This window comes from Streptomyces sp. NPDC101181 (assembly GCF_044767975.1).
Taxonomy (GTDB): domain Bacteria; phylum Actinomycetota; class Actinomycetes; order Streptomycetales; family Streptomycetaceae; genus Streptomyces.
In genome coordinates, this window is sequence record NZ_JBIWOX010000008.1 from 56,430 (window position 1) to 171,772 (window position 115,343).

Consider the following 115,343-nt stretch of genomic DNA (forward strand, 5'->3'; position numbering starts at 1 on the left):
GTCACGAGAAACGCCCTCGGCCGTTCGTCTCTGGAAAGTCCGGGTACCAGGCGATCACGACCGAACCGACGGATGAGCAGGGAGAGCGCCATGGCGAAGACGAAGGCATCTGGCACGACGGGTCCGAAGGCCGCCTCGGCGGCAGGCCGGTCCGCCCAGGGCGGTAAGTCCAAGAGCAGCAGGAAGGCGGCTGCCAGCGCACTGTCCCAGACCTCGGGCAAGGCCGGTTCGGCCGGGAAGAAGACGACCCGGTCCGGGGCGGCGTCGGCCGCGGGCAGGACGATGGGGTCGAAGAAGCGGACCGCGTCCGAGAAGAAGGCCGCGGCGAGTGCTCTGTCCCAGACGACGAGCACGTCCTCGGGTCGGCCGAAGAAGAAGATACTCACTGCTGCCGCCAAGGTGCTGGCCGACAAGAAGTCGACCAAGGCGGAGCGCTCGGAGGCGGCGAGCACCCTCGCGCAGGCGGCGGCCTACGCGTTGAAGTAGCTCCGGTCGCACGACCGTACGGCTAGGGCAGAGGGCCGCTCCGCGTCCGGAGCGGCCCTCGCGTCGTACCGGTGTGCTCGGTTCAGGAGAGTCAGGAGGCGGAGCGCGCCAGTGCGGCGGCGAAGCCGTTGCGCCACAGCTGGTTGACCCGGGCCCGCTCGTTGGCGTCGGGCTGGGCGTTGGTGCAGGAGGGGCCGGGGCCGCCGCCGGACATCAGCTGGCTGCACGGGCCGGAGTAGGTGTCCGGGAGGCCGAGCACGTGTCCGGTCTCGTGCGTGGTGACCCGGGTCGAGTTGTACTGCTGGTTCTGCCGGTAGTCCAGGAAGATGAAGCCCCGGCCGTGTCCGTTGGTCGAGGCGTACGAGCCGCGCGGGTCGTTGCCCTCGCGGTAGGTGAAGTCGGCGTTGGAGCCTTCCTGGAGCCGCACGTTGGTGACCGAGCTGTTCCAGATCCGCGTGCTGTTGGCTATCTGGGTGCGGAAGCTGGGGGCGGAGGCGGCGCTGTAGGTGACGGTGACCGCCTGCGTGCCCGCCGGGCCCGCCGCACGCTTCGCGGCGGCGGACTTCATGACCGCGTCGAAGAACGCCTTGTTCGCGGCGGCGCTCTCGGCCGAGCCGTTGTACGCGGCGACGGTGGCGGCGGTGGAGGTGGTGGAGGCGCTGGGAGCAGGAGCGGCGGAGACCGCCGGGGCGCCGCCGAGGGTGGCGACGAGGCCGAGGCCGGCGGCGGCGGTGGCGACAGCGGTTCTGAGGTGTCTCATGGGGATTTCTCCTACGGTCCGTTGAACCCGCGCCGTGGGGGTTGTCCGCTGAACGGACGGGGCGCGGGGCGGTACGGGGAGAGTGTGGGGGAGCCGTGGGCCGCCGGGAATGATGCCAACCGGGGATAGCGCGGCCCTATCCCCGCCCGCCGGTGCGTCTCCCCGCCGCCCCCGCCCGGTCCGCCCCCCTCGCCCGACGGCCGCCGCGTCGACGTCGTTCGAGGCGGCGCCCCGGCCCACGGCCCCCCGGCCCACGGGGGAGCGGCGTCAGGAGGAGCGGCGTCAAGGGGAGCGGATCAGTCCTTCAACAGCGCGTCGCGCACCGGAATCCAGTCCAGGGCGGAGCGGATGCCGTCCTCCAGGGACAACTTCGGTGTCCACCCGAGCAGTTCGGCCGCCCGGTCGCTCGTGGTGTAGCCACCGGCCACGTCACCGGGCCGCGGATCGGCGTCGACGGTGGCCAGCGGGGTGCTGACGACGTTGTTGAACGCGGCGCACAACTCCCGGACCGTGGTGCCCGAGCCGGTGCCCAGGTTGATCGCTGTCGAGCGCTTCGCCCCGGTGAGGACGGAGTCGAAGCGCTCGATCGCCGCGATGTGGGCGGCGGCCAGATCCCAGACGTGCACGTAGTCCCGGATGCCGCTGCCGTCACGCGTCGGGTAGTGCGTCCCCGTGACCGGGAACGGACGGCCTTCCTGGTGCGCCCGGATCAGCACCCCCAGGGCGTGGCTCGGCCGCGCGAGCTGGAGACCGGTACGCAGCTTCGGGTCGGCCCCGACCGGGTTGAAGTACCGCAGCGACAGCACGCGCGGTCCGGCCACGGCGATGTCGGCGAACATCTCCTCGCAGACGGCCTTGGTCCGCGCGTAGGGGCTCTGCGGCGCCAGCGGCGTGTCCTCGGTGACGGGCGAACCGTCCTGCGCCCGGTAGACGGCGGCCGAGCTGCTGAAGATGACGCGGTCGCAGCCGTTGCGGTGCAGGTGGCCGACGAAGGCCAGGCTCTTGGCCACGTTCGCCTCGTAGTAGCCGATCGGGTCGGCGACGGAGTCCGGCACGACGATCAGCGCCGCGCAGTGCACCACGGCGGAGATGTCCGGGTGTTCCGCGAAGATCCGGTCGACCACCGAGCCGTCCGCGATGTCACCCTCGTAGGTGATGCGGCCCTCGGTGAACTCGCGTCGGCCCCGGACGAAGTTGTCGAGGACCAGGGGGGTGAGCCCCGCGTCCAGACAGGCCGAAGCGACGGTGCTGCCGATGTAGCCGGCTCCTCCGGCGACAAGGACTTTGACCACGATGTCTCTCTCCCGTTTCTCGTTCCGGCGGACGCCGGGATCGTCCCGGGCCGGAGGGGATCGGCCGGGGCCGGACGGGCCCCTGGCCCCGCCGACGGGGGCGGCCGGATCCCGCCCCTCCTCCCGGGAGCCGGTCGTAGGGTCACGGCGTGACCACTGTCGATGACACCCCTTACGCACTGCGCACCGCGCGCCCCGAGGACACCGACGCCGTCGAGGCGCTGGACGGCTCCTTCACCACGGCGACCGTCTTCCACGTGGAGATCGCCGAGGACGGTTTCACCCTGCGGGAGACCCCCGTGGATCCGCCCCTGACCAAGGTGTTCCCCGAGGACGAGTCCGACGGGGACGACGAGGACGCGGAGGAGGGAGACAGCCCCACCTTCCTCGCTCTCGGCGCCGACGGATCCCTGGCGGGCTTCGTCTCCGTCTCGTACGCACCGTGGAACCGTCGCCTCACCATCGAGGACATCGAGGTCGGCCCCGGGCACCGGGGGCGCGGCGTCGGCCGGGCGCTGATGACCCGGGCGGAGGAGTTCGCCCGGGAGCGGGGCGCCGGTCACGTCTGGCTGGAGGTCACCAACGTCAACGCCCCCGCCATCCACGCCTACCGGCGGATGGGTTTCTCCCTCTGCGGCCTGGACACCTCGCTCTACGCGTCCACCTCCTCGGCCGGGGAGTACGCCCTCTACATGAGCAAGCCCTGCTCCTGAGCCGACAGCAGCCGGTGAACGACGGGGGCGGTCCCGCCCTTGGGTGCGGTGGTGACGGTCAGCAGCCAGGAGGCTCCGCCCCTCTCCCGGGCGTACCACTCCACCCGGGCGTCCAGCAGCCGGTCACCCGCCCCCGTACGCTCCGCGTACCAGGCGCGGAAGGGCTCCGAGCGCCAGACGGGAAGGGGCACCGACCGCTCCCCGCCCGTACGGGGGGAGCCGGGGCCGACCGCTCGCAGGGCCGCGCCCGCCGCCCCCGGGAGCGACCGCTCCACCGGTACGGCGAGGGCCTCGGCGAAGTGCAGTAGATACGCCATCCGCTCGGCCTCCGGCGGGGCGCCCAGCACGGCCCGGCCCGAGTCGTACCACGCCCCCCACTTGATGTTGGAGACCAGGCCGGGCAGCCGCTCCATGTCGCGGGGGATCCAGAACAGGATCACGTCACTGCGGCGCATCGCCTCCTCCTCCCAGGCGATGTGGTCCGGGTAGGCCGGGTAGGAGCCGCCCGGCGCGGGCTCGGGGAGGAAGACGGTCAGCGGTCCCGCGCCCCGCCAGCCGGAACGCAGGGCGGCGACGGCCTCCGGACGCCAGGACGGATCGGCCGGATCGACGGGTGTGGGCCCGCAGAGGTAGACGGCCGCCGCCCAGTTCGCGGGGGCCTCCTCGCCGACATGGACGACGTGTACGGCGTCGGTCGCGGTGGCGGGGGAGTCGGGGGAGGCGAGGCCGGGGGACGTGGAGGAGTCAGGGGACACGGAGGGCTCCGGGGTCGGTCGGGGGCAGGGAGGCGATGAAGTCCAGCAGAAGGCTGTGGAAGGCGTCGGGCCGCTCCAGGAAGCCCAGGTGACCGGCGTCCGCCACTTCCGCGTACCGGGCGCCGGGCACCGCCCCGGCCACCTCGCGCCCCAGCGGGGCGGGCGCCAGGACGTCGTCGGCGAAGCCGACCACCAGCAGCGGGGTGGTGACCCGGGCGAGCTCGGCCAGCCGGTTGCGCACGGGGCGGGCCGGGGGCCGGGCGGCCCGGTCTCCCGTGAGCGCGGCCAGTTCGAAGACGTCGAGCCATTCCTCGACCGCCTGCTCGTCGGCCAGCGTCCGCGGCGAGAGGTTCTGCACCAGCCGGACCGACGCCTCGTACTCCGGCGGGAGCCGGACCCCCGCTCGGGCGCAGGCGGTCTCGGCCCGGGTCAGTGCCTCGCCGACCGGGTCGGGGCGGCCCCGGGTGGCGACGAGCACCGCCCCGGCCACCAGACCCGGATCGGTCAGAAGCAGCTCCTGGACCGCCAGCGCGCCCAGGGAGTGTCCGACGACCGGGCACGGCGTCAGCTTCAGCGAGATGAGCAGTTCCCTTACGGCGGCGGCGAGTTCGGCTCCATGGGCCGCCTCGTGGTCGAAGGTGACGACACGGCGGCCCGCGGCCGTCAGGGCCGGGACCGTGTGGTGCTCCCAGACCCTGCCCGTACCGCCCGCGCCCGCCACGAGGACGACGGGCTCCCCGGCGCCGTGCAGGGCGTACGGGGTCCCGCCGGGCGTCGTCCCCGCTTCCCGTGCGGTCCGCCGGGCCGCCGCACCGCTCGCGCCGGTCACCGGGCGATCCTCGACAGGGCCAGCTCGACCCACGCCGGACGCCCGGTGTCCAGGCCGCGCAACGCCACATGGATCCACAGGAACGAGGCCCTGGCCAGCACGTGCGCGCGCAGTCCGGCGCGGACCTCGCCGCCCGCCGCCCGGTAGGCGTCCAGCAGACCGTCGAGGACCGGTTCGCCGCCCGCGTAGAGCATGTCGGCGAAGTCGGCCGCCGGGTCCCCGGCGCCCGCGTTCGCCCAGTCGAGCAGTCCCGACAGGACCGGCGGTCCGTGCCGCGGCCGGGTCACGAGCGTGTGGCCGGGGTGGATGTCCCCGTGCACCAGCACCAGGCGCTCCGGCCACATCCGGTCGTCGTCCAGCCACCGCCGCCAGCGGGTCAGCCGCGCGTCTTCCAGGCCGAGTTCGGTACGCGCGCGGTCGAGCTTCACCGCGATCCGGGAGCGGACGGTCTCCGGCGTGGCCGACGGGCGGTCCGGCGTGTTCCACGGGCCGTCGGGGGGCAGGGAGTGCACCGCCACCAGCGTGCGCGCCAGCGGCTCCAGGTAGCGGTCCGGCCGGGCCAGCGGGTCCATCGACCAGGCGTAGGTCAGCGTGACGGGGTCCTCCTGCCCCGCCGCGTCCCCGGCGAGGCTGGGGTAGGCGACCAGCCCGGGGGTGTGCAGATGCCACCGCGGCACAGGCACCGGGACCCGGTCGCGCACGGCGGCCAGCACCGCGCCCTCGACGGCCAGTTGCTCCGCGGCCTCGGGGCGTCGGGACTGCCGCAGGATCCACGCGGTGCCGTCGGCGGCGCGGACGTGGGTGACCCGGAAGTCCCAGCCGGATTCGTCGTCCCGCGCCGAGGCGGGGTCGAGTTCGATGCCCAGCTCCTTCGCCACGTGGGCGATCAGCTCGGCGGAACCGGCCCGGCCGACCGGTCCGCCGGCGGGGTCCGCCGCCACCGTGCCCTCGGCCAAGCCCACCGGGGCCGTGCGGGTGCCCAGGTGGCGGTCCCGGGTCGCCTCGCGGTCCACTTTGCCGGTGTGGGTCTGTTCCAGCGCGCCCACCGGCACGATCAGGCTCGGCACCAGGTGCGGGGGAGCGGTCCGCGCCAGGCGTGCGCGGACACCCGCCACCACCTCGTCCGGGTCCCGGTCCGGCAGCGGGACGAGGAAGGCGGTCAGCGTGCTGTGCCCGGCCCGCTCCGCGCGCGCCGCGGCCACCGCCGCCACCCCCTCGCAGCGCCCGATCAGCTCCTCCACGTCGAGCAGGTCCACCCGGTGGCCCCGGATCTTGACCTGGTGGTCCGAGCGCCCCCGGAACCTCAGCGCGCCGTCCGCGTCCGCCTCCACCATGTCCCCGGTGCGGTACCACCGGCGGCCGTCCTCCTCCACGAAGCGGGCCGCGGTCGCCTCCGGCGCGCCGTGGTAGCCGAGCGCCAGATTCGGACCCGACACGCACAACTCGCCGTCCGGGCCGATCCGCTGGGTGACGTGCGGCAGCGGACGGCCGATGGGCGGATCGCCGCCGGTCTCCGGCAGCGCCGGAGCGCCCGGCCCCGCGAGGAGGGCCGCGTGGGTGACGAGCGCGGTCTCGGTGGAGCCGTAGGTGTTCAGCAGGCGTACGTGCCCGGCGTCCAGCAGCCGCCAGCGCTCCAGCATGTCCGCGCGGACCGCCTCCCCGCCGATCACCACCGTCCGCAGCGACTCGGGAAGCCGGGCGCCCTGGTGGAGCAGATCGCCGGTCAGGGTGTTCCAGAATCCGGTCGGCACGACCGCGACCGTGATCTCCTGCTCCTCCACCACCCGCCCGAAGCCCTCCCGGGCCGCGTCGTCCAGGACGAGGGTGGCGCCCCCGGTCAGCGTCGGCAGGATCTCCTCCAGGCTGGTGTCGCCGCCCGCGCCGTGGAAGTGCAGCACGCACGCGTCCCGGTCGACGCCGTACAGGGTGCGCAGCGCCGGCACGACCGCCGCCGGGGCCCGGTGCGGGACCACGACGCCCTTGGGGTCGCCGGTCGAGCCGGAGGTGAGCAGGACGTACGCCGGGTCCTCGGGTCCGGGCGCGAAGGGCAGCCCCTCCCGGGCGGCCGGGGGCGGGTCCGAGGGCGCCCACCGGGGGCGGATCACGCTCTCCACCGGAGGCTGCCAGCCGGACTCGGCGGTCGCGACCGCCTCCCGGCAGCCGAGCCGGGTCAGCACCGACTCCAGCCGGGCCTCGGGGTGGCCCGCCTCCAGCGGCACGTACGCCCGGCCCGCCGCCAGCACCCCGAGGATCGCCGCCACATCGCGGGCCGAGTGGTGCGTGACGATGCCGACGGGCGGCAGCGGGTCCGCGGTTCGCGGGGCGAGGGACCGGGCCACGGACGACGCCCAGCCCGCCAGGGTGCCGTATCCGACCACCAGCCCGTTGTCGACGACGGCCGGGCGGCCCGGATCGTCGCGCGCCGTCCGGAAGAACGGTTCAAGAAAAGAGACTTCGGCGGACCGCATTGTGAATTCCCTTGCTGTGCTGGAATAGTGGGGGACATGCGTATGGTGGTGGAATGTGATGTGCTTATACCTGTGCGGGACGGCTGTTTATTGAAGGGGGATCTCTATCGCCCGGATATCCCCGCTCCCGTCCCGGTGCTCGTCCGGCGCACCCCTTACGGGGCGTCGGGGCGTCCGGGCGGAGCCTCCGTCGACGGGCTGCGACTGGTGCGCGAGGGGTACGCCGTGCTGGTGCAGGACGTCCGGGGGCGGTTCGGTTCGGGCGGCGTCTTCGAGCCGTACGTCAACGAGGCGGCCGACGGCGCCGACACTCTCGCCTGGGCGGTACGCCAGCCGTGGTGCGACGGAACGGCGGGGATGTTCGGCCGCTCCTACGAGGCCATGGCCGCGCTGCTCGCCGCCGCCGAGCGGCCGCCCGGCCTGCGGGCCGTCGTGCCGCACGTGGCCGGATCCCGTTTCGACGAGGGGTGGACCCGCCAGGGCGGCGCTCTCCAACTGGGCTTCCTCCTCTACTGGGTCCTCTACGACCTGCTGCTCGACGGGGCCGGCCTGGCCCCCGCCGAACGCGCCGGGGTCGAGGAGGCGGTCGACCGGATCGACGACCTCTACCGGGACCCGGAAGCCGCGGACGGCCTCCTCGACCGGCTCGCCCCGTACTACCGGCGGTGGCGCGAGACCCCCGCGGACGCGCCGTACTGGCGGCGCATCGCGCCCCGTGCGTCGTATCCCGCGATCCGGGCCCCCGCCCTCCACCTCACCGGCTGGTACGACATCTTTCTCGCCGGAGCCCTGGAGAATTACCGGGGAATGCGTGAACAGGGCGTCGGGTCGCGGCTCGTGGTCGGCCCCTGGTCCCATTGCGTCACCGGCGGGATATTCCCGCAGCGGCGCTACGGAATATCCGCCGACGAACAGCATCTCGACGTCACCGGACTCCACCTGGACCATTTCGACCGCCATCTGCGCGGGCGGGAGCCTGGTGGCGAACAGGCCCCCGTACGGCTCTTCCTCACCGGGGCCGACACCTGGCGCTCCTTCCCCGACTGGCCCGTCCCCGGAACCGGGGAGTACGCCCTCCACCTGGCCGGGCACACGCTCGTGCCCGGCCCCGGCCAGGCGGAGCCGGGACACCGGTCCCTGCGCCACGACCCGGCGAACCCCGTGCCCACCACCGGCGGGGCCACCGCGCTGCCCGGCCAGTTCACCGGCGGCGACTGCGGGCCGCTCGACCAGCGCGAGGTCGAGCTCCGGGCCGACGTGCTCTGCTTCACCGGCCCCCCGCTCACCGCACCGCTGACGGTCGTCGGCGACACCGCTCTCACGGTTCTCGTCACCCCCGACGCGGCGGGCGCCGACATCACCGGCAAGCTCGTCGACGTCCACCCGGACGGCCGGGCCGAACTGCTCTGCGACGGCGTCCAGCGGCTGGCGGCCGGGGCGGCACCCGAGGACGGCGGACCGGTCGAGGTCACCGTCCGCACGGGCGCCGTCGGCCACGTCTTCCGCCCCGGCCACCGGGTGCGCCTGGAGATCGCGGCCAGCAACGCGCCACGCTTCGACGTGCACCCCCCGACGCCCGCGCGCCACACGGTCCACTTCGGCGGCGACCACCCCTCACGCCTGCTGCTGCCGCGCCTCGCCCAGGGCTGAGGTCTCCCGCGGGCCGGCGGCGGCCGGGTGGAAGACCGACAGGTCCGCCACCCGCTCGATCCGCCGGCCCGCCTCCCAGTGCGCCCGCCGCAGCCGCCGCTGCTGCGGGCCGGTCAGCCGGGTGCTGTGCTGCGGGATGGAGCGCACCATCCGGGCCCGCTTCGCCGAGGCCGGATAGCGCTCGCGCACCCGGTAGGGGTCGTTGAGCAGGTGGTGCGCGGTGCCGACGTGGAAGGCCGCCTTCAGCAGCGCGTAGTACGCCGCCGCACCCGGGCCCTTGTCCCGGGCACAGTGCGCCAGGGTCCGCGCCGCCTCGAACAGCCGCCACACCACCGGGATCGCCGGGGTCGTGAACACCCCGGTCTCCTGTGCGACGCCCTCCCCGACGCCGTAGCGGAAGTAACTGCGCATGTTGGCGAAGCCGTGCTGGGCGTCGTGGAAGATCCTGGCCGTGGGCAGGTACACCACCGGGATGCCGGCGAGCTGGAGCCGGAAGTCGAACTCCCGGTCCTCGCACCAGTGGATCAGCTCGTCGAAGTGGTAGCCACCGATGTGTTCCACGATCGCGCGGTTGTAGATCAGCGGCGGGGAGAGGGCGCTGACGTAGTCGCCCTCGTCGAACTCCCGCACCCGGGCGGTGAGACGGCTCAGCAGCCCCGCCGACTCCCCGTACACCACCTGCCCCTTGACCACCGGCTCGGTGAGCACGGAGCGGACCATGGACCGCACCACGCCCGGGGCGAAGGTGCAGTCGGAGTCCATCAGCAGCAGGTACTGCCGGTCGGTGGCGGCCGCTCCCGCGTTGTAGGCCGCGCCGAGGTTGCCGACGTCCTCGATCTCGGTCACCGTCAGCGCCCGCGGGTGGTCCGCGATCAGTTTGAGGACGGCGTCGCTGGGCCCGTTGAGGGCGAGGACGATCTCCACGTCCTCGTCTATGGAGGCGATGCAGTCCGCGATCCGCAGGTCGTCGCGGAGCGCGATCACCACCGCGGTGCGGGCGATGCCCCGGTCGACCGCGGTCTCGTCCATGGGGTCGGTGGCCATCCCGTTCTTCCTTGTCGTCGTCGTGGGGGGAGCCCCGGGGGCGGTCATCCGGCGGCGTCCTTGAAGCGCAGGGGCAGGGTGCGCAGGCTGCGCTCCGCGATGGCCTCGGCGGTGGCCAGGTCGTCGGCGTGGGCGATCACCCCGGCCAGCACGTCGGCCCCGCCCCGGTAGGGCGGCACGACCGTGCCGGGGGCCAGCTCCATGCCCCAGAACACGTCGTGCACCCCCGGCCGCCGGGTCACGTCCCAGGGGTCGCCCACCCACTCGACGACCCCGCCGTCGGCGGGCTGGAACCGCTGGACGACCGCCCGGTCCCGGGTCGGCTCCAGCTCGGCCGGGTCCAGCGGGCGGCCCAGTGCCAGGCGCACCAGGTTGGGCAGCGGGTCCACCCCGGTCGCCAGCCGCATCACCTCGGTGGCGATCCGGGCGCCGGTGATCCGGCAGGTGATCTCCAGGAGCACCACCCGCCCGTCGTGGGTGCGCAGGATGTCGGTGTTGATCACCGCGGGGTCCAGCCGCAGAGCCCGCGCCCCGCGCCGGACCGTCTCGGTGACCTCGTCGATCTGCCCGGCGGTGAGCCGGCTCGGGAGGGTGTCGCCGCCCTCGAAGAAGTAGGGGGCGAACTCCTCCTTGCGCCCGTACTCCCGGTCGGCGAAGCCGAACCGGTGCAGCGTGCCGTCGGCCATGAAGCCCGCGAGGGTGTGTTCCGTGCCGTGCAGGAACTCCTCCACGACGATCCGGCCGCCGCCGGTCCGCAGCGCCTCGGCTGCCCGGGGACGTATCTCCTGGGCCGACTCCACCTTCATCACCCCCAGCGAACCGGTCCGGTCGGAGGGCTTGAACACGCACGGGAGCCCGATGTCCGCCGCCGCCCGTTCCGCCTCCTGGACGCTCGTGGCCGTCGCGAAGCGGGGCAGGTCCAGCCCCGCCTCGCGCAGGATCTCCAGCCGCCGGTCCTTGAGCGTGCAGTTCAGCGCGGTCTCCACCGGCAGCCCCGGGCAGCCGAACCGGTGCGCCACCGCGCTGATCACCGGAGGGTTGTCGGCGCCCAGCGAGAAGACCCCGTCCAGCCGGTCGATCCCGGCCGCCGACAGCGCCGCGAGGACCGCGGCGCTGTCGTAGGGGTCGCAGCACACCACGATGTCCGCGGCCTTGCGCGCCCGGACGCCGGGGGCGTCGGTGGCGACCACCAGCTCCAGGGCCGGAGAGCGGAGGTCCTCCAGCGAGCGCTCCATCCCCGAGCCGAGCCCGCAGACCAGGATCCGGTCAGTCACGGCCGCCTCCCGGGTCGGGGGACGCCGACGCGGACAGGCTCAGCACCTGGAAGACCTCCGCGTGACCGGAGCCGGAGGCCAGCGCGCCCCGGTAGCGGGCCAGCCCCCGGATACCCTCGTCCCAGGCCGCGTGGCGCAACTGCGAGGCGTACGCCCGCATCGCCTCGACCTTGGTCTCGATCTGCCCCTCGATGTCCTCGGCGTACTGGAACCGCGACATCGGCGCCCACACCTCGTACCCGAGGACCAGCCGGGGGGTGGGCATCGGCTCCCCGCCCGCCTCGTGGAAGAACTCCGACCGCGCCATCCACAGCGCCTCCGTGGCCAGTTGGTGCACCATCCGGTGCTCCACGTCGTCATCGTCGTCGTGCGGCAGATAGACCACCTGCGGCCGGACCTCGCGCAGGACCCGCACCAGCTCCAGGTGGACCCGGCGGGAGAGCGCGAAGTCCCGGGACGGCTCGTCGAGCCGGATGCAGCGGTGCACGCCCATCGTCTTGGCGGCGGTCTCCGTCTCGGCGGCGAAGTCCGCGTCCGTGACCCCGTCGTCCAGGGCGCTGCGCTCCCGCCCGATGACCACGACCACCGTCACCCGGGCGCCGCCCTGGGCGTACTTGGCGATGGAGCCGCCGCACCCGATGACGTCGTCGTCGGGGTGCGGGGCGACCACCAGCACGTCCTGGACGCCGGTCATGCCCCGGCCTCCGGGATCTCCCCGGCCCACGCGGCCCACCGGCCGGTCAGCGCGACGCCCTCCGCGAACGGGGTGCGGGCCCGGAAGCCGAGCAGGCGGTGGGCCTTGTCGTAACGGGCCCGCGCCTGGGAGCGGTACAGCTCCAGCTCCCAGTCCGGGACCGGCTCGGCGGCCCCGCCGTCGTCGGCGGTGCGCTCCGCCGGGCCGCGCAGCGTGCGGATCGCGTCGAAGAAGGCGCCCCAGCGCAGCTCCTCCTCGTGGCCGACGAGGAACCTCTCACCGGCCGCGGCGGGGGCGTCAAGGGCCAGCAGCACCGCGTCCACGAGGTCGTCGACGTGTACGGCGTTGCACACGCCACCGCCCTCGCCGGCGGGGAGCGCCGCGAAGTCGCTGCCGGGCCGCCGGAGTTGAGCGAGGGTCCACTGTCCGCCCCAGGGGCCGTAGACCACGCCCGGCTGGAGGACGACGGTCTCCAGGTCCGGTCCGTGGGCGTCCAGCACCAGCTGTTCGGCGGCGAGCTTCTGCTGCTCGTACTCACGGTCGGCGGGGTCGGTGGCGCGGGAGGGTGAGTCCTCCGTCAGATCGCCGGAGACAGCGGGGTCGTACACGTCGATCGTGCTCAGGTGCACCACCCGGCGGACCCCCGCGGCGCGCGCGGCGGCCAGGACGTGGGCGGTGCCCTCGACCGAGGCCGCCCAGCGCTCCGCCTCGTCGCCGGTGCTGCCGAAGGCGGCGTGCACGACGGTGTCGCACCCCTCGAAGGCGGCGCGCAGCGCGGCGGCGTCGCCGAGGTCGGCCCGCCGGAAGGCGAGTTGCTCCTGCGGCAGCACCGACAGCCGCGCGACCCGGCCGAAGCCGCGCACGACCGGCCGGACCTTCGCCTGGCTGTCCAGGATCAGCCGCTCCACCAGCCGGCCCCCGATGAAGCCGCCCGCGCCGGTCACCGCGACCGTGCTCCCGTCGAGCGTGGGGCCGCCCCCGGTGCCCCGGGTGGTCCAGGGCTGCGGCGTCCGCTCGCGCCGGGGGCCCTCGTAGCACTCCTGGATCAGCTCCACGACCCGCACGCCGTCCTCGGCGCCGGAGTGCACGGGGGCCGAACCGCGCGTGGCGGCGGCGAAGTTGGCGAGCTGTTCGGTGAAGAGCGCCTCCCACTCGCCCTGCGCGGGGGCGACGGCCTCGACGTCGCCCCGGTGCAGCTCCTCGCCGTCCGCCGTGGTCAGCAGGCACTCCCCGGCGGGGAAGTCGGTGCCGATGGTGGCGGTCGCGCGGGTGCCCGTCACGGTGCAGGTGATGCCGAGGTCGCGCAGCCGGCTGAAGTCGCAGTGCACGTCGACCGTGCCGAAGCGCAGGTGGACGCGGGAGTCCGTCTCGACCCCGCCCAGGGCGTTGTCCTCGTGCCGGACCACCTCCACCCGGTGGCCGAGCCACCACAGCAGGGTGTCGAAGACGTGCGAGCCGGTGTCGGTGAGCACCCCGCCCCCGGCGAGCGTGCGGTCGAACATCGACCAGGAGACCGGCTCCCAGGCGTAGGGGTGCCCCTCGGACCAGTCCACGCGCACGATCTCGCCGAGGTCGCCCGCATCGATGAGGCGCTTGACCCAGGCGTAGGCCGGGAACAGGCGGCGCGGGTGGGCCATGGCGAGAACCGGGGATCCGGGGTCGGCGGCGCGGGCCGCCAGCTGCCGCGCGTCCTCCACCGACGTGGTCATCGGCTTCTCCAGCAGGACGTGCTTGCCCGCGTCGAGCAGGCCCTGGACGGTCCGGGCGTGCAGCGTGTGCGGGACGACGACCACAGCGGCGTCGAAGGCGTCGGCGGCCTCGGCCGTGTCGGTGGCGATCACCACGTCGTCCGCGTCGGCGCCGCCCAGTTCGCGGTAGAGGGCGAGGGCGGCCCTGGCCTGCTCGGGGCTGGGGTCGATGAGCGCGGTGAGACGCACGTCCCCCTTCAGCGGGGGAAGCGCGGGGATGTGGCAGCCGCGGGCGGCGGCGCCGCAGCCGACGACGGCGAGGCGTACGGGGGTGGTCACGGTGTCTCCAGGGTGTCGGGGTTCAGGGATGCGGTGCGGGACGTGGTGGTGAGGCCGGGGCGGGAACGGGGCGGTCAGGGCCGCGGGGCGGCCGTGTGGTGGACCCAGACGTTCGGCTCGGTGTACGTGCCGTGGCCGTCCTCGCCGACCCGCAGCGGCACCAGCCCGCCGGGCAGCGGGTGGTCACCCGGCCCGGGGAGCGGGAGGTTCAGCTCCGCCTCCCAGCGTCCGACCGGCTGCCGGATCACCAGGGACCGCCGCGCTATCGCGAGTTGGCGGGCGCCCAGTTCGAGATGGGTGCGCAGCCAGGGGTCGAAGCACCGGCCGTCGGGGCCGCGCCAGGCGGCGTACGTCTCGATCGGGATCAGCGGGTAGCGCGGCTTGCGCGTGGGCCGGACCGGGATGATCACGCCGCGCGGGCCCTGGACGAGGGCCCGGTCGCGGACCTCGGTCAGCAGCCGTTCGGCGTGCCCGGCCGCCCGGTGCGCGGGGTCGACGGAGACCGAGAGCATGCACAGCGCTTCGGGACGCGCCGGGGGGCCGTGGTCGACGGCCTCCACCAGCACCTCGTCGCTGCCGCCGGGCAGTGACGAGGCCGTACCGTCCCACCGGACCGGCAGCCCGTTGGCCGCGGCCACCAGCCGCCCCTCCCCGTCCACCAGGCAGAGCTGGAGGGCGGGGTAGCGCTCGTACATCCCGTGCCAGCGCCAGTTGCCCGGGGACTCCCAGCTCATGAACGCGGGCATGTTGGCGCTGATCAGGGCGTCCAGCTGCGGCAGCAGCCACGGGTCCCGGGCGAGGTCGGTGAGGGCGGGGTCCACCGGGCGCTCAGCCCAGCAGCCGGGTCTCGGTGGTGGCCCGCATCTCGCGGGAGCGCCGCAGATCGGTCGTGACGCAGACCCGCTTGAGCCAGCGGTCGGTGCCGTCGTAGCGCGCGCGGAAGGGCAGCCTGCCGTGCACGGCGCGGTGGTTGTCGAGGAAGAGCACGTCGCCCTCGTCCGCGACCACCTCGCGCATCGCCGCGTCCACCACCTTGAACAGCGCGTCGTAGGCGCGCTGGGCGTCGGTGTCGTCCTCGGGCACGGAGGTGAAGTACGGGTCGAGCCGCATGTACGGGTCCAGGCGTGAGCCGTAGAGCAGGGGCGCGAGGGGCCGCTCGTCGATCATCCGCTGGATGGTGGCGAACCGGGCCGCCTCCTCCTCGGTGGTGATCGTGTTGTTCTTCGGCAGGTGGGACTCGTCCGGGGCGATGTAGAACCGCGGCTCGAAGAGGATGCCGATGTCCTCGGCCGACAGCGAGGACAGATCCAGCTCGCCGACGGTGGTGGGGACGTGGTCGGGGTTGCGCAGCGCCCCGAGGATCAGATAGTCGCTGCGGTAGGGGTGGAAGGCGTCCTCGGTGTGCCAGGTCAGCAGCTCCGCGCTGCCCATGCCGAGCTGGTCGTTCTCGTGCTGGCGGATCGGGAAGATGTCGTGGACGAGGTGGCCGTTCTGCTGGGTGGCCCAGCCGAACGGCTCGCCGAGCAGGGCCCCGTAGAGCATGAGCAGCAGCTCCTCGGGGAACTCCGGGCCGGGCCTGCTCCGGCCGCGCCAGTGCTCGGGCGTCGGGCCGACGCGGTCCTGGTCGAAGACGTGCCCGCGGATCACCGCGTGGCCGCGGCGGTCGCCGAGCTTGAACTCGCGCAGGAACCGCTGGGTGCCCGGCGGCAGGGACGCGGCCAGCCGCGGCAGATCCCGCAGCAGTCCGGGATCGTCGAAGGCCGGATAGGCGGAGGCCAGCTCGATACTGAGCTCCGCCGTCGCGGCGCCCTCTTCGGGGGTCAGGGTGTAGCTGGGCGTGGAGGGGTCGGTGAGGTTCGACATGCCAACTCTCGCTGAGTGGTCGGGAAGGTTTGCTGCCGCACGGACGGCCGGAGCCGGGCCGTGGGCCCTCGGGGTGGTGCGTCGCGGCTCCGTGGCGCCGAGGGGGTGAGGAGCCGGTGGTGCGTCGTGTCCCGCGACGGGGCGGCGGTGCGAGGCGTGCCGCGTCACGGACGGATGGGCGGAGACCGGCCGGGGCCGGGTGGTCAGGTGCGGGCGGTCTCCCGCTCGTCGAGCGCCGCCGCGACGAGCCGGGGCGTCGGAGAAGCGAACAGCGCGCTCGCCCGCAGCCCTTGTGCCGCCGGGAAGGAGTCCCGCAGCCGGGCGAGCAGCCGCATGGCCAGGAGGGACTGCCCGCCGTGGGCGAAGAAGTCGTCGTCGGGTCCGAGTCCGGGAGCCCCCAGGACCTCGCGGAAGGTCTCCAGGACGGTGGCCAGGGGCCCGTCCCGCGGCGTCGGCGAGCTCCCGTCGGGAGGCGGCTCCGCCCGGCTCGCGGGCGTCGCCCCCTCCGCGCCCGCCGCCCAGGCGGCGAGCAGCCTCTTGTCGATCTTGCCGTGCGGGTTCTTCGGCAGGACGGCCACCCGGTAGTGCACCCGGGGCACCGCCCACTGTGGCAGGGAGCGTTCCAACGGCGTGACGAGCGCCTCCCGTTCGGCCGCCGCCGGTCGGACCGCCGCCCCGGGCAGCGGAGCGCGGGCCGGGTCGGCCGGGACGGTGAACGCCCACAGCGCCGTCCCGGTCTCCGGGTCGGGGAAGACCACGGCCTGGTCCACCTCCGGGTTCTCGCACAGGGCACGCTCCACCCGGGCCGGCTCCAGCCGGTGGCCCCGGATCTTGACCTGGTCGTCGACCCGCCCGAGGAAGACCAGGTGGCCGTCGGCGTCGATCCGCCCCAGGTCGCCGGTGACGTACACCCGTGCGCCGGGCACGGGCGCCCAGGGGTCGGGGACGAAGCGGCGGGAGGTGGCGGCCTCGTCGCCGAGGAAGCCCCGGGCCAGCAGCGGGCCGCCGATGTGGATCTCGCCCGCCTCGCCGTCCGGCACCGGCCGTCCGTCCTCGCGGACGGTGATCTCCACGTCCCGCAGCGGCGTGCCCAGCGGGACCTCCTCGGCCCCGTCGGGCAGACGCCCGGTGTAGAAGGTCGAGCTGACGGTGCACTCGGTGAGCCCGTAGACGTGGGCCAGCGCCGCAGGCTGACGGGCCTGCCACGCGCGGTAGGGAGCCGGGTCCATCCGCTCGCCGCCGACCACGACCGTGCGCAGCTCCGGCGGGGTGGTCAGCCCGGCGGCGGTCAGCCACCGCGCGTACTCCAGCCAGTACTGGGTGGACAGCTCCACCACGGTGGTCCGGGTCCGGGCCATCGTGGTGTGCAGCTCCTCCGCGTCCAGCGCCCGGGTGTCGGCCCGGCACACCACCGCCGCGCCCGCGGCGAGGGTGGGGAAGACCTCCTCGATGACCACGTCGAAGCCGAGCGAGGCCACCTGGAGCCAGCGGTCCCCGGACGACAGCTCCAGCCGTTCGGCGACCCCGGCGGCGAACCGGGCCAGCGCGTCGCGCTCCACGACCGTCCCCTTGGGCTCCCCGGTGGAGCCGGAGGTGAACAGGACGTAGGCCGGGTCGTCGGGCCGGTGCCGTACCGCCGCGGGGCGCGGTGCGTCCGGGCCGGCGGGCACGTACGCCCCGTCCGGGGCGTGCTCGCCGTCGCCCAGCCACACGGCCGCCTCGGTGCGCGCCACCAGCGCGGCGCGCGCGAGGGCGGGGAGCCGGTCGTCGAGGACGGTGAATCCGGCCCCCGCCTTGAGCGCGGCGACCATGCCGAGTACCGTACGGGCCGGGTCCGGAAAGGCGAGGCCCACCAGCAGGCCGGGGCCCGCCCCCCGCCCGGCCAGGGAAGCGGCCCAGGTGTCGGTCAGCCGGTCCACCGCCTCGTAGGTGAACACCCGCCGGGGGGTCACCACGGCGGGGGCGTCGGGGTGGGCGCGGACGGAGCGGTCGAACAGGGCGAGCACGTCGGGGGCCCCGGGTGTGCCGGGTGCGGTCGCGGGGGTCACCGGGCGGCCCCGGTGGTGCGGCGCTCGCGCAGGAAGGCCGAGAGGCCCGCGAGTCCGGCGCGGAAGCTTTCCTCGGGTCCGCCGAAGCCGAGCCGTGCGCCGTGCGGCGCGCCGAACGCGGTGCCCGGCACCAGCAGCGTGCGGTGCCGGTCGAGGAGCTCCAGACAGAAACGTTCCACCGCGGCCGGCGGGGCATCGGCGTCCGCCAGCTCCCGGAAGACGGGCAGCGCGCACACCCCGCCCTCCACCGGGGTCCAGTGCACCAGGTCGCGGTGGTGGGCCGCCCACGCGGTCAGCCGGGTGAGGTTGCGCCGCGCTCCCGCCGCCCGTTCGCCGATCAGCGAGTCCGCGTGGCGCATGGCCCGCTCGGCGATCAGCTCCACCAGCGGGGAGAGGAAGAGCGTGGTCCGGTCGCGCAGGGGGAAGGCCGCCCGGATCAGCTCCGGCGGCGCCACCGCCCAGCCCACCCGCAGTCCGGGCAGGCCGAAGGTCTTGGAGAACGTCCCGTAGGAGACGGTGTTCCCGCCCGCCGCGCCCGGGTCCGGCAGGACCTCCCAGCGGTGGGTGATCTCGGCGGTCGCCGCGTCCCACACCAGGGTCGCCCCTGCCGCCTCGACGTGCTCGGTCAGCTGCTTGAGGCCCTGGCGCGAGAGGGTCACTCCGGTGGGGTTGTGCGGGAAGTTGACGATCACCGCGCGGGTCCCCGGTGTGACCAGGGCCTCCAGCACGCCGGGGTCGATCTCGCCGTCGCGCACGGCGGAGGCCGGGAGCGTCGCGGTCTCGCACCCCGCCGCCCGGGGGTGGTGGGCGAGCGAGTGGTAGATGCCCTCCTGGACGACCACCCGGTCGCCGGGGCGCAGCAGGGCGTGCAGGGTGAGCGCGATCGCCTCGCTGGACCCGTGGGTGACCAGGATCCGGTCGGCGTCGCCCGCCGCGTACCGGTCCGCGATCGCCTGCCGGACGCCCGCCCCGCCCTGCGAGACGCTGTCGTCCATCTCGATCGCGTCCAGGTCCTCGGACCGGATGCCGCACCGTTCCCGTATCTCGGCGAACGTGTACGGATGGACGCCGCTGGAGCTGATGTCATGGATGCCGGGGGCCAGATGACGGCGGTACCACTCCTCCAGCACCGGAGGATCCTCGTGCCGCGGGCGCAGACTTCTCATGGCGTGTACAACCGTCCCTTTCTATCCCTGACGGGAGTCCCGCCACCACCGCTGCCCGGAGAGCGGGAGCGTGTCGACGGGGTCGTAGTAGTGGTAAGAGCCGGTGCGGGCCTCGGGGTCCGCCGCCTCCAGCGGGGTGAGGTAGCTCTTGCTCCAGTGCGAGACGCCGAGCTCCCGGTCGTAGGCGTCGACCTGGTCCACCCAGCGCTTCCCGGCCAGCGGCACGTCGCAGACGATGCGGGGAGTGGCGAACCCGGGTAGATAGCCCATGATCTGACGCTGGATCAACTGCGCGCGGTGCAGCGGTACCCGCCAGTGCTCGGCGTTGGGGATCATGTCGCACATGTAGAAGTAGTACGGAGTGATCCCGGCGTGGTCGGCGAGCGCGAAACACATGTCGAGCAGTTCGTGCGCGCTGTCGTTGACCCCGCGCATCAGCACGCCCTGGTTCCGCACGTCGTGCAGCCCCGCGTCGAGCAGCGCCCAGGCCGCGTCCGCCACGGCGGGCGTCACCTGCTGGGCCGCGTTGGCGTGGGTGTGCAGCGCGACGCGCACCCCGCGGGCCCTGGCCTTCCGCCCGACCCGCGCGACCCCCTCCAGGACCGGCCCGGAGCGCCAGTGCTGGGGCAGCCCGATCAGGCCCTTGCTGGCCAGTCGCACGTCCCGGATCGAGTCGATGTCCAGGAGCCGGACGAGGAAGCGCTCCAGCCGGGGCCAGGGCATGTTCGCCAGGTCCCCGCCGGAGACCACCACGTCCCGGATGCCGGGGGAGGCCCGCAGGTGGTCGAGGATGAGATCGGCCCGGTCGGCCGGTTTGAGCATGAGCTTCGTCTTCGCCACCTGGGGCGTGGAGTTGCCCACCAGGTCCATGCGCGTGCAGTGGCCGCAGTACTGGGGGCACGTCGACAGCAGTTCGGCGAGCACCTTCGTCGGGTAGCGGTGGGTCAGCCCCTCCACCACCCACATGTCCTGCTCGTGCAGGGAGTCGCGGCTGGCCATCGGATGCGAGGGCCACTCGGGGTGCCGGTCGGAGAGGACCGGCAGCATGTAGCGCCGCACCGGGTCGTCGTAGAACGCCTTGGTCAGTTCGCCCGCACGGGCGCCCGCCGACTCCGGGGCCATCGTGTTGACCATCTGCGGCGGCAGCAGGACCGACATGGTGGCGCGCTCCTGCCGGTCGCGCTCCAGGTCCTCGTAGAAACTCTCGTCCAGCAGGGTGCCCATGACGGCGCGCAGCCCCTTGGCGTCCTTCACACAGTGCGCGCGCTGCCACTGCGGGTCCGCCCACTCGGCCGCGGTGATGCCGCGCCATCCCGGGAAGCGCTGCCAGTCCGGCTCCACGAGCGGACGGTTGCGGTACTCGTAGGCGCCTTCCAGCGCCGCGGTCTCCGTCTGGCTTGGTGCTGTGTCCACCAACCCGCCACCTGTCTTCGTCGGTTTCGGCTGTGTCACCGGTCGCCACCGATCCTGCAAAAAGGCCGGAGTTGTACACGAGGGGGGATTGGCGGGGATTGTTGTACGGGGCGCGCGAGGCGAAGGACCCGTACAACTCCGTCCGGCCGAGGGCCCGTGGCGAAGGGCGCCCGAGTGCCGTCGGCGGGGAGGGACGCGCCGAAGCGCCGAAATCGGACTATCGCCTCACGCAGTGGCTGAAAGGGCAGACGGTCCCTTGATCGGCGTAACAGCTCCATGTACCAATGTCCAGGAGATCCGGCGCGGGGCGTTTCCCCGTCGGCCCGGCACTCTTCGCCCTGCCGCACGGCCGGGCCGTACAACCGCCGACCACGGTTGTGAGGTTCGGTGAAGCACGTGCGCTTCGTTCGGGAAATCAACCATGAGCAGGGGGACAAATGGCCAGGCCTGAGCGATTACTGGACCCGACGGCCGGACCGCTGGAGGCGTTCGCGCACGACCTGCGCGGGCTGCGCCGGAAGGCCGGGAACCCCTCCTACCGCGCCATGGCGCAGAGCGCCCACTACTCGGTGGCCACGCTCGCGGAGGCGGCCCGCGGACTGCACAAACCCTCACTGAAGGTGACCCTGGCCTATGTGGCCGCGTGCGGCGGCGACGTGCCCGCGTGGGTACGCCGCTGGCACGAGGTCAGCCAGGAACTGGAATCCGGACAGTCCGGACCCCGGCCCCGCCGCCCCGCGGAGCCGGCGGCCGAGGAGCCCACACGCTCCGGCCGGTCCGCCGCCGCGCCCTACCCGCCGCAGGCGCCCGGCTCCGACCCGCGCGGCGCCGGACGCCTCGCGCGTCAGCAGGCCGGCCCGTCCGCCTCGCGTGCCGCCCGCCCGGCGCGGCGCGGCGAGGAGGCGCTGACCACGGGCGAGCGTGCGGAGCTGCGCCGCCTGCGCGACGAACTGCGGCGGCTGCGCGGTGAGGTTGCGGAGCTGCGGCGGGCCAACGAGGTGCTCAAGGCGGCCTCCGCCATCTTCGCGGCGGATCTCCGCACAACGGCGCAGGTCGTGTACAACTCGGCGGGCCGCCAGGATCGGTCGACGACGTGACCGGCCGTGCCGCGCGCCCTCGGGCCCGCGGCACGGCCGGACGATCCCGACCGACCCTTGGGGACTGACCATGCGTGTGCTCGGAGTCAACGGCTGGCCCGGGGCCAGCCACGACGGTGCTGCCTGCCTCGTCGTGGACGGAGACGTCATCGCCCTGGCCGAGGAGGAGCGCTTCACGCGCGACAAGCACGCCTACGGACAGGCGCCCCTCCACGCGGCGGCCCACTGCCTCGCCGAGGGCGGCCTCACCCTGGACGACATCGACGTCGTCGCCCACGGATGGGACCTTCCCACCCTCTTCCGCGACCGCGGGCTCGACTGGTTCGCCGACGACACCGAGGCGCTGGAACACCTGCTGCCCAAGGCCCTGTTCCCGCGCTCCCGCGACCCCCGGCTGACCTTCGTCAACCACCACATCGCCCATGCGGCCAGCGCCTATCTCCTCTCCGGTCGCGACCGGGGCGCCATTCTCGTCCTGGACGGCCAGGGCGAGAACGAGAGCACCACGCTCGCCGTCGGCGTCGACGGCGGGATCAAGACCCTGCGCTCGCACACACCGGGCTGGTCGCTGGGCTACTTCTACGCGGCCGTCTGCGACTACTCCGGGCTCGGCGCCGACGCCGCGGGCAAGATGATGGGCCTCGCCTCGTACGGCACGCCCCAGGACCTCACCATGGGCGGCGCCCTCGCCTTCACCGACGAGGACTTCACGGTCGGCGCGGTGCCGGCCGGACTGCGGTCCACCGGAGGCACCGACGAGGAGAACGCCACCATCCGGCACTGGATGGAACACCTGGAGAAGACCCTCAGGCAGCCCCCGAACCGGTCCGTGCGCCGCTTCGACCCGCGCACCGGCCGCTACGCGCGGGTCACCGACCACGACCCCTTCGACTACCGGGACCTCGCCGCCACCGCCCAGGCCGCCCTGGAACGCGCGGTCATGGGGCTGGTGCGCGGGCTGCTGCGGGAGACCGGCGAGACCACGCTGATGGTCGCGGGCGGCGTCGGCTTCAACGCCACCCTCAACGGCAAGCTCCTGCGGATGCCCGAGGTCGAGGACCTCTTCGTCCAGCCCCTCGCGGGCGACCAGGGCGTCTCGCTCGGCGCGGCGGTCTGGGTCGCGGCCGAGGGCGGCGACCGGATCCGGCCGATGGACGGCTCCGTCGCCTGGGGGCCGCAGTGGGCCCCCGACCGGATACGCCACATCCTCGACGCCGCGGGCACCGCCTACACGGAACCGGGGGACATCGCCGCCGCCACCGCCGAGGTGCTGGCGCAAGGGGGCGTCGCCGGCTGGTTCCAGGGCCGGGCCGAGGGCGGACCCCGCGCGCTGGGACACCGCAGCATGGTGGCCGTGCCCGCCCCGGAGTCCACCCGCGACCGGGTCAACATCCGCATCAAGGACCGCGAGGCCTGGCGCCCCTTCGCCCCCAGCATGCAGGAGGAGGCGGCCGCGTCCCTGATCGGGACCTCCACCCCGCTCCCGTACATGATCGTCACCACCCCGGTCACCGACGTGGGCGCCGAGGCCATGCCCGCCGTGGTCCACCGCGACCGCACCACCCGGCCCCAGACCGTCTCGGCCGCCGTCGATCCGCTCTACCACCGCCTCATCGGCGCGGTCGGCGAGCACACCGGCACCCCGGTCGTCCTCAACACCTCCTTCAACGGCCGCGACGAACCGGTGGTGTGCAGCCCGCAGGACGCGCTCGCCACCTTCCACCGCGTCCCGCTCGACGCCCTGGCGCTCGGGCCGTTCCTGCTGCGCCGCCCCACCGGGGAGGCGGGCGCGTGACTGCCCCGCACCAAGAGGAGACGCCCCTGCGCACCTCCCGGGACTCCGCACCCGGCGTCGGCACAGCGGACGCCCGCCCCGGTACGCCCGCGCCCACGCCCGACGGCATCCGTGCCCAGGTCGTGGCATGGATCGCGGAAGCGGCGCTCACCCCCCAGGTGGACCCGGCCGCCCCGCTGCGCGACCTGGGCGTGGACTCGCTCGACCTGATCCGCACCGCCCGCCGCGTCGAGGCCGTCTTCGGCGTACGGGTGCAACCGCGCGAGCTGCGCGGCCCGGAGGCGACCGCGGAGCGGCTGGCCGAGCTGGTCTCCCAGCGGGTCGCCCGGCGCGGCGCACCCGAGGCCGTCCCGCCCGGGGCCGAGCACGGACCGGTCGTGCTCACCCCGCCCCAGGAGCAGGCGTGGGAGGAGCAGACGGGCGACCGGGGCCACTGGAGCCAGGCGCTGCTGTTCACCACCCGGCCCGGCGTCGACCCGGACGCCTTCGACGAGGCCGTACGCCGCCTGGTCGCCGGGCACGCCTCCCTGCGCCTGGCTGTCGAGGCGCCACCGGCCAGGCGGCCCCGGCAGCGGGCGGCCGCCGTGGCGCTCGACGGCCCGCCCGCCGACGTCCTCGCCGGGACACTGGAGACCGTCGACCTCTCCGCGTTCGACGACGCCGGACTGGCGGCCGAGGTCACCCGGCGCTGCGCCGCCGAACAGGGCGCCCTCGACCCCGGGGCCGGGCGGGTGGCCCGCTTCGTCCGGTTCGACGCGGGCCCGGGGCGGCCGGGCCGCCTGCTGATGGCCGTCCACCAGCTGGCGGTCGACATGGTGTCCTGGTCCGTCCTGCTCGAAGACCTCCAGGAGTTGTACGAGGCGCTCGCCGCGGGCCGCCGGGACGTGTGGTGCGCCGAGGGCACCCCCTACCCGGAGTGGGCCGCCGCCCTCGTGGACCACGCCCGGACCCCCGAGGCGGAGGCCGAGGCGGAGTGGTGGACGGAGGTCGTGCGCACCCCGGCGGGCATCCCGCTCGACCACGAGACCGCCGACCCCCGGGCCGCGAACACCGCCGCCACCGCGGCGACCCACCGCGAGGAGCTGCCGCGGGAGCTGACCGGCCGGCTCCACGCGGCCGCGCGGGCCCACCGCGCCCACCCCGGCGACCTCGTCCTGCACGCCCTGGGAGAGGCGCTGTCCGGCTGGCTCGACGAGGCGGCCGTCCGCGTCGACGTCCTGCGGCACGGGCGCGAGGAGAGCGTGGGCGACAGCCATCTGACCCGTACCACCGGCTGGTTCACCACCACCGTCCCGGTCCGGCTCGACCTCGCCACCGGCACCCCGGCCGGGCGGCTCGCCCGGACCGTCGGCCACCTCGCGGCGATGCCCCGCGGGGGAGTGGGCCACGGCGCGCTCGCCCGCCACGGCCGCCCCCGGATCGCGGCGCCGCTGCGCTCCGCCCCGCCCAGCGACGTCTCCTTCGACTTCGAGGGCGACGACGCGGACGCGCTGCCGCTCGGCGGGCTCCTGACGGACGTGGCGCCCGAGCCGCCCGGGGACATCACCGCCCCGCACTGGGTGCGCCCCCACCTCATGGAGGTCATCGCCACCACCGACGACGACGTGCTCCGCGTCGAGTGGTGGTACTCCACGGCTCTGCACGACGAGACGACCGTACGCAGACTCGCCGCCCGCCACCGCACGGCCCTGGCCGCCCTCGTCGCGGCGTGCGAGGCCGACGTGCCGACCACACCGCCTGGCTGACGTCCTGTCAGCACGAAGCTGTACGGGCAGGGCTGACGGTTCGTCACCGATTGCGCCCGGCCTCTCACCACGGACGGACAAGAGAAGACGCCTGCCATGACCCTGCCCAGCGTGCTCGATCCCTTCTTCGCCCTGGCCCGCTCCCAGCCCGACCGGCCCGCCGTCGTCGACAACGGAGTCACCGTCCCCTACGGCCGGCTGGCCGGCTGGGCGGAGGCGGTGGCCGACCTCGTCGCCACCCGTGCCCGGCGGCCGCTCCCACCGGTGGGCATCACGGTCCACCACAGCGTCCGCGATATCGCCGCGATCCTCGGCGTCCTCGCGGCCGGGCGGGCCTTCGTCCCCGTGGGCGCGGGCCCCGAAGGCCACCCCGACGAGGCGCTGCGCGCCCTCGGCTGCGACGAACTGGTCACCACCGCGGGCAGCGGGCCGCTGCCCGCCGCATCCCGCGTCCTGCGCCCCAACTGGTCCCGCCCGCGCTCCCCTTCACGGCAGAGCGGAGAGCCGGTGCGGGCCGAGGACCCCGCCTACGCGCTGTTCACCTCGGGCTCCACCGGAGCCCCCAAGGCCGCCGCGGTCCCGCACGGCGCCCTGCACGCCGTCCTCCCGCACCTGATCGAGCGGTACGGCGTGGGCCCGGACACCGTCGCCCTGAACTTCCACCGGGCGGACGGCGACACCAGCCTGGAGGAGATCCTGCCCACCCTGCTCGCGGGCGGCCTCCTCGTCCTCGACGAGGAGGCCGAGAGCGACCTCGACCGGGTCCTCACCGACCACGAGGTCACCCTCGTCAACCTGCCCGTCGACTACTGGCACCTCTACACGGGCCACCTGCTGGAGACGGGCCGCAAGCTCCCCGGCCACATCGGGACCGTGGTCATCGGCGGCGAGGGCGTCCGCCCGGACATGCTGGAGCGCTGGGAGCGGCTCGGCGCCGGTCACGTCCGGCTGCTCAACACCTACGGCTCCACCGAGACCGCCCTCGTCACCCACACCGCCCTCCTCGCCGGGCCGGACGCCGGAGGACCGTTCCCCGAGGGCGTGCCGATCGGCCGCCCGCTGCCGTCCGTGCGCCAGGCTGTCGTCCCCCGTCCGGACGCGCCCGACGGCCCCGGTGAACTGTGGGTGGCCGGCCCGCAGCTCGCCACCGGCTACCTCGACGACCCCGAGCGCACCGCCGCCTGCTTCACCGAGGCCGATCCCGGCGACGGCCCGGACCGCTGGTACCGCACCGGCGACCTCGTCCACCAGGCCGCCGACGGCAGCCTGGTCTTCCACGGACGCCTCGACCACCAGGTCAAGATCCGCGGCCACCGGGTGGACCTGCTGGACGTCGAGGAGGCCATGGGCAGGCTCCCGGGCGTGACGGCGGTGGCCGCCGCCCCGCACGTCAAGGGCGAACACACGGTGCTGGTCGCCTTCGTGGTGCTGGGCGGCGAGCCCCCTGCCGCCGGGGAGGGTGTCGGCGCCGCCGTGCCCGCCGCCGTGGCCGATCCGCCCGCCGACGCGTTGCGCGAACGGCTGCGGGCCGTCCTGCCCGACCACTGCGTACCCGACCGGATCATCGCTGTCCCGGCCCTCGCCCACACACGCACCGGCAAGGTCCACCGCACCGCGACCCGGGACCGGTACCTGTGACGAACCGGCTCTTCGACCCCTCGGTCGCCCCGCCCGCCGTACCCGAGGTGAACGTCCGGGGACCCTGGTCCTTCCTCTGGTGGCTGGTGCGCGCCCGCCCCTGGCCGCTGGTGCTCAGCACGCTGCTCGGCACGGTCTGGATGGTGCCGCTCGCCCTCACCCCGCTCGTCGTCGGGCGGGCCATCGACGCGGCCGGACCAGGTGGTGGCGCGGGCGACGTGGTGCTGTGGGCCCTGGTGGCGCTCGGTCTCGGCGTCGTCCAGGCGCTCGCGGGCGCGGGACTGATCCAGGCCGCCGTCGGCTCCGAGGCGCACGCCGTGTCGTACAGCCACCGGGTGCTGATGCGCCAGGTCGTCCGGCTCGGCGCCACGCTGCGCACCAGGGCCCGCTCCGGGGACGTGGTGGCCTCGGCCGCCGCCGACGTCGAGAGCATCGGCCAGGCGTTCGAGGTGGTGGGCCGCACGGTCGGGGCGATGATCGCCGCCGCCCTGGTGACCGTCGCGCTCACGGTCACCTCACCGCTGCTCGGCCTCGCCGTCCTCATCGGCGTGCCCGCCGCCGTGCTCGGCATCGGCCCGCTGCTCCGCCCGCTCCAGGCGCGCGACGAGGCCCAGCGCGAGCAGATGGGCATCGCCACCTCCCAGGCGGGCGACATCGTCGCGGGCCTGCGGATCCTGCGCGGCATCGGCGGCGAGGCCCGCTTCGCCGAGCGCTTCCGCCGCACCAGCCAACAGGTGCGCAGGGCGGGCGAGTCGGCCGGACGGATGGAGGCGTGGCTCCAGGCGGCGGGCGTCCTGCTGCCGGGCCTCGTCACCGTCGGCATCGTCTGGTTCGGAGCCCGTCTCGCCCTGAACGGCACCATCACCGCCGGTGAACTCATCGCGTTCTACGGTGCCTCGGCCTTCCTCACGCTGCCGGTCAGCACCGCGACCGAGGCCGCCGAGACGGTCAGCCTGGCCCGGGTCGCGGCGGGCCGGATCTGCACCCTGCTGCGCCTGGAGCCCGACACCGCCGAACCCCCGCACCCGGAGCCCCTGCCGCCCGGCCCGCTCTCCCTCACCGACCCGGGGACCGGGATCACCGCTCGGGCCGGACGGCTCACCGTGGCCGTGGTGCCCACCGACCGCGCCGGGGACCTCGCCGACCGGCTGACCCGGCCCGTCGGACCGGACGGCACCCCGCCCGTGCTGCTCGGCGGCGTACCGCTCGACCGGGTGGACCTCGCCGAACTGCGCACCAGGACGCTGCGTTCCGGACCCGGCGACCCGTTGTTCACCGGCAGCGTACGAGAGGAGCTGACCGCCGCGACCCCCGCCCGCTCCCAGGAGGCGCTGGACCGGGCGCTGTGGGCCGCGGACGCCACCGACGTGGTCGAGGAGCTGCCCGGCGGGCTCGACGCCCTGGTCGACGAGGGCGGCCGGACCCTGTCCGGAGGCCAGCGCCAACGCCTGGTCTTGGCACGCGCGTTGCTCGCGTCCCCCGACGTCCTGGTCCTGGAGGACCCGACCGCCTCCGTGGACGCCCACACCGAGGCGCGCGTCGCGGAACGGGTGGCCGCGCTCCGCGCGGGACGCACCACCCTCGTGCTCACCGACAGCCCGCTGTGGCGCGGGGTCGCCGACCACGAGATCCGCCTCGACACGGACACCACCCCCGCAGGCCCCGACCGCCCCGCAGGAGGGCCCTCGTGACGACCACCACCACCCGGGCCGACGCCGGACCCGGCCCCGCCGGGACGGTCGCGGCCCCCGGGCGGCTGCCGCTGGCCGGCCGCGCCGATGTACGGGTCTGGGTCGGCGCCTTCCTGCGCCGCGAGGCCCCCCGGCTCGCCCTCACCTTCGGCCTGTTCGCCGCCGCGCTGCTCGCCGGACTGGTCGGGCCCCGGCTGCTGGGCCGGCTGATCGAGTCCGTCAAGGACGGCACCGGCACCGGCCGGGTCGACATGTTCGCCCTAACCTTCTTCGGGGTCCTGACCGCTCACGCGCTGCTCGCCCGTGCGGCCCGCACCCAGGCCACGCTGCTCGGCGAACGCGTCCTGGCCCACACCCGCGAGCACTTCGTCCGCCGGGTCCTCGGGCTGCCGCTGGCCCAGGTGGAGAGCGTCGGCACCGGCGACCTCCTCAGCCGCGCCACGACCGACGCCGACCGGCTCAACGAGAGCATCCGGCAGGCCGTCCCCCGGATCGCGCTCGCCGCGGTCACCATGGTGTTCACCCTCGCCGCGATCGTGCTGACCTCGCCGCTGCTCGCGCTCGCACTGTTGCCGGGGCTGCCCCTCGCGGTGCTCTCGACGTGGTGGTACCGGCGGCGCGCGACCCGGGCGTACGAACGACTCCTCGCCCAGGAGGCCGACGTCCTGGCGGTGGTGCACGAGACCGCGCGGGGCGCCGCCGCCGTGGAGTCCCTCGGGCTCGGGGCGCGTCAGCGCGCGCGGCACGGCCGGGCGGTCGACGCCGTGGTCCGCACGCGGCAGCGCACCACATGGCTCCAGACCATCTGGTTCCCCAGCCTGGACCTCGCCACGATGGTCCCGATGGCACTGACCCTGCTGATCGGCGGCCTCGCCTACCAGCGGGGTCAGGTGGGCCTGGCCGAGGTGACCGCGGTCGTCCTCTACGTACAGGCCCTCGGCGAACCCCTCGACGACCTGCTGACCTGGACCGACGAACTACAGATCGGCAACGCGGCGCTGCGCCGCATCCTGGGCGTGGACCTGCTGCCGTCCGAAAAGACCCGCCCGCCCGTGCCCACCGAGGGCCACGCGATCCGCCTCGAAGGCGTCGGCTTCGGATACGGGCCGGACCGGGAGGTCCTGACCGGGATCGACCTCGACATCGCACCCGGCGAACGCCTCGTCGTGGTGGGCGCGTCGGGCGCGGGCAAGTCCACGCTCGGCAAGCTGCTGGCCGGTGTGCACCACCCGGACCGGGGAAGCGTGCGCATCGGCGGCGCCGAGGTCTCCGGATTCCCGGTCGGGCAACTGCGCCGGGAGATCGTGCTGGTGACGCAGGAGCAGCACGTCTTCAGCGGGACGCTGCGGGACAACCTCACCCTGACCGGTGGGGGAGCGGAACCGGAAGCGGAGGACAAGGCGCTGTGGGAGGCGCTGGAGGCGGTCCTGCTCGCGGACTGGGCACGGACACTGCCCGACGGCCTGGACAGCGAGATCGGGCCGGGCGCCGCCCCGGTCTCCCCGTCCGCCGCCCAGCAGCTCGCACTCGCCCGGCTGCTGCTCGCCGACCCGCACACCCTGGTCCTCGACGAGGCCACCGCCCTGCTGGACTCCACCGCCTCGCGCCGGGTGGAGCGCTCGCTCGCGGCCCTGATCGAGGGCCGGACGGTGATCTCGATCGTGCACCACCTGGACTCGGTCCGGGACGCCGACCGCATCGCGGTCATGGACCACGGCCGGATCGTCGAACTCGGCAGCCACGACACCCTGCTCGCGGCGCGGGGAGCCTACGCCTCGCTGCTGCACTCCTGGGAGTCCGCCCGCGGCGACGACCCCCCGGCCACGAGCCTCACGGACTGAGGGAGCCGGAGCGCGCATACGGCTCGGCGCCCCGGCGAGACCGAGGCGCGTACCGACGCCTTGAGCGGGTTCCCCCGGGGAAGACGGGGTCAGCCGGACACGGGTTAGGCGCCGTTGTTTCGCGTCGGGTGATGGAGGACGCTGTTCACGGGGAGGTGGTCGCCCGTGAACAGCGCGGAGCAGTGGGTCTTCATCGAGGTGTTCCAGGTCAGGCGTCCCATTGATGTGGGCGAGGTCCGTTCTGGCGCGGACCTGGTGAGCCGGATCACGTACTCCTTCTACTGGGTTCTGCGTCCCAGCGGGGTTCCGGCCCGGGACTCCGTCCGGAGCGTCCCGGCCGAGGAGGTCCGGTGGCGGGCGGCGGGGGAGCGGTTCGAGCGCGCGGCGAAAGCCGCGGAGGATGCCTACTGGTCAGCCACCCGCCGCTGGAGGGTCCGCTTCCTGCCCGGTGCCCGCCGACGCCGGGAGCAGTCGGTGGAGCGTCTCCGTGCCGCTCTGGCGCAGGCCGAGGAGGACTACGCACCGGTGCGTGAGGAGATCAACCGCCGCCTGACCGCGGAGGCGGAGGAGCGGGAGGAGCAGGACCGCCGCCGGGAGGCCGAACAGGCCGAGCGGCGGGCACGCCAAGCGCTCTGGCGTGACCGGTGCCACGAGCTGGCGAGCCGGCGAGTGTGGTGCTGGGTGGTTGAGGGCGGCGGAACGTCGGTCCTGATCCACCGCTGCGACCTTCCCGCCGCGGCCCAGGCGCGCGGGACCGTCCATCGGCCGGCAAAGCCGCTGACGTTCCACCAGCTGGAGAAGAAGCTTCTGAAGCTCGGTGATGAGGGGTGTACCACGGTGCGCTGGGACCAGGCCTGCCGGGACAGTGTGGTTGCGGAGTGCTCGGTCCCCGGAGGCGCTGAGTCCTTCGAGGAGTGGTGGGCTGTCGTCACCTCCGACTTCTGGCTCCGCCCCGACACGATGCCGCGGCGCCCCCCTTCCGGCCCGGTCCGCGGACGGGGAGGTCACGGCTACACCGCGACCGACTACGGAAGCGGCGGCTTCAACTGCGGCGGCGGCTTCTGAGTCATCCCGTGTGCCCGGCGGGCAAGCTACGGCTCGGGCACGGTCGTGGAGCGCGGCCCGGCCATCGCCGCCGTGGCCACCACGGGCGGCGATCCCGCCAGTCGCAGGGACGCGAGCAGGTCGGCGAGACCGCCCGGGGCGCGGCCACGCAGCCGGTCGGCGCTGCGCACCGGGTGGTCGTCGCTGCGCGCGATGCGGTGCCCCGCCGCGGAGAGCCTGTCCACGAGGTCGCGGTCCTCGCTCGTCGTGAGGGGGGCGAAGCCGCCCACCCGGCGGTAGGCGGTGGCGGAAAAGCCCATGTTGGCGCCGTGGATGTGGGGGTGTTGCCAGGGCGGACCGCCGGGTGCCGTCGGACGGGTGCGGAAGTAGGCGGCGTCGTGCCGCTCGCGGGCCCGCCCGGAGCTCGTCGGCGCCGGCGGGGCGAGCCGGATGGTGCCCAGGACGAGGTCGTGGCCGCGGCGGGCCCACGCGGTCTGCCGCGTCAGCCAGTGCGCGGGAACGGTCGAATCGGCGTCGGTCATGGCAAGCCAGATGTCCGGCTCCGAGGGGCCCAGCAGCGACAGCGCCCGCAGGACTCCGGCGGCGCGGGCCGCCCCCACGTTGCGCCGGGCGACTCCCAGAACGTGAGCGCCCTCGCGTGCGGCGAGGGCGGCGGTGGCATCGGTGCAGTCGTCCGCGACCAGCACGGTGTGCACGGGCAGCGGGGCCACCTGGTCCGCGGCCGCGCCGATGCTCCGGATGCACGCCACGACGCGCTCGGCCTCGTTGTGCGCCGGGACCACGACGGCCACGGCGGAGACGTTCATGCCAGGCCCTCGGCGCGCGCGGGCGACAGGGCGGCCCCGGGGCCGGTGGCGCGCTCGTGGACGGTGAGGGTGAAGTCGGGGTCGTCGTACCGGGCCAACGGGCGCAGTTCCGCCGCCGCTTCGACCTCTTCGGCGATCTCCCGGCCGGTACGGGTGTGCTCGTCGACCGGGTGGTTCCAGTGGACGGTGACCAGGTGCCCGCCGTCGCCCAGGCTGTCGATGCTGTGCCGCAGCACCCGGGCGCGGTCCGCGGAGCCGAAGTAGTACAGGAGCTCCGACAGGACCACCAGGTCGAAGGAGCCCGCGGGCCACTGTCCGGGGACACTCATGTGCCGGACCGTCACCTGGGGCATCCTGGCCAGGCGGCGGCTTGCCGCCTCGACCGCACGGGGGGCCCGGTCGGCGCAGAGCAGGGCGTCGCAGCGCGGGGCGAGCAGTGCGCTGAGGACGCCGACGGAACAGCCCGGCTCGAACGCCGCGCGGTAGCGGGCCCGGGGAAGCGCCGCGACGGTCAGTTCGTACTTGCGCCGGTCGTACCACCGCTCGGCCAGCCGCCAGGGGTCGTCGGCTCGGGCGTACTGGCCCTCGAAGTAGCTGTCAGGAGTGTTCAACGCATCACCGTTTCGAACGCGCGGATGTGATGGGCCAGTTCCCACGGCGGCAGAACCGGGCCCTGCCCCGGGCCACGCGGTTCCAGCTGGCTGGTGAAGCAGGCCAGCGCCGCCTTCTTGCGGTCCAGAGCGCCCTCGGAGAGCGACAGCACGCCCGCCCGATGCCAGGGCACCCGGGGGTCGCCGGGGCGGGCCCAGTGCCACATCCACACCGGATACCTCCACACGGCGACCCTGCCCTCGCGACCGGCCCGCCGCGCGGCCCGGCCGGCCGCCTCGTGGTCGCTGTGCAGATCGCCCTCCCACGGCGCCAGACAGAGCGCCGCGCCGGTCCGCGCCACGACCTCGGCGATGATCACGCGGGCTTCGTCCTCGTGCTGGTCCAGGCCGGTGTCGGGCAGCGCCGCGTACACCGGTTCCGGCAGCGGTCCGAGAGCGCGCAGCGCCGCGGCGAGCTCCGCACGCCGTCGCCCGGCGAGACGGGCCATCGCCCCGGTGTCCCCGGTGCCGTGCGAGGCCTCACCGGCGGTCAGGCACACGGTGTGCACCGTGACACCCGACGCCAGGAGAGCGGCGATGGTCCCGCCGCAGCCCAGCACCTCGTCGTCCGGGTGCGCGGCCACCACCACGACGGGCCCATCGGGGACCCGCAGCAGCGGCAGCTTCGCCTCCAAGCCGGCCGCCAGCCAGTCGGCCTCGTCGGTCCCGGCCGCGTCGATCAGCGCCGCGGCCTCCTCCCGGGAGGGCGTCCCCTTCGCGGCCCCGCTCATCGCGCTCCCTCGGCGGCGTCGCGCGCCGCCAGCCGGCCGAGCTCCGCGAGGTCCGACTCGGCGTGGTGCTGACGTACGTACACCGTCAGGTCCGCCACCGCCCGCGCGTGCCGTTCGTCGTGGCACAGCGGCCCCGCTCCCGAGGCGCGGCCCACGTGCTCCATCACCTCGGTGCACACCTTCTCGACCAGGGACCGCACCCGTAGTCCGCGCAGCGCGGCCTCGCCGCGTTCGTCCAGAGGATCGGCGTCGATGGCGTCCCCGGCTCCCAGCACCATGGTCCGCGCGGTGTGCAGGAGTACGTCGACCGCGCCCAGGTGAGCGGCCGCGTGCTCGTCGATCCGGCCGGTCGCCGCGCGGTCGTAGAGAACGGTGGCGACGGCCTGAGCGCCGCCGAGCCAGCACGCCGCCACCCCGATCCCGCCGTGCGGGAAGCCGGCGCGCCGCAGATAACCGTCCGGGCCGCCGACGGCGCGCGCGGGTACGTCGTCGAACGTGACGTCCAGGGTGTCGCTGCCCCGCATGCCCACCGCGGGCCATGTCCCGGCGACCGGCTGGAACCCCGGGTGGCCGAGGGCCACCGCGAAGAGCCGGTAGCCGTCCTCGGCGTCCGCCGTCACCAGGGCGTGGGTGCAGCTGCGGGCTCCCGAGCAGTAGGGCTTGAGGCCGGTGAGCCGCCAGCCCTGCCCGTCCGGCCGGGCTGTGACCCCGGGGCCGGGCGGGCGCGCGGCCCACACGCCCCAACGCTCGTCCGGAGCGGGCAGCGCGTGTTCCAGCTCGTGCAGGATCGCCGCCGCGTCGAGGTGGCCCTCGGCGAGCCGAGCCAGCGACAGGTCCCTGCGGCCCAGTTCGGCCAGGGCGGCGAAACGGCGGGCGGTCGCACGGCCGGGCAGCGCGACCCGCGCCGCCTCTTCCGCGACGAAGGCCCGGAAGCTTTCACCGGCGCGGTACTCCGGGCTGAGCGGGTCGGGCAGGAGATCTTCCTGCCCGGGACGGTCGTTCATCGCTCGCTTCTCCTGAGCCTCGTGTGTGTGGGGGGGGGCGACGTGGACGGCGTGGGGCACCCCGGGGCGGGTCCCGCGATCGAGTTCGTCCGCCCGGCCGCCGGTGATCCCGCCGTGGCGGTGAGCCGGTTCGCCCCGGCCGGACTCCACCGGCCCGCCCGGCACGGGGCCGCGCCGGGCGGGTACGGGTGGTCTACGAGCTGGTGCGCGGTCCGGGCTCCTCCTGATTGGCCCGGGTCACCACCCGGTCGTTGCGCGCGCTGCCCCAGGCCCGGAGGAGCTTCGCGATCGGACCGCGCGGCTCCCCCGCCTCGGCGCCCTGGCGCAGCGGGCCGTGGTTCGAAGCGGTCGGCAGCACCCGCGCGACAGCCCCGCTGAGCCGGGTCGTCAGGCCGGGCGCCACACCGTGCGCGAGCTGGGCCGCCTTGGCGGGCAGGGTGAGCACCAGCCGGGCGCGCCGCTGGATGACCGCGTCCACGATCCTGCGGGCGGCCCGCTCAGCGTCCATCGACAGCAGCGGAGCGCCCGCCGCGGCGCTGAACCAGCCGAACTCGGCATCCACGTCTCCGCCGAACTCGGCCTGCCGGTGCGATCCGGTCCGCATCAGACCCGGGTGGACTGCGGTGACACTGACCCCGGAGGCAGCCGCCTCGGCGTGCAGCCCCTCGGCGAGCGCCCCGACCGCCGCCTTCGCGCACGAGTACGGCAGCAGGTGCGGAACGCCCGTCAGACCACCGACCGACCCGATGAGACCGAGGCGGCCCCGGGTCTCCCGCAGGTACGGCAGCGCCTCCAAAGACGTGTGCAGAGCGCCGAAGAACATGGTGTCCATGGCGTCGCCGAACTCCGACGCGCCCACCGCCTCGACGGGCGCGACCTGGATGACTCCCGCGTTGGCGATGACGAGGTCGAGGCCGTCGCGCTCATGGACCTCGCGCACCAGGGCACGCACGGCGGTGCGGTCGCGCACGTCGCACACGGCGGTACGCACGGTGACCCCGGTGTCCTCCCTCAGCCGCGCCGCCGCCCGCGCCAGTTCATCGGCGTCGCGGGCGGCGATGGTCACGACGCACCCGCGCTCCACCAGCCGGCGGGCCATGAAGAGCCCAAGACCCCGGGAGCCGCCGGTGACCAGGGCTCCTGGGCCCTTGGTCCGATGCGGGAGGCGGGTGCGGTCGGTCATCTCATCGCCCTTCCGGGGTGCGCTCGACAGGTGGTGGCCGACGCCGGAGCGCGGGCCTGCCCCGAGTTCCCAGCCTTCGACACCTGTAACGCTCCGCCGCACCCCTTTTCGCGGGAAGCCCCGGGCGTTCTCGCGGGAGGCCCCGAGCGGGCGGAGGCTTCCCGCCCGTGTTGTGGCCAGGCGGTGGCGGGGCGAGACTGAGGAGGGGGCGTGATCGGAGGAACCATGATCATCCTCGGCCTCATCCTTCTCATCATCGGCCTGATCGCCGGTATCGGCGTCCTGTGGACCATCGGCATCATCCTGGTGGCCATCGGCGCTGTGCTGTGGGTCCTCGGAGCCGTGGGACACGCGGTGGGAGGACGACGGCACTACTGGTGACGGGAGGTCCGCAAGACGTCGTGGACCCCTCTTCCGCCAGAGCGCGGTGTGGGGTCACCAGCCGCGTCAGGTCGGATGTGACCCGCGCAACGACGGGCGGTGCGGGCTGAGTTGCCGCTTCCGCCGTCCGAGGACGGGCGCCTGGAAGGGTGCCGATGTCCTGCAAGATTGACAGCTCCCTGCGGGGAAACTAGTTTCCTGAGAGGAAAGTGGTCGGCGAGCTGCCGACCTTCTCCTCTCGACGCAGGGAGATGCCGATGTCCACCCAGCCGGACCCGACGCCGGAAGAGGCAGCACGCGCTCTTCGGGACGTCGAACGACGACGTATACAGGCCGCCGAGGGCAGCGGGGGCGCGAAATGGGTGTACGTGGTCCTCGGCGTCGCGGTCTTCCTGCTGCTCGCTGCCCCTGACTGGGTCGATGACGCCGCACAGGCCTGGGTGTCCATCGCCTTCGCGGCGCTCGCCATCACCTACGCCCTTCTGCTCCGCACCCGTCGCGGTTCGGCGCTCCTGGGTCATCGCACAGGCGCGCGCGAGGAGGAACTGGACAGGTCCTACATGCGGAGGAGGCGTCTGACGCTGCTGTCCGTCATGGCGCTCGGTCTGGTCGTCTCGGTGCTGGGAACGCGGTTCTCGCTCGACACGCCGTACTGGCGTTCCGGCGTCGGGGTCCTGCTCGGCGGTGCGCTGATCCTTCTGGGACCCACATGGGATCAAGCGGTGAGGGCCCGCGCGGTGCGCGGCGCTCACCCGGCGGGGGCGGATCCGGGTGCCTCGCGCTGACTTCGATCCCGTACTTCTCGACTCCACGCGCCTGACCATCGTGTCACTGCTGGCCGGTACGCGGTGGGCGGAGTGGTCGTGGGTCAAGGAGTCGGCAGAGGTCTCGGCCTCCGCCCTCTCGAAGCAGATCACCACCTTGGAGAGCCACGGTTACGTCGACGTCAAGAAGGGCTACGTGGGCAAGCGCCCGCGCACCTGGGTGGCTCTGAGCGCGGACGGGCGCTCCGCACTGGAGAAGCACGCGGCGGCCCTGCAACAGATCGTGGACGCGTCCCGCCTCGCCACGGAGCGCGAGAGGCACGCGGAGCAACCGCGGCACTGATCACGGCCGAGGGCGACCCAGTCGTGGCCGGTGCGGAGCGGGTGCCCCGTCATCCGCCCTGACCCGCTTGTCAGACGGTCGGCTGCCGGAGACTCCCTTCGGCGTCCGAGTCCGAGTGCCGCCGGGTGATCAGGTATCCGAACGCGGTCGCGAGGATGTACATGAGCACCGAGTAGACGGCACTGGGGATCGCGACCTCGGTGCTGTCCAGAACACTGAGCGCGATGGTGAGCGCCACCGTCGTGTTGTGGATGCCGACCTCCATGGAACTCGCTATCGCCTGACGCCTGTCCAGCCGGAGCAGCCGGGCACCGGCGTAGCCGAGGGTGAGACTCGCCAGGCAGAAGATGCCGGTCACGAGTCCGACCTGCCGCATGTAGTCGGCCAGGTTCTCCCGCTCACCGAGCAGGGCACCGACCGAAACGATCACCAGCACGATGACGGAGAAGACCCGGACCGGGCGGTCGGCGCGGGTCGCGAACCGGGGCGAGCGGCGTCGGACCGCCATACCGACGGCGACCGGAACGAGCACGAGGGCGATCACCTGCACCACTTTGCCGAGTTGCAGACCGAGGTCTCCTTCGGCGTCGAAATGGTCGATGGCCAGGTTGGTGATGATCGGGATGGTGAGGGCGGCCAGTACCGAGTTGATCGCGGTCAGCGTGATGTTGAGGGCCACGTCCCCCCGGAAGAGGTGGCTGAACAGGTTGGCCGTGGTCCCGCCGGGGGACGCCGCCAACAGCATCACGCCGACGGCGAGCAGGGGGTCGAGGCCGAAGACCGTCACCAGTCCGAAGGCCACGAGCGGGAGCACCAGGACCTGGAGCACCAGCGCGACGACCACCGCCTTCGGCGACCGGGAGACCCTCCTGAAGTCGTCGACGGTGAGGGACAGCCCGAGGCCGAACATGATGATCGCCAGGGCGATGGGCAGGCCGGTGGTGATGAGTGCTGAGTCGTTCATCGCTGTCCTGTGGGTGAGGAGGGGAGGGCGCGGCAGGGACCGGCCCCGGGGCATGTCGTCAAACTGCCGTGCGGCAGGCGGCAGTTTGACGGCAGACCCCGGGCCCGGATGACCTCCCGTAGGTGACGGGTCGCCGGTTCTCCGGGGGTGCTCATCATGCTGGTGACCTCCCGTCATCTCCAGCCGTGTACCGGCTTCAGATGGCGACGGCGGTGATCACGTGTCCTGGGAGGGCACCCCGCGCCGGCGGTCCGGAGCAGTTCGCGAGCCCACCCCGGGCACGCGCCGGAGGCCGGCCACCGCCGGTGGCCGGCCTCCGGCGCGCGCGAAGGCGGGGCGGAGGCCGCTTCCGGCCCCTGCCCCGCCCTGGTCCCGCGGTATACGGACCCGTGCTATCCGGCGGGAACGGTGTCCTCGAACGTCGTTCCCGCGCTCCGGTACGCCCCGACCATCGCGTTCACCTGGGCCGGAGTGAGTACCTGGTCCTTCACATGCAGGACGTAGTCCACCTGCTGGTCGTAGGAGCGGGGCGTGGTGCTCGGCTGTCCTTCCAGGTCGATCAGCCACTGGTTGAAGTTGATCGACATCGGCCGCTCGGGCAGGTAAGCGGCCCCGTGCGTTCCGAAGTGCTGCCCGTCGACGTAGTACGTGATCTGGTTGTCGTCGATCGTGACGACCAGGTCGTGCCAGCCCGCGTACGACCGCCGGACCTCACTGTGCGCGTTGACCGCCTCCCACGGGTCGGGCCGGTAGGTCTCCCACGAGGTCGTGTACAGGATGTTCGCCGGTTCGCCCCAGCCGCCGTTCGGCAGGTACTCGAAGTCGTACTCCGCGTAGTCGTCCGCCATCGGCGCCTTGAGGTCGTTGATGGTGAAGAACGTCTGCACGACCCGGTCTCCGTCCGGACCCGAGCGCGGAGCGTCGCTGAACTTGACCCGGGAGGCGTACGTCCCGTTCTTGAACTTCATCCGCTGCGTCAGGATCTCGGTGTGCCGGGTCGACGCCCCGGTTCCGGCCGTGGAGGTCTCCAGGTTCATCACCGAGTTGCCGCTCTGCGCGGCGAAGGTGACGTTCTCCGGGGCCCAGGTCGCTCCCGGCACCCCGGGGCCGCCGGAGTTGGAGCGCACGCTCCAGCCGTTGGCGGTGATCCTCGGGTCGCTGTGCGAGCTGTAGCTGAAGTCGTCGAACAGCCGGGGACCGTCCCCCGGCGGGTTGGTGGGCGGTTCGGTGGGCGGATCGGTCGGGCCGTTGCCCGCCGGTGCCTGGCCCCAGACGGTCGCACCGTTCAGGTGGGCCGTGACCTTGGACCAGTCGCCGTACGCGGCCCGGTCGGGTCCGAAAGAGTAGTCGTCGGACTGGAGGAGCGAGGCCCAGGAGGACTGGTGGAAGCGCAGTTGCAGATCCCCGGTGTCCGCCCCCGGCGCGAGCGAGCCCGCCCCGGCGGTGAAGCCGATCTCCAGGTAGCGGTCGGCGGTGGCCGTCGGGGCCGCGAGCGTCCCGAACGTGCCGGTCACGTTCCCGCACCCCCGCACCGCCCAGGAGCAGGCGAACCGGTAGGCGGCGGAGGCCGCGTCGGCCTTGAAGTAGTAGCGCACCTTCACGCTGCTCAGGGGCACGGACGCCGAGCCGGTGTTGCGGACCTTCAGCCACGGCTCGCTCTGGTCCGCGTTGGCCCCGGGCGCGCTGGTCCGGTACTGCACGACGAGCCCGTCCTGCGCGGCGGAGGCCGCACTGGGCAGCGCGGCCAGACTGGTGCACGCCAGGGCCACGGCGGCGGCGGAGGCCACGCCGGTGCGCAGCCTGGAGCCGCGCGGTGTGCTGGTTGCTGTGTTCACGAGGGGGTTCCTCTCCAGAACGGTGGGGGACGGTGCGGGGGAGTCACGGGTGGGGTCGCGCTGCTCCTCAGGGGGCGGACGCCGCCGCGAGCGGCCCGGCGTCCAGCGGTCGGTGGGGGACGCCGAGGGCGTCCAGCCGGGCGGTGTGGTGCCGCAGCCGCTCGGTGAAGCCGGGCCAGTCGCCGGTCCCGCCGGACCAGGCCCGGTCGGCCAGCGCGCACAGCCGGGGGAAGGCCAGGTACTCGATCTCCTCGGGGCCCCGCGCGTACTCGGTCCACACCTGGGCCTGCGTCCCGAGCACCCGGGCCCGCTCCGCCTCCGGCCAGGTGCCGGGGGCCGGTTCGTAGTCGTGGACCGTGCGCAGGGTGACCGGGGGGCCGGGCTGGGCGATCGGCTCCGAGGGGTCGGCGGACCGGGCGTAGTCCAGATAGGTGGACCGGTGGTGCACCGCGATCACCTGGTGGCCGCGCCGGGCGGCTGCCCGTGCGTGGGCGGCGTCGCGCCAGGCCATCACCGTGAACTCCAGCGGCAGTTCGGTGCCGGTCTCGGTCCAGCCGACCGGGATACGGCCGTGCTCCACCAGGAACGACCCGACCCGGCCCATGAACCAGCCGTGCAGTGCCGCCGGGCTCTCAAGCCCTTCGGCGGCCGCGCGCTCCCGGGCGGCCGGGCTCCGCTCCCACTCCGTGGTCGGGCACTCCTCCCCGCCGATGTGGACGTAAACGGACGGGAAGACGTCCATGACCTCCTCCAGGACCGCACGGCAGAACGCGAAGACCTCGTCGTGGACGCCGAGGATCGTGTCGCACACCCCCCAGCGCGTCCACACCTCCAGCCTCCGGCCGGGGTCGTTGCCCAGCTCCGGGTAGGCGGCGAGAGCCGCCCGCACATGGCCGGGCAGCTCGATCTCCGGCACCACGGTGATGCCGCGCTCCGCCGCGTACCGCACCAGGCGCCGCAACTCCGCCTTGGTGTAGGCCCCTTCGTGCGGCTCGGCGTCGAACCGCGCCCCCTCCGGTCCGGTCGGGCCCAGCTGCGAGCGGGCGCGCCGGGAGCCGACCGAGACCAGCCGGGGGTAGGCGTCCACCGGCATCCGCCAGCCCTGGTCGTCGGTCAGATGCAGGTGCAGCACGTTCAGCTTGTGCAGCGCCATAAGGTCCACGTACCGCAGCAGAGAACCGACCGGCTGGAAACGGCGGGCCACGTCCAGCAGCGCCCCTCGCCACGGCAGCGCCGGCACGTCGGTGATCTCCACGCACGGCAGCTCCCAGGAACCGGCCCCGGCCGCCCCTCCCGACAGGGCCTCGGGCGGCAGCAGCTGACGGACCGTCTGAACGCCCCGGAACAGACCGGTCGGATGGGCGGCGCGCAGCAGCAGGGCCTGCGGGCCGACGGTCAGCCCGTACCCCTCCTCGCCGAGACCGCCGAGTTGCTCGTCCAGCGCGAGGACGATCCGCCCGTCCGGCGCCGGGGCCAGCGGCAGCCCGGCGGCCGGGCCGACCAGGGTGCGCAGCAGCTCCGCCGCCGGTTCGGCGCCCGGCAGCGCCCGGACGGCGGTGTCCCGGTCGAGGGTGAGCCGCCCGCCCGGCCAGGAGATCCTGGTGGGCCGGGGCAGGAGGGAGCGTTCGGGGCGCGGTACGGGCACGGGGGCCTCCGGGGAAGCGGATCGGGGGCGAACGGCGGGCGGGTCCACGGTCGGGCGGACGTCTCCTAGCCCTTGACGGCACCGGCGGCGAAACCGGAGGAGACATGGCGCTGGAGCAGCAGGAAGATCACCAGAGCGGGCAGGGCGAACAGTGTCGAGGCCGCCATCGTCGCGCCCCAGTCGGTGCCGAAGGTGTTCTGGAAGGACGACAGCCACACCGGCAGCGTCCGGTTGTCCTGCTGTTTGATGATCAGGAAGTTGGCGTAGGCGAACTCGTTCCAGGCGGTGATGAAGCCGAACAGTGAGGTCGCCATGAGACCCGGCGCCAGCAGCGGCATCGCCACCCGCCAGAACGCCCCGGTCCGGGTGCAGCCGTCCACCTGGGCGGCCTCCTCCAGCTCCGGCGGGATCGTCCCGATGAAGCCGCGCAGCACCACCACCGTGAACGGCAGTGTGATCATGAAGTAGATCAGGGTCAGCGTCGGCAGACGGTCGAGCATGCCGGTGTCCCGGGAGATGATGTAGACCGGGATGATCAGGGACTCCCAGGGCGCCATCTGCGCGATGAAGATCATCAGCATGAACTGCCGCCGCCCCTTCCAGCGCATCCGCGCCACGGCGAACGCCGCGCCCAGCGCCACCAGCAGGGCCAGGAGCACCGCGCCCAGCGTGACGAGGACGCTGTTGCGCCAGAACAGGGCGAACCCATCGGCCGACACGGCTCGTTGGAAGTGGTCCAGGGTCCAGGTGCGGGGGAGGAGACGGGGGTCGGGCGACTGGATGTCCCTGGACGGCTTGAAGGCGGTGGCGATCATCCAGTACACCGGGAACAGGCAGCTCACCACGGTCGCCGTCGCGGCCGCGTACAGCGGGATACGGCGCAGCCGGGGGCGTGCGGTACGGATGCTCATCGGGTCTCGTCCTCCTGGCGGAGCATCTGGCGGAAGTACAGGACGAGCACCCCGGACATCAGCACCACGGTGACCATCGACGCGGCGGAACCGAGGTCGTAGCGCTGGCCGGAGAGGGCCGTCTGCACCGCGTAGACCGGCAGGATCGTGGTGGCGTCACCGGGGCCGCCGCGGGTCATCACCCAGATCTGGACGAACGCCTTGAAGGTCCAGATCACCTCCAGCGAGCACACCAGCAGGAAGATCGGCCGCAGCATCGGGAAGGTGACCGAGCGGAAGATCCGCCCCGCGCCCGCCCCGTCCAGCCGCGCCGACTCGTACAGCTCCGGAGGGACGGTGGTGAGCGCCGAGTACAGCGTGATCGCGGCGAACGGCACCGACTGCCAGACGATCAGCGTGACCAGGATGGCGAAGGCCGCGCCGCCGTGCGCGAACCACGGGTACCGCTCGAAGGACTCCAGACCGAGCGAGGTCAGCGCCCAGTTGACGACGCCGAACTCCGAGTGGAACAGCCACTGGAACACCGTGGTCGCCGCCACCACCGGCATCGCCCACGCCAGCACCAGCGAGCACAGCACGACCGTCCGACCGGTCCGGCCGAGCCGCTCCACCATCAGCGCGACCAGCGTGGCGATCACCATGATGAGGACGACGTTGAGCGCCATGAAGAGGAAGGTCCGGCGCACCACCTCCCAGAACCGGGGGTCCGTCAGCAGCGTCCGGTAGTTGCGCAGTCCGACGAACTCCGCTTCTCCGGAGATCAGCTGACGTAACCGGAAGTCCTGGAGGGAGATCAGGACGGCCCGCGCCAACGGGTAGACCAGCAGGTAGAGCATCCCTCCGACGGCCGGGGCGACCAGGAGGTACGGCCAGGGGGCGCGGGCCCCGCCCACCGGCCGCCCCGGGGCGGGGCGCGGGGCGGCCGCTCGCTCACGGGGGGTGCGGGGCGGGGTCCGCTGTTCGACGACCGGCACGGCACGCCTCCTTCCTTGCCAGGGGACCGACGGACGGGGTCAGGAACCGGCGTTCATCGCCCGGGTGATGTCGCGTGAGGCCTTCGCCGCCTCCTGCGCCGGATCGCTCCCGGTCAGCACGGCCGTCATGTAGTCCTTGACCGGGTTCTCCGCCTCGACCGCCGCCCAGCCGGGCGTGTTGGGCGTGGCGTGTCCGTTCGCCGCGCCCACCGCCATCGCCGCCGCCCCCGGGTCCCCGGCCACGGCGGAGGCCAGTGAGGTGCGGTTGGGTACGTAGCTCATGGCGACGGCCAGCTTCCTCTGCCAGGTGTCGCCGGTCAGCTCCTTGATGAAGGTGACCGCCTCCTCGGGGCGGGCCGCCGCGGCCGGAACGACGAGGTCGGAGCCGCCGGTGAACACCGCCCCCGGGGTGTCGGCGGTCTTGCCCGGGATCGGGAAGAAGCCGAGCTTGTCCCGGAGATCCGGATTCTTCTCGACGACCACCTTGGCCCCGCCCGGGGTCGAGATCATCTGCGCCACCTGACCCTGCGCCATCACCTCGGCCTGCGGCGGGTCGTCCTCGTCGGAGTCCTTGGGGCCTTTGCCGAGCGCCTGGAGCTCCTGGTAGAACGCCATCCCGCGCGTCGCCTCGGGCGTGTCCAGCGCGCCGGACCACCGCCCGCCGGACTCCTCGGCGAGATCGCCGCCCTCGTCCCAGACGAACCCGGCGAGCGCGTACCACATCTGTCCGGGAAGGTAGATCCCCTGCGTGCCGCCCCGGTTGAGCTTCTTCGTGGCGTCGATCCACTGTGCGCGCGTCCTGATCGCCTTCGGGTCGACGCCCGCCTCCTCGAAGAGGTCGGTGCGGTGGATCACCACCCGGTTCGCCGCGTAGTACGGGATGCCGTACTGCTTGCCCGCGTACGAGCCGGGCTCCGCGAGGCCGTTCAGCCAGTCCTCGCCGTTCAGCTCGTCCTTGCGGTCGCTGAGGTCGAGCAACCCGCCGCTCTCCGCGAACTGCGCCACCTGGGTGTTGCCCGCCTCGATCACGTCCGGGGCGTCGTTGCTGGCGAGGGCGGCGGTGATCTTCTGGCCGATGCCGTCCCACTCCTGGATCTGGATCTTCACGTCGATCGTCGGGTGGCGTTTCTCGAAGTCCGCGGTGAACTCCTTCTGGAAGGCCGCGGAGACGCTGTCACGCATCAGCCAGACGTCCACGGTCGTGCGCCCGTCCCCGTTCGCGGAGTCGGACGAGGATCCGGCGCAGGAGCTGAGCGCGGCGGTCAGGAGGAACACGGACCCACCGGCGAGCAGGCGGTACTTCACGGTTCACCTCACGAGCGATAGGGATCGGACGTACCTGACGGGACCCGGCCACCTGACCAGTTGGGCGCACTGGACAGCTCGTCCGTCGATGGTGGATGAAGGTGGCACGGACCCAAGGGGTCGTCAACCCCCGCTGCTATACGCAAAGTTGACGGTCAAGCCGTGAAGCGGGCCATTCGCTCCGGTAGGGGTGGGCGCTACACTTCACCTGACCAGCAAGCCAGTTGTCGCGGCAGCCTCATCAACTGGTAAGAAGCGGTCGGTCGTCGGGAGGAAAGATCATGGGAGCGGACGGGCCGGGGACGGTGCTCAAACGGGAGCGGACCCGGGAGGCGGTGCTGGAGCTGATCGAGTCGCGCAGCCCCGGCGACGCCATCCCCTCGGAGCGCGCCCTGTGCTCCCTGCTCGGCGTCTCACGGCCCACCGTGCGCGCGGCGGTCGACGAACTGGTCGCCGCCGGGCTGCTGGTGCGCGAGCACGGCCGGGGCATGTTCGTCGCGCCCGCCAAGATCACCCAGGAGCTGATCGCCGCGGACCGCTCGCTGACCGTGCCGCGCGCGGCCGGAGCCTGGTCCAGCCGGCTGCTGGAGTTCGCCACCCTCCAGGCCGGGGCCCGGGTCGGCCGCAAGCTGCGGATGTCACCCGCCGCGGAGATCGTCTACGTGGCGCGGCTGCGGCTGGTCGACGGGGTCCCGATGGCGATCGAGCACCTGCACATCCGGGCGGAGCTGGTCCCCGGTCTCAGCGCGCGGGAGCTGGAGAGCGGCGATCTGTACGAGCATCTGCGCGACACCCACGGCGTACACGTCCAGGAGGCGGTCCAGGCGATCGAGCCCACCGTCGTCACCCGCGCCGAGGCAGCCCTTCTCGACGTGCCCGAACTGTCCCCGGCGCTCCTCTTCGAGCGGCTGACCTCGGACACCACGGGCCGCCCGGTGGAGTACGTCCACTCCCTCTACCGGGGCGACCGCTACCGCATCGTCTCCCGCCTCGCGCTCGGTCCGGCGGCCTCGGTGGCCCCGGCCCGGGAGGGCCACCACCCCGGCATCCCGCCCGGCGACTTCGCGCACGGCGACGCCTTCGCCTCCTCCACCCGGGGGGACGTCCAGGCGGGCGGCTGAGCCCATGGGATGCCCGGCCGGGGGCGGGGGCGGGGGCGGGGGCGGGGGCGGTGGCTGACGGCCGGCTGGCAAGCCGGCGGTCAGCCGCGTCGAGACCGAGGAGCCCGGCCTGGCACGCGCCCTCGGTCGTCCCGCGCCTCCGGCCGGTCCGGAGGTGCGCCGCAGCCGCGCCGGGGAGGCGCGAGCCCACACCGAAGCGTTGCCACGCCGGAGACGTGGGGGCCCGGCCCGACCTCGTGGTCCATCCGGGTACATACCGACGGAGACACGGCCTGGCGGCACGCGCTCCGCGCATATGCCTGGCTCTCTGGACCTACGTCAGAAAATGCGACAAAAGAGCTGTCCGGAGTCCTCTGCCCTGGTCCGGCCGACCCCGTTGCCTCACCGGGGTCGCCGCCACCCGACCGGTCGTCCCGCTCGCTTCTTCGTCTCCTCGTCCGTACTCCCGGGCTCGTTCGTACTCCCGGCCTCGCCCGTACTCCGGTCTCGTCCGGAGTACGGCCCAGGACTCCGCCTCCCCCCACCAGCGACCCGCCGTCCTCACCGGTACCAACACGCCGGATCCGGACCACGCCGCACCCACCGCCTCCGAAGGAGTCGTTCATGACATTCAGCATGGAGTTCGTGCTCGGGGGACTGACGATGCTGCTGGCGCTGCTCGTCGGCAGCGCCGCCTGCATCGAGGCACTTCTCAATACCCCTGCGGAAGCGCAGGCCGGATCCGGGGACAACCTGTCGGTGTGACGACCGGCGGCCTGCCGCGTCTCCTCGGGGCGGCGGCCCCGGCCGGGGCGCGCCACTCGGTTGGCCGTCGCCCGATGGCCGCCTCCGGCCTGCCCTTATAGGAAGGTTCCGGGTGCATATGCCCGCCTCGCACACCCGTGGGAGGCAGAAACGATCCGGAAGGCCGTCATGACGCCTCAGGAAGCCACGCCCGCCTCGACGCCCTCGCTCGGAGATGAGGACGACCCCACGGTGATACCGCCGAACAGCCCGGCAGCCGGACCCGTCGAGACTCTCGACGCCCGCGTCGAGGCCCAGGCAGCAGCGGTGGCCCAGGCTCGGGCCGGGACGGCCGGCCAGGATGCGGCCGTGGACGCGGCGCGACCCGCTGACGGCGCGGACGACGCCTCCGAGCACGATCCGTGCGACAGGCCGGACTGCACCATCTGCGCCGACCCCGTCGACGGGCTCGTGCACACCGCCGCCACCACCAGGTCCCTCGACGAAGTCCTCGCGCTGATCAGGCTGCTGGAGCAGACGCCCGAAGGTGACGAGGCGGCGGGCGAGACCGTGCGCACCGCCGCCGTCGAGCGCCCTGTGGACGACGTCGCCGAACTGGTGGCCCGCCTCTCCGAACCTCCGCAGCCCGCCGACCGCGCCGACCAGGCCATCCACGCCGCGGCCGCGAGCCGGCCGATCAGCGACATCAGCGAACTCATGTCGTTGCTGCACCGCCCTCCGCACGACCAGCACGCCGGAGAGGAGGCGGTCCACGCCGCCGCCACCGGACTCACGGTCGAGGAACTAGTGGAACTCATCGCCCGGCTGCGGGCCGACCGGGCCGCGACCGCTCCGCCGGAGCCGGAGAGCCGGACCGGTCCGGCCGACGCGGAGACCGCCCGTTCCGAGCACGAGGGTCCTGCTCAAGAGCCCACCGCCCCTCGGACAGAGGCGGGCCGCGGCGCCGCCAACCGCCCGGCGTCCGCCCTCGGTTCCGATCCCGTACGCCCGCCCCGCGCGGCCGGTACCCGCAGGCCTCCCTCGGATCGCGAGACCCCGGAGCGGCGACGGAGCGTGCCGAACTCGCCCTGGCTCCGCCTGGTGAGCGCCGCCGTGCTGGTGCTCTGCGGCGTCGCGCACTTCCCGCTCCACCCCGGTGACCTCTCGACCACGGGCCTCGCTCTGGCCGCGGGCGCGGCGGGCCTCGGCCTGCTGCTGGCACTGGGCATGATGGTCCGCAACGCCGTGCCCGCCCTGGCCGGGGGCGTTCTCTTCGGCGGTCTGCTGGCGGCGGCCCACGTGATCATCCCCAAGACCTCCTCCACCACGCTGGCCACCGCACTCCACGCCGGAGGGATCTTCGCCACCCTCTCCGCCGCCCTGGCCGGTCTGGTCTGTCTGCTGGTCCTGACCATCGCCCTCGCGTCCGCCCGCGACCGGGCCCCGGACCCCGAGGCCGCCCCCTCGACACGCACAGCTCAGCGCGACAGGGTGTGACGCCTCATCCCCAACCGGCACCGGGGCACCGCTCAGCCGCAGCGGTGCCCCGGTGCGCCCTGTCCGCCCGGCGCGGGCCTCCCCGCGCGGCGGCTCGTGCGGGGCGGGCCCGGCGGCCCCATCCACCCCGGTCTCGCCCTAGCCGAGGCCCGACGCCGCGCCGATCCGGACGCGGTCATCCCCCGCTCCACCAGCAGAGGGAAGCGCAGGAGGCATGGGGGCGACGCTTCTGCGATGGATACGGGCACGCCGAGACGGCACGCCCGAAGCACACGAAACCATGTGATCCCCCATGGGTAGTGGTGCCCGGAGAGCTCCCTGCTCCCGGAGCAGGCGCAGGAACGAGGCGCACTGGTAGCGGCCCGGACCTCGCCAGACAGCAAGCCAAGCTAGCCAGCACTGCGGCATCCGGCGTTGCCACTCAGCGCCAACCCCTTACCTTTCCGCGCCACGGCCTGCGGTCCGCCCGAGACCGCAGCCCGTGCCTTGGGGGAGGTTCGCCGTAGGCCGCGCGGAACGCTCTGCTGAAGACCTCGGCCTGCGGGCCCCACTGCGTAGCGCTGGCATGGACCAGGGGGTGACGCAGGAGGGCGGCGGCCAGGTCGGTGCGGACACCTTCCAGGCGCGCTCGCGCCCCGCGCAGCCGTTCATGTCGAGCGAAGCAGGCGGCGTGCCGGACTTCTGCGAATCAGCCATCCCCGAACGCGGACGATCTCCCGGCCGTCGGCGTCGTACGGCTCAGCTACTTCGCTCCTGCTCGGCTTGGAACGCACAGGCCGGAAATCTGCTGTCCGTTTCCGTGCCGATGCTGGATTCTGGAATTTTGCGCCGAACGGCAGGGTGGTGGCGCGAAAGGGGGCGGCGGATGTTCGGTGAGCAGGATTTTCCGTTGATCGAGCGGGCTGGTGGCTGGGAGGAGACCCCTGTCCTGTCCGAAGTGACGAGCCAGGTGCGTTTTACGGGTGATCGATCGGTGGCACAGTATCGTGCGTTCCCGTTGGGTGAAGTGCCGTTGTCCGCGCTCCGGTTCTCCTCCATGCTCGCGCGGCGTACACCCGCGCTGGTGCGGCAGTCGGACCCCGACATGTATGGCCTGTGCGTGGCGGTAAGAGCAAAAGCGGTATTCGAGCACGCGCATCGGAACGAACAACTATCCGCTGGGCAAATGCTGTTGTACGACAGTGCTCTTCCGTTCGACGCCGAAATAGACGGAGGGCGTTCCGAAGCCTGTGCGGTGGTGGCGCAGTTCCCCAAGAAAATGCTTCCATTCAGAGAGCGTCATCTGAGTCAGGTTGTGGGTGAGGTGCTCGGAAAGCACAGCGCGGTGGAGCGCCTGCTGTACCGGTTCCTCGTCGACCTGGGTCTGGAGGGTGGGCATTGCACGCCGCACGATCGGGTCCGGCTGCAGTCCACGGTTACTGATCTGCTGAGTACGGCTCTGGCCGGTCGGCTCGACCGGGACGAGGATGTGCCGCACAGTACGCACTGGCGTGTCCTGTTCCTCCGGGCCACGGCCTTCATCCGGGACCACCTGGGGCGCGCGGAGCTGGACCCTGCTCTGGTGGCTGCCGCCGTTCAGGTATCGGTACGGACCCTGAACCGGATCTTCGCGAAACACGACACGGCCGTAGCCACCTTTATCCGCGAGCAGCGTCTGGAACGTATCCGAACCGATCTGGCAACTCCCCACTTGCACTACCTGACCGTGCACGCCATCGCCGCGCGGTGGGGCTATCCGGAGGCACCGGCGTTCAGCCGGGCATTCCGTACGACGTTCGGCGAGCCCCCCAGCGAGTACCGACGGCGTATGCATTCTTGTCCGCAGCGGTAGACGATTCTCCGGAGGGCGGCGGGTCACCCTCTCCTGCCTGGCTGTGTCCGCCGCCGACGACGGTGGCCTGTGCCGCGGCCGCCGGGGAACGGCCCAGACCGAACGCACACCATCGCCATCGCCTCCCGCTCACCGCCGCCTGGGCTCAGGAGTGGGGGTGGTGGCCGCCATCACCAATTGAGCGCACGCGGCATTTCGCGGCCTAAGCGCTCGCTTGAGAGGAAACGCTGTTGTACCCGAACACCGCGGTCCTCTCTCCCTAGAGGGCTCTGCCGGTGTAGATCAGGCTCAGCGTGTTCGCGTCTTCCCTGCGTTTCCTGCTGCCCGCCACTTCCAACGCACCCGATCGCAACAGCGAGGGCGGATCGCCAGGGGAGCTGACTACATGCGCCGGTGCCCGCGCGGTGATCACCGCCCTCCTGCGTCCGGCGAAGCGCCTCCCCGCCCGTGCCCCTTCCATCCCGGGCGGGCGAGGATGGGCACTGGTCAAGCGCGTCGCAGCGACCTGCTCGGTCGCCATCCTTCCCGGCGCCGGGAAGGATGGCACGGTCACCATCGCTGTCTGAAAGGAACAGTTCGGCGCCGCCGACCGCACAGGTCCCAGGAGGCGTGGGCCGATGCCCAGGCCGAGAGGCGGTGTTGCCATCAGGTTTACGCCTCCATGAATACCGGTTCGTGAGCTGCTTGTTCGGCTTGGGCCAGCGCACGAGCCGCGCTGTGTGTCTGCCTGAGACCGACCTCCGGCCGGTCGCCCGTCGAAGCGGTCCACGTCACACATGTCACGCCTTGTTCAGCCGTTCGGGTGCGGGGAATATCACCGAGTGACACTGACACGGGGAGCACGCATCACCGGCGCTGTTCTGTGCGCGATTCCGGCCCTGCTCATCATCGCCTGGATCGTCCGCGACATCCGGGCGGCCGGTGGGCCGGAGCTGGTCTGGAACTTCTGGGCGGGCACTGGGAGGCCTGGCGACGTGGTGCCGCTGACCACCTCGGGCACCAGCGCCGTCCTGTTCGTCGCCTACGCCGCTGCCGCGGTGGCCGCACTGCGTTCCGCCGCCGCTTCGTCGGTCCTGATCGTGACGGGAGCCGTCACTGTGGTCTTGCGGCTGCCCGGCGTTTGGACCATCGCCGAGGCCCCGGACCCCGAGCAGCTGCGCGACCGGGCGCTGATGACCACGTACGCCGTGCTGGTGACCGGACTTGCCCTGATCGTCCTCGGGGCGGTGGGCCGACGCGGGGCGCCGGAGGGGGCGGAGCGTCCCAGGGGCCCGGGGCGCGGCGCGGGAGTGGCCGTCCTCCTGCTCCTTGGATTCCAGGGGGCGCTGTTCACGGCCTGGGAGATCCGACAGACGTTCGTCTACCCGTCCGAGCTGTATCCCGCGTGGTTCGTCGGCGGCGAGCCCATCAACATCCCGCTGACCGAGGGGCCTCCCGGGTGGGTGACCGGGACGACCATCATGGTCTTCCTGGTGGCGGCCGTGGGCGCGGTCGCCGGGGCGGCCTTCGCCCGGCCGCTCGGCCTGGTGGCGGGCGGGTTCGCACTCTGCTCCGGGGTGCTGGGCGTGGCGCGCGTCATCCACTTCGAGATGTACGAACGGTTCCCGGACCTGGACACCGAGACGCAGCTGAACATCCTGAGCTTCGTCAGCTCGCTCCTCGTCGGGCCCGTCGTGATCGTCCTGCTCGCCCGTAAGGGCGTCGACCGGACCCCCGGCGGCCTCCCGGGCCCGTGGGGTGGCATCGGCCCGTGGGATGGCACCGGCCCCGGGGGCGTACCGCAGCCCTGGGGTCCCCCGGGTCCCAGTCCGCTACCCGCCCCGGCTCCCGGCTTCGGGCCACCGGCGGGCGGCTACTCCGGGCCACCACCGGGCGGCGACTCCGGGCCTCCGGCTCCCGGCTTCGGGCCACCACCCGCGTCCCCGCCGCCCCGCTGGTGACACGAGGCGGGCGAGGAGGGGCCGGGCGGCTCAGACCCGGTCAGCGCCGGCGATCGCTTGAGGAAGTCCACCTGGAGCAGGAAAAGGGTCTCCGTGGCCTGTTCCAGCGGCGCCATGGACGTCACCCCGCTTGGCGGCAGGGCCTCGTGCCGCCCAACTGCTGGAGCCGTATGCCAGGCAGCGGCACCGCGCCGCTCGCCTGATCCTCCTGGGCGCGGTCGGCGTAGGTCACAGTGAGCGTGAGCGCCGGGGCGATCTCGCCGCTCGTACGCAACCGGCAACCGAGATCCTGGACCAGGCCGAGAACTGCGCGGTGCTGATGGTCGGGGGCGAGTTCGTCACGGTCGATGCGGTGTGCGGCGCCGATAGTTCGGGGAGTGGCCCGGGACTACAGGGCGCTCGTCGTCCACCGCGGTGGCCCAGCCCGTCGGAGTGGTGTCCGCGACCACGGCCGTAAGAGAGCGGGCCACGCAGGGTTCGGCCGGAGGACGTCTCGGACCCGCGGCTACACCCTCGGCCACGACCGCCAGTCCCAAGGGTGCGCCGGGGTCTACGCCGACATCGCCCCAACGACAGCCGCTGGGCCAGCGACCTGACGGCGGAGCTGGGTTCGAACGACGTGCGCCGCATCGTGATCGGTGCCGCGCTGTGGATCCGGGCCCTACGAACGGACAGCCTCGTCCGCTGCGAGGGCGGCACCCGCAGTCGGCTCCGTCGACTGCTCGGCCGCTGTAGATCCGCCGTGCCGTTCAATTACTCGCCGCTTCCGGCCGGTCGAACCGACTGAACCATCGTTCCAACGACTGTCGCGTATCGTCCGTCGAACGAAGTGGCCACCGTGGACGGGAAAGAGGTTGGACGGCGCGCTGCCGCCACGCTGGATCGGAATGATGTGCGCAGCCTCAAGGAGAAGGTCCGGGATCGGCTCGTGCCCGCAGAGCTGACAGGCTGAGCCCGCAGCTTCGCGGGCTTCCTCGGTCGTGTGGTGCGCCCGGCTGAGGATCGCCCTGTGTTGCTCCAAGTCTGCGCCATGAGTGTCCAAGAGCTGGTGGCAGTTCGCGCACAGCATCACCACGTTGGGTGGCGGCTCTTCGACGTGCGGCGATGGTGCCTTCAATCGCCGAGCCAGGACCCGGAAGACGATGGAAGCGCAGACCGCGATGCTCACGGCACCGAGGGCGATGATCAGGGGAAGCGCCCACCACAGGTCCGACGGCGGCGCAGGGTCGGTCCGGGGATGGCCGACGGGGCCCGCGTCCTGGAGCCGGCCACCGACGACAAGGCCGACGGTCGACACCATCGCGGCGAACACGGCAGCGAAACAGGCGCGCAGCGCGGCCATACCGCGCGTCGTGTGCCGAGCGACGGTGCCGGGGTGCCTTCCCATCAGCACCGCCGTCTCTTCCCTGGTGTATCCAAGTGCGTGCGTCGCCCATACTGCGGTCTGCTGGGGCGCCGGAAGCACGCTGACGGCCCGGTGAACCGCATCTCGGTTGTCCACCAACGTGCTGAAGTCGGCGACGTAGGGCGCCGGGGAGTCGACTGGATCGGCTGCCCGTTTCCGATCCAGGCAGATGTGCTCATTCCGGCGCGTAGCAAGATGCTGTACCTCGGTCCGAATCAACGCATACACGTAGGGGACTGGCCGACGCACTTCGCCGGGGTTCTGCAGGGCTTTGGCGAAAGCGCTGCTGACGATGTCATCAGCTTCCACCACCGACGTCGGAACGTTGGCAGCCCGGAGCCGCCGGCGGGCTGTCCGCGTCATCGCCGTACGGTGTTGCTCGAATACCGTGGCCAGCGTAGAGGCGCTCACTTCCCCGTGATCAGACACGTGACTTCGCCTTTCCCTTCTTCGGCTCGCCGGGGGGTGGTTGGAGTCGCGCGGAGTGCCGAGCGCGGATGATCGCAGCTCGCCCGCGCGCCCGATTCCGGTACGCGACGCTGTCCAACAGCTTCTGCAGGCTCGGGACGAGCAGGAGAACCAACAATGCCACCACTCCGAAAGTCTCCACGGTCTGACCTCCTGATCCTCATCCGGCCGTTGAACGCCCTGTGCGTGCGACGGCCGATCACTATGTAGAGCCGCGAGCCGCCCGTTCTGATGACATCCGGGCCGAACTTTCTCGGGAGGTTTTTCTGAGGGCCTGGCCCCGTGGGGCAGTTCGCCGTGATCAGACATGAAAGGCAGTCATGAAAGATCGCGGAAAGACTGACCAAAGACGGCAGGGGCATCGACGAGATCGCCCACGAACTGCGTACGCCCCTCACGGTGCTGCGGGCCGAGGCGCAGTTGGCGCAGCTGTCCGGCGAGCCAGTGGGGCCGCAGGTGGTGATGAGCGAGGTCGACCGCCTCGATGCGGCAATCACGACGATTCTGCGCGCCGCGCGCGCACGGACGGACGGACGGGACCCGGTGCGATCCGCACTCCGCTGCGAGGCGGGCGTTCGGCAGCCGCCCGGTCGAGATCGCCCTTCCCGCCAAGACCGAGGTGGCCATGGCGCCCGACACCGTCGTTTCACTGCTGTCACCGCTGCTGGAGAACGGCCTGCGGCATGCGAAGTCCCGGGTGTGGATCACCGCGCGCCACCAGGGCGACGCCATCGTGGTCGATGTCCTCGACGACGGCCCCGGGTTCGATCCCGCCGAGGTCGACCAGGTCTTCGAGGCGGGCGTGACCGGCAGCGGTGGGTACGGCCTCGGACTGCCTGTGGTGAGACGGATCGCCGCTTCGTCCGGTGCGGAGATCCGTGCGATCGCGGACGGCCGCGGTCACGTTGAGGTGACACTGCCGATCGCGCGTACGGCCACGTAGTCAGGTGGCTTGCAGGTTCCCTGGGTCGACCTCCTGCCATGACAACGACAACCGAAGTACGCCCGCGCAGCAGACATCTCATGCTCAACAAGGTTCCCGAGGTCACCATCTGGTTCTGGGTGATCAAGATCCTTTGTACAACCGTCGGGGAGAGTTTCGCCGACTGGATCAACATGAAGCTGGGCGTCGGCCTGGTGAACACAGCCTGGATCTTCACCGCGGTGTTCGTGGTGGCCCTGGCCGTCCAGCTGCGGCTGAAGCGGTACGTCCCCTTCCCGTACTGGCTGACCGTAGTTGTTGTCAGCATCACGGGCACTCTGTATACCGACATCCTCACCGACCAGCTCAACGTGCCGCTGTGGATCAGCTCCGCCGCGTTCTCGGCCCTGCTCGCCGTGGTCTTCGGCGTGTGGTGGCTGCGCGAGCGCACCCTGTCGATCCACTCGGTCACGACGCTTCCGAGGGAGTCGTTCTACTGGCTCGCCGTGCTCGTCACCTTCGCACTCGGCACCGCGACCGGCGACTGGACCCTTGAGCTGACCGGCTGGAGCCCAGGCGCCTCGGTACTGCTGCCCCTCGGCCTCATCGCGGCGATCACGCTGCTGTGGAAGTTCGCCGCCAACCCGGTGCTGTCCTTCTGGCTCGCCTACATCCTGACCCGTCCGCTGGGCGCCAATATCGGCGACTGGCTGGCGTCCCCGAAGGTCGCTCAGCCGGGCGAGCCGACGGGTCTCGCGCTGGGTACGTTCACCACGAGCCTGATCTTCCTCGGTCTCATCCTGGCGACGGTGGTCTACCTGACGGTGACGCGCTCGGACGTGACCGAGACCTACGAGCCGGGTCACACCGAGCACGCCGCCGGTGACCCGCGCAAGGAGCGTGTCGCGCTGGCCGGCCTCGGACTGCTCGCCGTCGCGACCACGTGCCTGCTGGTCTGGGCCCACGGTCAGCCGCACACCGGCCCGGCTCCGGAGGAGGACAACACCTCTGCCGTCCAGATGGCCCCGGGCGAAGCGGTGAAGAAGTTCCCACCTGCCAAGGTCTCCGCGTTGCGGACCCTCGCCTCGGCCTCGCTCAAGGACGTGCGCTCGGGGAACGCGAAGGGCGCGCACGCGGCCGCCCAATCGCTGCGCGACCTGTGGGACGCCGACCAGGCGTCCTTGCAACCGCTGGACCAGACCGGCTGGACCTCCATCGACGCGCAGATGGACAAGGTGCTGGGGACCTTCGGTATCGACCACTCGAACCCGCCGATGCCGCCCGCCCAGCAGGAGGAGGAACTCAACGCCCTCCTGAAGGACATCGGCTGACCGACCGCACAACTCCCCGCCCGGGTCGGTCCTTCCCGCAGACGGCCTCAGGGCCAGGCCGAGGCCCTCGCCCCCGCCGACCGGCTGTGCATCGGCGGGGGCCGACATCCTTGACGCTGCTGCTGCCGTAGCACCGTCGGGGACGTGGGCGCTTGGGAGGTGTACCCACGGGCCAAGCGGACTGTCGCGTTCGGTACGGGGAATCGGGAGAGTGTGGACGTGGGTCGTGAACTGCGTTGCTTTCCAAGCCCCATGGGCAGGATCTGCCGGGAGAGCGGATCGGGGCCCTCCCAGGTGTCGCCCCTGAGGCAGCGGCAAGTCCTCCCTCTCGCGCGCAGGCCTGCTGCCCGCCCTGCGCGAAGAGCCCGATCCGCACCGCAGGCCGGTGCTGCCGCGCGTCATCACCCCCACCAGGCTCGGACATCGCTTGATGGAACACGGCCCACTCCGTGCCCGATCCGATCCCGGGGGATCCAGATGCGGTGGCCGGCCAGGTCCGCAGGGCTGACCCGGGACGCGTCAGCCAGCGGGTGGCCGGGTCCGACAAGGAGCTCCAGGGGTGCGTCCAGGAGTCGTTCGGTGCTGATCCCGGCCGGGACCTGATCTGCCGGCAGGGCGCGAAAGGACGCGTCGACGGTCCCTTCGAGCACGACCTGGGCGGCCTGGGCTGCGTTCTCCGTGTTCAGTGTGACCGCGTCGAGATCCACCTCGGGGTGGGAGCGGTAGAACCGATATACGGCCTGGGCCGGGGAGATGCGCCGGTTGAGGACATCGACGCGCAAGGGACGGCTTCCGAGGCGCACGGCCTGCTCAGCGTGCGCCATGGCCTCCAAGACCCTCTTGGCGTGCGGCAGGAAGACCTCCTCGTCCAGGCTCAGCCGGGAGCCTCGGGAGGTGCGCACCAGCAGCGAGACCGCGAGGTGGCGGCCGTGTGGGCCGTGGGCGGTTGCCTCGGCCCGCGGGGCGCTCGGCCGTGGTCAAGCCGGTGTGTCGTCGGCCGAGCGGCATCCCGGCGGCTCGGGGCAGGGTGGTGCGGCGGTCCCGACGGCTGAGGAGGTGGTACCGGAGTTCTTTCGAGCGGCGACCGGTCGGGGCAGCGGAGTGCTCGTCGGCGGGCGGTGACGGCTCGCGGTGGTGGTCCGGCTCGTGCGGCGGCCGGGCGGTCCGCTCGGTTCGCTGTCCGGCTGGAGACGTCCGTCCGCCGCCGACGTCCCGCCAGGAGTTCTACCTCCGGCATCGGGTCTGGATGAATTTCGCATCACATGGGTGATTCGTTCACCCCCCGCTTTGATGCCGGGGAACTTGGTGAATGGTTCCACCTGTGGATCACGGCGCGGATGCCCGCCATTGTGGAGCTGGGCAAGAGGGGTGGCCGAAAGGGTTCGGCTGCGGCCCTCCGAGCTTTCTTCGCTCTGATTCTTGGGGGAAACCGTGAAATCTATCCGGGTGTTACTGGTCGCAGTTCTCTGCGCGCTGATGACCGGCACCGTCGCCGGTACCGCTGCCGCCGAAGCTGCTGACGTCGGCACTCCGGCGTCTTCCTCCATCGTGCCCAGTGACGACAGCGGTTGGGGTGGCATTCCGCGATGAGCTGCGCGTCCGACGGCACGAGCCGGTTCCCGGGGAGTCACGGAGAGAGCGGTCCGGCCGGTTCGGGTCTGCGGGAATCGTGTGGACAGGGAATCCCTGACTGCTTGATCGGCAGGCTGCCGGACGTCGTCCGCGGGGTCAGTGTCCGGGAAAGGGAAGTGCTCGGACACGTCGCGCGCGGAGCCACCTACCGGGAGGTCGCGCGGCGTATGGATCTCAGTCTGCATACCGTCGACACGTATATACGACGCATACGCGCGAAGACCGGAGCCCGGAACCGCATGCATCTGTTGCTGCTGGCTCTGTCGGTCGAGGGCTCTCTCGTGAGCGCCGTCGAGGGCCTCGGAGGGCCGTCCTCGCCGAAGGTCCCGGCCGGAACCGTGCCTGACCGGGACCGGGACCGGGATCGGCGATTCGATCGTGGCCGTCCGGTCGCATGACACGGGAATCCGTGACTGGCGGGACCGATTGCCGTCCGCCAGTATTTCAGGACGGCCTCGGCGTTGCCACTCGGGTGTCTCCTCTCCCTTTTCCGCAGTGGGTCCGGGCAACGTGGCGCCCTGACGCACCTCGTTATTCCTTATGGCATCGCCGGGACGTGCGGCGAGATCGGAGAACCGTGCCTGGACGGCGAGCTCTGAGCGAGCCGCTCCGATCCTTCGTCGAGGAGCTGGCCCTGTGTGTGGCGGCCAACGGAGACCGGGGGCCCGCCTTGCTCTGGCCCGAGGATCCGATGACTCTGCCTGCTCTGCAGGGGCTCTTCCGCCCGGTCCGCGCGGCGCCGGACGCCGGGGCGACCGTGCCGGGCGGACCGGGCACCGAGGAACTGGCGGCCGAACTGGGCCGCAGGCTGCATCTGAAGGTGCGCACCTCTTTCTGCCTCTTGTCGCCGGAATCCCCCGTCGTGGAGAGCGCGCCGAACGCCGCCGAGACCACGCTCACCGTGCTGGAAGGAGCCTGCCGCTGCGTCCTGTCACGGGCCGAGGAGGACCCGGCGCCGGGCCCCTCGCACCCTCTCGGTATGCGACTGCGGTCCGGCGGCACACTCTTCGTCCCCCGGCTGCACACCTACCGGCTGTCGGAGATCCACGTCCCGACCACCCTGCTCAGACTCGACCTGGAGGCTCCGGGCTGACGAAGCACGCGCCCGGGGCGTACGCCGGATCACGCCAGGGGAGGCACGACCGACTCCCCGCCGTCGTGCAGCAGTCCCATCGCGGACACCGCGACGCCGGCCTGGAAACGGCTCTCGGCGCCAAGGGTCTGCATCATGTCGGCGATGTGTTTGCGGGTGGTGCGCAAGGACATCCCCATCCGCCGGGCGATCGTCTCGTCCTTCAGTCCCGATGCCAGCAGTCGCAGAATGGTGCGGTCGAGATCCTTGGCGACCGCCTCCAGGCCGTCGGTGGCCGCGTCGGAGAACGGCTGGGCCTGCGACCACAGTTGCTCGAACAGCTCGTACAGAAAATGCACGACCGATGGCTCCCGGACCACCACCGCGCCCAGCCGGTCGTCGCGTCTGGTCATGAACGCGAGCTCCCGGTCGAAGATGATCATCCGGCCGACGAGCTGATGGGCCGTCCGGTACTCGCCGCCCAGCGCACTCGCCGTGGCGACGTAGGCCTGGCTGGGGCTGTTGAACCGGGCGGTGTGGTGGTAGACCGTCCGCATCCGTACGCCTCGGGCGAGCATCTGGCTGTCCCGGAGCAGGGCGTCCTCGAGCACCTCGGGCGGGCGGGTGCCGCCGGGCTGGACGGTGACCATGTCCTCGCGGCACTGCTCGGCCGCCCGGTCCAGCGCGGCCCGCACATGGACGAGCCCCGGAATGATCTCCAGGTCCGTCGAAGCGCCGTGTCTTCCCTCGTTGTAATCGACGGCCAGTCCGGCGAACTGGTCCTGGAATCGGCGTAGTCGCGTCTGCTGCTCCGCGATGGCCCGCTCCACCGGTGCGGTGGCGACGGCTGCGACGAGGTGGGGGTCGACGGCCCAGATGCGGTCGTCGCCCCTCTCGCCCCTGTGCACCAGACCGATGCGTACGAGCCGGTCCACCGCGCCGCTCACCTCCGTCGCCCCGACCCCCGTCTCCTCGGCTATCGCGACCGGGTCTAACCGGCCGTGGAGAGCGAGCCAGCGGTAGACGGCCACTTCCTCGGCGCGGAGTGTGTCTCCCACGGTGAAAACGTTGTCATCGGTCTGCTGTTCCACCATCAGTCCTTTGCTCTTGACACCCGTACGGGCCCGCGCCCCACCCTCATCGGACTCGGAGATCCCCCGGCTTCCGTGGACGGTTCGCGTACCGGCCGGCCCACGTGCGCTCCGGATCGCATGGGTGAGGACGGGTAACCGCGGGGGCGGGTTCATCGCTCGAAATCTAGTGGCTGGAAGACGCCAGGTCGACCAGAACTCGCGGGGCGGGGAGCGGCGCCGGCCGGGCGGGGCGGGTGCCGTCCGTCCGGAGGGCCGAACCGCGTCCGTATTGGTGCGCCTTGCGGATCTTTGGGCTTTTCATCCACCCCCCGCCTTGGTGCCGGAGAACTTGGTGAACGGCTCCCTCTGTGGCTTCCGGGCCGGGTGCCCGCCAGTCTGGAACAGCGGAAAGGAAACGGCGACAAGACGTCGGCCGAGGCCTTTCACGTATTCCGCACGCTGATTCCTGGGAGAAATCATGAAGTCTTTCCGTGTGTTCCTGGCCGCCGTTCTCTGCGCGCTGATGATCGGTGCCGCCGGCACCGCCGCCGCTGCCGAGAGCGGCAGCGCCGACGTCCTCGCGGCCTCGCCCACCGGGCCCGGCGACGACAGCGGTTGGGGCCGTTTGCCCGGATGACCTGCGGAGGGCCACCGGGAGGCCGTCCCGTGGCCGGTTCCGCAGGCTGTGGTCCAGCAGATGTCGGAAGGCGGGAATCAGACAGAGAAGGGCACCCGATTCGGTGAGCAACAGGCTACGGGAAAATGTCCGGAGCATCGGTGACCGGAAAAGAGAAGCGCGCGGACGCATGGCCCCCGGGGATGTCCGGGGCGAGATCGACCGGCGCGCGACCGTCAGTTCGCATTCCGCCGGAAAGAACACGGCGACCGGACTTCTCCTGGGCGAACGGGCCAGGGGCGGCCCGCACCGCCGCCCGCTGCCGACTCCGTCGGAGGGGCCCCGTGACACGGCCTCCTTCGCCGAGCTGCTGAAGAACCACCGGAGCCGCTACGGGCTGACCCAGCAACAGCTGGCGGATTTCGCCACGTTGAGCGTCCGCGCCATCCGCGACCTGGAGAGCGGGCGGGTCCGGCGGCCGCGGCGGGAGAGTGTGGGGCTGCTGGCCGACGCGTTGCGGCTGAGCGATCCCGAGCGGCAGCAACTGCACGCCGCCGGGGGCAGCCCGTCACACCTGCGGGACGCGCTGCTCGCAAAGCCCGCCTCCGCTCCGCCCGCGCTGCCCGAACCACCCGCTCCGCCCGGCACGCTGGTGGGCCGGGAAGCGGAGCTCCAGGTGTTGCTCGATCAGGTGACCGTCTACGGACACCGTCTGGTCAGCGTCGTCGGCATCAGCGGCATCGGCAAGACGCATCTGGTGCTGGAGGCGGCCCGGGTGCTGCGGGCCAGGGGATGGCGGGTCGGGTGGCACACGTCGGCCGGAGGAACCCCGTGCTGCGGGGTGTTCCCCGCGGCCGTCCCCGACCCCGGTGGACCCTCGCCGGGCACCGCCGACGCGACCGCCGCCCTCGTCGCCGCGACCGGCGACCGGCATGACCTGCTGATCATCGACGGGGTCGATGCCGCGCGTCCCGGTGGAGTGGACGTGGGTGAGCTGCTCCGGTGTTGTCCGCGGCTGCACGTCGTGGTGACCGGCCTGACGCCGCGGGACCTGCCGGGTGAGCGCGTCCTGCCGCTCACCGCCATGGCCGTGCCGGAGGAGGCGGCGGACTACGACCACGTCCGGCTGGGCGAGGTCGAGTCCGTGGCGTTGTTCTTGTCCCACATGCGCCGCTCACAGCCGGGGTTCCGGCTCCGGGAGGACAACGCGCGCGCGGTGGTGCGGCTGTGCCGATGGCTCGACGGCGTGCCCAGGGCCCTCGAACACGCGGCAGGCTGGGGCCTGGTGTATCCCCCCGAGCTCCTGCTGGCCCGCGCCGGCCGCGACTTCTCCCTCCTCTCCTCCCCGGCGGGCTGCGGCTGCCTGGACCTGCTGCCCTCCGTGGCGCGCAGCGTCGACATCGTGGCCGAGAGCTGCCGCCTGGTGCTCGCCGAGGTCGCCGACCGTCCGCACTGGACGGTCGGCGACCTCGATCGCCTCGTACCGGATCCGGCCGCGGCCCTGCACACCCTGCTGGTCCACGGCCTGGTCCGGCCGGCGGGCGCCCACCTGCCGGAGCGGTTCACCGCGCTGCATCTGGTCCGGATCCTGCACGCACGGGACAGGAATCCGGCGGGCGTGGGCCAGGTCGCCCCAGACTGCCGCTGAATCTGCCTACCGGTACCGACAGCGGCCCATACGTTTACCCGTGTCTCGTAACGGCCGAAGAAAGGGCCTGACCATGGTGACCTGTCCTGAATGTGAGAGCTCGGTGGTTCCCGCCGGAACACCGGTGATCGGCGAGATAGTGGAATGCGGTGAGTGCGCCAGTGAACTGGAAATCCTGACGCTCGACCCGATACGGGCGGCGATCGCTCCGGAGATCGAAGAGGACTGGGGCGAGTGAGCCGCGCCGAGCCGTTCGTGATTCTCGCGTCCCGCGTTCGGGCCAGCGAGAAGCGGATTTTCGAAGCCCTCTCGCGCAGAGGGATCGCCCACCGGCACATCGACAGCCGTACGTGGTGGCACCCCCTCGGTGGCCACGACGGACACCCGATCGTGCTGAACCGGGAGATCGGGCTCGCCAGGGCGACGTACGCCGCCGAAGCGTTCGAGGCGGCGGGTGCGATCGTGGTGAACTCCGCGCGCGCGACCGCCCTGTGCGGGGACAAGTGGCGCACGTCCGTGGCGCTCGTCGAAGCGGATCTGCCGACTCCGCGGACGGCCCTCGGGCTGACCCCGGAAGCGGCGCTGACGGCTCTGGAGAGCATCGGCTATCCGGCCGTGGTGAAGCCCCTGCAGGGTTCATGGGGCCGCCTGGTGTCCGCCCTGCCGGACCGGCGGACCGCCGAGACCGTCCTGGAGTACGTCGCCGCGCTGCCCTCACCGCAGGCCCGGATCGTCTACCTGCAGGAATGGATAGCCAAACCGGGCCGCGACATCCGGGTGATCGTGGTGGGCGGCGAGGCGCTGGCCGCGACCTACCGGCGCAGCGAGCACTGGCGTACCAATGTGGCGCGGGGGGCGGTGAGCGAGCTGTGCCCCATGACTCCGCACATCGAGAAGCTCGCCGTCATGGCCGCGCAAGCCGTGGAGGCCGAGATCGCCGGCGTCGACCTGATCGAGGACGGGACGGGAGAGCTGCTGGTCCTGGAGGTCAACCACGGCGTCGAGTTCTCCGGCCTCCAACAGGCCCTAGGCGACGGGGTCTCCGTCGCCGACCGTATCGTCGACCACCTCCTGGAGAAGTCACGCTCATGCTCCGCGTAGCCATCGTCGGGGCGTCCGGCTACATCGGCGGCGAACTGCTCCGGCTCCTGCACGGCCATCCACGGGTCACGGTCGTGGCCGCGACCTCCGACCGCCTCGCCGGACGCCGGGTGGACGGCCCCCATCCCAACCTCCGCGGCCACACGGACCTGTGCTTCGTCGGCCACGACTCCCTGGAGAAGACCGATGCGGACGTGCTCTTCCTGGCCGCTCCGCACCGCGAGACCATGGGAAGGATGGCCCAGTTCCTCCAACTGGCCAGGACCGTGATCGACCTGTCCGGCGATTTCCGGCTGAGCGATCCCGAGGTCTACGCGTCCTACTACGGAGTCGCCCATGCCGCCCCGCAGCTGATATCCGGATTCACCACCGGTCTGCCCGAATGGCATCGCGCCCCGCTGGCCACCAGTGACCGCATCGCGGTTCCCGGGTGCATGGCCACCGCGGGCATTCTCGCGGTCAAGCCGCTGGCCCTCGCGGGCCTGATCACGGGCCCGGTCGCGGTGGACGCCCGAACGGGGTCCAGCGGGTCGGGTGTCTCCGGCGGACCCGCCGGCGCCCATGCCGAACGCAGTGGCGCCCTGCGGGTGTTCGCTCCCTCCGGGCACCGGCACGAGGCCGAGATCGCGCAGGCCACGGCCCGGCCGGTGCGGATGACCGCCACCGGCGTCGAGGCGGTCCGCGGGGTGCAGGTGCTGTGCCACGTGACGCTGGCGTCCGGAGTCGCGGAGAGAGACGTCCGGTCGGCCTACCGCGCGGCGTACGGGAACGAGCCGTTCGTCCGCGTCATCGCCCAGCGGCAGGGTCTGTACCGGCTCCCGGAACCGAAGATCCTGACCGGGTCGAACTACTGCGACGTCGGATTCGCGGTGTCCGCGGCCGACGGCACCGCGGTCCTGATCGGCGCCCTGGACAACCTGGTCAAGGGCGGCGCGGGCGGCGCCGTGCAATGCATGAACGTCCGCTTCGGCTGGCCCGAGCGGACCGGACTGGAATTCTTCGGGCTGCATCCGAACTGACGTGAGGCTGATGAAGCGAATGCGGGACATACTTGTTGTCAAAGCCGGAGGGAACGCAGCCGTGCGGTCGCAGGCGATCTGCGCGGACGTCGCCGCCGCCCACCGCGGCGGCAGGCCGGTGATCTTCGCCCACGGCGGTTCGGCCGACATCGACGGGCTCGCCGAGCGCCTCGGAGTCCCCACCCGTCGGCTCGTCGCCCCGGACGGGGTCTCGGCCCGGTACACCGACAAGCCGACGCTGGAAGTGGTGCAGCTGGCGCTGGCCGGCGCCGTCAAACCCCGTCTGCTGGCCGCCCTGCGCGCCTGCGGGGTCGATGCGGTCGGGCTGACCGGGCTGGACGCCGGACTCCTCGTGGCCGCCCGCAAGCCGGCGCACCGGGCCGTCATCGACGGACGCCGCGTCGTGATCAGGGACGACCTCAGCGGACGGATCACCGCGGTCAACGACGGCCTGCTGTCCACGCTGCTCGCATCGGGGCTGCTGCCCGTGGTCTCGCCACCCGCCGTGACCGAGGACGGCCTGGTGGTCAACATCGACGCGGACCGCGTCGCCGCGGCCCTCGCGGGCGCCGTCGGGGCCGACACGCTGCTGCTGCTCACCGGGGCGAGCGGGGTGCTGGCCGACCGGCACGACGAAGGGTCGGTGCTCCCCGTCTGCCGGGTTCCCCGGCGGGGGACGCCACCGGTGGTCACCGGCGGTATGGGCGTCAAGCTGGTCGCGGCCCGGGAGGCACTGCTGTCCGGCGTGCGGCGCGTCCTGATCGCGGACGGCCGCCGGCCCCATCCGGTCCGGGACGCCCTGGCGGGCGCGTGCACCGAAGTGCTGCTGGAGGAGGAGTGACGAACTTCTCGGACACCGCCGCGGTCGAACTGCTCCACGGCATGCTGAAGATCCCCTCGCCGTCCTTCGCGGAGGCGGAGCTGGCCGCCCACGTGGTGGACGCCATGCGGGGAGCCGGTCTCACCGCGTGGATCGACGGGGCGGGCAACGCGGTCGGGGAGATCCGGCGTGGACCCGGGCCGACCGTGATGCTCCTCGGCCACCTGGACACCGTGCCGGGGGACATCCCGGTGCGTCTGGACGGTGACCGCCTGTACGGCAGGGGCGCGGTCGACGCCAAGGGACCGCTCGCCGCCATGATCTGCGCCGCCGCGGGCAGTTCGGGATTCCGCGGTCGGATCGTGGTCGTGGGCGCTGTGGAGGAGGAGACCACGATGTCGCGGGGTGCGGTGGAGATCCGCCGCACGCACGAGCCGCCGGACGCCTTGATCATCGGCGAGCCCAGTGGCTGCGACACGGTCGTCCTCGGCTACAAGGGAAAGCTCGACCTCCGCTACCAGGTGCGGTGCGAGGCGACCCACCCCAGCAATGTCGTGCCCAAGGCCTCCGAACGCGTGGCCCGTGCCTGGGCGGAGCTGCTGGACCTGCTCGGCCCGGACGCGAGCCACGCCCGGTTCGACAGCCCCGGGCCGACCCTGACCTCGATCAGTGGCGGACTCACGTCCGCCACTGCGGAGTTCAGCGTCCGGATCCCCCCGGGCTTCGACGCCGAGGGCCTGGTGGCCGCGCTGGCCGGGCGGCTGGACCCGGACACGCTGCACGTCGTCAACACGGTGCGCGCCTGCCGGGTCGGCCGCAACGACCCGGTGGTGCGGGCGCTGACGGTCGCGATCCGCGCCCAGGGCGGCAACCCGAGGGCGAAGGTGAAGACCGGTACCTCCGACATGAACACCCTGGCCGAGCGGTGGAGCGTACCGATGGCCACCTACGGGCCGGGGGACAGCAGCCTGGACCACTCCGACCGGGAACACATCAGCCTGTCCGCGTACCTGTTCGGCATCGGGGTGCTGACCCGCGCCCTGACCGGACTGGACGAACACCTCACCGGAGGGAACCGATGAGCGACGACCACGCGTCCGCGGTACGGGAACTCATCGTGCGGATGTGCGCCAACCCCGAAGGCGGACACCTCGGCGGATCGATGTCCCTGGTCGAGATCCTGGTGACGCTCTACCACCACGTGCTGCGGATCGATCCGCGACGGCCGCAGGAGCCGGACCGGGACATCCTGCTGCTGAGCAAGGGCCACGGCGCGATCGGACTGTACGCGGCCCTGGCGGAGCGGGGCTTCTTCCCCGAAGAGCTGCTGGCGAGCTACGGCACCGCGGACAGCATGTTCACCGCGCATCCCAATCCGGCCGTCCCCGGCGTCGAGATGCCGACCGGGTCTCTCGGTCACGGACTGCCGCTGGGGGTCGGCTTCGCGCTGGCCGCCCGGCTGGACGGGAGCGACCGGCGCTGCTTCGTCGTACTCGGCGACGGCGAACTCCAGGAGGGCTCGGTGTGGGAGGCCGCGATGGCGGCCGGCGCCCAGGGGCTGGACCGGCTGGTGGCGATCGTGGACCGCAACGGTCTGCAGATCAGCGGAGACACCGAGGAGACCCTGGGGCTGGAGCCGCTCGGGGACCGCTGGCGCAGTTTCGGGTGGACGGTCCTGGAGGCCGACGGGCACGAGCCGGACCAGCTGCGGGCGGCCCTGTCGGGCATCCCCGGCACTCCGGGAAAGCCGACCGTGCTGCTGGCCCGCACGGTCAAGGGCAGAGGACTGCCCTACATCGAGGGCCAGGCCCGCAGCCACTACGTCCGGCTCACCGAGCGCGGGTACCGGCGTGCCCGCGCCGCGGTGACGCGCGGCCGACGAACGGAGACGACATGCCCGTCATGACAGCCGGACCCACGGCGGTGGACGAGACCCGCGCGGCCCGGGAGGTGTACCGGGACGTCCTGGTCGAGTTGCACGGCGAGGACGAACGCTACGTCTGCCTGGACAGCGACACCGGCCTGTTCTCCGGCACGTCGTGGGGCGAGGGGGCGCGGCGCTACCTCAACCTGGGTATCGCGGAACAGAACATGATGGGCGTGGCGGCGGGACTGGCCAGGTCCGGCAGGATCCCCTTCGTCAACACCATGGCGACCTTCGCGGCCACCCGCGCGCTGGAAGCGGTGAAGCTGGACATCGCCTGGAACGACCTTCCGGTGCGGATCGTCGCCACCCACGGCGGGCTCTCCGCCGGTCACCTCGGCTCCACCCACCACGCGCTGGAAGACCTCGGCATCATGCGGATGCTGCCGAACATGACCGTGCTGGTGCCCGCGGACGGCCCCGCCACCGAAAGCCTGGTCCGAGCCGCCGCCGAGCTGCCGGGACCGGTGTACCTGCGTCTCGGACGCGGTGCGACGCCCCGGCTGGCGCCGGACGCGGAGCCGCCGCGGATCGGAGTCGCGCAGCTGCTGCGCCGGGGATCCGACGTGACCCTGATCGCCACCGGACCGCATCCGGTGCTCACCGCTGTCGAGACCGCCGGGGAACTGGCCCGCGACGGGATCGAGGCGGCCGTCCTCAACATGCACACCGTCAAACCGCTCGACCGGGGGGCGATCGTCGCGGCCGCCACCGGCACGCGCGGGATCGTCACCGTCGAGGAGCACTGGGCCGCCGGGGGCCTCGGGTCCGCCGTGGCCGAGGTGGTGGCCGGCCTCGGGGTCGCCTGCCCCGTCCGGCGGGTGGCGGTCGCCGACCGGTTCGCCGCCGGTACCGGGGGACACCGGCATCTGCTGGAGCGCAACGGGATCTCCGGCGCGGCGGTGACCGAGCACGTGCGGCGGCTGCTGGCCTGACCTCCCGGCGCCGGAGCGATCCCGGCGGTGCGAACGCCCCCGTACGCCACCGAGCCCCGTGACCCTGAGGAAGGGTCACGGGGCTCGGTGGCGTACGGGGCCGGAGATCAGCGGTCGTCGAACGCTCCCGCCCACTCGGTCGCGGCGATCTGCGAAGCGCGTTCCCAGTGCGGGGTGTAGTCCGTCGTCGCGGCGATGGCGGCCAGCGCCTCGCGGTTCAGCCAGACCTTCTCGAACGCGTCGGCGTACCGGTCGAGCAGCGGTCCCGACTCCGGATGCAGATGGGCTTTCTGGATCGTGAAGGAGTCGTCGAGGACCCGCAGGGTCGCCGGGAAGTCGCCGGGACGGTAGGGACGCTCCACGACGCCGGGCAGCGCCCACGGATAGGCGCCGAACCCTCGCCGGCCGGTGAACACCTGCTGCGCGGGCAGTGGCTGGAGCTGGTACGGCACGGCCGGCACCCCTTCGGCCCGCAGGGCCCGCTGGACGACGGAGCGCAGCGGGCCGGCCAGCGCGTCGGCCAGCCCGAAGGCGGCGGGGTCCACCCGGATGCGCAGGATGTGCCAGGCGTGGGTGCGGTCCCCGGGGACCTCGGGCACCCGGAAGCCCGGATACGCGGCCAGCCGCCCCAGCAGCCGGCCGACGTTCTCCTCGCGGACGGCCATCTCCTCGGGGAGCCGTGTCAGCCGGCTACGGGTGAAGGCCGCCTGTATCGCGTTCGGCTTGCAGTTCCAGCCCAGCAGATGGGCCACGTAGCTGCGCTCCCCGCGGGCCGGGATGAGTTCACCGAACTGCCGCAGCATGGTCGCCCTCGTCGCCACGTCGGCGTCGTCCGTGGTGATCAGGCCGCCCTCACCGCAGGTGGCGAGATTCTTGCTGACGTTGAGGCTGAAGGTGTTCACCGCACCGACCGAGCCCACGGACCGTCCCCGGTACCGGGCGCCGTGCGCCTGCGCGGCGTCCTCCACCACGGTGATCCCGTGTCGGGCCGCGATCTCGGTGATCCGGTCCAGATCGGCGGGCAGACCGTGCAGGTGGACCACGACGATCGCCCTGGTCCTGCTGGTGATCGCCGCCTCCAGCGCCGCCGGGTCCAGGTTGAAGGTGACCGGGTCGATGTCCACGAACACCGGTACGGCCATGAGGTGGAGCGGAGCGGTCGCGCTGCCGATGAAGCTCAGGGCAGGCACGATGACCTCGTCACCGGGCTCCACGCCCGCGGCCCCCAGCGCGACCGACAGCGCCGCGGTTCCGTTGCTCACCGCCACACAGTGCTCCGTACCGACGAACCGGGCCCACTCCCGCTCCAGGCCGGCGATCTCCTGCTCTCCGGAGGAGGCGGAGGTGAACCGGCCCGAGCGCAGTACCCGGTGGACCGCCTGTTCGTCCTGGTCGGTCACCATCGGCCAGGGCTTGATGCCGAGTTGCCTGGAAACGGCCCGGGTACCACCGAACATCGCCAGGTCGGCCGTCGGCCGGACCGGTTGCTGGATCGTCACCGCTGAACCTCTTCTCCCTGTTGTCACGTCCGAACGTCGCGCTTGTCATCGTCCGCGTGTGGCGTCGCGACCGGCGGCAGTCACATGGGCAATTGCGGTGTGCCCCCCGCCCGGCTCTCCTGCGAACTGCCGCTCCGACTGCCGCAGGCGGCGAGCGCGGCTGGCTAACTTCGTTCCTGATTCCAGACCGGCACCGGAATGAGGGATTACGTGAACAGCCGTGAAGATGAAGCGAGTTCGCCTGTGGGTGGAACAGCTCCGGTCACCCGGGCCCAGCGTGTCCTGTGCCAGCTCGTCACCGACGTACTCGGGGTGGGCGATGTCGGGATCGACGACGGGTTCGTGACGCTCGGCGGAGACAGCATCATCGCCATGCAACTCGTCGCGCGGGCGAGGAAGGCCGGTCTGCGGATCACCGTCGGCGACGTGCTGACGCGACGGGACATGGCGGCGCTGGCGCAGACGGCCACCCCGCTGGACCAGGGACCCGCGCCCGTGGCGGACCAGGGCGTGGGACCGGTCGTCACCACCCCGATCATGCACTGGCTGCGGGAACGCGGCGGTGTGGTCGACACCTACAACCAGTTCGCGGTCCTGCGTACGCCGTCACAGCTGACACGACCCGCTCTGGTGTCGATGGTGCAGGCCCTGCTCGACCATCACGACACCCTTCGCCTGCGGTGGTCCGTACCGGGCGAGGGAGCGGACTGGGAGCTGGAGGCCCTGCGGGCGGGCGCCGTGGACGCGGCCCCGGCCGTCCGGCGGATCGATGTCGTGGGACGCCCGGAACCGGACTGGTCCGAGCTGGTGCGGCAGGAGGCGGACGCGGCCCGCGAGAGGCTGCGCCCCACGGAGGGCAACGTCCTTCAGGCCGTGTGGTTCGACGCCGGACCGGACCGCCGGGGGGTTCTCGCCCTGGTCGTGCACCATCTGGCCGTCGACTCGCTCTCCTGGCGCATTCTGGCCGCCGATCTCGCGAGTGCCTGGACGGCGGTCGAGCAGGGTGCCGCGATCGCCCTGGATCCGGTTCCGACCTCCTTCCGCCGCTGGTCCCGCATCCTCGCCGAACAGGCGCGGTCGCGGACCGCCGTCGCCGAACTCCCCGGCTGGCTGGACCGGTCGCGTCCCGGCGCAGGCCGGTTCGGCGACCGGGAGCGGGTGCCGGGGCGGGACGTGGAGAGCCGGGACCGGAGTTTCACCGTCTCCCTGCCGGCCGAATGCACCGAGGCGCTGCTGACCACGGTGCCGTCGGTGTTCAACGCCGGCATCAACGACGTCCTCCTCGCCGGCCTCGTCGAGGCGCTGGGCGACTGGCACCGCGGACGCGGGACGGCCGGCGACGGGACCGCCCTGCTGCACCTGGAGGGACACGGCAGGGAGGACGCCCTCGCGGAGGTGGACCTCTCCCGCACCGTCGGCTGGTTCACCAGCCTGTTCCCGGTCAGGCTCGACCTCGGCGGACCGGAGCGGACGGACGCGCCGACCACCGGTGCGGCGGTGGGGAACGCGGTGAAGCGCGTCAAGGAGCAGGTACGCGGCGTTCCCGACAAGGGAGTGCGGTACGGCCTCCTGCGCTATCTGAATCCCGAGACGGGCGTGCTGCTGGAGCGGGCGGCCCAGCCCGAGTTCGTCTTCAACTACCTGGGCCGTTTCGACGCGTCGGACGACGCCGACTGGTCGGTCGTGGCGGAGTACGGGACCGGTCTGGACGACACGGGATCAGGGATGCCCATGGCCCACAGCATCGAGGTCAACGCGGCCACCGTGGACCGGAATAACGGCCCGGAGCTGCGCGCCACCTGGACCTGGGCCGACAGCGTCGTGTCCGAGGCGGACACCCGCGAGCTCGCGGAGGGGTGGTTCCGGATGCTCCGGGCCCTGGCCGCTCACGCCCGCGAACCCGGGGCGGGCGGACTCACCCCGTCCGACCTGACCCTGAGCTCGATCAGCCAGCAGGAAATAGAGGAGATCGAATCCGATCTCCGGGCCCTCTGAGGAAGTTGACACTGAAGATGAACCACTCGGCGGTCGAGGACATCCTCCCCCTGTCACCCTTGCAGGAGGGTCTTCTCTTTCACGCGCTGTTCGACCGGAAAAAGCACAGCCCCTACCTCGCGCAATTCGCCGTGGACCTCGACGGGACGCTGGACTCCGCGCTCCTGAGGACCGCCGCGGAGACGGTGATACGCCGTCACGCCACCTTGCGGTCCGGATTCCGCTACCGCAGGAACGGCGAACCGATCCGGGTGGTCCGCCGTGATGTCCCACTGGACTGGCGGGAGACCGGGACCGGTCAGGACGACACCCCGGAACGGATCGCCGAACTGACCGAGCAGGACTGGGCCCGGGGCATCGACGTCGGTGGATCCTCGCTGATCAGGTTCACGCTCGTCCGGCGCGGCGACCGCCGCCACCGGCTGCTCGTGACGGCCCACCACCTCCTCCTGGACGGCTGGTCCTTCGCCCTGCTGTTCCAGGAGCTGTTCGCGGTGTACTCCCGGGGCGACGCCACCGGCCTGCCACCCGTACGTCCCTACCGGGACTACCTGGCCTGGGTGGCGCGACAGGACCGGGCCGGTGCGGAGCGGCACTGGGCGGCGGCCCTGGAGGGGGTCACCGAGCCCACGTTCGTCGCGTCCGCCGACCTCCGGAGCGGTCCGCCGCCCGCGGAGGCCGCGGTGCTGCTCCCGAGGGAGACGACGGCACGACTGAGTGCGTACGCCCGTAAGAACCGCGTCCTGCTCAACACGGTGTGCCAGGGGATCTGGGCCGTCCTGGTCGGCTCTCTCACCGGCCGCGACGACGTGGTCTTCGGTTCCACGGTGAGCGGCCGTCCGGCGGAGCTGACCGGTGCGGACTCGATGATCGGCATGCTCATCAACACCGTTCCGGTACGGGTGCGGCTGGACCCGACGGCCTCGGTGAGCGCGCTGTTCGAGCAGATCCAGGCGGGACGTGCCGCCTCGCTCGACCACGACCACCTCGGGCTGACCGAGATCCAGCGCCTGACGGGAATCCCCACCGCGCTCTTCGACACCAACGTGGTCTTCGACAACTTCCCGATGCACGACTACCGGGTCGACTCACCCGACGGTGAACTGGAGGTGGGCGTCACCTTCCGGGACAGCGCGCACTATCCGCTGACCCTCGCCGTCGAGCCGGGCGAGCGGCTCGCGCTGCGCCTGCACTACCGCCCGGACCTGTTCACCGCGGACCGGGCGGCCGAGCTCGCGGACCGGCTGGTGCTGCTCCTGGAGCAGGTGGCGGAGGACCCGGACCGCCCGCTCTCGGCACTGACCACGCTGTCGCCCGCCCACCACGAGCGGATCGTGCACACCTGGAACGACACCGCGGTCGAACTGCCCGAGGTGACGCTCGCGGAGCTGTGGGCGCAGCAGGTCCGGCGCACTCCGGAGGCGACGGCCCTCGTGGCGCCGGACGAACAGCTGAGCTACGCCGAGCTGGACCGGCGCGTGGAGCTGCTGGCGGCGCAGCTCGCCCATCGGGGCGCGGGCCCCGACCGGGTCGTGGCCGTGGCACTGCCCCGCTCGGTCGAGCTCGTGGTCGCGATCCTCGCCGTCGTCAGAGCGGGCGCGGCCTACCTCCCGGTGGACCTGGACCACCCCGCCGGGCGGATCGCCGCGATGATCGCGGACGCCGGCCCGGTCCTCGTCCTGACCGACTCCGAGAACGCCGGATCCCTTCCGGGCCCCACGCGCAAGCTGTCGGTCGACGAGCCGCTCGCCCCGGTCTCCGCCCGGCCGGTGCCCCCGCTCCCGGGGAACTCCGCCTATGTCATCTTCACCTCCGGATCGACCGGACGGCCCAAGGGAGTCGTGGTCCCGCACGCCGCCATCGTCAATCGCCTGCTGTGGATGCAGGCGGAGTACCGGCTCACCGGTGCCGACCGCGTCCTGCAGAAGACCCCGGCCGGATTCGACGTATCGGTGTGGGAGTTCTTCTGGCCGCTGATCTCCGGGGCGGCCCTGGTGCTGGCGAAGCCCGGCGGGCACCGCGACCCCGCCTATCTCGCCGGTCTGATCCGGCGTGAGTCGGTGACCGTCGCGCATTTCGTGCCCTCGATGCTCCAGGCGTTCCTCCGGGAGCCCGGCGCGGCCGGCTGCACGGGGCTGCGCCGGATCATCTCCAGCGGTGAGGCCCTGTCCGCCGAGACACGGCGTGAACTCTTCGCCACCCTCGGCTCCTGCGAACTGCACAACCTCTACGGGCCCACCGAGGCCGCTGTCGACGTGACCTCCTGGCAGTGCCGCCGCGGCGACGAGGGAAGCACGGTGCCGATCGGCCGGCCGCAGGCCAACGTGTCGGTGTACGTGCTGGACGGCGGGCTGCGGCCGGTGCCGCCCGGAGTGGTGGGCGAGCTGTACCTGAGCGGGGTCCAGCTCGCCCGGGGATACACCGGGCGTCCCGCCCTGACCGCCGAGAGGTTCGTCGCCTGCCCGTTCGCGTCGGGGGAGCGCATGTACCGGACGGGCGACCTGGCCCGGTGGAGCGAGGACGGGGAACTGGAGTACGTCGGGCGCGCCGACGCGCAGGTGAAGATCCGCGGCTTCCGCGTGGAACCCGGCGAGATCGAGGCGGTGCTGGCCGGCCACCCCTCGGTGGCACAGGCCGCGGTCGTCCTCCGGGAGGACCGGCCGGGCGACCGGCGCCTGGTGGCGTACGCCGTGCCCCGCGCACCGGGCCTCACGGACGGGGAACTGCGCCGGTTCGCCTCGGACAGCCTGCCCGAGTACATGGTCCCCGCCGCGGTGGTCCTGGTCGGCTCCATGCCGACGACGACGAACGGAAAGCTCGACCGGTCCGCGCTGCCACTGCCGGAGCGGTCCGCGCACCCGGTGCGAGAACCGCGCAGTCCGCGCGAGGAGTTGCTGTGCGAACTCTTCGCGGAAGTGCTCGGGGTGTCCCGGGTGGGGATCGACGACCACTTCTTCGACCTGGGAGGGCATTCCCTGCTGGCGCTGCGGCTGCTCTCCCGCATCCGGTCGGTCCTGGGCGAGGGATTCGAGATCCGGGACCTGTTCGCCGAACCCACGGTGGCGGGACTGGCCCGGCTGACCGGCACCGCCCGCCCCGCCGTGACGGCCCGGACGGGCGCGGAGCCCGTACCGCTGTCGTACGCCCAGCGGCGTCTGTGGTTCCTGAACCGGATGGAGGGCGACGAGGGAACGTACAACGTGCCCGTCGCGGTCCGTCTCACCGGCGCCCTGGACAGGGACGCCCTGGCGGAGGCGCTCACCGACGTGGCACAGCGCCATGAGAGCCTGCGCACGGTCTTCCCCGAGGAGGGCGGTGAGCCGTACACGGTCACCCTGGACTCCGTACCGGGGATCGAGGTCGTCGAGGCGGCGCCGCCGGACCTCGCCGACGCCATGGCCGAGCGCACGCGGCACCGGTTCGACCTCACCGCGCACGCGCCCGTCCGGGTCACGCTGTTCGCGTCGGCCCCGCGGGAACACGTGCTGCTGCTGGTCGTCCACCACATCGCGGCCGACGGCTGGTCCCTGCGTCCGCTCCTGAGCGACCTCGCCCTGGCCTACGGCGCCCGAAGCGCCGGGAGCGCTCCGCACTGGCCGCAACAGGCCGTGCGCTACGCCGACTACACCCTGTGGCAGCGAGATCTCCTCGGCGAAACCGAGGACGCCGACAGCCTGATGACCCGGCAGATGACCTACTGGAAGAAGCAGCTGGCCGATCTGCCCGCGGAGCTGACCTTGCCGGCCGACCGGCCGCGCCCCGCGGTGGCGACGCAGTCCGGCGGAACCGTGGCGGTCCACTGGGAGCCGGAACTGCACAGCAGGCTGCTCGATCTGGCCCGGTCCGCCGGCTGCACGCTGTTCATGGTGCTCCAGGCGGGGTTCGCGGCCCTGCTGACCCGAATGGGCGCGGGCACCGACATTCCCTTCGGCACCCCGGTGGCCGGCCGGTCGGACAGCGCGCTCGACGATCTGGTCGGGTTCTTCGTCAACACACTGGTGCTGCGCACCGACACCGCCGGTGATCCCGGCTTCACCGAACTGCTGCGACGGGTCCGGGACACCGACCTGGAGGCGTTCGCCCACCAGGACGTCCCCTTCGAGCGGATCGTCGAAGTTCTGCGCCCCGAGCGGTCGCTCTCCCAGAACCCCCTGTTCCAGGTCATGATCCAGGTCCAGCCCGCCGACACCGCCGCCCCGGACTTCGCCGGGCTGGAAACCGAGCCCGCCCCGGTGAGCTGGGACGTCGCCAAGTTCGACCTCAGTCTTGAACTGGTGGACGGGCGCGACGAGCGGGGCGAGCCGGACGGACTGACCGGTTATCTGGAGTACGCCGGAGACCTGTTCGACCGGAGCACCGCCGAACAACTCGTGACGCGGCTGCGACGCCTGCTGGAACAGGTGCTCCTCGACCCGCAACGGCCTGTCAGCGCCGTCGACGTGCTCTCGGACGGGGAGCGGCGGCGCTTCCTCGACGCGCGTCCCGCGCCCGCGCCGCGCCCGGTGTTCCTGCCGGACGCGTTCCGGGATCAGGCCGCCCGCACCCCGGAGGCGACGGCGCTGGTCTGCGAGGACACCGCGCTGACCTACGCCCGGCTCGACGCCCGTGCCACCCGGCTCGCCCGCCACCTCGTACGCCGGGGTGCGGGCCCGGACCGGGTCGTGGCGGTGGCCCTGCCCAGGTCCGCGGACCTGGTGGTCGCGCTGCTGGCGGTGCTGAAGGCGGGTGCCGCGTTCCTCTTCGTCGACACGGCGTACCCGGCACGGCGGATCGCCCACCTTCTGGAGGACTCCGCTGCCGCCCTCGTGGTCACCGACGGGGAGCGGGCCGGGGCGCTGCCCGTGCCTGAGCCGGTGCTCGTCGACAGCCCCGCCCTCGACGACGAGTCGCCGCAGGACTTCCGGGTCGCGCTCACCGCGGACCATCCGGCCTACGTCGTCTACACCTCGGGATCGACCGGTGTGCCCAAGGGGGTGATGGTGACGCACGGCGGGCTCGCCAACCTGCTGGCCTTCTACCGCGAGGAGGTCATCGCCACCGCGGAGCGGACCTCCGGTCCGGGGCGGTGCCGGATGGCGCTGACCGCGTCGCTCTCCTTCGACACCTCGGTCGTCGGTCTGCTGTGGCAGGCCGTCGGCCACGAACTCCACCTGATCGGCGACGACACCCGCCGTGACCCCGCCGCCATGGCCCGGTACATCGAGCGGTGCGGCATCGACGCTCTCGACGTGATGCCCAGCTACGCCGAGGAGCTGATCCAGCAGGGCATGCTCGACCCGGCCCGTACGCCGCCGGCCGTGCTGATGACCGGTGCGGAGACGGTGGGCGAGAAGCTGTGGACACGGATCCGGGAGACCGCGGGGATCACCGTCTACAACATCTACGGACAGACCGAGACCACCGTGGACTCCCTCTTCTGGTCGTCGCAGGAGAGCGACCGCCCCCTGGTCGGCCGTCCGATCCCCGGAGTGGACGTCTTCGTCCTGGACCAGCACCTGCGTCCGGTCCCCCCGAAGGTGATCGGTGAACTGTATGTCGCGGGAGCCCAGGTGGCCCGGGGCTACGTGAACCGTCCGGCGCTGACCGCGGAGCGGTTCGTGGCGAACCCGTTCAGGGCGGGGGAGCGCATGTACCGCACGGGCGACCTTGTCCGGTGGACCGACGACGGCGCGCTGGATTTCCTCGGCCGGGCCGACGCCCAGGTCAAGATCCGCGGCTTCCGTGTCGAACTCGGCGAGGTCGAGGCGGTACTGGCCCGCCACGAGGACGTCGCCCACGCGGTGGCGGTCCTGCGCGAGGACCGGCCGGGGGACAGCCGCCTCGTCGGATACGTGCTCGCCCGGACCACCGAACCCGACGTGCGGGGCGTGCGCGAGTTCGCGCGGCAGAACCTGCCGGACTACATGGTCCCCGCCGCGATCATGGTGATCGACGAGCTGCCGCTGACACCGAACGGGAAACTCGACAGGGCCGCGCTGCCCGAACCGGCCTACCCGACCGACGGCCGTCGCGCACCGCGCACCCGCCGCGAGGAGCTTCTGTGCGAGCTGTTCGCGGACGTGCTCGGCCGGGACGCGGTCGGCGTCGACGACAACTTCTTCGACCTGGGCGGCCACTCCCTGCTGGCCGTACGGCTGAGCAGCAGGGCACGCTCCGTCCTGGGCGTGGAACTGCCCGCCCGCCTGCTGTTCGCCACGCCGACCGTGGCCGGGCTGGCGGACGGCCTCGGCGACGCCCTTCCGGAGCGACCGGCGCTCCGCGCGGGGACGCGCCCGGACGTCCTGCCGCTGTCCTACGCCCAGCAGCGGCTCTGGTTCCTCGACCAGTGGGAGGAGACGGGCGCCAGTTACAACCTCCCGGTCGCCCTCCGCCTGACCGGCCCGCTGGACCGGGACGCCCTCGAACAGGCGTGGACCGATGTCAGCGACCGGCACGAGAGCCTTCGGACGGTCTTCGCCGACCGGGACGGCCGCCCGGTGCAGTCGGTGTCGGCGCCCGGAGAGATCCGGCCGGAGCTGGTCCACCACGAGGTGCCCGAAGCCGAGGTCGGGGCCGCGATCCGCGCGGCCGCCGACCAGCCCTTCGACCTGGCCGCGCGGCCCCCCGCGACCGCCCACCTCTTCCGGACGGGCCGGGCGGACCACGTCCTGCTGCTGGTGTTCCACCACATCATCTGCGACGGCTGGTCGCTCGGACCGCTCCTGCGCGACCTCTCCGACGCCTACGCCGCCCGCGTCCGGGGCGAGGACCCGCAGTGGGAGCGACTGCCGGTGCACTACGCCGACTACGCGCTGTGGCAGCGCGACCTGCTGGGCTCGGAGGACAGCGAGAGCAGTCTGCTCTCCCGTCAGCTGGCCCACTGGCGGGCCCAGTTGACGGACCTGCCGGTGGAGCTGACCCTGCCGGCGGACCGGCCCCGGCCCGCGACCAGCGACTACGCCGGGGAATCGGTGGACATCATGTGGGGTCCGGAACTCCACCGCGGCCTGCTGGCGCTCGCCAAGGAGCACGGGTGCACGCTGTTCATGGTGCTCCAGGCCGGACTGGCCGCCCTGCTCAGCAGGCTGGGCGCGGGCACGGACATCCCGATCGGCACCCCGGTCGCCGGCCGGACGGACGACGCGGTCGACGAGGTCGTCGGATTCTTCGTCAACACGGTCGTCCTGCGAACCGACGTCACGGCGGACCCGACGTTCGTGGAACTGCTCCGCCGGGTCCGGGCCACCGACCTCGCGGCCTACGAGCACCAGGACGTTCCCTTCGAGCGGCTGGTCGAGGAGGTGAACCCGCCGCGCTCGCTCGGCCGCCACCCGCTCTTCCAGGTGATGGTCCAGCTCCAGCACGCCGCCGCCGGACCGCGGTTCACCGGTCTGCGGGCGGTCGAACACCCCGTCCCCTCGGCCGTCGCGAAGTTCGACCTGGTCCTCGACGTGGAGGAGCGGGTCGACCGGGAGGGAGCACCGGCCGGACTGGCCGGAGCTCTGACGTACGCGAGGGCGCTCTTTGACACCTCGACGGGTGAGCGGATCGCCGAGGGCCTGCGACGCGTGCTGACGCAGGCCGCCCGGGACCCGCAACGGACGGTCGCCGAGCTCGACGTGCCTCCCGTACGGGAGCGGCGGTCCGGCGACACCGGGGCGGGTTCGGTCCCGGTGCCGGACGCGGCTCCCGGTGCCACCGCCGCGCGTACGGCGAAGGAGGAGACGCTCACCGAGTTGTTCGCCCAGGTGCTCGGCCGGGACGCGGTCGGCCCCGACGACAACTTCTTCGCCCTGGGCGGCCACTCGCTGCTGGCGATCCAGCTGATCTCCCGGGTGCGTTCGGCACTGGGGCTGGAGCTGCCGGTCCGCGAGCTCTTCCGGGCCCCGACCGCCGCCGGGGTCGCCGCCTACCTGGAGAGGGCGCGGCCCGCCAGGCCCGCTCTGCGACCCGTCGACTCGCACTGACCGCGGGGCGTTCACCGACACACCTGGAAGGCGGACCTGATGCTCACCACGTTCGGACTGGACCTGATGGAGGAAGCGGTGTACCGGGAGCTGGGCGCGTCGCCCCCGCCGACCGCCGAGGAGCTCGCCGGGCGGCTGACGGTCGCCCCCGACCTGGTCCGCGGCTGCCTCGACCGGCTGCTGGAACGGGGCCTGGTCCGTCACTCGTGCGACATACCCGGCGGATTCGCGGTGGTCGACCCGCTGCTGAGCCTCCAGGAGTCGCTGGCCGGCCAGCACGAGGAGCTGATGCGCCGGCAGCGGCGCGTCGCCGAGACCCATGCCGAGATCGTCCGGCTGCTCGTGTCCGAGACCCCCGGCCGGCCGGGCAGGACCGAGGAGGTCGAGCGGCTCACGGGGACGGACGAGGTGCGGCGCCGGGTCGACCGGCTGGCGGGGGAGGCCGTCCGCGAGGTGCTGGCGTTCGTGCCCGGCGGCGCGCGGTCGACGACGGAACTCGCCGTGGCACGCCGCAACGGCGCGGCGCTGCTGAGCCGTTCGGTGTCGGTCCGGGCCGTCGGCTCGGACACCGGCTCCTACGACGCCGCGACCCTGGCGCACGTGCGCCGGCTGACCGGCGACGGGGGCCGGTTCCGCGGCTGCGCGGCGCCGCTGCCGGAGATGATCGTCTTCGACGGCTCGGTCGCGCTGGTGCCCCTCGATCCGCGGAACACGGCGGCGGGCGCACTCCAGGTCGCCGGGCCCGGCCTCGTCGCCCCGCTGGTCTTTCTCTTCGAACAGACCTGGTCCTCGGCCACTCCGCTGGGCGACGGGCCGAACGGCAAGGAACTGGCACTGCTCAGGCTGGTCGCCGAGGGATACACCGATGCGGCCGCCGCGGGCCGACTGCATGTCTCGCACCGGACCGTGCGCCGCATGATGGCGGTCCTGATGGAGCGCCTCGACGCCCGCAGCCGTTTCGAGGCCGGTGTCGAGGCCGCCCGGCGCGGCTGGCTCTGACCACCGGCGGGACCGCACCGCACGCGTCCCCCGGCCCTCGCCCCGAGGGCACCACATCACTCCGGCCCGGCGGGTTCCCGCTGCCCGGCCGCACCGCCCTGATCCGCCCCTTCGGAAAGGACACATCCCGTGAACAACCCCTTCGACGACGCAGACGGCTCCTATCTCGTCCTGGTCAACGCGGAGCGGCAGCACTCCCTGTGGCCCGCCGCCATCGACGTGCCCGCCGGCTGGTCCGCCGTCTTCGGAGCGGACACGCGAACCGCGTGCCTGGCCCATGTCGAGGAGAACTGGACGGACATGCGGCCGGCCGGTCTGGTGGCCTCGATGGACGGTGCACCGGAGCCTGCCGCACCCGCGACCGCTGACGGCGGGCCGGCGTTCGCCGGGACGTCGCGGTGAGCGGCCCGCAGGACACCACGCTGGTGCCGTTGCACCGGACACCGGACGCCCGGCGCACCCTGGTCGGCCTGAGCTTCTTCGGCGGCGGCACGACCGCGTACCAGCCGTGGACCGCGCACATGCCCCCGCAGACGGACCTGGTCGTGGTCTGCTACCCCGGCAGGGAGGGGAGGTTCGCCGAGGACTTCGCCCGTGACTGGGACGAACTGGCCACCGACGTCGCACGGTCACTGCGCGAGGCCGATCTCGGCCCGTACCTGCTCTTCGGGCACAGCATGAGCGGCTGGATGGCCTTCGACGTGGCCGCCCGGCTCGACGGCGACGAGGCACGAAGGCCCCGGGCCCTGGTCCTGTCCTCCTGCAACCCCCCGGACCGGGGCCTCACCGAGAGCGAACTCCTCCCCACCCCCCGGGACCCGGACGAACGGCTCCTTGAGTGGCTGGAGACCCACGGCCTGCTGCCCCGGCACGTGCGGGAGCACGCGGGCCTGACGGAGGTGGCGCTGGAGCTGATGCGCGCCGACGTCGACGTGCGCAACACCTACGTCTACGACGGCGCCGAGGTGAGCGTGCCGCTCCAGCTGTTCCTCGGCGCCGACGATCCGCTGATCAGCACCGACGCGGCCGCGCGGTGGAGCGCCCTGACCTCCGCCGCGTACCGGTACGACGTGCTCGGCGGCGGCCATTTCTACACCCCCGAGATCTGGCGGTCCCTCCCGGGCCGGATCGCCTCGACCGCTTTCGCCCCCACCGCGCCCGCTTCCTGAGGAGTTCTCGTGGCCCCCGTGTCCTACGCCCAGCGAAGGCTGTGGTTCCTGAACCGCGTGAACGGCGGTTCGGGGGTCTACAACTGCCCGCTCGTCGTCCGGATGAGAGGCGACCTGGACCGCGCCGCCCTGGCTGCGGCCCTCGTCGACCTGGCAGACCGGCACGACGTACTGCGCACGGTGTACCCCGCTGTCGAGGGTGAACCCGTGCAGCAACCGGCCGCCCGCTCGCCCGAGCTGGAGGTGGTCGCGTGCGACGAGGACGGGCTCACCGCCCGGCTGTCCGCCGCCGTCGACCGCGGGTTCGACCTCACGGCCGATCTCCCGGTCCGGGCGACGCTGTTCGCACCGGCGCCGCGAGAACACGTACTGGCGCTGGTGCTGCACCACATCGCCTGCGACGAGGGATCCTGGCAGCCCCTGCTCACCGACCTGGCCACGGCCTACCGCGCCAGGGCCGCGGGCGGCTCCCCCCAGTGGACGCCGGCGCCGGTGAGCTACCGGGACTACGCCGTGTGGCAGCGTGAGCTGCTGGGGGAGGAGGACGACCCGGCGAGCCTGCTCTCGGCGCAGCTGTCCTTCTGGAGGGAGCAGCTGGCCGGGCTGCCGGCCGAGCTGGACCTGCCGTTCGACCGGTCCCGTCCGGCGGTCGCCGACCACCGCGGGGACTGCGTACCGCTGAAGCTCGACGGCGACCTGCACCGTCACCTGCTCGCGGTCGCGGCCGAGTACGGGTGCACCACCTTCATGGTGCTCCAGGCCGGGCTCGTGGTGCTGCTGTCCCGGTTGGGGGCCGGTACGGACATTCCCCTCGGCACCGCGGTGGCGGGGCGGCTGGACGACGCGCTGGAGGGCGTTGTCGGATTCTTCGTGAACACGCTGGTGCTGCGCGGCGACGTGTCCGGTGATCCGACGTTCGGGGAACTGCTGCACCGGGTGCGGGACGCCGATGTCGCCGCTCTGGACCACCAGGACGTGCCGTTCGAGCGGCTGGTCGAGGATCTGAACCCGGAACGGTCACTGGCACGGCATCCGCTCTTCCAGGTCATGCTCACCCTGTCCGCGGGAGAGGCGGGGACGCTCTCGCTGCCGGGCCTGACCTGCACCGAGGAGCAGGTGGACTGGGAGGTCGCCAAGTTCGACCTGTCCTTCGACTTCCGGGAGCACCGCACGCCGGACGGGGAAGCGGCCGGCATCGAGGGTTCCCTCGAATACGCGACCGCCCTGTTCGACCGGGCCACGGTCGACCACATCGCCGACGCCCTGCCCCGGTTGATGCGGCAACTCGTGTCCGCCCCGCACCGCCCCGTCGGCGACGCCGACCCGCTCTCCGCCGAGCACCGCCACCAGGCCCTCGTCGTGTGGAACGACACCGCCCAGGCCGTGCCGCCCGCCACCGTGCCCGAGCTGTTCGAGGCGCAGGCCGCCCGGACACCGGGAGCGACCGCGGTGGTGTGCGGGCCCACCAGGCTCACGTTCGCCGAACTCGACGCCCGCGCCACAGCGCTCGCCCACCGTCTGCGCGAGCGGGGGGCCGCGGCGGAGCGGCTGGTCGCCCTGGCGCTGCCCCGGTCGGCCGACTCCGTCGTCGCGATGCTGGCGGTCCTGAAGACGGGTGCGGCCTACCTGCACGTCGACCTCGAGTATCCGCCCGACCGCATCGATCACATGCTGCGCGACGCCGCACCGGTCGCCGTCCTCACGGACACCGCGACCGCAGCGGCGCGCGGGTTCGGTGAGCTGCCCGCGGTGTTCACCGACCGGCTCGGAACCCCGTCCGGCCCCGTGACCGGCCCGAAGGGCCGGATACTGCCGGACAGCGCCGCGTACGTCATCTACACCTCCGGATCCACCGGCAGGCCCAAGGGGGTGGTGACCCCGCACTCGGCCCTCAGCAATCTGTACGCCTTCCACCGTGCGGGCCTGATCGCGCGCACCGAGGCCGCGGCGGGCCGGCGGCTGAGGTCGGCCGTCACCGCCTCGCTGTCGTTCGACACCTCGTGGGAGGCGCTGTTCTGGATGCTGGCGGGGCATGAACTCCACGTCGTCCGCGACGACATCCGGCGCGACGCCGTCGCACTGACCGCCTACGTCAAGGCCGCCGGGATCGACGTCCTGGATGTCACCCCCACCTACGCGGAGCACCTGCTCGACGAGGGACTGCTGGCCGGAACGCGGGTGCCGCTGGTCCTGCTGCTCGGCGGAGAGGCCGCCGGCCAGTCGCTGTGGACACGCGTCCGGGAGGCGTCCGGCACGCTCTGCTACAACCTCTACGGCCCCACCGAGTGCACCCTGGACGCGCTGTGGTGGGACGCGGCGGACAGCTCCCACCCGCTGATCGGCAGGCCGGTCGGGAACACCAGGGTCTTCGTGCTCGACGAGCGGCTGCGGCCCGTCGCGCCGGGTGTGCCGGGCGAGTTGTACGTCACCGGACCCGGTGTGGCCCGCGGTTATCTGAACCGTCCGGCCGCTACCGCTGAACGGTTCGTGGCGTGCCCCTTCGTGGTGGAGGGGGAGGCGGGCGCCCGTATGTACCGCACCGGTGACCTGGTCCGCCGGGACCGCCGGGGCAGGCTCGACTACCTGGGCCGCGTGGACGACCAGGTCAAGGTGAGGGGCTTCCGGATCGAGCTCGGCGAGGTGGAGGCCGCACTGGCCGGTTGCCCCGGGGTGGCGCAGGCCGCCGTGGCCGTGCGCGAGGACGCGGCGGGCGGGCGGCGGCTCGTGGGCTACGTCCAGGCGGCAGCGGACCACGGGCTCGAGCCGCGCGAGCTGCGGAACCGGCTGGCGTCGACCCTTCCCGACCACATGATCCCCTCGGTCTTCCAGCCGGTGGACCGGCTGCCGATGACGCCCAACGGGAAGCTCGACCGGGGTGCGCTGCCGGCCCCGGACTTCGCGCACCGTCCGGCCTCGCGTGGTCCGCGCGGACCCTACGAGGAGGTGCTCTGCGACCTGTTCGCGCAGGTGCTCGGGCTCAGCCGGGTCGGAGCCGAGGAGAGCTTCTTCGAACTGGGCGGACACTCCCTGCTGGCGGTCCGGCTGCTCTCGCGGGTACGAGCGGTCCTCGGCGGCCGTCTCGGCCTCGTGGACCTGTTCCAGGCGCCCACCGTCGCCGACCTGGCGGAACGACTGGGCGCGGGCGCCCGGCACGACCCGCTGGCGCCCCTGCTGCCCCTGCGGACAGGAGGCGACCGGCCCGCCCTGTTCTGCCTGCATCCGGCCGCCGGTATCAGCTGGGGCTATGCGGGCCTGCTCGGCCAGATCGACCCCGGCTACCCGGTGTACGGCCTCCAGGCCCGGGGCCTCACCGACCCGGAGGCCTGCGGCGGAACCTGGCGCGGGACGGTCGAGGACCACATGGCCCGGATCCGGTCCGTCCAGCCCCACGGGCCCTACCGGCTGATCGGATGGTCCTTCGGCGCCGTGCTCGCCCACCTCGTGGCCACCGGCCTCCAGGCCGACGGGGACGAGGTCGACCTGCTCGTACTGCTGGACGGCTACCCGCCCGCGTCGGTGCCCGGGTACACGCCGCTCGAAGACGGCACTCCGGAGGCGTTCGCCGACCTCCTCGACTCCCTGGGACACGAACTGCCCCCGCAGGGCGGGGAACCACTGGGCTTCGACGCCTACGAGCGGACGATCCGCCGCCCCGGCAGTACGCTCGAATGGCTGACGCGTGAGGAAGCCGGCGCGCTGTCGCGGGTGTTCGTGGACAACGACCGGATCTACGGCGAACTCCGGCCCCGGACGTACCGGGGGGACATGGTGTTCGTGTCCGCCGCGCAGGGCAGGGCGGCGGACGCCCCCGCGCCGGAAGCCTGGCGTGAGCACGTCACCGGCGCGATCGAGGTGCACGACGTCGACTGCGCCCACGGTGAGATCGCCCGGGCGGAGCCGATGGCGCGCATCGGCGCCGTCGTCGCCCACGAGCTCGCCCGGCTGGACGCCCGTCGGTCCACGGCGGTGGAGCGGTGAGCGACGGAACCGGTCGGGGAGCCGTGCGAGGGCGCGACTTCCGGTTGTTCTGGTTCGGGGAGACCGTGAGCCTGCTCGGCAACGGGATCGCCGTCGTGGCGCTGCCGTTCGTCGCCGTCCTCACCCTGCACGCGAGCACCTTCGTCGTCGGACTGCTGACGTCCGTCGCCTATCTGCCGTGGCTGCTGCTCGGTCTGCCCGCGGGCGCCTGGGTGGACCGCCTTCCCCGCCGACCGGTGATGCTCGTCTCCGACGCCGTCTCCTTCGTGGCCTTCGTCAGCGTGCCGGTCGCGGCCTGGGCGGACGTCCTCACCATTCCGCATCTGCTCGCGGCCGCCTTCCTCTGCGGCTGCGCCAGCGTCTTCTTCACCACCGCGCAACGCGCCTATCTGCCGACGCTGCTCTCCGACGCGGAGCTGCTTTCCGGCAACGCGCGGCTCCAGGGCAGCGAATCGACGGCCGAGGTCATCGGCCCCGGCCTGGCCGGAATGCTGGTCCAGGCTTTCGGAGCCGTCGCCGGACTGCTGGCCAACGCACTGAGTTTCCTGGTGTCCTGGGTCAGCCTGCGGGCGATCCGGATCACCGAGCCGCCACCGCCGCCACCCCCAAAGATCCGGCGGCGCCGATTGCGCATCGAAGTCCGCGACGGTCTGAGATTCCTTTTCCGGGACCGCATTCTGCGCACACTGGCGATATTCAGTGCGGTCTCCAACATCGCACTGACCGGTATGAGCTCGATCGAAGTGGCGTTCCTGGTGCGGACGGTCGGGGCCGGCGAGGCCGCCGTCGGCGTGGTGCTGACGCTGTGCGGACTCGGCGGTGTCCTCGGCGTGCTGGTGTCCCACCAGGCGTCCCGGCGGTGGGGCAGTGCACGGGCCGCGCTGGTCTGCCTCGGCGGTGCCGCGCCCTTCACCCTGCTCTTCCCGCTCACCGGTCCGGGGGCCGGCCTGGTGTTCTTCGTCGTCGGCGGGGTCGGTGCCGGCGCGGGTGTGGTCGCGGCGAACATCATCACCGACACCTTCCGCCAGCGGTACTGCCCACCCGACCTGATCGGGCGCGTCAGCGCCAGCGCGGCCGTGATCAGCTTCGGCGCCATCGCCGTCGGAGGACTGCTCGGCGGCGCACTCGGCGAATGGTCCGGCGTCCGGGAGACGATGTGGATGATGACCGGCCTGTACATCGGGGCGACGGCTGCTCTGCTGTGCAGCCCGATACGGAAACTGCGTGATTTTCCGCAATCGCATCCCATCCTTCTCGCAGTCGAATCGGAAAAGTCTGTGACCTAAAGCGTCCTGGCCACTCCCGGCCTCCTTCTGACGCTTTTCCGAGGCGATAAAGAAGTAAGATTTCCCTGGAAAGGGAAAGCGAAGAAGAAGTCATCGAAGCTCATCCAAGCGAGGAACACATGCAAGAGATAAGCTCCTTGAAAAACCTTCCGGCCACGGTGATGCTCAGGGACGACCTCGATATCGTTCGGCTGAAGGAGGATCTCGCCGCGCTCAGCGGTTCCGAATTCTGGGCCCTCCAGCGGTCCTTCGAGGACGGCGCCGTAGGGGAGGAGTCCGATGTGGACTGGAAGGTCCTCTCCCTGCGAGCTCCGGGCGGAGACCTCCAGCGGACCGACCCCGGAGGCCCGGGACGGGACCAGTTCGCCGACACGCCCCTCATGGCCAAGGCGCCCTACCTCAGCCGGATCCTGTCCGAACTCGGCACCGAACTGCGCAGCGTCCGCCTGATGGCCCTGGCCCCCGGGGTGTCCGTCGAGGAGCACTCCGACACCCCGCTCGGGCTCCCCTACGGCTACGTACGACTGCACATCCCGCTGGTCACCAACCCCGAGGCGGTCATGGTGCTGGACGGGGTGGAGCAGCGGTGGCAGCCGGGCACGCTCTGGTACGCCGACTTCGAACGGCCGCACGCCCTGCGGAACGCCGGGGACCGCACGCGCATCCACCTGGTCGCGGACTGCGCCACCAACGACAGGCTGCTGGCGCTGTTCCCGGACAGCTTCCGAGCGGACCTGCCCACCAGCGACATCGCCTACTACCGCCCCGTCCTGCCGCTCACGGCGGGTGAACTCGCCGAGTTCGGCTGCCGCTTCGCGGTGCCGTTCTCCTTCATGGAGTGGGGGGAGCCCGTCGTCGAGGACCACGGGAGCGACCTCGCCGCCGAAGTGAGCGCCGAGGGCGGCGGCCTGGTCCTGCGCGTCGAGGGCCGCGCACCCGTGGAACTGCTGCACCTGGGCGCCGGCGAGTTCCGGCTGCTCGGCTGGAGCGAGGAACGCCTCCTGCGCCTCGATCTCTTCGACGACGACCCGCGCGTGGAGCTCTCCACCCGCCGCGGACGCCGGCGCCAGGTCGTCCGCCGCCCGGCGCGCCGGCCCGCCGCCGTCTGACGGTCCGGACCGTCGGTCACCACCACCCACCCATCACGCCCACCACTTGGGGACAGCCATGCAGACACTGACCGGGACGCCCGCCCTCGTCGAGAACGGATACGCCCGCTGGGACCTCGCCGAGGAGTTCGGCATAGCCGAGACCGACGCCTCCTTCCAGAGCCTCCGCGCCGAGTTCGCCGACCTGCCACCGGACCCCTACGCGACGGAGGAGGGGCGCAACCGCCGCTACGCCCGGGGAATCTTCCTCCCCTGGTCGCAGGAGTTCAGCTGGATCCCGGACACGCACCTCGGTGAGAACGGCTGGATGAACGGCTACTGGCAGGCGGACCACAACCCCGACTACGTCGGCGTGCTCCGCAAGCTGCCCGCCATGAGCGAGACGGCCCGCGACAACCCGATCATCCACGACATACTCTCCTTCGACTTCGCCCAGACGCGGTGGTCGCCGAGCGACGCGGCGTTCCCGCTGCACGTCGGGGTGCACCTGATCAAGCTGGCCGTCGACGACTCCGGGCGCGAGGCCATCTCCTCGCCCAACGAGCTCCATCAGGACGGTGAGCCGTTCGTCTTCGCGCACCTGGTCTACCGCACCAACGTCGTCGGCGGCTCGAACGTGATCGCGCCGCCGAAGTACCGCGGCAAGCTGCCCGAGGACGTCCCCCGGGGCGAGGCGCTGGCCGAGTTCGAACTGACCAGGCCGCTGGAGTCCTACGGCGTCACCGACGAGAAGGTCAGTCACTACGTGTCCCCCATCAGGCGGGGGGACGGTCCCGAGACCGGCGAGCGTGCGGTGGTCCTGGTCGACTTCACCCCGATGCGGCAGTACATCTGAAACGGCCGGGAGCCCGGCGCCCCCTCCGCCCGGCCGCCGCGCCCGGCCCCCGCCACGGAGCGTCCGCGAGACCGCCCGGCCCCCGGAACCCGCCGGGCTCGGGGGCGCGAGCGGAGCCCGGTGTCCTCCTCCGCCCGGCCGGCCCCCTCCGCCCCATCGAACACCTCGTCCAACGGAGTCATGTGATGATCCTTCAGGGAGAACGGGTGGCCCTTCCACCCTCGCCCGTCGTCCACCGCCGCTTCGAGGAGCATGTGCGGGCCACGCCCGACGCCGTCGCCGTCGTGTGGTCCGGGCGGCAGGTGACCTACGCCGAACTCGACGTGCGCGCCAACCGGTTCGCGCACCTGCTCATCGCACGCGGCCAGGGCAGGGGGGCGAAGGTCGGCGTCTGCCTCGACTACTCGATCGACATGGTCGTCGCCATCCTCGGCACGCTGAAGGCCGGAGCGGCCTACGTACCCCTGGACCCCGCCTACCCGGAAACCCGCCTGCGGCTGCTGCTCGCACAGGTGCCGGGTCTGGCCCTGATCGTGGCCTCCCCGACGACGGCCTCGATGGTCGAGGACGGGGGAGCCGAGGTCATCGACCTGGAACAGCTCGCGGACCACCTCGCCACCTTCCCGGCGACCGCCCCGGACGTCCACGTCACCGGTGACGACCTCTGCTACGCGGTGTTCACCTCCGGCTCGACCGGCACCCCCAAGCTGACCGCGGTCCGCCACGAGGGCTGGTTCAACCTGATGAACTGGCTGCGGCTGGAGTACGGCATGCACAGCGGTTCCCACCACCTGGTGGTCTCCGCCTTCGGCTTCGACCTCTCCCAGCGCGCCCTGATGACACCCCTGTTCTGCGGCGCCACCCAGCACCTCATGGCCAGCCGCAACTTCGACGCCATGCTCGCCCACCGCATGCTCACCCGGTACGACATCCGCGTCGTGCACTGCGCCTCCAGCACCCTGTACCTGCTGGTCGACTGGGAGAGTGCGCGCGGCGGCGACGCCCTCGCCCGGCTCGACTACATCCTGTTCGGCGGCGAGGCGCTGAAGATGGAACGCCTCGTCCACTTCGCGCGCCGCCAGGACACCACCTGCACCCTGCTGCACCAGTACGGCGTCGCCGAGTGCACGGACGTCGCCACCTCCTACGACCTGGCCCGCTACCGGCCCCGTGAGCACGACGTCGTCCCGGTCGGCCGGCCCGCCCACAACACCGCCGTCCACGTCCTGGACGCCGAACTCCGCGAGGTCGAAGCGGGCCACTACGGGGAGATCTGCGTCTCCGGGGCGGGCGTCGGCGCGGGCTACCTGGGCGCCGACGGCCCCGAGAACGCCAAGTTCACCACCATCGACCTGGACGGCACGCCGGTGCGCCTGTACCGCACGGGGGACCGCGGCCGGATCGACGCCGACGGCCAGCTCGTCGTCGCCGGACGGATGGACGCGCAGGTCAAGGTGCGGGGCATGCGGATCGATCCCACCGACGTCGAACGCGCTCTGGGCAGGCTGGCCGGCATCCGCGAGGCGGCCGTGGTCGCCGTCCCCGACGACCGGGGCGAAGTCGAACTGAACGCGTTCGTCGTCCCCTCCGGCAAGGACCTCGCCGAGGACGACCTGCGCACCCGGCTGCTGTGGAGCCTGCCGCGGACCATGCTGCCGTCCCGGTTCACGAACCTCCTGCGCATTCCGCTGAGCCCGCACGGAAAAGTGGACCGCGCGGCCCTCGCGGACATCTGCCGCACCCGGAGAAGCGGAGGCGAATCCGCCGCACGGCCGGGCCCTCCGCCGACGACGACGAACCAACCGTGACGATGAACGAGAGGACCGCGATGACCACCGACCGCGTCCGCGCCATCTGGCGCCGGGAACTCCACCGCGACCCCATCCTGCCGGACGACGACTTCTTCGCCCTGGGCGGCGATTCCGTGGTCATGGTCAGGATTCAGGGCGCGTTCATCGAGGAACTGGGCGCCGAGATCACCATGGACCAGCTCTTCCTCCATCCGACCGTGGAATCGATCGCCGCCTACATCGACTCCCGGGCCGCCCTCACCCCGTAACACCGCCGCAGGCGACGGCCGGGAGGGTTCCGCGCCCGTACGCGAATCCCTCGTCCGGCCGGGTCTGCCCCATCATGTGCGTCATCCCGGAGAATCAGGGAGAAAGGTCATCACATCATGCTCACCGAAAGCCAGATAGCGGAATACCGTTCCGAGGGATTCCTGCTCCTCGAAGACGTCTTCGACACCGGCGACATCGCCGCTCTGCGACGTGAGGTGGCCGATCTCTGCGGGACCGAACACCCCGGGCGGATCTTCGAGGAGGACGGGACCACGGTGCGGGGCATCCACGGCTGCCACACCACGGGAGCCCTGTTCTCCAGGCTGGTGCGGCTCCCGGCACTGCTGACCGCGGCGGAGCAGCTGCTGGACAGCAAGGTGCACGTGTTCCAGTGCAAGGTCAACGCGAAGAAGGCGCTGCGCGGAGAAGTGTGGCAGTGGCATCAGGACTACAGCGTCTGGGGCCCCAAGGACGGCATGCCGCAGCCGCGGGCGGTCAACGTCGCGCTGCTGCTGGACGACGCGACCGAGCACAACGGCCCGCTGCTGGTCGTCCCCGGTTCGCACCGGAACGACGCGATAGCCCCTTGGAGTCCCGGGCCCGAGGGGACGTCGCCATGGGAGGCCGACCTCTCGGCGAAGCTGGAGTTCGCCCTGGGCCCCGAGCACATGGCCAAGGTGACGGCGGAGTCGGAGATCCGGTCCGTCGTCGGACGCGCCGGGAGCCTGCTGTTCTTCCACCCCTGCATCGCCCACGGCTCCGGAGCGAACATGGCGCCGACGGACCGGACCATGGCTTTCGTCAGCTACAACAGCGTCGACAACGAGTTGCGAGACGTGCCCCGCCCACGACCGGAGTTCGTCGCCTCGCGCGACTACCGGCCGCTGGAGCTCGTGGACGGGGGCCTGATCGCATGAGCGACCTCGGTACCTCCCTGATCCGGATGCTGACCGACGCCATCGCCCGCCACCGGGACGCGGTCGCGGTCGTCGACGACGGCGTCCCCCATACCTACGCCGAACTCGACGAGGTGTCGGCCGAGATCGCCGGCGGCCTCACCGCGCACGGCATCGGCCCCGGAGACGTCGTCGACGTGCATGCGACGCGTTCGTGGACCCGGTGCGCGGCGGTGCTGGGCGTCTGGCGCGTCGGCGCCGGCGTGCTGTCCATCGATCCGGCCATGCCGCCCGCCTGGACCGGCAAGCTGGTGAGCGCGGCCGGCTGCGCCATGGTCCTTCGGGCCGATGAGTGCGCACCGGTCGGCGCGGGTGTCGCGGAGCACACCTTCCGATCGATTCGGGGGCCGCGGCGGGAGGAGATCGCGACCGGGCCGCTCTGCTACATCATCCCCACCAGCGGCTCGACAGGCGACCCCAAGGCCGTCGCGGTGCCGCCGGTCGTCCTCGCGGACCTGGGCAGCTGGCACGTGGAGCGGTGGAGCCACGACCGGCCGCCGAACACCCTTCACATGTCGTCCATCGGGTTCGACATGGTCTACGAGGACACGGTGGCGACCTGGCTGGCCGGTGCGACCCTGGTCGTGGTGAACGACCAGGACAGGCTGGATCCCTTCACCCTGGTCGACATCATCCGCGAGCACGACGTGGCCAGGCTCTTCCAGCCGGTGGTCGGGCTGCACGGACTGGCCGCGGCGGCGTGCGCCGCCGGCGTGGCCACCCCGAGTCTGCGGGAGATCTCCGTGGCGGGTGAACAGCTCGTCATCAACGAGGAGGTACGGACGTTCTGCGCCGAGGGCGGGCTGACGCTGGTGAACCAGTACGGGCCCAGTGAAACGCATGTGGTCACCCAGCACCGCCTGACGGGCGACGTCGCGCGATGGCCCGACCGGCCGCCCATCGGTACCGCCGTCGTGGACGCCGAACTCCTGTGCCTCGTGGACGGACGGCTGCGCCCGTTCACCGCCGGTGAGACCCGGGAGCTGGTCATCGCCGGGAACTGCGTCGGGGTCGGGTACGCCGGTGACGACGTGCTCACCGCCAAGAAGTTCAGGGAGGTCGAACACCTGGACGGCCGCGTGCGGCGCTGCTATTTCAGTGGCGACCTGGTCACGTTCGACGGCGTCGGCTTCCATTTCGTCTCACGGCTGGACGACCAGCTGAAGGTGAACGGATACCGGGTGGAGCCGGGGGAGGTGGAGTCCGTGATCGCCCAGGTCGCCGGGGTCCGCCGGGCGGCGGTCGTCGGGGTCAAGGTCGCCGCGTCCACGCAATTGGCGGCGTACTACACGCGCGTGTCCGGCGCGGAGGTCGATCGGGACGACCTGATCCGGTCCTGTGCCTCCGGTCTGCCCCGGTTCATGGTCCCACGGCACTTCGTCGAAGTGGCGGAGCTCCCGTCGACGCGGAACGGGAAGATCGACCGGCCCAAGCTCCGGGAGATGTTCCAGGAGCTGTCGGTGAGCCGGGTCTGAGGCAGGGCTTTGGGCGGTCCTGACGAGCCGTATCGCCATCTTTGCGGTGTCGTGGGCGTTTCGTTCACCCCCCGCCTTGGTGTCAGGGAACTTGGTGAATGGGTGATCCCGTGGATTCCGGAAGAGGCCCCCGCCATCCTGGAACAGCGGAGGGAAACGCCGGATCGTAGCGGCCGGAACCTTTGCGGAAACCCTCACTCCGAATTCTGGGAGAAATGATGAAGTCTGCCGGTGTGTTCCTGGCCACGGTTCTCTTCGCGCTGATGATCGGAACCGTTTCCGGTGCCGTTTCCGGTGCCGACGAGTCCGGAGGTGCCGGCATTCCGGTGACGGCTTCCGGCCGGCCCGACGGTGACAGCGGATGGGGTCGTATCGCACAAAGATGAAGGTCGGGCGACGGGGAGCCGGCCGAAAAGCAATGACCGGTGAACCGAGGGGATCGAGAACCGGGGTCCCCGACGTCTCCGGCAGGTCGGCCTCCCCGCGGCCGGGGCGTCCGAGCAGACGTCGCGGTTTCGCCCGTTCGGTGATACCAGGCGCCCCCGGCGGATATGACGCCGGCAGTTCCATTCGCACGCGGCGAACGGGAATCCCCGTTCGACGCATTCGACGCATTCGACGCAGGAGGGAAACACAGAACATGGAATCGGCTCCGCAGGTGATCCACCCGCGAGGTGGACGGGACGAGAGCGCTGCACAGCACGACGCGCCGCAGGGCGGCCCGGGGCCGTTGGTGGACGAGATCACCGCGTTGTGGGGGGAACTCCTCGGCCGCCCCGGGATCGGGCCGGAAGACGACTTCTTCGCCCTCGGCGGCAACTCCCTGACCGGTATGGAAATCATCGAACGGGTGGCGCGCGACCACGCGGTGCGGCTCTCCGTCCGCGACTTCTACCTGGCGAAGACCCCGGCCCGCGTCGCCGCGTTGATCGAACGGGGAAGGCCCAGCACATGAGACTGACGCCGGGTCCCCCGCGCGCCATCGACCTCGGCACCGTCGACCTCTTCGACCTCGATCTCTACGGCACGGGGGACCCTCACTCCGTCTGGGACGTCATGCGCGCCGAGGCGCCCCTGCACCACCAGGTCCTGGCCGACGGACGCGATTTCTGGTCGGTCACCCGTTACGAGGACGTGTGCCGCGTCCTGGGCGACCACCGGGCGTTCACCTCCGAACGCGGCACCGTCCCCACCCACCTCGGACAGGACGACATAGCCTCCGGTGTGCTCCTCACCTCCACCGACCCGCCCCGGCACACCGAGGTCCGCAGGCCGCTGGGCTCCAGGCTCACCGCCCGCGCGGTGAGATCCTGGGAGGACTCCATCCGCCGGTCGGTGACCCGCTTCCTCCAGCCGGCTCTGGACGGTGAGGTGTTCGACCTGGCCGAGAAGGCCCTGCTCCTCCCGGCGATCGTCACCGGTCCACTGCTGGGCATCCCCGAGCGGGACTGGGAGGAGCTCGTCCAGCTCACCGCCATGGTGGCGGCCCCCTCCGATCCGCACTTCCAGCTCGGCAGCGAAGCCGCCACCCTCGCGATCTCCCACCACGAACTCGTCGGATACGTCACCGAGTGGGTCAAGGACCGCCGCCGCTCCGGCGCCGCGGACGACAGCCTGCTCCATCATCTGATGAGCGTGCGCCCCGGCGGGGAACCGCTGAGCGACCAGGAGATCGCCCTTGACGGCTACAGCATCCTGCTGGGCGCCAACGTGACGACCCCGCACACCGTCTCCGGCACGGTGCAGGCCCTCATCGAGCGGCCCGAACAGTACGAGAAGGCCAGGGCCGATCCGGACCTGGTCCCCAACCTGGTCGAGGAGGGGCTGCGCTGGACCTCGGCAGCCTGCAACTTCATGCGTTACGCCGCGACCGACGTCCCCGTCGCGGGCGGCGTCGTCCCGGCCGGCGCCGCGGTCGTCGCGTGGATCGGTTCGGCCAACCGGGACGCCGCCCTGTTCACCGCCCCGCACACCTTCGACATCACCCGCCCCAACGCCAAGCGGCAGATCGCCTTCGGATTCGGCCCGCACTTCTGCATCGGCGCCCCGCTGGCCCGGCTGACCCTGCGCGTCTTCTTCGAGGAACTCCTCAGCCGATGCGACTCCCTGGACCTGGCCGGCGAACCGGACCACCTGCGCTCCTACTTCATCGCCGGCATGACCCATCTGCCCATCACCGCTCAGAAACGGCACACCCCATGACGTCCGGACCCGCCCTGGCCCCACCGTGGTTCGTCCGGCCGCCCGTCGCCGGTGCGTCCGCGCGCCTGTTCTGCTTCCCCTTCTCCGGCTCCGGCGCCTCCGCGTTCGGCGCCTGGCCCGCCACGGCCGGAGACGCCGAGATCTGCCCCGTGCAGTTTCCCGGCCGCGAGAACCGCCTCGCCCACCCCCACTACGGCAGTTACGAGAACCTCGCCGATCAGCTGGTCGAAGCCCTCACCCCGCTGCTGGACACACCGTTCGCGTTCTTCGGGCACTGCGCGGGAGCCCTGCCCGCCTACGAGAGCGTGCTGAGGCTGGCCGCCGCCGGCCTGCCCGTTCCCCGACGCCTCTTCGTCTCCGGCCAACCCGCCCCGCACGAGGCGACGAGAGACCGCATGATCACCTTGGGCGAGGACGAACTACGCGCCGAACTGGTCGTGTTCCTGCGCGGCCGGGGCATCGATCCCCGCCCCGACCTGCTCGACATGGGCATGTCCGTGCTGCTCCGCGACCACGCCGCGGCCGGAGCTTACCGGCGCACCGAACCCGCCCGTATCGACTGCCCGATCACCGTCCTGCACTGGAGCGAGGACGCCGATGTGAGCCTGGCGGACCTCCAAGGCTGGTACCACTACGCCGACTCGGTCGAGATCCGCGTCGTCGAAGGTGGCCACTACGACTTCATGGACGCCCCCGCCGGACTCCTCACGGCCCTGGCCGCCGGAGGCTGAGCCGCTTTCCCCTCGGCGACCGGTCCGCGGGAGTGGGGGCCGGGCCGGTCGCGATGCGCGCCGAACGGGGTCGAGCCCCTGGGGATCTGGGCGGCGACCGGCAGGCGGTCTTGTGGTTCCGCGGCGCCGGAGAGGGCTCCGGGGCGCTCCACGTCCTCGCCTCCGGACTGGCTGCACGGGACACCCAACCGCAATTTTGACACGACCTTGACATCTAGCTCCCCGTTGCCAGCATGCAAAAAGCCTCCCGGGCCGCGGCGTTGGAGCGCTGTCCGGAAGTAAGAAGCTGCCTGCGCCCGGCACCGGCGCAGTCACCGCCCACCCGGACTCGGCATGCCGGCACCTCCTACGCTCCGCCGCCGGGCTCAGTACCCGTACGTCGCAAAGCGCGACAGCGCCTTGCCTGACCGACCCCACGCGCCGTCAGTCCGGATCTTCTCGGCTGGTATGTCCGCGCCAGGTGGTGACGCCCTCGTCGATGTACTCGACTAGGCCCAGGACCTCGGTGTTGGCGGTCGGAGAGGGTGAATCGGCGGGTCCGGCAGCGGGCCTGGGTGCCGTCGTGCAAGTCTCTTTCGATACGGCGGAGTTCGGCGCCATGCGCGGCGATGGCGTCCGCCCGTGTGGTGGCGAGTTCGTCGACGCGGGCCGAGAGCAGAGCGGCCCTGGAGGGCCGCAGGAGACGCCGGGACCAGGAGGCTTCGGTGTCGGCGAGCCGGATGATGAGCGACAGGACGGGGCCGCGACTGCGTGCTCCTGCGGCGATGGTGTCGATCACCAGGGCGAGCGGCCAGAGCAGTAGTGCCGCGAGGAGAAGGGCGATCGGGTAGACCCACGCTGCCGCGATCCAGCGCAGATCGCGGCGCGTCGCCGGATCGAAGGCGGCTGCGCGCACCCGGTCGCGGACGCCCGCCGTTCAACGGCCGGTAGACCTCCGACTGGGGAGTCCGCCCTCTCGTTCCCGCCTTCGCGCCCCGGGAGGGTGGGAGACAACAGAAAACGCTCGACAAGAAAGACCGCCATGAAGACTGCGCTCTCCGGGACCGTCCCTGCTCTGCTCTTCGCGGTGGGACCGGCCGCGGCGCTGGGGTCCGGCCTGGTGCTGGACGGCCCCGCGAAGAACTGGAGCACCGGGGGAGGCGTAGTCCTCTCCCTGCTGACCGGGCTCCTCCTGGGGCGGCGCGAACCGGTGAAAACTTTCCTTTCCACCCGCCCGGTGCTCTGGTTCCTCTTCGTCTTCAACACCGCGGTCGCTTTCGCCGCGCCCTTCCTGGTGAACGGCCCGCAGGGCGTCGCAACAGCCATCGGCATGGGTGCCGTCGCTCTGGGCGCCTACCTCGGCCTGCAGCGCGAGCGCACCTCGCGGCGGAGCCCACGGAGCTCGGCGCGCGTTTCCGGCCACGTACGTCCTACTATTAAGTCAGTCGATTGATTTAATCGTGAGCGTCGGATTGACTGCTTCCGCTGAGCCCAATCCCGAGGAGGAAGGCGTGAGCGATATGCGTGAGATGGAGCCGGTCGACTACCCGATCCCTGCTCCGGAGGTTCTGGACCCGCCCGCCCAGTGGGCCGAGCTGCGGCAGAAGTGCCCGGTCGCCGGGGTGAGATTCCCGAGCGGCGACGCGGCTGTGCTGCTGACCCGGTACGAGGACGTGCGCCTGGCGCTGTCGGATTCCCGGCTCACCCGGGAGGGCCTGGCCCGGCCCGATGCCGCGCGGATCACGGCGGGGGACGCGGAAGGCATCTTCAGCAGCCCGATGGCCAGGACACTCAACGCCGAGGGGCACGAGCGCTGGCGCCGGATGGTGGGGAAGTGGTTCACCGCGAAGCGTATGGCGGCCCTCAAGCCGCGTATGGAGGAGACAGCCGACCGGCTCATCGACACCATGATCGAGCACGGTTCCCCGGCCGATGTGATCAGCCACCTGGCCTTCCCGCTGCCCGTCTACGTCATCTGCACCATGCTCGGGGTCCCCGAGAGCGACCGGGAGCTGTTCAAGGGGTGGTCGGACACCTTCCTCAACATGACGAAGTACACGAAGGAGGAGACCGACGCGGCGCACCGGGATTTCGCCTCCTACATGGCGGGGCTCATCGAGGCGAAACGGCAAGCTCCTGGTGAGGACCTGCTCAGCCAGCTGATGGACGGGACGGACGCCGAGGGCGAACCGATGTCCGAGGAGGGCCTGGTCGCCACCGGTCAGGCTCTGCTGCTGGCCGGGCACGAGACGACCGCCGGGTTCATCGCCATGATGACCGCACACCTTCTGTCGGAGCGCAGCCGCTGGGAGCGTCTGCTCGCCGATCCCTCCCTGATCCGCTCCGCGGTGGAGGAGGTGCTGCGGTTCGACCCGAACGGAAGCGGTTTCGGGATGCTGCGCTACGCCCACGACGACGTCGAGCTGTCCGAGGGCACGATCCCCCGGGGCACGACGGTGGTGTGCAGCATGGCCGCCGCCAACCGGGACGAGCGCGCCTGGGACGGCCCCGACGCCATGGACCTGGGGCGCAGCCCCAACCCGCACCTCACCTTCGGAGCCGGAGCGCACTCCTGCCTGGGGCAACCCCTGGCGCGCACCGAGCTGCAAGCCGTCCTCGGAGTCATGCTGCGCCGCCTGCCAGACCTCCGTCTCGCCGTGGACGCCCGCGAACTTCAGCGTCACGAGGGCATGCTGACCTCTCATCTGACGGAGGTGCCGGTGACATGGTGAGCAGAACCGAACCACGCACCGGCCGCGGCGCCGGTACCCGTGAGGCGATCATGGCGGCGGCCGAGCGGCTCTATGCCGAACACGGGCTGGCCAACGTGTCGAACCGGCAGATCAGCGAAGCCGCCGGGCAGGGCAACAACACCGCTGTCAGTTACCACTTCGGCAGCAAGATGTCTCTCGTGCGGGCCATCATGACCAAGCACGGCACGCTCGTCGACGCCGTCCGCCAGCGGCATGTGGAAGCGGTCGGCGACAGCGAGGACGTACGGGACTGGGTGCGCTGCCTGGTACGCCCCGTCCCCGAACACCTCGCCACCTGCGGTGTGCCTTCCTGGCAGGCCCGGTTCGCGGTGCAGGTGATGACCGACCCCCTGATGCGGGCGCTGGTCACCGACGAGTCCCTCACCCGCGACAGCCTCCGCCGCACCCTGCAGGGGCTCGGCCGTTGCCTGCGCGATGTCATCCCCGACGACGTCCGCCGCGAGCGGGGCGAAATGGCACGCCATCTCATCACCCATACCTGCGCGGAGCGGGAGCGTGCCGTGGCCGAGGGCACCTGCGACCCGGGGGAGTCCTGGGAACGCACGGCCCACGCGCTGGAGGACGCTCTGGTGGGCCTCCTCACCGCACCCGCCACTCCCCGCTGAACACCCCCACCCAAGACCGAATGCATCAAGGGAGACCCTGTGAAGATCACCGTGGACGAGGAAAAGTGCTGCGGCGCCGGCCAGTGCGTGCTGATCGCGCCGGACGTGTTCGACCAGCGCGACGATGACGGCATCGTCATCCTTCTGGACGCCGCGCCCCCGGCCGACCAGTACGACGTGGTCCGCGAGTCCGCCAGTGTCTGCCCCGCCGCGGCCATCATGATCAGCGAGGACGCGTGAGCATGCCGGACAGCGTCCTGGTGGTCGGAGCGAGCGCCGCCGGGCTCGCCACCGTGGAGAGCCTCCGCCGCAAGGGCTACCAAGGACAGATCACCCTGATCGGCGAGGAGGAAGGGGCGCCCTACGACCGTCCGCCGCTGTCCAAGCAGGTCCTCGCGGGCACCTGGGACGCCGAACGCACCCACCTGCGCACGCGCGAGGTCCTCGACGCCCTGAACGCCGCGTTCATCCTGGGTGAGCGAGCGGTGTCCCTCGACACGGCAGCCCGTACGGTGCGGACCGTAAGCGGACGTGAGCTGGGCGCCGACGCCGTCGTCCTGGCCACCGGACTGTGCGCACGGCGACTGCCGGATCTGGCCGGCACCGAGGGCGTGCACGTCCTGCGGACCCTCGAAGACTCCGTACGCCTGCGCGACGAGCTGCTGCACGCCGAGCAGACCGTGGTCATCGGAGACGGGGTCCTCGGCGCCGAGATCGCCGCGACCGCCCGCCAGCTGGGGCGGGAGGTGACCCTCGCCGGACCGCAGGCCGCTGTCATGCAGACACAGTTGGGCCCCGATATCGCCGAGCGGCTCGCCGCTCTGCACACCGACCAGGGTGTGCGGCTGCGACCGGACACCCTGGTCGGGGGAGCCACGACCTCCCGAGGGCGTGTCAGCGGCGTCCGCACGGCCGAGGGCGGGGTCCTTCCGGCCGACCTCGTCGTCGAGGCGGTCGGCGGCATCCCCGCGACCGACTGGCTGGCCGACAGCGGTCTGGTCCTGGACGACGGCGTCGTGTGCGACTCCCACTGCCGCGCCGCCGAAGGCGTCTACGCGGTCGGAGACGTCGCCCGATTCCACCACCCGGGCCTGGGCCGGTCGCTGCGACTGGAGAACCGCACGAACGCCACCGAGCAGGCGCAGACCGTCGCGGCGAACATCCTGGGGGAGGGCCGCGCCTACGCGCCCGTCCCCTACTTCTGGACCGACCAGCTCGGCGTCAAGATCCAGGTGTACGGGCTGCCCACCCCCACCGCCACCCTGCACATCGCCGAAGGCGACGTGCAGGAGGGCCGGTTCGTCGCCCGCTACGAGGAGCGAGGCCGCCCGGTCGCGGTCCTGGGCTGGAACATGCCCAAGCAGGCCCGCCTTCAGCGCCAGCACCTCCTCCCCCTGTACACCGCCGCGCCGCACCCCCAACCCGCCGGCGCCACGCGGTAACCGCACACCCCGCCGTGCGCCCGAGAGGATCACCCGACGGTGCGTGCGGCTCACCTCCACAGCAACGGAAAACAGCACCATGACCATCCCCAGACCTGTTGTCCACCCGGGCAGATGCGTCGCCGTCCTGGCTGCCGCGGGCATCGTCGCCGCCCTCATGCAGACCCTCGTCGTACCGCTCATCGGCAGCCTGCCCGCACTGCTGAACACCACCGCCTCCAACGCGTCCTGGGCGGTCACCGCCACGCTTCTGGCCGGTGCCGTGACCACACCCGTCAGCGGGCGGCTCGGAGACCTCTACGGCAAGCGCCCCGTTCTGCTGGCCTGCTGTGTTTCGCTGGTCGCGGGGTCAGTCGTCTGCGCGCTGGCCGACTCGCTGATCTGGATGGTCATGGGCCGCGCCATGCAGGGGATGGGCATGGGCATCGTCGCTCTCGGTATCAGCGCCCTGCGCGACATCATGCCCCCGGAACGACTGGGCTCCTCGATCGCGTTGATCAGCTCCTCGCTCGGCATCGGCGGCGCACTCGGCCTGCCCTTCGCCGCCGCGGTCGCCCAGAGCGCCGACTGGCGCATCCTGTTCTGGGTCTCCGCGGTGCTCAGCGCCGCAGTCGCCGTGCTCGTCTACCTCGTCATCCCCGCCACCCCCGTAGAGAGGGAGCGGACGGCCACGTTCGACGTGCCCGGCGCCCTGGGGCTCGGCGCCGGACTGATCTGTCTCCTGCTGGGCGTCTCCAAGGGCGCCGACTGGGGGTGGGGCAGTGCCACCACGCTCATCCTCCTGATCGCCTCGCCGGTGATCCTGCTGGCCTGGGGATGGTGGGAGCTGCGCACCCCCTCGCCGCTGGTCGACCTCCGCGTCACCGCCCGCCCGCTGGTCCTGGTGACCAACGCCGCGTCCGTCGTGGTCGCCTTCTCCATGTACGCCGCGGCCCTGCTGGTGCCCCAACTGCTGCAACTGCCCAAGGAGACCGGCTACGGCCTGGGCCAGTCCATGCTGGCCGCCGGTCTGTGGATGGCCCCCTCGGGGCTGATGATGATGCTCATCTCTCCCCTCGGCGCGAAGCTGTCGGCCGCCCGGTCCCCGAAGACGACCCTCTTCGTGGGAAGCCTGGTCATCGCCCTCGGCTACGGCTCCTCGCTGCTGCTGATGGGCTCGACCTGGGGGCTGCTCATCGTCACCTGCGTCTGCAACACCGGTGTCGCCCTCGCCTACGGGGCCATGCCCGCCCTCATCATGGGCGGCGTCCCACAGTCCGAGACAGCGTCCGCGAACAGCTTCAACACCCTCCTGCGCTCGGTGGGTACCTCCGTCGCCGCCGCTGTCGTCGGCATCATCCTGGCCCAGATGACCGTGGGAACCGGGTCCCAGGCGCTCCCGAGCGAGAACGGGTTCCGTACCGGACTGCTTCTCGGCTGCCTTGTCGCCCTCGCCGCCGCGGCCATCACTTTGGCCATCCCCCACCGTAAAAACAGCGCGAGCCGCCCCGGCTCCGCCGAAGGCTCCAGCACCCCGTCCGCCGCCGAGCCGGTTTCGAACACCCCCACCGAGGCCGTCGCTTCAGCCACCAAGCCCGCCGGCACACGGACTTCGGGTACGGCGACCTCCGAGTAACCAGACCCCTCTGTCGACAACCGCGACCACTGGAGAGACACATGACGCACACACCCGCCGCGACCGAAGCCGAGGGCCTGGCTCTGCCCGACTTCCCCGAACCCCGCTCCGCCGCCTGCCCCTTCGCCCCCTCACCCGACATGCGGGCCCTGTCCGACCACGGGCCGCTCACCCGCGTCCGGTCCTGGGGAGACAGCACCCCCTGGGCAGTGACCGGCCACGCGGAACAAAAAGCACTCCTGTCCGATCCCCGCCTGAGCGCACAGTTCACCCAGCCCGGCTTCCCCAGCCCCGTCGACCCCGCGCACGCCCACGCCGGAGCCGCCGACCTGAGCTTCGTCGGCATGGACGACCCCGAACACGCCCGGCTGCGCCGCATGATCAGCGGAGCCTTCACCATCAAACGCATCGAAGCGATGCGACCCCGCGTGCAGCAGATGACCGACGACTTCATCGACGCGATGCTCAACGGCCCCACACCCGCCGACCTCGTACGGGACCTCGCCCTGCCGATCCCCTCCCTGGTCATCTCCGAACTCCTCGGCGTCCCCTACGAGGACCACGAGTTCTTCCAGACCAACAGCAAGACCATCGTCTCCGCCATCGCCACCCCCCAGCAGCGTGCCGAGGCCCACGGCAACCTCGCCACCTACCTGGACGACCTCGTCGGCCGTAAACTCACCGACCCCGGCGACGATCTCCTCTCCAGCCTCTGCACCCAGATCGAGGCAGGCGAACTCACCCGCCGAGAAGCCGCCGCGATGGGCGTACTCCTGCTCCTGGGCGGCCACGAAACCACCGCCAACATGATCAGCCTGGGCACCCTCCTGCTTCTCCAGCACCCCGACCAGCTCGCCGTCATCCGCGACACGGACAACCCTGCCGTCATCCGCGACGCCGTCGAGGAGCTCCTGCGCTACCTCTCCATCGTCCACCTCGGCCGCCGCCGCACCGCCGTGGAGGACATCGACATCGCCGGCCACACCATCCGAGCCGGTGAAGGCGTCATCCTCCTCGGCGAACTCGCCAACCGGGACCCCGCCGTCTTCACCGACCCCGACCGCCTCGACATCACCCGCAACGCCCGCCAGCACCAGGCGTTCGGCGCCGGAACCCACCACTGCGTCGGCCAGCCCCTGGCACGCATGGAACTCCAGGTGATCTACCCCACCCTCTTCCGCCGCATCCCCACCCTGCGGACCGCCGACGGCCTCGACAGCATTCCCTTCAAGTACGACGCCGTCATCTACGGCCTCCACGCACTGCCCGTCACCTGGTAGAGCCTCCGTCCCGGCACCTGGCACCACGGCGCCGCCCCCGCGCGAGCGACCGCACCGCCCCGCGGTCCGCTGACAGCGGGGCCGCCCGCCCCCCCCGATCCGCCCCGGTCCCTCCTCGGGACGTCCTGCATCGTTCGTCCCCTTTTCGTAGCGTTGGCTTCGGGGGGCCGGTGATGTGTGCTTGGCCCGGTAGGTGATTCGGCGTGGGGGCGGCCGGTGACCGCAAGCAGTACGGCTGTCGTCAGGCCGAGCACACCGGCTGCGAGGAGTTGAACCCTGTAGTCCAGGGTGGCCACCAGTGCCGTGCCCGCGAGGATGGCGAGCCCGGTCGGTGCGAATACCAGCGTGTTCGCAGTGGCCGCTACCCGGCCGAGCAGTTCGTCCGGTGTCTCCTTCTGGACCGTGGTCAGGGCGCTGATGAGCGGCCAGGGCAGGCCGGCACCGATGAGCAGGCCGCCGGCCACCACCATGGGGAGGAAGCCGGTGATCCGGGCCGGCGCCCCGAGGGCGAAGAGCGTGAGGCCGAGCACTGACAGGAGGCGGGCCGGAACGCGGCGCATGAGCGCCCCGGCCGCAAGACCACCGATGACCGACCCGAGCCCCTGGGCCGAGCTGAGAACGCCGGCGAATGCCGCAGGCTGCCGCAGCCCGGTATCGAGGAGCGCGTAGGTCGCCGTACTGCTGAGGCTTGACGCCGCCATGGCACAACCGCCTGCGATGACCAGGGCTCGCAGCGTCCTGTGCCGCCACAGGTAGCGGATGCCTTCGGCGGTTTCGGCGGTCCAGTTCCGCCGTGGCCGACGTGCGGGCGCGGCTTCACGCACGCGGATCAGGCTGAAGGCGGCCGCGCCCAGCAGGAAGGACAGCGCATTCAGCAGAGCGACGGTCGGGCCGCCCAGAACAGTGAACAGGCCCGCGCCGATCAGGGGGCCGACCAGGCTGGTGCTGGGTAGGCAAGCACGCGAAGCTCCTGGCAGCCACGGATGATCTTGGTCGAGAACCCGTCTGCCAGGAGCTTCGTCATGCGCAGGCTGGTCCAACCCCCGGTCAGCGCCTTCAGCTTGGAAGAGGCCCAGTGCCTCTCCGCGTTCAGAGATCGGATTTCATTCGGTCGGGGCGGGAGAGATGCTGCCGATGACCTGTTTCGGCGGCCCGTGTGATCGCATCGAGTGTGCGGTGGCGATCGAGTGCGACTGCGAAATCCGGCGCGTCGGCGGTTCCGTCGCGGAGGTCGGCTGCGAACTGGGCGTAGAGGCGGGCGACCCCCGCTGCGGGTGCGTCGAGTTGCAGGTCAGGGGCCGCATAAGCGGGGGGCACCTGTAGTACTTGGACAGGCTCGCTGTCGCGGCGCAGCGTGATGGTGAAATCGGTGAAGTGAAGGTAGCCCGACGCGGACTCCACACGCACACTGCCTTCGGTGCCCTGGATCTCCCATACCGTCGCCGAGCCGGCCGACTGCCCGGCACTGTAGTGCAGCGAGGTGACGATCCCGCCTTCGAGAACGCCGGCGACGACGATCTCGTCCGGAGCGTCCTTCGGCAGCGACGCGTCATCGGATAGGCGGACGCCGTCACCGCGTTGATTGGCGACGACGGCGGACAGACTCTCGAACGTGCCGAGTACGCGCGCAAGCGGTTCGAGCCCGTGGCCGAGCATGATGCTCAGAAGCGTGGCGCCATGCTTTGCGTGGGCCATGTACTCGACCGGCGGGTCGTATCGGCCGACCCACATGTCGTCGGCCAGGTGCGCTCGGATGCTCGTGCTGAGCGGCTTGCCGATCGCGCCTTGCGCGATGAGGTCGCGAAGGAAGAGGATCGGTGGGTGCAGGCCACCCTGCAACCCGACAACCGTGCGCAGCCGCCGCTCGCGGGCAAACCCCTCCAGCGCTTCGGCCTCGGACAGGTTTCTCGCGAGCGGCCATTCGCAATAAACCATCTTGCCCGCGGCCAGTGCGTCGGACACGATCTGCTCGTGATCCGGCACCTTGACCGCGACCACCACCAGGTCGACCTCCGCTCGCCCGACCAGAGCCTTATGTGTGTCGAAGGCGAGATCGGCGCCCAGTTGGCGAGCGGTCGCGTTCGCGCTCTCCATACGAGTCGTGCTGACGGCGCGGATCTGGAACGCGTCGAGCGCCTGCAGCGCCGGGACATGAGCAATTCTGCCCCAACCCCGATCGGAACTAGCCCCGATAATACCGACGCCGATCTGGGTATGTGCTGAACTCGTCATAAGGATGCTCCTGCCATGTGCAGCCCGGAAATGCTCTCCGTGCTGCGTCACGATGCTTCGTTTCCGGACACATGCGTGGGCACTCGGGCTCACCGTGACGAGAGAGTAATTATTGGCGTTCGCCATGGTGAGCCCGAGTGACCCAGGCGCAGGTTTTATACGTGAGCCCAGTGGGCCTCGAGTTCGCGCGCTACATCGGCCGCACGCTCGATCATCGGCCAGTGTGAGCTGCGCAGTTTGAAGACGGCACGCGCGCGTGTGGCATTACCGAGCTCGTCGGCGAAGCGGTGCGGAAGAAACGGATCGTCCAGGCCCCATATCACCAGCGCTGGTGCGGTCACCTTGCTCAGACCTGGCTTCCACTCCGCCCCGACCTCGATCGCCGAACGGTAAAGGGCGAGAATGCTTGCCCTCATGATGGCATCGATATGCCGGACCGCTTCGTCTGCCGCGTCGCGCGGCATCTGCGCCTCGTTGAGACTTGCCGCGAACTCCTCAAGGTCGAGGTCCGCCATCCATTTCTCACCCTCGCCCGGCGTTTGCCAGATCTTGGCAAGATAGTGCCACGGATACTCCGGATCGATTGGTCCGCTGATGCCTGTCCATGTGCGCACCAGATCTGGCCGGACAGACGCGAGACGACCCGTGAGCAGAGACCCCCAGTCATGACCGACCAGGTCGACAGGTTCGCCGATTTCTTCGATCTTCTTAATAAGCCAATCGAGATACTCTTCCTTCGTCGACGTGAATCCCTCTGGCAGGGGTACGCCAAACCCGGGGAGATCGATCGTCACGATATCTTCGCGTTGAATATGGGAACGGACGGTGTCCCAGATCCGGTGAGTGTCAGGTACACCATGGATGAGGACTGCAGGCATCTCGGATTCTCCAATTGATTGGTGTCGTGGTTGAATGGCCGGTCGGCCGAGTCAGGGCAGGAGGATGACTTTGCCGTAGGTGTGGCCCGTGGCGACGAGGCGATGAGCGTCTGCGGCCTCGTCGAGTGGGAAGCTCCGGCCGATGCGTGCGGTCCATGCGCCGGTGGCGATCAGATCCAGGGCTTCCTGGACAGGGCGGTGGTTGCGGTTACCGCTGCCCCCGGGGCTGAATGCGACGCCGTGTTGTGCGGCATCACCGTCGGCGAGCGTCACGATCCGGTCGGGGCCGCCAAGAAGATCGACGAGGGCGGGGAGGAGCCCCATACCGGTGGTGTCGAGCGCGGCGTCGACCCCGCCCGGAGCGGCGGCGCGGATGCGATCGACCAGGCCCGGGCCGTGGGCGACAGGGGTGGCTCCGAGACCCCTGACGAAGTCGGCGTTGGCAGTCCCGGCGACGCCGATCACCCTCACACCGCGCTGTCGCGCGAACTGCACGGCGGCACCGCCCAGAGCACCGCTCGCCCCGGTGACCACGAGCGTTTCACCCGGGCGAATGTTCAGAAGCCCGAGAGCCCTCGCCGCGTTGTCGGCGCCGATGACAGTAGCCGCGGCCTCCTCGAAGGAAACGCCGTCGGGGATCATCGCGAAGTTGCTGCTGACCGTGTACTCGGCGTAGGAGCCCTGGGTGGCGGAATCCGGCCACCCGGCGACGCGGTCGCCGACCACGCCCACGTCGACGCCCGGGCCGACCGCCTCGACGACGCCGGCGAACTCGAATCCGATGATGGCGGGAGCACGCAGGCCGAACGCTCCGGCGCGGGCCTGGATCTCCGCCGGATTCACCCCCGCGACGTGAACCCGAACCAGTACTTGACCCGGACCCGGCACCGGTCGCGGAGCCGCCGCAACCCGCAACACGGAGGGTTCGCCGAACGAGGTGATGACGACGGCTTTCATGATGATCCTTCTCGTGTACAAGGGTCGTTTGCTCGCACCGTTCAGAGCGGTGTCAGGTCTACAAAACCGGAGGATTCTCGCCCGCAGGCGGCGCGCGCGGAGGTGGTCACACGCCGTGAGCCTGCCGCGAAGCGCCCCGAGGGCCATGGTGACGGGGGGACTGACGTCGTCAACGACTCCCTGATAGAGGGGTGGGCCTCAGGAACCCTTCAGCGGTTCCGAACCTACGTCGGCCGCCCGCGCACGCGGATCGGCCGCCGTATCCGTCACGGCAGCGAGGCACGGTGCCGCGAGGTGCGGTGGCGTCACCGCCGGACGCCGGTCCGGCGCTGTGCGGCTGCGTCCCACCCTGGAGTCCTCGCCTGGCAGCCGGGGCCGAGATGAGCCTGCGCTTCCGTATCAGCCGGGACGGGCCCCTAGGGCTGTGCCGGTCTGTGCAGAGGCGGGTCCACCAGCGCTCGGGGTGAGTTCTGCTGCCTGCCCCCTACTGGCCCGCGTGCCGGTGCGGTGGTCGAGACTGTGGGGATGGACGTGGAAATGGAACTCGCCTCAGCGCAGGACATGCGCAACTTCCTTGTCGATCAGCTCAACTCTGTTCTGCGCAGGCCGGGAACCTACGGTGATGTGGAGGTCTGCGCCTGGATGACCATCGACCATCTGCTCTTCCTCGAGCAACGTCCCGACGCCACGGGCGAGCAGAAGCACGCCTGGGGTGAAGCAGGGCTCTGGCCGGCCGACGGAGTCAGAGGAGCCATCAGCCGCCTGCTCCCACCCGACCACCAACTCAGCGTGGCCTCGGTGTACGCGGAGTTCGCACGGCGACAAGGGTGGCTGAAGGCCGACCGCGTGGTGGATGCCGGGACGTACGCATCCATGCGGATCACCGCCGGCGCGTGGGCCCAGCACGACCGGGAGTGGGTGGACGTCACCACTGCGTTCGGTCCTCCGTCAGTGCTGTTCGGCGGAACCAATCCGCACTAGGGAAAGGTGCTCGGCTACCTCACCACGGATATCGCAGAGCCAATGATCTTCTTCCACCTGTGGAACGGCACCGAACCTGGATCCGGCTCGACCTGGCCTCCGAACCGAAAAGCGCCGATCCTTCTCGCGGTGCGCTGCGGCGAGGGCCCCTTCGCCGAGCGATTCACGTTCACACCGGAAGGCCACCGCCGCCGTCCGCGGACCTCCTGACACCAGTACCTGCCGACCTCACGTTCAAGCTGCTTCTCACCCCTACGGCTGACAAGCCATTTCGGGACCCCACCCATGAGACGTGGAGCCTTAACGACCAGGCAGCATCCTTGGCCGGACGTCGGGATGCGGGTGGGTGGACGTCAAGCCCTGCTCAGAGCAAGGCAATCCGGCAGATCGGCCGGTGGAAGAGACCACGTGCCGCTGCGATGATCTCGACGACGCGGAGCCCCGGATCCCGGGAAAGCGACGCTCGTCGTCGATATCGTCTCCGCGGTGCATTATGGAGGGAAAACCATGCGCGAAATGTCTCAGTTCACTCGCCTTTACCCAGATGACCAACTTGACTCCCCGTCCGGGCGGTTCGTGATGCGCTGTGATGCGGCTGGTGTCGCTGTGATCACGGACACCAACGCCGGTGAGGTTGTCTGGCGGGCCGGGGCCGCCGGTCACCTCCATCTGGGAAGCGGGGACGAGGTCCTGGTCAGTGATGTCGAGAGCGGCGCAACGCTCTGGCGGTCGGAATTCTCCTCGCCCGGCGCGCAATATCTGATTCTTACGGACGAGGGGGATCTGGAACTCCTTGACCACCGTCACATCCGTTTGAGCAATATACGCACCGGTCCCATCCATTCCGTTGCTCTCGGCGATGCGGCGCCTGCGAGCGCCATTACCGGGGACGCGTACATGTATCACCAGGACGGCACGAAGTTCCGGACCCTTGTCCGCGAGCAGGACGGGTTGCTCCGATGGCACGAGTACGGCAAGGGCCCCGGCCTCAGTGGGGGCATGGCCGGCCCGCTGGTCGACTGGCTCGCTCAGGAGAACACCCAGCTCACCTGGCATGGGCGAGGGTCGGGGAAGAGGAAGCTCTGGACGCTGTGCCTGATCGATTCCGGCGGCGCCGTCCTATGGCGTAACGAGCGCAACCCGATGCCGGACGGGCCGGTCGATGTCGGAACTCCCTATCCGTACGGCGGATCCTTTCTCGAAGTGGGCGGGCGCCTGCGCAACCAGTCCCTGACGTCACCTGACGGGACACACACCCTGGTGCATCAGTGCAATGGCGACCTGGCGCTGCACTGCCACACCGCGCATCGCATCGTGTGGAGGACGGCGACCGACTGGGTGAACGGCGGATGGGCCGAACTCGGCGTGAACGGTGATCTGTTGATCCGCAATATCCACGGCGCCCGGGTGTGGAGCTCCGGCACGGAGGATTCCGGAGCATGTCAGCTCATTGTCCGCGACGACGGTCGGGCTGAACTCCTCGACTCCAGCGGCCGGGCGGTGTGGTCGACGGGCCCCCACCCCTCGTGCGACGCCTCCGCCATCGACACGCCACGAGGAGCGGTGATGCGCCGAGGGCAGACGCTGGGGCCGCACTCCCTGACTTCTGCTGACGGAGGAACGGTGCTGGGGCACTACGACGACCGGCGTCTGGTCCTGTTCTCGGCAGATCACACCTGGCTCTGGTACAGACACCTGGGTGAGGCTGCGGAGCCGGGGCTGCACCTGGGCGAGGACGGCATGTTGCGCGTGCTGGGAGACGCGGGGCCGCCACTGGGCGGACCCGCGGACGAACTCCGCGTCCGTCAGGGCGAAGTAGTTCTGTGCCGTGCTGACGGTGCCGTGGTCTGGCGCAACGGGGAGAAGGTGGCCGACCCCGTTGGGGGCCCGGCGGAACCGTCCTCAGACTCCGAGGACACTCCGAGGACTGAGTGAAGGATGGGCCGGTCTCTCGCCCCTCCGCAGACCAGCGGCACTACCGGGCGGGTCCTACGGGATGGGACACAGGTGCTGCGCGGTCACCGATGCTAACCGGCCTCCAGGCGGTCCCGGCCGCGCCGCCGACCGCGCCCCAGCGTCGAGCGAGGGGGAGCGGGGGTATGAGCCTGCGGGGATTCAGAGATCCGCCCGGGTCGCAAAATCTCTCACGGATGTCCCAGGCGGCGGGCTGCGGGGCTGCAAGGCTGCACCGGACCGTGACTGCCCGGTTGGGGTGGTGTCAGTCGTCGGTGCGGTGGTGGGGCTGGTGGGTGTTGGGAGCGGGTTCGCCGGTGATGACACGGAGGCTGGGGTGGTGCGGGGGCTGCCAGCCCATGATCCGTACCCAGGCGGGCTGCGGCCGCCACCCCGGCAGGTACATAGGCCGGGTGGTGCCGTCGGTGTGGCGGCGCAGGTCGGATTCCTGATCCCACAAGCGCTTGACCTACTGATCGTCACAGATCCGGTCGGCGATCGCCCGCATCGCGGCACTTCCCAGAACACCTCGGATGACAGCCGCTGGCACGCATCCAGCTGCTGTACGAAGCACGTCACGGGGGCTGAGAAGGCCCGGCTCGTGCGGGAGAACGTCGAAGGGGCGCTGGCTGTGGCGGGCGGCCGGTAGAACCGGAGGGTCAGTGGGCGGGGCGGGGTGTCTTCTCGCCGTGCGCGGCCGCGTATTCGGATGCGAGCCAGGGGCCCAGGTCGTCGATGAGTGTGCTGAGCACTTCTGGATCGGTCGAGGGGACGCGGGCGATGGTCGCGGCGGTACGCATCTGGTCTGCGTGCTGGGGGTAGTAGCGGCCGAAGAGTTCGGCGGACGCGTTGAGGTCGCTGGTCCAGCCGCCCCAGCGGGGCGTGATCAAGGTGAATACGGTGCGCACGATGCGACGGGCGACGACGCGGCTGAGGGTGCGGCGGTCGGCGTCGGAAGCCGGAGAGTCCGCAGTGACTTTGGCCCGATGGCTCGGACATTCTCGCCGACCATCACCCTCGGTTACTATGCTCACTTCATGCCGGGGGCCAGCAGCAAGGGGCGCCGCGTCATCGGCGGTCCGCCGGGGGAGTGGTGAGCCCGGTGCGCCGGCCGGAGCTTCTCGGATTCCCCCTGGTGCCGATGACCGGGGACCCCGGCCGCTGCCCCGGTGAAAGCCCTCCGTGAAACGCGAGGCGAGAGAGATGGGTGGCCCGGAGAAGTGCTGGAAGAGGTCGTAGCGACCCGCTATGTCACGCCGCTGCGTGAGGGCGGTTCGCTCCCGGGGATCGTCGAGGCCGACGACCTCGGTACGTACGTCATGAAGTTCACCGGGGCGGGGCAGGGCCGCAAGACGCTCGTCGCCGAGGTCGTCTGCGGGGAGCTGGGCCGTCGGCTGGGGCTGCGGGTGCCCCGGCTCGTGAGCATCGAGCTGGACCCGGTCATCGGACTCGCCGAGCCCGACGAGGAGGTGCAGGAGCTGCTCAGGGCGAGCGGCGGACTGAACCTCGGGATGGACTACCTCCCGGGCTCGCTCGGCTTCGACCCGCTCGCCTACGAGGTCGGGGCGGCCGAGGCCGGACGGATCGTCTGGTTCGACGCGCTCATCAACAACGTGGACCGGTCCTGGCGCAATCCCAACATGCTCGTCTGGCACGGCGATCTCTGGCTGATCGACCACGGCGCGACCATGATCTGGCACCACAACTGGCCGGGTGCCGCGGCCTCCGCCGCGAAGCCGTACAACGCCTCGGACCACGTCCTCGCCCCCTTCGCCCCGGACATCGCCGCCGCGGCCGCGGAGCTGGCCCCGCTGGTCACCGACGACCTGCTCACCGAGATCACCGCCCTGGTGCCGGAGGTCTGGCTGGCCGACGAGCCCGGCTTCGGCTCCACCGACGAACTGCGCCGGGCCTACGTCGCCCCGCTGCGGGCCAGGGCCGCCACCATCCACGAGCGGATCACCCTGGACGCACCGACCGCCACCCGGCCCTCCCGGGCGCCGGGGTGGCTCACGGACCGCCTCCCGCCGAGGCCGAAACCGGCCGGGGGCGACCATGACACGCCCTCCGCCCGCGCCGGAGAGGGCGGTGCCCGATGACGCGGCGCGACGTCTTCGAGTACGCGCTGCTGCGCGTCGTACCCCGGGTCGAGCGCGGGGAGTGCTTCAACGCGGGCGTGCTCGTGTACTGCCGGGCGCGGTCCTTCGTCGCCGCCCGTACGCACCTCGACGAGCGGAAGCTGACGGCCCTGGACCCGCACGCCGACGTCGTCGGGGTGCGGGCCGCCCTGCGCGCCGTCGAGAGGGTCTGCGGCGGCGGTCAGGGGGCCGGTCAGGCGGCGGAGGATGACGCCGGGCGGCGGTTCCGCTGGCTGATCGCCCCGCGCTCCACCGTCGTCCAGCCCGGTGCCGTGCACAGCGGGCTCACCACCGATCCGGCCGGTGAGGTCGAGCGGCTGCTCGACCTGCTCGTGCGCTGACCCGCGTCCGGCGTCCCGTGGGTGGCGGGCGGCGGGTGTGATGTGCGGCCCGGTGGAGCCGCACGCCGTTGACACCGGGTGCCAGGGCTTCTAGCGTCTCGGATGCTGAAGGTACTAAGCGGTTGCTCAGTCATCGGGGCGCTCCCGGCCGGGTAAGGCCCGGCGAGCCGTCCCGGTGTCCGCTGAGCCGCTATCCAAGGGCGAGGAGAACCAAGCATGTCCACCACCGAGCAGCGCGTGGCCATCGTGACGGGAGCGGCGCGGGGCATCGGCGCCGCCACCGCCGTACGCCTGGCGGCCGAGGGTCGCGCCGTCGCCGTACTCGATCTCGACGAGGCGGCCTGCAAGGACACGGTCGAGAAGATCACCGCCGCCGGGGGCACCGCGCTCGCCGTCGGCTGCGACGTGTCGGACGCCGGTCAGGTGGAGGCAGCCGTCGCCCGGGTCGCCGCCGAACTGGGCGCGCCGACGATCCTGGTGAACAACGCGGGCGTCCTCCGCGACAACCTGCTGTTCAAGATGAGCGAGTCCGACTGGGACGTCGTGATGAACGTGCACCTCAAGGGCGCGTTCCTGATGACGAAGGCCGTGCAGGCCCACATGGTCGAGGCGAAGTTCGGCCGGATCGTCTCGCTCTCCTCCTCCTCGGCCCTCGGCAACCGCGGCCAGGCCAATTACTCCGCGGTCAAGGCGGGACTCCAGGGCCTCACCAAGACGCTCGCCAAGGAGCTGGGGAAGTTCGGAGTGACGGCCAACGCCGTCGCGCCCGGCTTCATCGTCACCGAGATGACCGCGCAGACCGCCGAGCGCGTCGGCATGGGCTTCGAGGAGTTCCAGGCGGCGGCCGCCACCCAGATCCCGGTCCAGCGCGTCGGCCGTCCCGAGGACGTCGCGGGCGCCATCGCCTTCTTCGCCGGGGACGACGCGGGCTTCGTCTCCGGCCAGGTCCTGTACGTGGCCGGCGGCCCCCTCAACTGACCCGAAGGGCAGCGCACATCATGACGGTGCAGGACAGCGGGAAGGTCGCCCTCATCACGGGCGCCAGCCGGGGTATCGGCTACGGGATCGCCGAGGCGTTCGTCGCCCGCGGCGACCGGGTGGCCATCACCGGACGGAACGAGGACGCCCTGAGGGAGGCCGTCGAGCGGCTCGGCTCCGACCGGGCGATCGGCATCGCGGGCAAGGCGCACGACGAGGCGCACCAGGCGACGGCCGTGGAGCAAGTCATGGCGGCGTTCGGCCGGGTCGACCACCTGGTCAACAACGCCGGGACCAACCCGGTCTTCGGCCCCATGGCCGACCTCGACCTCGACGTGGCCCGCAAGGTCTACGAGACCAACGTGATCTCGGCGCTCGGGTTCGCCCAGCGGACCTGGAAGGCCTGGCAGCGGGAGAACGGCGGGGCCATCGTCAACATCTCCTCCGTCGCGGGCGTCGCCCCGTCGCCGTTCATCGGCGCGTACGGGATGTCCAAGGCGGCGATGATCAACCTGACCGCCCAGCTGGCGCACGAGTTCGCCCCGGTCGTCCGGGTCAACGCGATCGCCCCCGCCGTGGTCAGGACGAAGTTCGCCGAAGCCCTCTACGAGGGCCGGGAGGCGGAGGCGGCCGCCGTCTATCCGCTGGGACGGCTCGGCCTGCCCGAGGACATCGGCGGGGCCGCGGCCTTCCTGACCTCGGCACAGTCGGACTGGATCACCGGACAGACCCTGGTCGTCGACGGCGGCATCTTCCTGAACGCGGGAGTGGGCTGACAAAAGCCTCGGCCGGTTTGGCCCTGATTGACTCAAGTGCCCCGCCGGGCCCCAGGATTGACCCGGTGGGGCGTTGCGGTATGGTCTGCCGACCCATGGCTGATCGAGGAGCGTGCGCGTGTTCTACCGGGCCATACCGCGGGCTGTCGCAGCCCTGACTACCTTCGCCCTGCTGTCCGGCTGCGGCCTCCTTGCCGACAGCGGATCGAAAACGGAGCAGAAGATAACCGTCGGGACGACCAGCTC

Annotated in this window: 98 protein-coding genes and 1 pseudogene (1 of these 99 only partly in view); 64 read left to right on the plus strand and 35 right to left on the minus strand. The window is 71.9% G+C overall.

Going from position 1 to position 115,343, the window contains the following annotated elements:
- Window positions 1–90 precede the first annotated feature (90 nt).
- A complete protein-coding gene (locus tag ACIRRU_RS14255) occupies window positions 91–486 on the plus strand; it encodes a hypothetical protein (RefSeq protein ID WP_403679765.1) in 396 nt (131 codons plus the stop codon).
- A 91-nt stretch (window positions 487–577) separates the two neighbouring features.
- On the opposite strand, the gene snpA is transcribed toward ACIRRU_RS14255, so the two are convergent.
- Both snpA and galE read right to left on the minus strand, forming a co-directional pair.
- Window positions 578–1,246 (minus strand): snapalysin, encoded by a 669-nt coding sequence (snpA, locus tag ACIRRU_RS14260; RefSeq protein WP_403679768.1) that lies wholly within the window; start codon window positions 1,244–1,246, stop codon window positions 578–580.
- 296 nt (window positions 1,247–1,542) lie between these two features.
- Complete coding sequence (galE, locus tag ACIRRU_RS14265; RefSeq protein ID WP_403679770.1) at window positions 1,543–2,538, minus strand: UDP-glucose 4-epimerase GalE; 996 nt, start codon at window positions 2,536–2,538, stop codon at window positions 1,543–1,545.
- Between the two features lie 149 nt (window positions 2,539–2,687).
- On the opposite strand from galE, the gene ACIRRU_RS14270 reads away from it, so the two are divergent.
- Window positions 2,688–3,251, plus strand: a complete 564-nt coding sequence (locus tag ACIRRU_RS14270; RefSeq protein ID WP_403679773.1) for a GNAT family N-acetyltransferase — start codon at window positions 2,688–2,690, stop codon at window positions 3,249–3,251.
- Here the strand turns inward: ACIRRU_RS14270 and ACIRRU_RS14275 are convergent.
- From ACIRRU_RS14275 to ACIRRU_RS14285, 3 genes are read right to left on the minus strand one after another with little or no spacing between them, the layout of a single operon-like run.
- A complete protein-coding gene (locus ACIRRU_RS14275; RefSeq protein ID WP_403679776.1) occupies window positions 3,227–4,006 on the minus strand; it encodes a nucleoside 2-deoxyribosyltransferase domain-containing protein in 780 nt (259 codons plus the stop codon). The genes ACIRRU_RS14270 and ACIRRU_RS14275 overlap by 25 nt on opposite strands.
- A complete protein-coding gene (locus tag ACIRRU_RS14280; protein WP_403679778.1) occupies window positions 3,996–4,835 on the minus strand; it encodes an alpha/beta fold hydrolase in 840 nt (279 codons plus the stop codon). The genes ACIRRU_RS14275 and ACIRRU_RS14280 overlap by 11 nt, the downstream gene beginning before the upstream one ends.
- Window positions 4,832–7,303 carry an AMP-binding protein gene (locus ACIRRU_RS14285; protein ID WP_403679781.1) on the minus strand — a complete coding sequence of 824 codons (2,472 nt, stop codon included), beginning with the start codon at window positions 7,301–7,303 and terminating at the stop codon, window positions 4,832–4,834. Before ACIRRU_RS14285 ends, ACIRRU_RS14280 begins: the two co-directional genes overlap by 4 nt.
- Before the next feature lie 60 nt (window positions 7,304–7,363).
- Here ACIRRU_RS14285 and ACIRRU_RS14290 point away from each other — a divergent pair, with 60 nt between their 5' ends.
- A complete protein-coding gene (locus ACIRRU_RS14290) occupies window positions 7,364–8,953 on the plus strand; it encodes a CocE/NonD family hydrolase (protein ID WP_403679782.1) in 1,590 nt (529 codons plus the stop codon).
- Here ACIRRU_RS14290 and ACIRRU_RS14295 read toward each other — a convergent pair.
- From ACIRRU_RS14295 to ACIRRU_RS14335, 9 genes are all read right to left on the minus strand, one after another.
- Window positions 8,918–9,997: a glycosyltransferase family 2 protein gene (locus ACIRRU_RS14295; RefSeq protein WP_403679785.1), complete on the minus strand. Its 1,080-nt coding sequence runs from the start codon at window positions 9,995–9,997 to the stop codon at window positions 8,918–8,920. The genes ACIRRU_RS14290 and ACIRRU_RS14295 overlap by 36 nt on opposite strands.
- Before the next feature lie 44 nt (window positions 9,998–10,041).
- Window positions 10,042–11,271, minus strand: coding sequence for an ATP-grasp domain-containing protein (locus tag ACIRRU_RS14300; RefSeq protein WP_403679787.1), 1,230 nt, complete (start codon window positions 11,269–11,271; stop codon window positions 10,042–10,044).
- Entirely contained in the window at window positions 11,264–11,965 is a 702-nt protein-coding gene (locus ACIRRU_RS14305; RefSeq protein WP_403679790.1) for a PIG-L deacetylase family protein, read from the minus strand. Before ACIRRU_RS14305 ends, ACIRRU_RS14300 begins: the two co-directional genes overlap by 8 nt.
- Window positions 11,962–13,992: an NAD-dependent epimerase/dehydratase family protein gene (locus tag ACIRRU_RS14310; RefSeq protein ID WP_403679793.1), complete on the minus strand. Its 2,031-nt coding sequence runs from the start codon at window positions 13,990–13,992 to the stop codon at window positions 11,962–11,964. Before ACIRRU_RS14310 ends, ACIRRU_RS14305 begins: the two co-directional genes overlap by 4 nt.
- Before the next feature lie 74 nt (window positions 13,993–14,066).
- Window positions 14,067–14,813 carry a hypothetical protein gene (locus tag ACIRRU_RS14315; RefSeq protein ID WP_403679796.1) on the minus strand — a complete coding sequence of 249 codons (747 nt, stop codon included), beginning with the start codon at window positions 14,811–14,813 and terminating at the stop codon, window positions 14,067–14,069.
- Window positions 14,814–14,820: 7 nt separating this feature from the next.
- Complete coding sequence (vioC, locus tag ACIRRU_RS14320) at window positions 14,821–15,855, minus strand: arginine beta-hydroxylase, Fe(II)/alpha-ketoglutarate-dependent (protein WP_403679799.1); 1,035 nt, start codon at window positions 15,853–15,855, stop codon at window positions 14,821–14,823.
- A 203-nt stretch (window positions 15,856–16,058) separates the two neighbouring features.
- Entirely contained in the window at window positions 16,059–17,903 is a 1,845-nt protein-coding gene (locus ACIRRU_RS14325) for an amino acid adenylation domain-containing protein (protein ID WP_403679802.1), read from the minus strand.
- Window positions 17,900–19,033, minus strand: a complete 1,134-nt coding sequence (gene vioD, locus ACIRRU_RS14330; RefSeq protein WP_403679804.1) for a capreomycidine synthase — start codon at window positions 19,031–19,033, stop codon at window positions 17,900–17,902. Before vioD ends, ACIRRU_RS14325 begins: the two co-directional genes overlap by 4 nt.
- A 57-nt stretch (window positions 19,034–19,090) precedes the next feature.
- The gene (locus ACIRRU_RS14335) at window positions 19,091–20,482 is read right to left on the minus strand and encodes a KamA family radical SAM protein (protein WP_403679806.1); all 1,392 of its coding nucleotides are present in this window, start codon (window positions 20,480–20,482) and stop codon (window positions 19,091–19,093) included.
- Window positions 20,483–20,919: 437 nt separating this feature from the next.
- Between ACIRRU_RS14335 and ACIRRU_RS14340 the strand changes: the two genes are divergently transcribed.
- From ACIRRU_RS14340 to ACIRRU_RS14370, 7 genes are all read left to right on the plus strand, one after another.
- Window positions 20,920–21,579: an XRE family transcriptional regulator gene (locus ACIRRU_RS14340; RefSeq protein ID WP_403679809.1), complete on the plus strand. Its 660-nt coding sequence runs from the start codon at window positions 20,920–20,922 to the stop codon at window positions 21,577–21,579.
- Between the two features lie 70 nt (window positions 21,580–21,649).
- Window positions 21,650–23,374 carry a carbamoyltransferase gene (locus ACIRRU_RS14345; protein ID WP_403679811.1) on the plus strand — a complete coding sequence of 575 codons (1,725 nt, stop codon included), beginning with the start codon at window positions 21,650–21,652 and terminating at the stop codon, window positions 23,372–23,374.
- Window positions 23,371–25,119: a condensation domain-containing protein gene (locus tag ACIRRU_RS14350; protein WP_403679814.1), complete on the plus strand. Its 1,749-nt coding sequence runs from the start codon at window positions 23,371–23,373 to the stop codon at window positions 25,117–25,119. The genes ACIRRU_RS14345 and ACIRRU_RS14350 overlap by 4 nt, the downstream gene beginning before the upstream one ends.
- A gap of 96 nt (window positions 25,120–25,215) precedes the next feature.
- Window positions 25,216–26,757 (plus strand): AMP-binding protein, encoded by a 1,542-nt coding sequence (locus ACIRRU_RS14355; RefSeq protein WP_403679817.1) that lies wholly within the window; start codon window positions 25,216–25,218, stop codon window positions 26,755–26,757.
- A complete protein-coding gene (locus tag ACIRRU_RS14360) occupies window positions 26,754–28,448 on the plus strand; it encodes an ABC transporter ATP-binding protein (RefSeq protein WP_403679819.1) in 1,695 nt (564 codons plus the stop codon). The genes ACIRRU_RS14355 and ACIRRU_RS14360 overlap by 4 nt, the downstream gene beginning before the upstream one ends.
- Window positions 28,445–30,289 (plus strand): ABC transporter ATP-binding protein, encoded by a 1,845-nt coding sequence (locus tag ACIRRU_RS14365; RefSeq protein WP_403679821.1) that lies wholly within the window; start codon window positions 28,445–28,447, stop codon window positions 30,287–30,289. Before ACIRRU_RS14360 ends, ACIRRU_RS14365 begins: the two co-directional genes overlap by 4 nt.
- 165 nt (window positions 30,290–30,454) lie before the next feature.
- Window positions 30,455–31,354, plus strand: coding sequence for a hypothetical protein (locus ACIRRU_RS14370; RefSeq protein WP_403679823.1), 900 nt, complete (start codon window positions 30,455–30,457; stop codon window positions 31,352–31,354).
- Between the two features lie 26 nt (window positions 31,355–31,380).
- Here the strand turns inward: ACIRRU_RS14370 and ACIRRU_RS14375 are convergent, their stop codons facing one another.
- The 5 genes from ACIRRU_RS14375 to ACIRRU_RS14395 form a co-directional block, all read right to left on the minus strand.
- Window positions 31,381–32,160 (minus strand): glycosyltransferase, encoded by a 780-nt coding sequence (locus ACIRRU_RS14375; protein WP_403679826.1) that lies wholly within the window; start codon window positions 32,158–32,160, stop codon window positions 31,381–31,383.
- Window positions 32,157–32,771: an SAM-dependent methyltransferase gene (locus ACIRRU_RS14380; RefSeq protein WP_403679828.1), complete on the minus strand. Its 615-nt coding sequence runs from the start codon at window positions 32,769–32,771 to the stop codon at window positions 32,157–32,159. The genes ACIRRU_RS14375 and ACIRRU_RS14380 overlap by 4 nt, the downstream gene beginning before the upstream one ends.
- Window positions 32,768–33,541: a PIG-L deacetylase family protein gene (locus ACIRRU_RS14385; protein WP_403679829.1), complete on the minus strand. Its 774-nt coding sequence runs from the start codon at window positions 33,539–33,541 to the stop codon at window positions 32,768–32,770. Before ACIRRU_RS14385 ends, ACIRRU_RS14380 begins: the two co-directional genes overlap by 4 nt.
- The gene (locus ACIRRU_RS14390; protein ID WP_403679832.1) at window positions 33,538–34,545 is read right to left on the minus strand and encodes an acyl-CoA dehydrogenase family protein; all 1,008 of its coding nucleotides are present in this window, start codon (window positions 34,543–34,545) and stop codon (window positions 33,538–33,540) included. Before ACIRRU_RS14390 ends, ACIRRU_RS14385 begins: the two co-directional genes overlap by 4 nt.
- Before the next feature lie 193 nt (window positions 34,546–34,738).
- On the minus strand, window positions 34,739–35,728 hold the full coding sequence (locus ACIRRU_RS14395) for an SDR family NAD(P)-dependent oxidoreductase (protein WP_403679834.1): 990 nt from the start codon (window positions 35,726–35,728) through the stop codon (window positions 34,739–34,741).
- Between the two features lie 225 nt (window positions 35,729–35,953).
- On the opposite strand from ACIRRU_RS14395, the gene ACIRRU_RS14400 reads away from it, so the two are divergent.
- The 3 genes from ACIRRU_RS14400 to ACIRRU_RS14410 all read left to right on the plus strand — a co-directional run bounded on the left by ACIRRU_RS14400 (window position 35,954) and on the right by ACIRRU_RS14410 (window position 37,216).
- Window positions 35,954–36,109 carry a DUF6131 family protein gene (locus ACIRRU_RS14400; RefSeq protein ID WP_363202329.1) on the plus strand — a complete coding sequence of 52 codons (156 nt, stop codon included), beginning with the start codon at window positions 35,954–35,956 and terminating at the stop codon, window positions 36,107–36,109.
- 257 nt (window positions 36,110–36,366) lie between these two features.
- Complete coding sequence (locus ACIRRU_RS14405) at window positions 36,367–36,894, plus strand: hypothetical protein (protein ID WP_403679835.1); 528 nt, start codon at window positions 36,367–36,369, stop codon at window positions 36,892–36,894.
- The gene (locus ACIRRU_RS14410) at window positions 36,881–37,216 is read left to right on the plus strand and encodes a transcriptional regulator (protein ID WP_403679837.1); all 336 of its coding nucleotides are present in this window, start codon (window positions 36,881–36,883) and stop codon (window positions 37,214–37,216) included. Before ACIRRU_RS14405 ends, ACIRRU_RS14410 begins: the two co-directional genes overlap by 14 nt.
- A gap of 70 nt (window positions 37,217–37,286) precedes the next feature.
- Here the strand turns inward: ACIRRU_RS14410 and ACIRRU_RS14415 are convergent, their stop codons facing one another.
- From ACIRRU_RS14415 to ACIRRU_RS14440, 6 genes are all read right to left on the minus strand, one after another.
- Window positions 37,287–38,180 (minus strand): bile acid:sodium symporter family protein, encoded by an 894-nt coding sequence (locus ACIRRU_RS14415; protein WP_403679839.1) that lies wholly within the window; start codon window positions 38,178–38,180, stop codon window positions 37,287–37,289.
- Window positions 38,181–38,572: 392 nt separating this feature from the next.
- Window positions 38,573–40,015 carry a cellulose binding domain-containing protein gene (locus ACIRRU_RS14420; RefSeq protein ID WP_403679841.1) on the minus strand — a complete coding sequence of 481 codons (1,443 nt, stop codon included), beginning with the start codon at window positions 40,013–40,015 and terminating at the stop codon, window positions 38,573–38,575.
- 67 nt (window positions 40,016–40,082) lie between these two features.
- Window positions 40,083–41,660 (minus strand): beta-N-acetylhexosaminidase, encoded by a 1,578-nt coding sequence (locus ACIRRU_RS14425; protein ID WP_403679844.1) that lies wholly within the window; start codon window positions 41,658–41,660, stop codon window positions 40,083–40,085.
- Window positions 41,661–41,725: 65 nt separating this feature from the next.
- Window positions 41,726–42,571 (minus strand): carbohydrate ABC transporter permease, encoded by an 846-nt coding sequence (locus ACIRRU_RS14430; RefSeq protein ID WP_403679846.1) that lies wholly within the window; start codon window positions 42,569–42,571, stop codon window positions 41,726–41,728.
- Window positions 42,568–43,545, minus strand: a complete 978-nt coding sequence (locus ACIRRU_RS14435) for a carbohydrate ABC transporter permease (RefSeq protein ID WP_403679849.1) — start codon at window positions 43,543–43,545, stop codon at window positions 42,568–42,570. Before ACIRRU_RS14435 ends, ACIRRU_RS14430 begins: the two co-directional genes overlap by 4 nt.
- 39 nt (window positions 43,546–43,584) lie before the next feature.
- A complete protein-coding gene (locus ACIRRU_RS14440) occupies window positions 43,585–44,850 on the minus strand; it encodes an extracellular solute-binding protein (protein WP_403679852.1) in 1,266 nt (421 codons plus the stop codon).
- Window positions 44,851–45,131: 281 nt separating this feature from the next.
- Between ACIRRU_RS14440 and ACIRRU_RS14445 the strand changes: the two genes are divergently transcribed.
- The 5 genes from ACIRRU_RS14445 (at window position 45,132) to ACIRRU_RS14465 (ending at window position 51,962) form a co-directional block, all read left to right on the plus strand.
- Entirely contained in the window at window positions 45,132–45,971 is an 840-nt protein-coding gene (locus ACIRRU_RS14445; RefSeq protein ID WP_403679855.1) for a GntR family transcriptional regulator, read from the plus strand.
- A gap of 603 nt (window positions 45,972–46,574) precedes the next feature.
- Entirely contained in the window at window positions 46,575–46,715 is a 141-nt protein-coding gene (locus ACIRRU_RS14450; protein ID WP_363202186.1) for a hypothetical protein, read from the plus strand.
- A 168-nt stretch (window positions 46,716–46,883) separates the two neighbouring features.
- Window positions 46,884–48,191, plus strand: coding sequence for a hypothetical protein (locus tag ACIRRU_RS14455; RefSeq protein WP_403679856.1), 1,308 nt, complete (start codon window positions 46,884–46,886; stop codon window positions 48,189–48,191).
- 577 nt (window positions 48,192–48,768) lie between these two features.
- On the plus strand, window positions 48,769–50,022 hold the full coding sequence (locus tag ACIRRU_RS14460; protein ID WP_403679858.1) for a helix-turn-helix domain-containing protein: 1,254 nt from the start codon (window positions 48,769–48,771) through the stop codon (window positions 50,020–50,022).
- 821 nt (window positions 50,023–50,843) lie between these two features.
- Complete coding sequence (locus tag ACIRRU_RS14465) at window positions 50,844–51,962, plus strand: hypothetical protein (protein ID WP_403679860.1); 1,119 nt, start codon at window positions 50,844–50,846, stop codon at window positions 51,960–51,962.
- 661 nt (window positions 51,963–52,623) lie between these two features.
- Here ACIRRU_RS14465 and ACIRRU_RS14470 read toward each other — a convergent pair.
- Window positions 52,624–53,730, minus strand: a complete 1,107-nt coding sequence (locus tag ACIRRU_RS14470) for a sigma factor-like helix-turn-helix DNA-binding protein (protein WP_403679863.1) — start codon at window positions 53,728–53,730, stop codon at window positions 52,624–52,626.
- 504 nt (window positions 53,731–54,234) lie between these two features.
- Here ACIRRU_RS14470 and ACIRRU_RS14475 point away from each other — a divergent pair.
- The 3 genes and pseudogenes from ACIRRU_RS14475 to ACIRRU_RS14485 all read left to right on the plus strand — a co-directional run.
- Window positions 54,235–54,300, plus strand: a pseudogene (locus tag ACIRRU_RS14475) (hypothetical protein); the annotation flags it as partial.
- A gap of 160 nt (window positions 54,301–54,460) precedes the next feature.
- Entirely contained in the window at window positions 54,461–54,778 is a 318-nt protein-coding gene (locus ACIRRU_RS14480; protein WP_403679865.1) for an ATP-binding protein, read from the plus strand.
- An 80-nt stretch (window positions 54,779–54,858) separates the two neighbouring features.
- A complete protein-coding gene (locus ACIRRU_RS14485) occupies window positions 54,859–56,088 on the plus strand; it encodes a hypothetical protein (RefSeq protein WP_403679868.1) in 1,230 nt (409 codons plus the stop codon).
- A 401-nt stretch (window positions 56,089–56,489) separates the two neighbouring features.
- Here ACIRRU_RS14485 and ACIRRU_RS14490 read toward each other — a convergent pair whose 3' ends face one another.
- Window positions 56,490–56,990: a LysR substrate-binding domain-containing protein gene (locus ACIRRU_RS14490; protein WP_403679870.1), complete on the minus strand. Its 501-nt coding sequence runs from the start codon at window positions 56,988–56,990 to the stop codon at window positions 56,490–56,492.
- A gap of 684 nt (window positions 56,991–57,674) precedes the next feature.
- Here ACIRRU_RS14490 and ACIRRU_RS14495 point away from each other — a divergent pair.
- Together ACIRRU_RS14495 and ACIRRU_RS14500 are read left to right on the plus strand one after the other, a co-directional pair.
- Window positions 57,675–58,118, plus strand: a complete 444-nt coding sequence (locus ACIRRU_RS14495; protein WP_403679873.1) for a response regulator transcription factor — start codon at window positions 57,675–57,677, stop codon at window positions 58,116–58,118.
- A gap of 293 nt (window positions 58,119–58,411) precedes the next feature.
- Complete coding sequence (locus ACIRRU_RS14500; RefSeq protein WP_403679876.1) at window positions 58,412–58,813, plus strand: hypothetical protein; 402 nt, start codon at window positions 58,412–58,414, stop codon at window positions 58,811–58,813.
- A gap of 29 nt (window positions 58,814–58,842) precedes the next feature.
- Here ACIRRU_RS14500 and ACIRRU_RS14505 read toward each other — a convergent pair whose 3' ends face one another.
- Window positions 58,843–59,850 carry a LuxR C-terminal-related transcriptional regulator gene (locus tag ACIRRU_RS14505; RefSeq protein ID WP_403679878.1) on the minus strand — a complete coding sequence of 336 codons (1,008 nt, stop codon included), beginning with the start codon at window positions 59,848–59,850 and terminating at the stop codon, window positions 58,843–58,845.
- A gap of 493 nt (window positions 59,851–60,343) precedes the next feature.
- Here ACIRRU_RS14505 and ACIRRU_RS14510 point away from each other — a divergent pair, with 493 nt between their 5' ends.
- The 9 genes from ACIRRU_RS14510 to ACIRRU_RS14550 all read left to right on the plus strand — a co-directional run bounded on the left by ACIRRU_RS14510 (window position 60,344) and on the right by ACIRRU_RS14550 (window position 67,928).
- The gene (locus tag ACIRRU_RS14510) at window positions 60,344–60,502 is read left to right on the plus strand and encodes a hypothetical protein (RefSeq protein ID WP_363202808.1); all 159 of its coding nucleotides are present in this window, start codon (window positions 60,344–60,346) and stop codon (window positions 60,500–60,502) included.
- Window positions 60,503–60,671: 169 nt separating this feature from the next.
- The gene (locus ACIRRU_RS14515; protein WP_403679881.1) at window positions 60,672–62,129 is read left to right on the plus strand and encodes a helix-turn-helix domain-containing protein; all 1,458 of its coding nucleotides are present in this window, start codon (window positions 60,672–60,674) and stop codon (window positions 62,127–62,129) included.
- A gap of 73 nt (window positions 62,130–62,202) precedes the next feature.
- Window positions 62,203–62,367: a lysine biosynthesis protein LysW gene (locus ACIRRU_RS14520; RefSeq protein WP_403679884.1), complete on the plus strand. Its 165-nt coding sequence runs from the start codon at window positions 62,203–62,205 to the stop codon at window positions 62,365–62,367.
- A complete protein-coding gene (locus tag ACIRRU_RS14525; RefSeq protein ID WP_403679885.1) occupies window positions 62,364–63,230 on the plus strand; it encodes a RimK family alpha-L-glutamate ligase in 867 nt (288 codons plus the stop codon). The genes ACIRRU_RS14520 and ACIRRU_RS14525 overlap by 4 nt, the downstream gene beginning before the upstream one ends.
- A complete protein-coding gene (argC, locus tag ACIRRU_RS14530; RefSeq protein WP_403679888.1) occupies window positions 63,218–64,249 on the plus strand; it encodes an N-acetyl-gamma-glutamyl-phosphate reductase in 1,032 nt (343 codons plus the stop codon). Before ACIRRU_RS14525 ends, argC begins: the two co-directional genes overlap by 13 nt.
- A 19-nt stretch (window positions 64,250–64,268) precedes the next feature.
- Window positions 64,269–65,090 carry a [LysW]-aminoadipate kinase gene (locus ACIRRU_RS14535; protein ID WP_403680232.1) on the plus strand — a complete coding sequence of 274 codons (822 nt, stop codon included), beginning with the start codon at window positions 64,269–64,271 and terminating at the stop codon, window positions 65,088–65,090.
- Window positions 65,087–66,151 (plus strand): M20/M25/M40 family metallo-hydrolase, encoded by a 1,065-nt coding sequence (locus ACIRRU_RS14540; RefSeq protein WP_403679891.1) that lies wholly within the window; start codon window positions 65,087–65,089, stop codon window positions 66,149–66,151. The genes ACIRRU_RS14535 and ACIRRU_RS14540 overlap by 4 nt, the downstream gene beginning before the upstream one ends.
- Window positions 66,148–66,975 carry a transketolase gene (locus ACIRRU_RS14545; protein WP_363202801.1) on the plus strand — a complete coding sequence of 276 codons (828 nt, stop codon included), beginning with the start codon at window positions 66,148–66,150 and terminating at the stop codon, window positions 66,973–66,975. The genes ACIRRU_RS14540 and ACIRRU_RS14545 overlap by 4 nt, the downstream gene beginning before the upstream one ends.
- Window positions 66,963–67,928: a transketolase family protein gene (locus ACIRRU_RS14550; RefSeq protein WP_403679894.1), complete on the plus strand. Its 966-nt coding sequence runs from the start codon at window positions 66,963–66,965 to the stop codon at window positions 67,926–67,928. The genes ACIRRU_RS14545 and ACIRRU_RS14550 overlap by 13 nt, the downstream gene beginning before the upstream one ends.
- 107 nt (window positions 67,929–68,035) lie before the next feature.
- Here ACIRRU_RS14550 and ACIRRU_RS14555 read toward each other — a convergent pair whose 3' ends face one another.
- On the minus strand, window positions 68,036–69,427 hold the full coding sequence (locus ACIRRU_RS14555) for a DegT/DnrJ/EryC1/StrS family aminotransferase (RefSeq protein WP_403679896.1): 1,392 nt from the start codon (window positions 69,425–69,427) through the stop codon (window positions 68,036–68,038).
- Window positions 69,428–69,670: 243 nt separating this feature from the next.
- On the opposite strand from ACIRRU_RS14555, the gene ACIRRU_RS14560 reads away from it, so the two are divergent.
- The 24 genes from ACIRRU_RS14560 to ACIRRU_RS14675 all read left to right on the plus strand — a co-directional run bounded on the left by ACIRRU_RS14560 (window position 69,671) and on the right by ACIRRU_RS14675 (window position 103,863).
- Window positions 69,671–71,422 (plus strand): condensation domain-containing protein, encoded by a 1,752-nt coding sequence (locus tag ACIRRU_RS14560; protein ID WP_403679899.1) that lies wholly within the window; start codon window positions 69,671–69,673, stop codon window positions 71,420–71,422.
- A gap of 17 nt (window positions 71,423–71,439) precedes the next feature.
- Entirely contained in the window at window positions 71,440–79,368 is a 7,929-nt protein-coding gene (locus ACIRRU_RS14565) for an amino acid adenylation domain-containing protein (protein ID WP_403679902.1), read from the plus strand.
- A gap of 39 nt (window positions 79,369–79,407) precedes the next feature.
- Window positions 79,408–80,367: a helix-turn-helix domain-containing protein gene (locus tag ACIRRU_RS14570; protein ID WP_403679904.1), complete on the plus strand. Its 960-nt coding sequence runs from the start codon at window positions 79,408–79,410 to the stop codon at window positions 80,365–80,367.
- 129 nt (window positions 80,368–80,496) lie between these two features.
- The gene (locus ACIRRU_RS14575) at window positions 80,497–80,769 is read left to right on the plus strand and encodes an MbtH family protein (RefSeq protein ID WP_363202795.1); all 273 of its coding nucleotides are present in this window, start codon (window positions 80,497–80,499) and stop codon (window positions 80,767–80,769) included.
- Window positions 80,766–81,536 (plus strand): thioesterase II family protein, encoded by a 771-nt coding sequence (locus tag ACIRRU_RS14580; RefSeq protein ID WP_403679906.1) that lies wholly within the window; start codon window positions 80,766–80,768, stop codon window positions 81,534–81,536. The genes ACIRRU_RS14575 and ACIRRU_RS14580 overlap by 4 nt, the downstream gene beginning before the upstream one ends.
- 9 nt (window positions 81,537–81,545) lie before the next feature.
- Window positions 81,546–85,514 (plus strand): amino acid adenylation domain-containing protein, encoded by a 3,969-nt coding sequence (locus ACIRRU_RS14585; protein WP_403679908.1) that lies wholly within the window; start codon window positions 81,546–81,548, stop codon window positions 85,512–85,514.
- A 23-nt stretch (window positions 85,515–85,537) separates the two neighbouring features.
- Entirely contained in the window at window positions 85,538–86,800 is a 1,263-nt protein-coding gene (locus ACIRRU_RS14590) for an MFS transporter (RefSeq protein ID WP_403679910.1), read from the plus strand.
- A 137-nt stretch (window positions 86,801–86,937) separates the two neighbouring features.
- Window positions 86,938–87,909: an aspartyl/asparaginyl beta-hydroxylase domain-containing protein gene (locus tag ACIRRU_RS14595; RefSeq protein WP_403679912.1), complete on the plus strand. Its 972-nt coding sequence runs from the start codon at window positions 86,938–86,940 to the stop codon at window positions 87,907–87,909.
- Between the two features lie 58 nt (window positions 87,910–87,967).
- Window positions 87,968–88,744, plus strand: coding sequence for a 2OG-Fe dioxygenase family protein (locus ACIRRU_RS14600; RefSeq protein WP_403679915.1), 777 nt, complete (start codon window positions 87,968–87,970; stop codon window positions 88,742–88,744).
- Window positions 88,745–88,950: 206 nt separating this feature from the next.
- Window positions 88,951–90,552, plus strand: coding sequence for an amino acid adenylation domain-containing protein (locus ACIRRU_RS14605; RefSeq protein ID WP_403679917.1), 1,602 nt, complete (start codon window positions 88,951–88,953; stop codon window positions 90,550–90,552).
- A gap of 2 nt (window positions 90,553–90,554) precedes the next feature.
- Window positions 90,555–90,803, plus strand: a complete 249-nt coding sequence (locus ACIRRU_RS14610) for an acyl carrier protein (protein ID WP_403679919.1) — start codon at window positions 90,555–90,557, stop codon at window positions 90,801–90,803.
- A 117-nt stretch (window positions 90,804–90,920) separates the two neighbouring features.
- Window positions 90,921–91,721 (plus strand): phytanoyl-CoA dioxygenase family protein, encoded by an 801-nt coding sequence (locus ACIRRU_RS14615; protein WP_403679922.1) that lies wholly within the window; start codon window positions 90,921–90,923, stop codon window positions 91,719–91,721.
- Window positions 91,718–93,235 (plus strand): AMP-binding protein, encoded by a 1,518-nt coding sequence (locus tag ACIRRU_RS14620; RefSeq protein WP_403679925.1) that lies wholly within the window; start codon window positions 91,718–91,720, stop codon window positions 93,233–93,235. Before ACIRRU_RS14615 ends, ACIRRU_RS14620 begins: the two co-directional genes overlap by 4 nt.
- A gap of 215 nt (window positions 93,236–93,450) precedes the next feature.
- Entirely contained in the window at window positions 93,451–93,621 is a 171-nt protein-coding gene (locus ACIRRU_RS14625; protein WP_403679927.1) for a hypothetical protein, read from the plus strand.
- A 254-nt stretch (window positions 93,622–93,875) separates the two neighbouring features.
- Entirely contained in the window at window positions 93,876–94,190 is a 315-nt protein-coding gene (locus tag ACIRRU_RS14630; RefSeq protein ID WP_403679930.1) for an acyl carrier protein, read from the plus strand.
- Entirely contained in the window at window positions 94,187–95,437 is a 1,251-nt protein-coding gene (locus tag ACIRRU_RS14635) for a cytochrome P450 (protein ID WP_403679933.1), read from the plus strand. The genes ACIRRU_RS14630 and ACIRRU_RS14635 overlap by 4 nt, the downstream gene beginning before the upstream one ends.
- Entirely contained in the window at window positions 95,434–96,168 is a 735-nt protein-coding gene (locus tag ACIRRU_RS14640; RefSeq protein WP_403679935.1) for a thioesterase II family protein, read from the plus strand. Before ACIRRU_RS14635 ends, ACIRRU_RS14640 begins: the two co-directional genes overlap by 4 nt.
- A gap of 1,021 nt (window positions 96,169–97,189) precedes the next feature.
- Complete coding sequence (locus ACIRRU_RS14645) at window positions 97,190–97,600, plus strand: hypothetical protein (protein ID WP_403679938.1); 411 nt, start codon at window positions 97,190–97,192, stop codon at window positions 97,598–97,600.
- 58 nt (window positions 97,601–97,658) lie between these two features.
- Window positions 97,659–98,879, plus strand: coding sequence for a cytochrome P450 (locus ACIRRU_RS14650; RefSeq protein ID WP_403679941.1), 1,221 nt, complete (start codon window positions 97,659–97,661; stop codon window positions 98,877–98,879).
- Window positions 98,873–99,526 (plus strand): TetR/AcrR family transcriptional regulator, encoded by a 654-nt coding sequence (locus ACIRRU_RS14655; protein ID WP_403679943.1) that lies wholly within the window; start codon window positions 98,873–98,875, stop codon window positions 99,524–99,526. The genes ACIRRU_RS14650 and ACIRRU_RS14655 overlap by 7 nt, the downstream gene beginning before the upstream one ends.
- Before the next feature lie 24 nt (window positions 99,527–99,550).
- Complete coding sequence (locus ACIRRU_RS14660; RefSeq protein WP_403680234.1) at window positions 99,551–99,766, plus strand: ferredoxin; 216 nt, start codon at window positions 99,551–99,553, stop codon at window positions 99,764–99,766.
- A 2-nt stretch (window positions 99,767–99,768) separates the two neighbouring features.
- Complete coding sequence (locus ACIRRU_RS14665) at window positions 99,769–100,968, plus strand: NAD(P)/FAD-dependent oxidoreductase (protein WP_403679946.1); 1,200 nt, start codon at window positions 99,769–99,771, stop codon at window positions 100,966–100,968.
- Between the two features lie 79 nt (window positions 100,969–101,047).
- Complete coding sequence (locus ACIRRU_RS14670; protein WP_403679949.1) at window positions 101,048–102,583, plus strand: MFS transporter; 1,536 nt, start codon at window positions 101,048–101,050, stop codon at window positions 102,581–102,583.
- A 41-nt stretch (window positions 102,584–102,624) separates the two neighbouring features.
- Window positions 102,625–103,863 carry a cytochrome P450 gene (locus ACIRRU_RS14675; RefSeq protein WP_403679951.1) on the plus strand — a complete coding sequence of 413 codons (1,239 nt, stop codon included), beginning with the start codon at window positions 102,625–102,627 and terminating at the stop codon, window positions 103,861–103,863.
- Here ACIRRU_RS14675 and ACIRRU_RS14680 read toward each other — a convergent pair.
- The 4 genes from ACIRRU_RS14680 to ACIRRU_RS14695 form a co-directional block, all read right to left on the minus strand.
- Window positions 103,830–104,903, minus strand: coding sequence for an MFS transporter (locus ACIRRU_RS14680; RefSeq protein ID WP_403679953.1), 1,074 nt, complete (start codon window positions 104,901–104,903; stop codon window positions 103,830–103,832). The two genes, ACIRRU_RS14675 and ACIRRU_RS14680, sit on opposite strands and share 34 nt — an antisense overlap.
- Window positions 104,904–104,952: 49 nt before the next feature.
- Window positions 104,953–106,095, minus strand: a complete 1,143-nt coding sequence (locus tag ACIRRU_RS14685; RefSeq protein ID WP_403679956.1) for a Gfo/Idh/MocA family protein — start codon at window positions 106,093–106,095, stop codon at window positions 104,953–104,955.
- Between the two features lie 155 nt (window positions 106,096–106,250).
- Entirely contained in the window at window positions 106,251–106,973 is a 723-nt protein-coding gene (locus tag ACIRRU_RS14690) for an alpha/beta fold hydrolase (RefSeq protein WP_403679959.1), read from the minus strand.
- A gap of 51 nt (window positions 106,974–107,024) precedes the next feature.
- The gene (locus ACIRRU_RS14695) at window positions 107,025–107,930 is read right to left on the minus strand and encodes an NADP-dependent oxidoreductase (RefSeq protein ID WP_403679962.1); all 906 of its coding nucleotides are present in this window, start codon (window positions 107,928–107,930) and stop codon (window positions 107,025–107,027) included.
- Between the two features lie 525 nt (window positions 107,931–108,455).
- On the opposite strand from ACIRRU_RS14695, the gene ACIRRU_RS14700 reads away from it, so the two are divergent.
- The 3 genes from ACIRRU_RS14700 (at window position 108,456) to ACIRRU_RS14710 (ending at window position 110,846) form a co-directional block, all read left to right on the plus strand.
- Entirely contained in the window at window positions 108,456–108,911 is a 456-nt protein-coding gene (locus tag ACIRRU_RS14700; RefSeq protein ID WP_403679964.1) for a hypothetical protein, read from the plus strand.
- A gap of 6 nt (window positions 108,912–108,917) precedes the next feature.
- Window positions 108,918–109,121, plus strand: coding sequence for a hypothetical protein (locus ACIRRU_RS14705; RefSeq protein ID WP_403679967.1), 204 nt, complete (start codon window positions 108,918–108,920; stop codon window positions 109,119–109,121).
- A 297-nt stretch (window positions 109,122–109,418) separates the two neighbouring features.
- On the plus strand, window positions 109,419–110,846 hold the full coding sequence (locus ACIRRU_RS14710; RefSeq protein ID WP_403679970.1) for a Curculin domain-containing protein (mannose-binding) lectin: 1,428 nt from the start codon (window positions 109,419–109,421) through the stop codon (window positions 110,844–110,846).
- A 283-nt stretch (window positions 110,847–111,129) separates the two neighbouring features.
- Here ACIRRU_RS14710 and ACIRRU_RS14715 read toward each other — a convergent pair whose 3' ends face one another.
- Window positions 111,130–111,324 carry a hypothetical protein gene (locus tag ACIRRU_RS14715; RefSeq protein WP_403679972.1) on the minus strand — a complete coding sequence of 65 codons (195 nt, stop codon included), beginning with the start codon at window positions 111,322–111,324 and terminating at the stop codon, window positions 111,130–111,132.
- Between the two features lie 199 nt (window positions 111,325–111,523).
- A complete protein-coding gene (locus ACIRRU_RS14720) occupies window positions 111,524–111,754 on the minus strand; it encodes a hypothetical protein (RefSeq protein WP_403679975.1) in 231 nt (76 codons plus the stop codon).
- Between the two features lie 330 nt (window positions 111,755–112,084).
- Between ACIRRU_RS14720 and ACIRRU_RS14725 the strand changes: the two genes are divergently transcribed.
- The 5 genes from ACIRRU_RS14725 to ACIRRU_RS14745 all read left to right on the plus strand — a co-directional run.
- Complete coding sequence (locus tag ACIRRU_RS14725) at window positions 112,085–112,963, plus strand: HipA family kinase (RefSeq protein WP_403679978.1); 879 nt, start codon at window positions 112,085–112,087, stop codon at window positions 112,961–112,963.
- On the plus strand, window positions 112,960–113,343 hold the full coding sequence (locus tag ACIRRU_RS14730; protein WP_363202224.1) for a DUF3037 domain-containing protein: 384 nt from the start codon (window positions 112,960–112,962) through the stop codon (window positions 113,341–113,343). The genes ACIRRU_RS14725 and ACIRRU_RS14730 overlap by 4 nt, the downstream gene beginning before the upstream one ends.
- 216 nt (window positions 113,344–113,559) lie before the next feature.
- Window positions 113,560–114,321, plus strand: a complete 762-nt coding sequence (gene fabG, locus ACIRRU_RS14735; protein ID WP_403679981.1) for a 3-oxoacyl-ACP reductase FabG — start codon at window positions 113,560–113,562, stop codon at window positions 114,319–114,321.
- A 20-nt stretch (window positions 114,322–114,341) separates the two neighbouring features.
- The gene (locus ACIRRU_RS14740; protein ID WP_403679983.1) at window positions 114,342–115,097 is read left to right on the plus strand and encodes an SDR family oxidoreductase; all 756 of its coding nucleotides are present in this window, start codon (window positions 114,342–114,344) and stop codon (window positions 115,095–115,097) included.
- A gap of 118 nt (window positions 115,098–115,215) precedes the next feature.
- Window positions 115,216–115,343 carry the beginning of an ABC transporter substrate-binding protein gene (locus ACIRRU_RS14745; protein ID WP_403680236.1) on the plus strand. It continues 1,453 nt past the right edge of the window, so the window shows 128 of its 1,581 coding nt (coding positions 1–128); it begins with the start codon at window positions 115,216–115,218; its stop codon lies beyond the right edge, outside the window.

Bases quoted from the DNA above. Each gene is read 5' to 3' on its own strand.
- ACIRRU_RS14620 (WP_403679925.1), top strand. From the start codon at position 91,718: ATGAGCGACCTCGGTACCTCCCTGATCCGGATGCTGACCGACGCCATC.
- ACIRRU_RS14415 (WP_403679839.1), bottom strand. From the start codon at position 38,180: ATGAACGACTCAGCACTCATCACCACCGGCCTGCCCATCGCCCTGGCG.
- ACIRRU_RS14645 (WP_403679938.1), top strand. From the start codon at position 97,190: ATGAAGACTGCGCTCTCCGGGACCGTCCCTGCTCTGCTCTTCGCGGTG.
- snpA (WP_403679768.1), bottom strand. From the start codon at position 1,246: ATGAGACACCTCAGAACCGCTGTCGCCACCGCCGCCGCCGGCCTCGGC.
- ACIRRU_RS14740 (WP_403679983.1), top strand. From the start codon at position 114,342: ATGACGGTGCAGGACAGCGGGAAGGTCGCCCTCATCACGGGCGCCAGC.
- ACIRRU_RS14480 (WP_403679865.1), top strand. From the start codon at position 54,461: ATGGCGCCCGACACCGTCGTTTCACTGCTGTCACCGCTGCTGGAGAAC.
- ACIRRU_RS14520 (WP_403679884.1), top strand. From the start codon at position 62,203: ATGGTGACCTGTCCTGAATGTGAGAGCTCGGTGGTTCCCGCCGGAACA.
- ACIRRU_RS14500 (WP_403679876.1), top strand. From the start codon at position 58,412: ATGACTCTGCCTGCTCTGCAGGGGCTCTTCCGCCCGGTCCGCGCGGCG.
- ACIRRU_RS14305 (WP_403679790.1), bottom strand. From the start codon at position 11,965: ATGACCGGCGTCCAGGACGTGCTGGTGGTCGCCCCGCACCCCGACGAC.
- ACIRRU_RS14355 (WP_403679817.1), top strand. From the start codon at position 25,216: ATGACCCTGCCCAGCGTGCTCGATCCCTTCTTCGCCCTGGCCCGCTCC.
- ACIRRU_RS14390 (WP_403679832.1), bottom strand. From the start codon at position 34,545: ATGAACGACCGTCCCGGGCAGGAAGATCTCCTGCCCGACCCGCTCAGC.
- ACIRRU_RS14485 (WP_403679868.1), top strand. From the start codon at position 54,859: ATGCTCAACAAGGTTCCCGAGGTCACCATCTGGTTCTGGGTGATCAAG.
- ACIRRU_RS14570 (WP_403679904.1), top strand. From the start codon at position 79,408: ATGCTCACCACGTTCGGACTGGACCTGATGGAGGAAGCGGTGTACCGG.
- ACIRRU_RS14385 (WP_403679829.1), bottom strand. From the start codon at position 33,541: ATGAGCGGGGCCGCGAAGGGGACGCCCTCCCGGGAGGAGGCCGCGGCG.
- ACIRRU_RS14515 (WP_403679881.1), top strand. From the start codon at position 60,672: ATGGCCCCCGGGGATGTCCGGGGCGAGATCGACCGGCGCGCGACCGTC.
- ACIRRU_RS14710 (WP_403679970.1), top strand. From the start codon at position 109,419: ATGCGCGAAATGTCTCAGTTCACTCGCCTTTACCCAGATGACCAACTT.
- ACIRRU_RS14510 (WP_363202808.1), top strand. From the start codon at position 60,344: ATGAAGTCTTTCCGTGTGTTCCTGGCCGCCGTTCTCTGCGCGCTGATG.
- ACIRRU_RS14395 (WP_403679834.1), bottom strand. From the start codon at position 35,728: ATGACCGACCGCACCCGCCTCCCGCATCGGACCAAGGGCCCAGGAGCC.
- ACIRRU_RS14455 (WP_403679856.1), top strand. From the start codon at position 46,884: ATGACGCCTCAGGAAGCCACGCCCGCCTCGACGCCCTCGCTCGGAGAT.
- ACIRRU_RS14430 (WP_403679846.1), bottom strand. From the start codon at position 42,571: ATGAGCATCCGTACCGCACGCCCCCGGCTGCGCCGTATCCCGCTGTAC.
- ACIRRU_RS14655 (WP_403679943.1), top strand. From the start codon at position 98,873: ATGGTGAGCAGAACCGAACCACGCACCGGCCGCGGCGCCGGTACCCGT.
- ACIRRU_RS14495 (WP_403679873.1), top strand. From the start codon at position 57,675: ATGAGCTGCGCGTCCGACGGCACGAGCCGGTTCCCGGGGAGTCACGGA.
- ACIRRU_RS14295 (WP_403679785.1), bottom strand. From the start codon at position 9,997: ATGGCCACCGACCCCATGGACGAGACCGCGGTCGACCGGGGCATCGCC.
- ACIRRU_RS14630 (WP_403679930.1), top strand. From the start codon at position 93,876: ATGGAATCGGCTCCGCAGGTGATCCACCCGCGAGGTGGACGGGACGAG.
- ACIRRU_RS14450 (WP_363202186.1), top strand. From the start codon at position 46,575: ATGACATTCAGCATGGAGTTCGTGCTCGGGGGACTGACGATGCTGCTG.
- ACIRRU_RS14615 (WP_403679922.1), top strand. From the start codon at position 90,921: ATGCTCACCGAAAGCCAGATAGCGGAATACCGTTCCGAGGGATTCCTG.
- ACIRRU_RS14400 (WP_363202329.1), top strand. From the start codon at position 35,954: ATGATCATCCTCGGCCTCATCCTTCTCATCATCGGCCTGATCGCCGGT.
- ACIRRU_RS14535 (WP_403680232.1), top strand. From the start codon at position 64,269: ATGCGGGACATACTTGTTGTCAAAGCCGGAGGGAACGCAGCCGTGCGG.
- ACIRRU_RS14340 (WP_403679809.1), top strand. From the start codon at position 20,920: ATGGCCAGGCCTGAGCGATTACTGGACCCGACGGCCGGACCGCTGGAG.
- ACIRRU_RS14550 (WP_403679894.1), top strand. From the start codon at position 66,963: ATGCCCGTCATGACAGCCGGACCCACGGCGGTGGACGAGACCCGCGCG.
- fabG (WP_403679981.1), top strand. From the start codon at position 113,560: ATGTCCACCACCGAGCAGCGCGTGGCCATCGTGACGGGAGCGGCGCGG.
- ACIRRU_RS14635 (WP_403679933.1), top strand. From the start codon at position 94,187: ATGAGACTGACGCCGGGTCCCCCGCGCGCCATCGACCTCGGCACCGTC.
- ACIRRU_RS14640 (WP_403679935.1), top strand. From the start codon at position 95,434: ATGACGTCCGGACCCGCCCTGGCCCCACCGTGGTTCGTCCGGCCGCCC.
- ACIRRU_RS14345 (WP_403679811.1), top strand. From the start codon at position 21,650: ATGCGTGTGCTCGGAGTCAACGGCTGGCCCGGGGCCAGCCACGACGGT.
- ACIRRU_RS14545 (WP_363202801.1), top strand. From the start codon at position 66,148: ATGAGCGACGACCACGCGTCCGCGGTACGGGAACTCATCGTGCGGATG.
- ACIRRU_RS14470 (WP_403679863.1), bottom strand. From the start codon at position 53,730: ATGACGCGGACAGCCCGCCGGCGGCTCCGGGCTGCCAACGTTCCGACG.
- ACIRRU_RS14665 (WP_403679946.1), top strand. From the start codon at position 99,769: ATGCCGGACAGCGTCCTGGTGGTCGGAGCGAGCGCCGCCGGGCTCGCC.
- vioC (WP_403679799.1), bottom strand. From the start codon at position 15,855: ATGTCGAACCTCACCGACCCCTCCACGCCCAGCTACACCCTGACCCCC.
- ACIRRU_RS14255 (WP_403679765.1), top strand. From the start codon at position 91: ATGGCGAAGACGAAGGCATCTGGCACGACGGGTCCGAAGGCCGCCTCG.
- ACIRRU_RS14565 (WP_403679902.1), top strand. From the start codon at position 71,440: ATGAACCACTCGGCGGTCGAGGACATCCTCCCCCTGTCACCCTTGCAG.
- ACIRRU_RS14690 (WP_403679959.1), bottom strand. From the start codon at position 106,973: ATGCCTGCAGTCCTCATCCATGGTGTACCTGACACTCACCGGATCTGG.
- ACIRRU_RS14445 (WP_403679855.1), top strand. From the start codon at position 45,132: ATGGGAGCGGACGGGCCGGGGACGGTGCTCAAACGGGAGCGGACCCGG.
- ACIRRU_RS14685 (WP_403679956.1), bottom strand. From the start codon at position 106,095: ATGACGAGTTCAGCACATACCCAGATCGGCGTCGGTATTATCGGGGCT.
- ACIRRU_RS14625 (WP_403679927.1), top strand. From the start codon at position 93,451: ATGATGAAGTCTGCCGGTGTGTTCCTGGCCACGGTTCTCTTCGCGCTG.
- ACIRRU_RS14730 (WP_363202224.1), top strand. From the start codon at position 112,960: ATGACGCGGCGCGACGTCTTCGAGTACGCGCTGCTGCGCGTCGTACCC.
- ACIRRU_RS14600 (WP_403679915.1), top strand. From the start codon at position 87,968: ATGCAGACACTGACCGGGACGCCCGCCCTCGTCGAGAACGGATACGCC.
- ACIRRU_RS14670 (WP_403679949.1), top strand. From the start codon at position 101,048: ATGACCATCCCCAGACCTGTTGTCCACCCGGGCAGATGCGTCGCCGTC.
- ACIRRU_RS14610 (WP_403679919.1), top strand. From the start codon at position 90,555: ATGAACGAGAGGACCGCGATGACCACCGACCGCGTCCGCGCCATCTGG.
- ACIRRU_RS14700 (WP_403679964.1), top strand. From the start codon at position 108,456: ATGGACGTGGAAATGGAACTCGCCTCAGCGCAGGACATGCGCAACTTC.
- argC (WP_403679888.1), top strand. From the start codon at position 63,218: ATGCTCCGCGTAGCCATCGTCGGGGCGTCCGGCTACATCGGCGGCGAA.
- ACIRRU_RS14405 (WP_403679835.1), top strand. From the start codon at position 36,367: ATGTCCACCCAGCCGGACCCGACGCCGGAAGAGGCAGCACGCGCTCTT.
- ACIRRU_RS14285 (WP_403679781.1), bottom strand. From the start codon at position 7,303: ATGCGGTCCGCCGAAGTCTCTTTTCTTGAACCGTTCTTCCGGACGGCG.
- ACIRRU_RS14695 (WP_403679962.1), bottom strand. From the start codon at position 107,930: ATGAAAGCCGTCGTCATCACCTCGTTCGGCGAACCCTCCGTGTTGCGG.
- ACIRRU_RS14375 (WP_403679826.1), bottom strand. From the start codon at position 32,160: ATGAACGTCTCCGCCGTGGCCGTCGTGGTCCCGGCGCACAACGAGGCC.
- ACIRRU_RS14675 (WP_403679951.1), top strand. From the start codon at position 102,625: ATGACGCACACACCCGCCGCGACCGAAGCCGAGGGCCTGGCTCTGCCC.